This is a genomic window from Methylobacterium sp. AC315, assembly GCF_979253755.1.
On sequence record NZ_CEEDEA010000001.1, the window covers coordinates 338,948 to 448,796 of the forward strand.

A 109,849-nucleotide genomic window follows, 5' to 3' on the forward strand; every position below is an offset into this window, starting at 1 on the left:
GAGGGAAGCACTCGGCCCGGTCGCGCCTGGCGCGACCGGGATGGACTGCCGCTGGTCCTGCTGCTCGCGGCGGTCCAGCTGGTCGCCTTCGGCGATCGCTTCCTGATCACCCTCGTGGCGCAGCCCCTGAAGGTGGATCTCGGGCTCAGCGATGCGCAACTCGGACTGGTCCAAGGGTCCGCCTTCGCGCTGGTGAACGCGCTCGCCATGCCCGGCATGGGTGTCCTCGCGGATCGCGGCCATCGGCGTGCGCTGCTAGTCGCCAGCCTCGTCGTGTGGGGCTCGGCGACCTTCGCGTGCGGACTCGCAGACACCTTCGTGCTGCTCCTCGGTGCCCGCGCGCTCCTCGGCCTCGGCCAGGCGGCGATCACGCCCGTCGCGCTCTCGCTCCTGTCCGATCGTTTGCCGAGGCATCGGCTCGGACGAGGCATCTCGTGGTTTACGGCCGGCGGAAGCATCGGGCGCAGTTCCGCCCTCCTGCTGGGCGGGACGGTGCTGGCTTGGATGACCCTGAACGGCGGCTTCCGGATTCCCGGGATGGAGGCCGCCCTGCCGCCATGGCGTGCCCTGTTCGTCCTGGCCTGCCTCCCCAACGTCCTGCTGCTCGTCGGCGCCCTCCGCATCGTTGAACCGTCACCCGCGCCGCCAGCGCGCCACGCACGGCTGTGGGCGTGGATGCATCGGCGGCGCGCGCAGTATCTGCCGCTCTTCGGGACCGCCGTCGCGGCCGTCCTGATCGGACAGACGCTGACGGCCTGGATCCCGACCTTCTACGTGCGGGTGCATCATCTCACGCCGGCCGAGAGTGGTATACGGATCGGCCTGCTGGTTCTTGTCGCGGCGCCGGCCGGGCATCTCACGGCCGGCCGGCTGCTCGACCGCTGGCGCGCGCGCGGACGACGCAGGCCTGGATCTCTCATCCTCGCGGCCGCTCTCGCCCTGACGGGTCCCGCGGTCGCCGTGACGGCGCTCGCCTCCGACCTGAGCGTGTCCTTGACGGCGTTGACCGCTCTGGTGGCGCTTCTCGGCATGACCAGCGCACCCATATTGGCCAGGCTTCAAATCCTGACACCGAGAGCGTTTCGCGGGCGCGTCAATGCGCTCTTCGTGTCCGGCGTCACGCTGATCGCCTTCGGTCTCGGTCCCGTCCTCGTCGGCGTTCTCAACGATCGTGTCTTCGGCACCGAGGGCGTCGGGCTGGCGATGCTGACCGTCTTCATCCCCGTCTCGGCGCTTGGGTCTGTCCTCGCCCTAGTCGGCGGCACCGTTCGGGCGCCGTCTAGGCCGGACCGTTCGCGGTAGCCCTATCTCGGATCGGACCGGCGACGCTGTCGAGGCCGGGTCCCTTTCAGGCCCCGACCCGCCAGCGTTTGTCTCGGTGTCCCGTTCTTTTGTCCTGCCGTTTTTCCCGGCTCAATTGGTTAGCTTGGCGGGTTACAGTGTCTGTAAGGGCACTGCGGACCTGTGCATAACCGCCTATGCGGTCATTGCATCGTCTTTGGTTTCATGTGCGGCCAGACATCGTGTTTAAATTACAGATCAAGTCTTCAACCACAAAGATCCGGTGCGCCCCCTTCGTCCTGGAGACCCAGGTCTTCGACGAGGCGATGAGCGTCGCCGACCGGGTCGCTGCAGCGTGCCGTAAGACCGGGGCCGCCCGTTGCGATTCCACCTGGGACTGGGTCGTGGAGATCATCGGGGAGACCGGCGGCATTTTCTATTGTGCACCGGTGGCTCAAGCGTGATCGCGCCCAGCATACGGCAGATCGGTGTGATCGGTCATCGAGGCGTAGCTTCGATCCCGTCGGCCGATGTCTCAGTGCGCGCGACGGGCCGCGTGCCGAACCTTGCCGGCATCGGGCTTCACGTCGCCCGTAGCCCGAGCGATCAGGGATATGGCGTGGCGCTGACGTGGGCGGCACCACGGGTTCGCCCACGACCGACGAATCGCAATCGACCAGCTCGGTCTCGTGATGCGAGGACAGGTCTTTCTGCCGATGTACTCGTAGCGCACCTGACCGATGGGTCTCGCTCGACGTGGGTGATGCCGTCCGAGGCATCCGTGACTGTGTCGCGTACGATCGATCCGGCCAGACGGGTCTCTATGAGACGAAACTACGTAGGTTTTGGCCGCTGAACCCGCTTGGAAGCGGGCGGGGAACAGATTTCCTGCAACGCGCATCGCCCAACTACGTATGCGGCCTTAGACCAGTTAACTAAGTACCATTTGAACTAAATATTGGCTCTAGTCTCATATCGACATCCGTGATTTACCCATTTTTAGACGTAATGATTGATTAACCATCCAACCAATACCCAAGGCGAACGTCGCCGTCGAGAGGTCGGAACTATGCTGCAGAGTGCATTACAGCGACGGGGGGCGGCCGATTTCTCGGCTCATCCGGGCGCGCTTGGCGGCGGCTGCGCCGTGACGGCCGAACTCACGCTCGGGCAGGTGGGCGAGGCGGCTGAGGCCGCTCTGCCGGAGACGCCGTTCGTGGCGCGTGGGCTTCGGCTGGATTGGGCGGCCAAGCGCGGGCTCGACATCGGGGTGGCGGCGACTGCGCTGTTCCTGCTGCTGCCGCTGATGCTGCTGATCGCCGTGCTGGTCTGGGCCGGCGACCGCAAGGCGCCGATCTTCCGGCACATGCGGCTCGGCCGGGACGGGCGCAGCTTCGGCTGCCTGAAGTTCCGCTCGATGGTCACGGACGGCGAGGGCGTGCTGGCCGCGCACCTGGCCGCCAGCCCGAGCGCCCGGGCCGAGTGGGCCGCCACGCACAAGCTCTCCGACGATCCGCGCATCACCGCCATCGGCCAGGTGCTGCGCAAGACCTCGCTCGACGAGCTGCCGCAGCTGTGGAACGTCCTGCGCGGCGAGATGAGCCTGGTCGGCCCGCGCCCGATCGTGCAGGCCGAGGTCGCCCGCTACGGCCGGGCGTTCTCGACCTGCTTTGCCGTGCCGCCGGGCGTCACCGGGCTGTGGCAGGTCTCGGGCCGCTCCGACACCAGCTACGCCGAGCGCGTGGCGCTCGACCTGGACTACGCCAGCCGCTGGAGCCTGCGCCGGGACATCGCGATCATGCTGCGCACCGTCCCGGCCGTCCTCGCCCAGCGCGGCAGCAAGTAGCGTGGCCGCGCCGCCGAGGGACCACGCCATGCAGGACGACAACCCGCTCTGGTACGACTACGCCGAGGCTGAGACGCCACCCTCCAGGCCTCTGCTGCTCTTGGCGAGCGTGCTGAGCCTGTCGCTGGGTGTGATGCTGCGTGCGGCCCGTGCGCACGAAGCCTCGCACCGGCTCTGGTCGCGGATCGTTGCCCGAGTGAGCCGCCGCCCGAAGATCGATGTGCAGCACTTTTGAATGTTAGGGCCGGCGATCCGGTCCGATGGCGCACAAGGTCGGCGACGCCGGTCGCCCCGCGCGCGTCGTGGCATAACGCTCGTCACCCCTGACCGAGCATCGGCAGCGGGAGGCATGGGTGGGCGAGGCCCCCCATTCCGAGCGTCTCGATCCATCCACCGCGTCATTACAGCGGCACGACCGGCGACCGTCACCGCTCGGATACGGCGGCCGATCCGGAACCATACCCATCAACCCAGAAAACAGATCAGTAAACTGACAGCAGACTCACGATAGTCCGCATGGAGAAACCGTTCGGTATTGTGATTTCCGGATCCCCACTCCAAAGTGACTTGATATCGCGCTTCGATGTCATGGATCGATGACGCGGGTTCATGTCCGAGGAAGGCCCGGGAACCCAGCGTCGGAAGCTCGAGGCGGCAGGGCACGAGATGATGGCCTTCGACATGGAAACGGCGTCGCGTGACGGCGAGCGGCAACGCCTGATCGAGGCGATCGAGAGCAGTTCTGACGGCTTCGCCCTGTTTGATGCCGAAGGCCGCCTCAGCCTCTGCAACGGTCATTTCCGCGACTTTCATCCCGGCCTCGATGCCGTGATCGCCCCGGGGGCAGCGTTCTCCGCGATCGCGCGAGCCGCCGCGGAACGCTGCGTCGTGCGAGAGGAGGGCGACACCGGCGACGCGTGGCTCGAAAGCCGGCTCGCACGTTTCCGCGACCCGCGCGGGCCGATCCTCCAGCAGCAGCGCGATGGACGCTGGATCCAGATCAACGAGCGCCGGACCCGGGACGGCGGGACGGTCGCGGTCTACACCGACGTCACCGAGATCAAGCGCACCGAGCAGGCCCTGCTCACGACGCAGGGGCGGCTGACATACCTCCTGACCGCGTCGCCGTCGATGATCTGCAGCTTCGAGGTGGGCGGCCGCAACGCGCCGACCTTCATCAGCGAGAACGTGCGCGACCTCCTCGGCTACGAGCCGAGCGATTACCTCGCCGGCCCCGAATTCTGGCTGGACCGGCTGCACCCCGAGGACCGGGACCGGGTCCTGGCGGAGTTCCCGCATCTGCTGGCGACCGGCCACAACGTCATCGAGTACCGGTTCCTGCGCAAGGACGGCACCTATCGCTGGGTCCGGGACGAGCAGCGCCTCGTCCGGGGCCCGGACGGCGAGCCCGTCGAGGTCGTCGAGTCGTGGAGCGACATCACCGAGCGCAAGGCGGCCGAGTTCGCGCTCCGGGAGCAGACGGCCTTCGTCGAGCTGCTGCAGGTCACCGCGGCCGCGGCCAACGAAGCCGCCACCGTCGAGGACGCCGTGCGGTTCTGCCTGGATCGGGTCGCGGCCCATACCGGATGGCCCCTCGGGCACGCCTATCGCTTGGCCGAGGACGGGAGCGGAACCCTGGTGCCGACCGGCCTCTGGCACTGCGACGCGCCGGAACGCTTCGCGCGGTTCCGGGACGTCACGGCGCAGACGCCGCTCTCGGCCGGCGTCGGGCTCCCGGGGCGGGTCCTGGCGTCCGGCGCGCCGGCCTGGGTCCTCGCGGCGGAGCCGGAGCCTGGCCTCCCCCCCGCCGCGGCCGCGGACGGGATCCGGGCCGCCTTCGCCTTCCCCGTCACGATCGGGCGCGAGGTCGTGGCGGTGCTGGAGTTCTTCGCCTGTGAAGCCCGGACGCCGGATCCGGCGCTGCTGAAGGTCATGGGCAATATCGGCGCCCAGCTCGGGCGGGTGATCGAGCGCAAGCGCGCGGAGGAGCACCTGCGTCAGGCCAAGGACGCCGCGGAGAACGCGAGCCGGGCCAAGAGCAGCTTCCTCGCAAACATGAGCCACGAGCTGCGCACGCCGCTCAACGCGATCATCGGCTTCACGCGGCTGGTGATGCGCCGGGCCAAGGACGTGTTGCCGCTGAAGCAGTTCGAGAACCTAGAAAAGATCCTGACGAGTTCCGAGCACCTGCTGTCGCTCATCAACACCATTCTCGACCTGGCCAAGGTCGAGGCCGGGCGGATGGAGGTGAAGGCGGCACAGTTTGCGCTGGAGCCCATCATCGACATCTGCCTCCGGACGGTCGAGCCCCTGGTCAAGAGCGAGCGCGTGCAGCTGGTCAAGGACGTGGAGGGCCTGCCGGAGACGGTCTTCACCGACCAGGAAAAGCTCAAGCAGATCCTCATCAACCTCCTCAGCAACGCCATCAAGTTCACTGAGACCGGCTCGGTGACGCTGCGGGCCCGCGCGGTCGGAGACCGGATCGCGCTCGCGGTCGCGGATACGGGCATCGGCATCCCGGACGCGGCGCTGACCGTGATCTTCGAGGAGTTCCAGCAGGTCGACAACTCCGCGAGCCGCGCCCACAGCGGCACCGGGCTCGGCCTCGCCATCAGCCACCGGCTGGCGCGGATGCTCGGCGGGGACGTGGCGGTGGAGAGCCGGGAGGGTGTGGGCTCGACCTTCACCCTCACCATCCCGCAGCGGGTCGAGGGCGCTCTCGAACTCCAGCCGAGCCCGAAGCCGTCGGCGCCCGCGACGGCTGCCGCGCCCCGGACCGGGTCCAGGCTCGTGCTCGCGATCGATGACGACCCGAACGTCGTCTACCTGCTGCAGGAGAACCTGTCGGACGCCGGCTACGAGGTGGTCGGCGCCCCCAACGCCGAGGAGGGCCTGCGCAAGGCGCGCGCACTTCAGCCGCGCGCGATCACCCTCGACATCATGATGCCGGGCACGGACGGGTGGCAGGTGCTGCACGCGCTCAAGACCGACCCGCTGACGCGCGAGATCCCGGTCATCCTGATCTCGATCGTCGACCAGAAGGAGCTCGGCTTCCACCTCGGCGCCAGCGACTACATCGTGAAGCCGTTCGAGCGCGAGTCGCTGATCGGCGCCCTCGGGCGCGCCGCCCCCAACAGCGAGCGCATCCTGGTAGTCGACGACGACCCGAACGTGGTCGACCTCGTCCGCCAGCTGCTGGACACCGAGGGCTGCACGATCGACTGGGCCCCGGACGGCGCCGCGGGCCTCGAGCGCATCGCGCAGGCGCGCCCGAGCGTGATCCTCCTCGACCTGCTGATGCCGGGCATGGACGGCCTCACCTTCCTCGACCATCTCCAGGCCGATCCCGTCGGCCGCACGATCCCCGTCGTCGTCCTGACGGCGGCGTCGTTGAACGCGGCCGACCAGGGCATGCTCCGGGAGCGCGTGCGCGGACTGATCGACAAGCAGGGCCTCGACCGCGACGCCCTGGTCCGGGAGGTCAGGCGGGCGTTGCCGCTGGCGGACAACCCGGCGGCCGAGGTGACGCAATGAGCGCTGCCATCGGAAAGGCCGCGGCAGGACCGCTGGATCGCCCGCACGCAGCCTCCGAGGAGGTCGGCGGATGAAGACCATCCTCATCGTCGAAGACGTCGCGCTCAACCGCGACCTGCTGATGCAGCTCCTGGAGGACGACTACGCGCTGATGATGGCGGTCGACGGCGCCGCCGGCGTCGCGATGGCCGCGAGCCACACCCCGGACCTGATCCTGATGGACCTCTCGCTGCCGGTCATCGACGGCTGGGAGGCGACGCGGCGGATCAAGGCCGACCCGGCGACGGCCGGCATTCCCGTCATCGCGATCACCGCCAACGCGATGAGCGGCGACGCCGACAAGGCCAAGGCGGCGGGCTGCGACGACTTCATGACGAAGCCCGTCGACGAGGACCTGCTGTTCGCCAAGCTGCAACACTGGCTCGACTGAGCGCGGGCGGCCCCAGAGAGGCTTCAGCCCAGAGTGGCATCGGCCCGGAGAGAGCGAGACCCGTGGACCCAGCGCGCATCCTCATCGTCGACGACGAAGCCTTCAACCTCGACCTGCTGGAGCAGGAACTGGAGCTTCTCGGCCATGCGAGCGTCCGGGCCGCCAACGGGCGCGCGGCCCTCGATCTGCTGAACGCGGAGCCGTTCGATCTGGTCCTGCTCGACGTGATGATGCCGATCCTCGACGGCTACGCCGTACTCGACCGCATCAAGGCGCACGAGCGGCTGCGCCATACCCCGGTGGTCATGATCTCGGCGCTGACCGAGATCAGCAGCATCGTGCGCTGCATCGAGATGGGGGCCGAGGATTACCTGCCGAAGCCCTTCGAGCCGGTGCTGCTCGAAGCCCGGATCCGCGCGTGCCTGGACCGGAAGCGGCTCCACGACCGGGAGATGGCGCATCTCGAAACCATCGAGCGGCAGCGCAAGCGCGCCGACGACCTGCTCCACGCGATCCTGCCCGTGGCGGCGGTGAGCGAATTGATGACCACCGGGCAGGTCAAGCCCCGGCTCTTCGACGATGTCGCGGTGCTGTTCATCGATCTCGTGGGATTCACGGCGTGGTGCCACACCCAAGGCCCCGAAGCCGTGGTCGCCGAGGTTCAGCGCCTCGCGGAAGCGTTCGAGGTGGTGGCCCACACGCACGGCATGGAGAAGATCAAGACGATCGGCGACGCCTTCATGGCGACCGCCAACCTGCTGTCGCCCCACGCCGACCCGGTGACCGCGGCGGTGCGCTGCGCCCGGGACATGGTCGCCATCGCGGGTGACGGGCCGACCGGCTGGCGGATCCGCGCCGGCATCCACATCGGTTCCGTGGTCGGCGGCATCGTCGGCCGGTCCAAGTTCACCTTCGATCTCTGGGGCGACACCGTGAACGTCGCCGCCCGCCTCTGTGCGCTCGGCGACGGATGCGCCGTCCACCTGTCGGAGGAGGCCTCGACCCGGGTGCAGGATGGCGGCGCGATCCGTCCCGTCGGCAAGGTCGCCCTCAAGGGGAAGGGCGAGTGCGAGGTCTATTGTTGCGCGTTGAGATAGGCGTTTCGACCGCGCGACGAATGACGCGAATCGCTACGGCGGCGGACAGGCTTCGACGCATCCGCGTCGCTCCTGAGATCCCGGCCGGGCGTCATGGCGGTCAGGGGCTCTCCGAGACCGCCGCGACCGTCCCGGCCGGTGCGGGCCGCGGGCCCCGCGCGCGGCGCTCCTCGAGGCGCTGCAGGATGACGTAGAAGGACGGCACGAACAGCACCGCCAGGCAGGTCGAGGCGAGCATGCCGCTGAACACCGCGATGCCGATCGACTTGCGCGCCGCCGCCCCCGCCCCGGTGGCGGTGACCAGCGGCAGCACGCCGAGGATGAAGGCGAACGAGGTCATCAGGATCGGGCGGAAACGCAGCCGCGCCGCCTCCACGGCCGCCGCCGCGATGTCGAGCCCGGCCTGCCGCTTCTCGCGGGCGACCTCGACGATCAGGATGGCGTTCTTGCTCGCCAGCGCGATCAGCAGGATCAGGCCGATCTGCGTGTAGAGGTTGTTGGCGACGCCGAGCGACAGCAGGGCCCCGACCGTCCCCAGGAGCGCCAGCGGCACGCCGAGCAGGACCGCCAGCGGCAGGATCCAGCTCTCGTACTGCCCGGCCAGCACGAGGTAGACGAGCACGATGGCCAGCGCGAACACCCAGTAGATCTGGGAGCCCACGGCCTTCTCCTGATACGACATCGCCGTCCAGTCGTAGCCCGTGCCCGGCGGCAGCACCTTCGCGGCGATCTGCTGCATCAGGTCCAGCGACTGCCCGGAGCTGAAGCCGGGGGCCGCCCCACCCACGATCGCGGCCGTCGGGTAGAGGTTGTAGAGGCTGATCAGGGATGGGCCCTGCACCGACTTGATCTCGACGACGGTGCCGAGCGGCACCATCACGCCGTTGCCGGCGCGCACCTTCAGGTTCTGGATGTCCTCCGGGCGCAGCCGGTAATCGGGCGCGGCCTGCACGTAGACCTGGAAGGTCCGGCCGAACTTGTTGAACTGCGTGACGTAGGACGATCCGACGTAGCTCGACAGCGTCGAGAACACCTGTCCGACCGTCACGCCCAGGGCCTCGGCCTTGATCCGGTCCACCGCGATCGCGATCTGCGGCACGCCGGCCCGGAACGAGGTGTTGAGCTTCTGCAGCCCGGATTGCGCGGTCCCGTCGGCGACGATCGTCCGGGCGAGGCTTTCCAGCAGCGGGTAGTCGAAGTCGCCGTTGCGCAACTCCACCTGCATGGTGAAGCCGCTGGCATTGCCGATGCCCTGGATCGGCGGGGGGATGAGCACGAAGGTCGAGGCGCCCTCCACCCCCTCCAGCATCGCGTTGAAGCGCTCGTAGAGGCTGCGCAGGTCCTGGCCCTTCTCCTTGCCCCGGGCACCCCAATCCTTGAGCACGACGTAGGCGACGCCGGCGTTGGGCAGGGTGGCGTTGGCATCGAGGACCGAGATACCGCTGATGGTGAGCACGTTGTCCACGCCGGGCGTCGCCTTCGCGTGCGCGCTGATCCGCTGCATCACCGCGTCGGTGCGCTCCTTCGAGGCGCCGTCCGGCAGCTGCGCCCCGATGAGGACGTAGCCCTGGTCCTCGGTCGGCAGGAACGCGGTCGGAAGGCGGGTCAGCCCCCATCCGGCCAGGCCGATCAGCAGGAGCGCGACGGCGACCATGACGCCGCTGCGCCGGACCATGTGGCCGATCAGCCTTGCGTACCAGCCTTCGGCGACGCCGTAGACGCGGTTGAAGCCGCGGTAGAACACGTTGCGCTCCTCAGGCGGGACCGGCTTGCGCAGCCACAGGGCGCACTGGGTCGGCTTCAACGTGGCGGCGTTGACCGCGCTGATCAGGGCGGTGGCGGCGATCACCAGGGCGAACTGCTTGTAGAGCTGCCCGGTCAGGCCGGGCAGGAACGCGGCCGGCACGAAGACCGACATCAGCACCAGGGTGATGCCGATGATCGGGCCGAACAGCTCCTCCATCGCCTTCTCGGCCGCCGCCCGGGGCGAGAGCCCCTGGTCGATATGGTGGGCGACGCCCTCGACGATCACGATGGCATCGTCCACCACGATGCCGATGGCCAGCACGATGGCAAACAGCGTAGAGAGGTTCACGCTGAAGCCCATCGCCGCCATCGCCGCGAAGGCGCCGATGATCGTCACCGGGACCGTCGTCGCCGGCACCAGCATGGCGCGCCAGTCCTGCACGAAGACCAGGATGACGATCAGGACCAGGACGGCGGCCTCGAACAGCGTCGTGTAGACCTCGTGGATCGAGGCCTGCACGAACCCGGTCGTGTCGAACGGGATGCTGTAGACGAGGCCCGGCGGGAAGCTCTTGGCCAGCTCGCCCATCCGGGTGCGGACCGCCCCCGCCACCGTGAGCGCGTTCGCCTCCGGCAGCTGGAAGATGCCGAGGCCGGCGGCGGGCTGACCGTTCAGGGTGAACGACTGGCTGTAGGTCTGCGCGCCGAGCTCGACGCGGCCGACGTCGCGCAGGCGGGTGATGCGGCCGCCGTCCTGCGCATCCGCCTTGATGACGATGTTCTCGAAGTCCGGGGCGTCGTTCAGCCGCCCGTTGACGTTGAGGGTGTACTGGAAATCCTGGCCGGCCGGGACCGGCGGCATGCCCACGGCCCCGGCGGTGACCTCCTGGCTCTGCTGCTGGACGATGGTGACGATGGCGTCGGGGGTGAGACCCCGGGCCTGCACGAGGTCGGGGTCCAGCCAGATCCGCATCGCGTACTGGCCGGCGCCGAACACCGTGACGTTGCCGACGCCCGGGAGCCGGGCCAGCTCGTTCTGAACGTTGATGACGCCGTAATTCGACAGGAACAGGCTGTCGAATGTCCCATCGGGGGCGGACAGGGTCACGAATTGCAGGACCGCGGTGGACTTCTTCTGGGTCGTGACGCCCTGGACCTGCACCGCCTGCGGCAGCGACGACATCGCGATGGCGACGCGGTTCTGCACCAGCACCTGGGCCTGGTCGCCGTCCGTGCCGATCGCGAACGTGACCGTGAGGGTGTAGGTGCCGTCGCTGGCGCTGGTCGACTGCATGTAGAGCATGCCCTCGACGCCGTTGACCTGCTGCTCGATCGGCAGCGCCACCGTGTCGATCACCGTGCGGGCGCTCGCCCCCGGATAGCGCGTGGTGACCTGGACCGTCGGCGGGACGACGTTCGGGTATTGCGACACGGGCAGGTTGAACAGCGACACCGCGCCGACCAGCACCATCACCAGGGCGAGCACGTTGGCCAGGACAGGCCGCTCGATGAAGAAGCGCGAGATCATGCCGTGGACCCTCGGTGCCGGCGTCTCAGGGGCGGCCCGCCGGATCGGCGGGAGCGCGGATCGACGGGTGCCGACGGCCGGCGTCTCACCGCCGGATCGCCGCCGGGTCGGCCGAAGCATCGGCCGGCGCCACCTTCCGGGGCGCGACCTTGGCCCCCGGGATGGCCCGCTGGATGCCGTCCGTGACGACCCACTCGTCGGGTTTGAGCCCCGTCTGGATCACGCGTTCGCGCCCGTCCCGCGGACCGAGCGTCACCACCCGCTGCGAGACCGTGTCGTCGGCCCCGACCGTGAGCAGGTAGCTGCCCTGCTGGTTGGTCCCGATGGCGTCGTCGCGGACCAGCAGGGCCTTGTCGTCGCGTCCGACCGGGATCCGGACCCGCACGAACAGGCCCGGCAGGAGCGCATGATCGGCGTTGTCGATGAGCGCCCGGGCCAGCAGCGTGCCGGTGGACGGGTCCACCTGCGGCGCGAGGTAGTCCAGCTTGCCGATATGCGGATAGCCGGCCTCGTCCTGCAGGCCGATCTCCACCGGGATCTTGGACAGGTCGCCCAACGTCCGCTGCGTCGCGAGCAGGTGCTGCTTGACCCGCAGGACCTGCTGCTCGCCGACGTTGAAGTAGATGTAGAGCGGGTCGATGCGCACGAGCTGCGCCAGCTTGGTCGGTCCGCTGATGCCGACGAGCGCCCCGACATCCACCAGGTGGTTGGTGACCACGCCGTCGAAGGGCGCGGAGACCTGCGTGTAGCCGAGGTTGATCGCGGCGATATCGAGGTTGGCCTGCGCTTCCAGCACGGCGGCGGTGGCCTGGTCCAGCTTGGTCTTGGCATCCTCCACCCGCGCCTGCGAGGCGAATTCCTGCCGGCCCAGGGTGAACTGGCGCTGATACTCCGACTGGGCGTTGGCCAGGGCGGCCTGCTGCGCGGCGAGGGCGCCCTGCGCCTGCTTGAGCTGCGCCTCGTAGGTGTTGCGCTGGATGGAGAAGAGCGGCGCGCCCTTCTTCACCACGGCCCCGTCCGTGTAGCTGATCCCCTCCAGAAATCCCTGGACGCGGGCCTCGAGATCGATTGCCGCGAACGCCTTGGTGTTGCCGGTGAGCTCGAAGTAGCGCGTCACGTTGCGCACGACCGGCTGCGCCACCGAGACGCTCGGGGGCGGCGGCGGAACGTACTGGTTGGTGTCGCGGCACCCGGCCGCCAGCGCCGCGATGGTCGCGACGACCAGAACGCGGACGGGTCCGGAAAGCAGTGGCGCGATCGGCACGGGCGGCCCCTCGACTGGGATCGTTACGGGACGGTCGTGGGCAGAGATCCTGCCGCGGCTACCACGTGTCTTCCGCCTTGGCCTCGCGGGCGAGGGTCAGGCACTCGAGCAGATCGACGTAGCTCGGCAGCCCATCCAGCTGGGCCTCCGCGGTGCAGCGCGTCCGGTCGACGGCCGCATAGCGCGACCATTTCTGGGCGACCTGCGCGCGTGCCGACGCCTCATCGTCGAGGCAGAGTTTCTGCCGCCTGGGATCGAGGGTCATCAGCGTGGTGGCCGCCCGGCACCCCGGCCCGACATCGAAGACCGGCACGCGGTCCGCGACCGGCACCGCCAGGGTCGCTCCCATCAGCAAGGCGGGAATAGCGATCATCATCGTCGATACGCCTCCGGTCACTGCGCCGACCGGGCCAACCGATCGATCCAAGCCGCAACCACCCTCCTCAGGTGTCGCGCGCCCCGCGATGCCGCGGTGTCTCTGCGCAGGACAAACCCGATTCGGCCGCCGGTTTGCAATGGATACCACAGGCCGTGCGCGCGCCGACTTCAAAAGGCGGGCCATCAGAGCGGATTTCTACTGATAATCGGCATTCGCGCCGCGGAAACGACCGGCTTCGTTTGAATTGATTACCGAATGTGAAATGCCAATCTTGAAGCCCGGACGCGGGGCGGCTCGCCAGGCCCGGCTATCCCGATGGGAGAACGACCGCCATACTGAGCGGGCAGGTCGCCGTTATTGCATTCGAGACGCCGCATCCCATCGTCGACGCGTACCCCCGTCCGATCCGGTGGCGCGACCGTGTCGAGTACCGCGGCCGCCAGGAGGTGCCTCGAGATGCGGCGCGCGGCCGATGCTGGCGAGGGAGGCCGCGTCGTGAGACAGCCCGTGCCGCTCGACGGATCGGAACGGAGCCGATCCGCTGCCGGGAGGCGGCTGGCGTATCCGCGTCCCGGATCGCGCCCGGCACAGGTGGGCCCGAGTCGCGGCGTCCCCTCGCAGCGGACCCGCTCCAGCCCGAGCGCTCGCCAGCCACGTGGATGCCGGCTCGGCGCAAGCCAGAACGATGCGTCGAGGCCGTGGCATCGCGCCGGGCTGCCGTTTCGCGGTTTGCCGCGCGGCAACATCGAGCAGCGGCCACCCGGTGGATCAACCGCCGGCGACCTTCTCGTACCGGGAGGCAACGGGTGCCGGCAGGCGCCGGGCGCGACCCTCGGGGCCACACCACGCACCATCCCGCCGGCTGCGGACATCCGCAGGTCCCGCTGAGCGAAGCGGCCCGCGCTCGCAGGCGCCTTCCGAAACCGCGTTCGAAAGCGGCGCCTACCAGAGGTGCATCAGGATGTTGGACAGTTTGGTGAACCAGTCGGTGGTCGCGGGTGCGCTGGCTTCGCCCTTGTTGATCTTGGCCATCAGGGCGATCGCGGCTTTCCGCTGGCTCTCGGGGACGGAGAACGTCTCATAGGTGGGAGCCTTGCTCACCGCCGGGACGGCGGGACCCTGCGGGCTCGTGGCGCCCGCGGATGCGGCTGGGGACGCGCTCGTTACGCTGCCCGGATTGATGGGGGCCGTCGGCGCGGCGGCGATCGGGTTGCCGGTCGGCGGGTACGGGTTCTGCGTGCCGGCGGGAGAACGGGTTGCGCTGCCCAGCACCGGCCGCGCCGTACCGCCGGAGCCGGGTGCCACCGTCGAGGCCGAATTGGTCGGAGCGGTGGCCATGGCCGGCTGCGCGGTGGCGCTGCTCGCCACCGGGACTACGCTTGCCGGGCTCGCGACACCGTTTGCGCCGGACCCACCGGGCGGGGTCGTCACCGCCGTTGTGTCGAGGGCCGCCGAGGCCGCCGCGCTCGGTCCTGCGGTCGGCGTGTGGGCCATGCCGTTTGCCGGCGTTGTCGAGGCGGCCGCGGACTGACCCGACACGGGGGACGCGGACAGATTCGCCGTCCCCGCGGAGTTCGTCGTCGGGGCAGGGGCCTGAGGCGCTGCGCCGACGATGGTCGGAGGGGGAGTCGAACCCGTGGCCGCAAGAGTCGCACCGCCCGAATGGGTCGCACCACCCGGGTGAGTCGTCTCCGCGGCGGTCTGGGACGGCGCGCTCGCGGTCGTGTGCGATCCGCCGCTCGTGCTGCTCACCGCGCTGGAAGCGGCACTGGTCGGCGCGCTGGCGGTCACCGTCGAGGGCGTCGTGCCGGCGGCATTCGGCGTCGGCGCGGCAGGTGCTGCGCTGAGGGTGGTCGAAGGGGACCCCGTCGTCGCACTGCCGCCTGCCGGGCCGGTTCCGCTCCCGGTGCTGGCCGGCGCAGACGCGGCGGTGGAACCCGTGGTCGGAGTCGCCGAGCCGCTCGCACTCGTCGTGGAGGTTGCAGCCGGCGGCGTCGCGCTCGCGGTGGACGCCTGCGTTGCACCGTTCGCACCGCTGCCGGTCGCGCTCGGAGCAGTGCCGGTCGATGCGACCGGGGCGCTGCTTTGCGCCGTCGTGGGGGTCGTGCTTGCGGCAGGGACCGCCGATGGAGCCGTCGATGAGGCCGTCGTGGGCGCAGCGCTGGCGGTGGGCGCGCTCGTTCCCGGTGTGGCGTTGGTCGAGCCCGAAGACGCGCCGACAGGCGGGTTCTGAACGGCTGACGGCGTGGAGGCGCCGGACCCCGTCGTCGGAGCGGCCGGTGTCGGTGCGGCGGCGGGGGACACGCCTCCGTTCGGGCTGACGCTCGACGGGGAGGCAGCCCCGTTCGGCGCCGTCGAGAGGGTGGGCTTGGGGGTCGCGGCAATCGTGGCCGTGGAACTCGTCGTCGGCGCGGCGGCCGAGCCGTTCGTCGGGTTGGTCGTTCCCGATGCCGTGCCGGTGGTCGAACCGGTCGCCGGCTTGGTGGCCGACGCTGCCGACGAAGCCACGCTCGTGGCCGTGCTCGTCGTGCCCTTCGCCGCACTCGCCGTGGTCGCGGCGGCTGTCGTCGTGTTCGTCGAGGTTGCCGCGGCGGCGCCGTACAGGCCCGGATCCCGGCCGTCGGGGCTCGACACGGTGTCGCGCTTCACGGCGGCTGCGGTCGGATCGTTCGAATAGGCTCGGACGTAGTCGATCTTCGAGCTGATCGGCACGCCGGCGAGATCGGCGTTGTTGCTGCCGCCCCCCTGGGTGGCCAGGTTCACCAGCATGTACATCGGGCTGTGCAGATCCGACGGCGTCGCCTGCGAGCCGGTCATCTGGCCGTCCACGTAGAAGCTGATCCGGTCGGCCTGCCAGTTCATGCCGTAGGTATGATAGCCGGTCTGGTCCGGCATCACGCTCGTGACCTGGCGGTTCTGCTGCCAGGGGATGTTCGGCGTCTGATCCGTCGTGTGGATCGTGCTGTAGACGGTGCTCGGCCCGTCGCCGTAGCGCTCGACGACGTCAAGCTCCTGGTGCTGGCCCGCGTTGTAGGGGTCGGCCTTCTGCTGGTTGGGCAGCAGCCAGAACGCGTCCCAGGCGCCGACCTGTTCGGAGAAGTCGGCCCGGACTTCGAAATACCCGTAGGTCTGCGAGAAATTGCCCTGGGTCGTCAGCAGGCCGGATTCCCAGCTGCCCGGCACGCCCGACGAAGTTCTGTCCGGGACCGCCGTGATCGACAGGGCGCCGTCCTGGAGCTGAAACGGGTCGTAGCCAGACCCCTTGTCCACGAAGGACGAGTGGCCGAACCCGACATCGGCATTCGCGTCACCACGGTCTTGCGCGCGGATATCGGCCCAGGTGGTCCCCGCGCCGGTCTGAGAAATGCTCCGGGTGTTAAACTCGTCGTCGAAGGTTAGTTTATAACCGGTCAAGTCGACCATGAATGTTTCCCCAGACTTGCAGCAGGGCGCGATCGATCCATCGCAGCACAAGAGAACTTGCCTACGTCGCGTCAGCCACCCGAGTGGACGGGCAACCTACTCAGCTATTTTTCCTAAATTTAACACTGTGGAAACATTACGTACGTGGTTGCACTGCTGTCAAGATTTGTATTTGTGCAGCATTCAAGATCCCGTTTTCGGCCTATGAAGATCAGCTCGGTTCGATGCTGCATTCGGGATTGACAGTTGCTGTCGAGCCATACCGCGCATAAGCCTATCGTCCTATTCCCGGTCCGCCCGGGACCTGTCGGAATGAAGATGGGTGTTGCCGGGGATAGCCGGTCCGGAAGCCCCGCTCAGCGGATGAAATCCTGCGTTGAGAGCGGGTTATCCTGCGGGCCGGTCCGCGCGGAATGACCGGCGTGCGATCGCGGCGGGACTTCGCTTTGGCTGGGAATGGGCGGATCCTGCCCAGCTCGGATTTCGCCGGGCCCAGGTCGAGCGGAGCGGATCCGAAGCGGATTCGGGGGGTTCGACACGAAGCCGCAGGGGCGACGATCAGAAGCCGCCGGTGGCCGGCCTTCGGACGCCGGTTGGCGCAAGCCCGAGAAGGGCCAAGGATCGATTACCTACCAATCGGGCCGCACCGGTCCGGGGAGCCCGGCCGGTAACAGCGAGCCCGTCGCCGTGGCGGATCCGCATTTCATGCGATCGACCGGGGAACGCGCGCAGGAACGGCGGGCGCCGACATCATGGGCGGTCGGGGCGGTGCACGAGTTCGGTATCGGGACGAAGCCTGCACTGTCGGGCGGACCGCCGACGCGGCATCGCGTTTTGCACTGCAACCGTTCGCACCCTGTCAGGCGCGTCGATCCGCGATTCCGACTGGGTCTTATGGGCGCGCGCGCCTATGCGGCCTGGGGATCTTGCATCCCGGGCCGCCGGTCCGGCACCCGCCGGGCGCAGGGGTGGTGCGCTCGGTCGGCGGCATCCCGGAGCAGGGCTGGGGGCTCCGGGATGCGTCTGAGCGATGCGCCGTGAAGATGCGCCGGGAGGCGTCCGGCCCGCATCAGCGGGTCGGCATCGCGGTAGCGGTGACGACACGGGTGGTGGTCTGAGCCGCCGGGACGAGGCGCGGCGTGGTCGCCAGTTCGGTCGCGGGACGGGTGGTCGAGATCACCCGGGCCTGCTCCCGGTAGAGCGGCGGCGTCAGGTTGATGGCCTCATCGGCCAGGGCTGAACCGATCATCGGGATGGAGGCCAGGGCGGCCAGGATCAAGGAACGCGTGGTCATGGTGGGATACCTCTTGCTGTCCGGGTCCGAAGCCCGGTGTCGAGGCACTATCTACGCTGCACTGCGTCATGATCCAAACAGATAGGACCGATAATAGAAATCGATATGATCAATGACGCAAGCGACCCGAATGTAGGGCGTGACCGGTGCCGGCTGATGCGAACCGCCGATCGCCATGCTAGGCGTATCTGGCAGTCGAGCTTGCACGGATACTGATCCTCGAACCGGGACGTCACATGCTGGGCTGGTTTCGTGCGTTGATGCCGAAGGAAGACCGGTTCTTCGACCTGTTCGAGCGCCATGCCGCCACCCTGGTCGGCGGCGCGGCCGCGCTCCGGGCCCTGCTCGATGGCACCCAGGACGTCCCGGTGGCCTGCCAGGCGATCGCCGACCACGAGGATGCCGCCGACACGATCACCCGGGATGCCCTGCTGGCCGTGCGGCGGACCTTCATCACCCCGTTCGACCGGGGCGACATCCAGGCCCTTGTCGGCTCCCTGGACGACGCCATCGACCAGATGCTCAAGACCGCCAAGACGGTGCAGCTGTTCGAGGTCACCGCCTTCGAGCCGTCGATGCGCGAGATGGGCGCGGTGATCCAGGAGGCCGCCGCCGCGACCGCCGAGGCGATGCCGAAGCTGCGGGCGCTGGGCGAGAACGCGACCGTCCTGAACACCCTGACCGAGCGGGTCATCCAGCTCGAAGGCCGGGCCGACGACCTGCACAATGCCGGGCTCAAGGCCCTGTTCAAGGCTTCCCGGCAGGATCCCATGGCCTTCGTGGTCGGGTCCGAGCTGTACGACCACCTGGAGAAGGTCATGGACCGGTTCGAGGATGTCGCGAACCAGATCAGCAGCATCGTGGTCGAGCATGTCTGAGCCGGCCGCGTGACCCTCCTGATCGTCCTCATCGCCGTCGCCCTGCTCTTCGATTTCTTGAACGGGCTGCACGACGCCGCAAACTCGATCGCCACCATCGTGTCGACCCGGGTGCTCGCGCCCCGCTACGCCGTCATCTGGGCGGCGTTCTTCAACTTCGTGGCGTTCCTGATCTTCGGCCTGCACGTGGCCGGCACGGTCGGGTCGGGCATCGTCGATGTCGACATGGTGACCGACCGGGTGATCCTGGGGGCCCTGGGCGGCGCGATCAGCTGGAACCTGATCACGTGGTACGCCGGAATCCCATCCTCGAGCTCGCACGCGCTGATCGGCGGCCTGCTCGGGGCCGGCATCGCCAAGGCGGGCCTCGGCGCGATCGTCTGGCCCGGCGTGATCGCGACCAGCGCCGCCATCGTGCTCTCGCCCGCCCTGGGCTTCGGCCTCGGGCTGCTGCTGATGCTGGCGGTATCGTGGATCTTCGTGCGCTCGACCCCTCACGCGGTGGACCGGCTGTTCCGGGGAATGCAGTTCGTCTCGGCCTCGCTGTACTCGCTCGGCCATGGCGGCAACGACGCGCAGAAGACCATGGGCATCATCGCGGTGCTGCTCTACGCCCACGGGGAGGAGGGCGGTGCGTTCCACGTGCCGCTCTGGGTGGTGCTGTCCTGCCAGACCGCCATGGCGCTCGGCACGCTGCTCGGCGGCTGGCGCATCGTCCACACGATGGGCTCGAAGATCACCCGGCTGTCGCCCATGCAGGGCTTCTGCGCCGAGACCGGTGGGGCCGTCACCCTGTTTGCCGCCACCGCGTTCGGGATCCCGGTCTCCACTACCCACACGATCACCGGGGCGATCGTCGGAGTCGGTGCGGCCAGGCGGGTTTCGGCGGTGCGCTGGAACATCGCCCAGGGCATCGTGATCGCCTGGGTGGTCACGATGCCCGCGGCGGCGCTGGTCGCGGCATTGATCTACGGCGTCTCCGGCCTGGTGCTGCCGTGACCGGCCAGGAAAAATATGCGTCGCGCGCACGAAACCGAATTTAAAAGGCTTAATATAGCAACATGCGTAGGATTGAGCTATAAATCTTACTATTACGCCATACAGGGTGCTGCTTGTTGCTTATCGCGGCCCTCTTATGCGCAGCAGGAATTCTGGAAGGCTGGCTCTATCGGGCCCCGGCTGTCGTGGCGAGTTCGGTGCTGATCGCCCTGATATGCCTGCCCCTCTGGGCACTGACGTCCACGATCGATGCCGTGAAGGTCCTGGTGCTGCTCGCCTATCTGGCGGCCCACCAGTCCGGCTACCTGATCGGAGCGTTTGTCGGCGCGAGCCGTCACGACGATCGCTGAACCCGGTCACCAGGTCCAGATCACGCGGCCGGAATAGGCGTAGATCACGACCCACATCCCGACCGACACCGCCAGCCACGAGACCACCAGGGGCAGGGGCGGCCGGTTCGTCTCTTCCCGGCGCAGCCGCGCGAATGTGTCTCTCACCATCAACCTCCCGGACGCGCCTTGTGGTTGCAGACGCGAACGGAGGCGATTCGACAAAAGTTTCAGGACGGCGCCGCGCACCGTCGCAAACTACGGGTTTCCGAAGCCGAGGCTCGGCGCATCGTCGTGTTCCGAAAGCCGGCGGCCACCTTTCGGAACGATGCTCTAGCGCCCGAACTGCACCGGAACGCTGAGGTCGGCGACCCCGTCCTCGGCCAGCAGCTCGACCGGGGGCGCCCTGAACGGGCTCGCCCCCTGCACCGCCCGGAGCGCCAGACGGTCGAGCCCGCGGGAGCCCGAACTGCGCTCGATCTCGGCCTGACGCACCGAACCGTCGGCGGCGATCTCGATCCGCACCAACACGGTGCCGGCTGCCCGGCGGGTGTTCGCGTGCCGATCAGCGCGATCGACCGCGTCGATCCGGGTGACGAGGCCGGACAGCCAGGTGCGCACCGCCGGCGAGACCCCCATCCGCGCCGCCGCCGGCCAGGGCAGCAGCAGAACGCCGAGGAGCGCGGCGGTCCCGTAAGTCAACACGCGTGACGACATGCTGGAACAACGATCCTGTGCCTGATGGTAGCCCGGCTATCCTCACGCCGAAGGGTTTACCGGCCGTGACCCCGGCCCCGGTGTCCGGGGGCAAAGCCTGCGGTGCCGCGGGGCCCGAGCAACCTTCAGGACGGCTCGGTCTTTGCGATCTCGATCCGTTGCGGATCGTCAGCCGGCCGGATGGAAACCTTGATCCATGATGTGAAACACACCTACCGTGACGCTTATGAGGGTCGATTATCCGGTTTCGACGCAGACCAGCGCCGCCGGCATCGTCCCGGTTCCGGGACACAGGCGCGGCACCCCTTGAACCATCCCCGCCGATGGGTCCAAAGGCTCCGGCGACGCCGCAGACAACACACGTGATCCAGGAGAAAGCCTCAGATGACCCGATTGGCGGAGCTGCAGAACGACCCCGCGTTCCAGCAGGCCGTGCTCGCCGTGCGCGGGGCGGCCAGTACGCTGAGCGGTCGGGCGGTCACCGCCGAGGAAGCCAGCTTTCTGGTGGGTATCGCGTTGGCCACCTTCGCCAATGCCGGTGGCCTGAACGAGCCGACCCTGAGCCGTCTCGGACGGTTCTCGGACACGCTCGGGCAGAACGAGACCCTCGACAGCCTGACGAAGCACTGAGGCGATCGGGCGCCGGTTCGGTTCGGCGTCCGGCATCGCTGCTGGTCCTGCGGGAGACGCAGAGACTCCGATGCCCCCGATGGGACGATGCGGCACTTCGAGATAGCCGTCAGACGACGCTCTCGTGGGCCTCCGACTACAAGAACCCCATCCGCCGGGCCAGCATCACCGCGAAGGCGAGGCCCGCCGCGAGGCTGACCACCAGCATCGCGACATTCGTCCAGAACCGGACCGGCCGACTCGAGCCCTCGATCCCGCTGGCGCGCAGCCTGACCCAGGGCACATAGAGGAACAGCGCAACCACGGTCAGGACCATGAACGCGAAGGTGGCGATCCGGCCCGCCAGCAGCGCGGCCCCGGCCAGGACGACCCAGCCGAGGACGATACCCAGCATCGTGAAGAGGGCCGTCGTGTTCAATCCTGCATCATCCCCAAACGGATGGAACGGCGCGCCATCCTAGGCGCCACGGGAAGCCGACAGGCTCGACGACGCCTTTCCGGCGATCCTTCAAGCAAACCCGAGGATCGGCGCAGCAAGAGCCCGCTGTACCCTTGAAACGATCAGTCAGTCAGGAGAAATTCTGGTGCTGCGAGACAGGATTGAACTGTCGACCTCTTCATTACCAATGAAGTGCTCTACCACTGAGCTACCGCAGCAAGCGCCGTGGCGACCCCGCTTGGGGGCGTGTCCGTCCGGCTGAGAGGGGCAATAACGGATGATCGCCGGCTTGGCAACGGTGGGTTACGCGTCCGTCGCCTTAACTTGCCGGCATGTGGCGCGAATGATCGCCGCGAGGCCCGGTTCGGACACGGCCTCGGCGGCCTCGGCAGGCGTGAACCAGCGCAACTCGCGCTGATTCGCCTCCGGGAAGTTCTTGAGCTGCTTGCGAACCTTCAGCGGGAACACCTTGACCTGGCACAGGACCGCGTCGAGGTTCTTCAGGCGCTTCTGGTAGACGTAGTAGCCGAGTGGCCGCTTGCCGACATCGCCGCGCAGGCCGGCTTCCTCGTAGGCTTCGCGTGCCGCTGCTTCGAACGGCTTGCGGCCCTTCATCGGCCACCCCTTCGGGATGACCCAGCGCCGGCTTTCCCGGGAGGTCACCAGGAGGATCCGGTTCTCACCGTCGCGCCCCTGCTGAAACGGCAGAACGCCCACCTGCCGGCGCGGTTCGGCCGTGTCCTCGATCGCGGCCGTCACGACAGGACCGGCCGGGTCGGAACCCGCGTTGCGCCCCGCCGGATCGGCGACGCGACAGGGAGATGAAGCGGAGGGCAGATTGTCTGATCCTCGGTCGGCGCGGGCGTGCATCAGCAACAGGGTACGCAGTATCAACAACTGACGTCAACGTAAGCGCGCGACCGAGGGAAAAGTTCAGTACAAGACTGATATCTCCCACTCTTCTCTCGTTATCCGGCTAAGGCCGGACCAGCCGATCCTTCATGCCGTCCGCCGCGCGGCCCGCTCGCCCGAGGCCGGGACCGCCGCAGAGGCCATGCCGGCGGAGACCGCGTCGGCCCCCGGACCAGCCGGCGGGCTGGCGGCGGGGATGATGGTCGGAAGCGGGGCGCGCGACATCGGTTCGGCCGGGACGAGGACGGGCTTCGGCAGGTCGGGCTCCTCCGGCTCCACCGCGGGCTCGGAGGGTGCCAACGTGTTCGGCGGCTCGCGCCACGCGAACGCGTCGAGGCGGCCGCTGACCGGCGAGACCGGCGCCCAGGTGTCGGACGCGATGCCGTCGGCGATCCAGACCGGGTCGCGCGGCGCCCGGGCCGCCCGGGACAGCCACTCGCGGGCCTGACCGGACGCCGCGCCGTGCTCGGCCTCCTCGATCGCCGCCATCATCAGGCTGGAGCGGACGGTCGGGCGGTCGGCGAGCAGCGGCTTCAGGGCCTCCCGGGCCCGGCCGTATTCGCGCGCGTCGAGAGACGCCTGCGCCACGGCGAGGCGGGATTCCGGATCCCAGGACGTGAGTTTGGCCAGGGTCTCGGCCCGGGCCAGGCGGTCGCGGACCGAATCACCGGGGCGCAGGCCGAGATAGACCTTGGCGAGGTCGGGGTGCGGATTGGTCTTCCAGGCCGTCTCGACGACCTTGGCGGCCTTGCGCAGGTCGCCCCGGCGCGAGAGCAGGCGCCCCGCGATGCAGGCTGCCGGTACCAGGTCGGGGGCGAGCTTGACCGCCTGCAGAGCGCGCTCGGCGGCGAGTTCCGGCTCACCGGCCTCGCGCTCGCCGGCGATCGCCGTCAGGAGCACGGCCCGCTGGCGCCGGGCGGTCGGCTTGTCGATCAGCCCCAGGGAGGAGCGCCGCTCGATGGTCTCGAGAGCGGAGCCCCAGTCGCCGTCGGCGGATTGCGCCTCCAGCATCGCCTCGTTGGCCCAGGTCACGCTCGGAGCGAGGCGGGCCGCCTCCACCGCGTAGGCGCGGGCGGCGGTCTCGTCCTCGCGGCGGCGCGCCTCGACGAACAGGCCGCGCAGGCCGAGCACCCGGGTCTCGGGGTCGTCGACCATGCGCTGGAAGGCGCTCTCGGCGGCGTCGCGGTCGCCGGAGATCTGTGCCGCCTGGGCCTTGAGCAGGAGGGTCAGCGGCTCGGGGCCGAGCAGCCGCTCGGCATCCCCGGCGTAGCGGCGGGCGGCGAGCGGGTCGCCCGAGCCCACCGCCACCATCCCGCGCGAGAGGGCGGAGAAGCCCTTCGCCCGGCGGCGTTCCGCCGAACCGCGCACCAGCGCCTCGGGCAGGCCGATCACGCCGCGCACGATCGCCCAGAGCAGGCCCAGGACGATGGCCGCGGCGATCACGCCGACCAGGGCGACCGCGAGGCTGGTGCCGATCTGGTAGCCGTTCCAGACGACGGTGACGGTGCCGGGCCGGTCGGCGATCCAGACCGCCCCGAAGGCGGCGAGTGCGAGCAGGGCCAGGAAGGCGAGGGCGCGCCACATGGGGTCAGTGTCTCCTGTCGACGGCCGCCGGGCGGCCACCGCTGGGTGCGGGAGAGGCGGGGCGCCTGGGCGCCCGACCGGAGAAGATGCAGCCGCGCGAGGCGCGGATCGACGCCGTCACTGCCTAGCGGCCTGGCGCCGCCGGGGCGGCACCGGAGGCCGCATCCGTAGGCAGGGCCTTGAAGACACCGGCGAGCAGGGCTCGTACGGACTCCTCGGCGGCGGCCCGGGCCTTGAGCTTGGCGGCGAAATCGCCGGCCTGGTCGCGCATCTCGGGCGGCAGGGCCGCGAAGGCCGCGGACGCCGCCGGCAGGTCGCCGCGGTCCAGCGCCGCCTGGACCTTGGCCTCGGGTTCGTCGGACGCCTCCGGCGTGGTGGCGGGCGCATCGACCTTGCGCACCTGCACGAGGCCGTCGGCCATGCTCAGGAGCTTGGTGCGGAAATCGCCGGTCTCGGCGGCGCTCCGGGCCAGCTGCGACCGGCGCTTGGCGGCGACTTGCTCGGCGACCGGCCGGAACGCGTTGGCGAGTTGGGCCGTGGTCGGCGCGCCGGTCTCGGCGAACGGCGCGAGCGCCGTGGCCTGGGCTTCCGCACCCGGATCCAGCTTGCGCAGCGTCGCGAGCGGCTCCGCGTAGGGCATGCCGGCCGCGAGCGCCGAGGCGACGCGATCGGCCACCACCACCCGCAGCGCCGCCTGAACGGTGGAGATTTCGGCCCGCTGGGACACGCTCTTGTCGAGCGCGGCGATCTTGTCGGCCTGCTCCTGCAGGCGGCGGTCGACCGCCTTAGCGGCCTCGGCGGCCTGGGTCTGACCCGCCTCCGCGGCGGTGCGGCTCGCCTGCGTGGCCGCCTGAACCGCCTCGGTGGCGGCCTTCACGCGGGCGTCGAGGGCCTGCTGAAGGCTGTCGAGGCGCTGGCCCAGGGCGGCGTCGGCCGTGGCATTGGCCTTGGTCCGCTGCTCGACCTCGCCCTGCAGGGCGGCGATCGTCTTCGACGCCTCGGCCGCGGCCCCCTTGTCGGGCTGATCCGCCTCGAGCGCCTTCACGCGCGCATCGAGATCGGCGACCTGCTTGGGATCGGCCGCCTGGGCCGCGCCGAGCTTGGCATCGCCCCCCTGATCCCGGCCGGGCTCCTCCTGGAGCGCGGCGACCCGCTGATCGAGGCTGTCGAGGCGCGCGGCGAAATCGGCCGGCACCGCCGCATTCGTCCCGGGCGCCTGCCCGTCCGTCGCAGCGCCGCCGGGGGCCGGGGACTTCTCCAGAGCCTGCCGGGCCGCGGCCTCTGCGGCGGCGACACGCTTGTCGAGGTCGGCGACGGCATCGCGCGGGGCGAGCCCGTCCACCCGCTTGTCGAGGGAGGCGACCTGGCCGGACAGGGACGGATCGGAGGCGTTCGGCCGCACAGTGCCGAGGCCGGCGCGCTCCGCGCCGAACAGCGCACCCGCGCCGATCAGGCCGCCGATGAGGCCGGCCGCCGCCAGGGAGCCGAACCCGGCCCGGGCCCGCCCGGCCGGCGGGGTCACGGGGTTCAGGGCCGTCGTCCCGGAGCCCTTCGGGGGCTCCTTCGCGGCAACCTTTGCAGTGTCCTTGGCAGTTTCCTTGCCAGTTTCCTTCGCAGCGTCCTTCGACCCGTCCCTGGGCGCATCCTTCGGGGCGTCCTTGCCGGGCTGCGGCGGATCGGGAATGCGCTTGGCCTTCAGGTCCAGGATCGGCCCGGCCGTGACCGCAGCGGCCGCGGCACCGGTCGCCGCAGCACCGGGCCGGGGACCACCGCCATTCTGTGCGCCCGCACCCGGCTGGCCAGCCTTGGTGGGATCCGGCTTGGTGGGATCGGGCTTAACCGCCTCGGGCTTGCCGGGTTCGACCTTGCCGGCTTCGGGCTTGCCGGGTTCGAGTTTGCCGGGCTCGAGTTTGCCGGGCTCGAGTTTGCTGGGTTCGGATTTCGGCCCGGCGATGCCGGACGCCAGCTTGGCCTCGGAGCCCGAAGAGGCCGTGGCGCCCGGCTGGGTCGCGGCAGGCTTGCTCTCGCCGGGACGATCCGTTCCAGCGGCGGACGGCTTGGCGCCGTCGCCAAGTAGTTTGCCGGCTTCTGGCTTGCCGTCGGCCGCGCCGGGGCTGCCCGGCTTGACGGTTAAGACCGGTTCGGTCGCCGGCTTGGGCGGAGTGGCCGCCGGAGATCCAGTGCCGGGTGCACCCGGCTGATTCGGTGCGACCGGCACGGGCTTGGCGCCCCCCACCGCGGGGGCGGGCGACTTCGCACCGGGCCGGGATTCGGTCCGGCCCGGATCGGGTTGCGCAGGGGTGGACGGAGCGCCGCCCGGCTTCGGACCGCCGGCTCCGGGCTTGTCGGCGTCGCTGGGTGGTGGCGTCACGGGCAAGTCCTCCAACTCTTCGGCGTCGCCGCGCCCCCGTAGCACCGCGGCGGCACCGGGCGCGAGGGCGAGATACGGCGGCTCTGTCCCGCTGTCACCGCGCGCCGTCGCCGAAGCGTGGCGCGAGGGCATCGAGCAGATCCGTTTCCCGCGGCCGTGCCGCAACGAAATGGACCGCGATGCCGGCGGCTTCCAGGGGGAACGCGACATCAACAGACAGGCAGTAATGCCTCAAGCGGCGGAAAGCTCCGCCGTGTCCCGATCCATCCGCGAGCGCGAGCGCGGCGGCCGCACTGCGGCGGGAGTAATGCAGCGCGGCATCGAGCGCCCCGGCGGCGAGTGCGTCGCCCACGGCAGCAGGCAGGGTCGGGACCAGATCCGCCGTGTAGGCCTCGACGATCACTATCGTGAATCCGGCGGCCGCCAGGGTCGCTTCGGGCTCGGGCTTGCGGGCGGTCCCGGTGGCGTGGAGCAGGCACGCCCCGGCCGGCAACACCTCGGCCACGAGGGCGGCGAGCCCGGCCGCGTCACCCGGTCCCTCCCGAACAGGCCCGAGCCCCGCCGCGCGCACACGCTCGGCGGTCCGGGGGCCGACCGCGAAGACCGGCAGCCCGCGCAGGCTTTGCGTGTCCCGGAGGGCCGGCACCGCGTGGGCGCTGGTGAACAGAAGCGCGTCGAACGAACCGGCGGGCGGTTCCGCGCCGGTCGGCCCGATCGCCAGCACCGGTGCCACGAGGGGGGCGTGCCCGCGCGCGGCCAGGGCCGCGCCGGTGCGGGTGGCCCCCGGCTCGGGTCGGGCGACCCAGACGCGCAACCGCTAGGTTTCCAGGGTCAGGCGGACGCCGTGACGAGCCTCGTCACCCGGTGGCAGCACGCGTTGCGCGTCGCGCTCCTGAAGCGGGCCGGAGAAATCCGCCCAGTCGGCGTGGCCGGTCCAGCACTCGAGCGACAGGAACGGCGCGGTCGGCTTCGTCCAGACGGCGAGGTGCGGGAAATCCTCCATCTCCATGCGGATCGCCTTGACCGCCCCCTGGCCGGGTCCGGTGAAGCGCATCCATCGGCTCTGCGCATTCCGGAACACGAAGGCTTCGGTGAAGATCGCCGGGTCGAGGGGCAGGGTATCGCCGGCCAGCGGGATCGGCTGCTCGTCGCGCAGCAGCAGCCCGCCGGGGCCGACCTGCGGGGCGAACGGGCGCTCGGGCCGCTCGAACGCCACCGCGTAGCCGCCGTCCCGGGCCCGCTCGCCACCCGCGAAGGGCCACGGGAAGGCCGGGTGGAACCCGAGCGCGTAGGGCAGGGGAACGTCGCCCGTGTTGACCACGGTGACGGTGAGGTCGAGCCCGGACGGCTTCACCCGGGCCGCGATGTCGAGGCGGAAGGCGAACGGGTAATGCACCCGTGTCTCCGGCCCGTCGGTCAGCCGAAGCGTCACCGCGTCGGCGCCGCGATCGACGACCGTGAACGGCAGGTCCCGGGCGAAACCGTGCTGCGCCATCGGGTAGCGCGCGGCCCCGACCGTCACTTGGCCGCCGGCCGAGGCGCCGACCACGGGGAAGAGCCAGGGAGCGTGCCGGTTCCAATGCGCCGGATCGCCGCTCCACAGGTACTCGGTGCCGCCGACCCGCCAGGAGACCGGCTCGGCCCCGTGGGTGGAGAGCACGGCCGTGGTGCCGTCCGGAGCGGTCAGGTCGATGCGCGTGCTCAAGCGTGCCTCCCGGGCGATCCTCGAACCGTCGAGGTAACGGACGCGGACCGGGACGCAAGGGGAGGGCGCCACCTCACGCCGCATTCCCCAATCCCGGCAGGATCGTCTCCGGTGGCCCGGAGGCCACTATCCGGCCGGCCTCCAGCACGTGGACCGCGTCTGCCCCCTCCAGGGTCGAGAGCCGGTGGGCGATCAGGATCACGGTGCGCCGGCCCGAGAGCGCCCGCAGGGCGCGCATCACGGCCCCTTGCGTCTCGTCGTCCAGCGCGGAGGTCGCCTCGTCGAACACGATCACGTCCGGATCGTGGTAGAGCGCCCGGGCGATGCCGAGGCGCTGGCGCTGGCCGCCGGAGAGCCGCGCGCCGCGCTCGCCGACGCGCGCGGCGTAGCCGTGGGGCAGGGCGGCCACGAAATCATGCGCGCCCGCGAGCCGGGCCGCGCGCTCGACGGCGGGCAGATCCGGCGCGTCGAGGCCGAGGGCGATGTTCTCGGCAACGGTGCCGTCCACGAGAAACACGTCCTGCGGGACGTAGCCGATGCGGTTCTGCCAGGCGGGGAGGGCGCTGGCGTCGAGCACGCGCCCGTCCACGGTGATCCGGCCCGTGCCCGGGGTGAGCACCCCCAGCAGCAGGCCGGCCAGGGTCGACTTGCCCGAGCCGGTGCGGCCGGCGAGGCCGATCGTCGTGTTGACCGGGATCGTGAGGTCGATCTCGGCCAGCGCCGGCCGGCCGGTGCCGTAATCGAAGCCGACCCCCTCCAGCCTGATGGCACGGCCGAAGGGCAGGCGCTCGTCGGTGCGTGGGCCGGGGCGGCGCTCGCCGGAGAGTTCATCGACGATCACCCGCACCACCGGGCTGTAGAAGCGCATCAGGGAGACGGATGTGAAAATGTTCTGGAAGGCCGGGAGCATCCGGTAGCCCGCGAAGGCGAACAGGCCGAGCAGCGGCAGGATCCCGGCCACATCCAGCCCCTGGGCGAGGGCGAACAGCACCACCACGATCACCCCGCCGAAGGCCAGGGCCTCGATCACGAAGCGCGGCATCTGGCCGGTGAGCAGGCTCTCGGCGGTGGCGATCGCGTAGGCACGCGCCGGGGCGTCGAACCGGCCCGCGAAGGCCTCGGCCCGGCCGTAGAGCTTCAATTCCGTGAGCGCGCCGAACGTCTCCTGCACGATCCGGAACCTTGCCTCGTTGTCGGCCACCGAGCGGCCGCCGAGCCGGGCGAGCCGGGCCCGCATGATCAGGTAGATCCCGACATAGAGGCCACCGAAGCCGCCGCCGAGGATCAGGGCGAGCTGCGGCGCGTAGGCCAGCAGGAACGCGATCACCGCGAGCGCCGAGGTCGCCCGCGAGGCCAGCACGGTGGCCGGGGTCAGCACGCCGACCACCAGCCGGTCGGTCTCGGACAGGACGTTCTTGGCAAGCTCGGCGCTGTTGGCCTGGGCGAAGAACAGCCGCTCCCGGTCGAGGTAGCGGAACAGCATCCGCCGGCTGAAGCCGTAGCCGGCCAGATGCGTGAACCGGAGCTGCGCGTAGGTCAGCCCGGCATTGACCACGGCGGTGGTCAGGATCGCCAGCAGCGCCGCCCCGCCGGTGACCAGCAGGAAGCTGCGCGCGTCGGCGAGCCCAAGGGCCTCGCGGGCCTGGGCCAGGTACGGCACGCGGGTCGCCGCCGATGGGTCGCCGACCAGGGTCAGGAACGGGATCACCGAGGCGACGCCGACCACCTCCAGCAGCGCCGCGCCCGCCAGGCCCGCCGCGATCAGGACGAGCCGGCGCCGATCGCGCGCATGCATGATGCGAACGAGATCGATCAAGGCGCGCATGGTTCGGGACGGATCGGCGGGAGGGGTCGCATGGCCGGGCCGGGCTTAGATGGCCCGGCGCCGGAGGGAAAGGCGGCTGGGCTTCCCGGCCCTGGGTCGAACACCCGCAGACATCGTCCCAAACCCGAAACGCTTGGTTTCCGAATGGCCCGAACCCAGCCCCTCTGGCGGGTTTGAATCGCGTTCTGTGCCGCTCGCCCGACAAGGCTGACCTTAGGCTCAGGCCTTTATGAAGCCGCCCCTGTCATCCCGGGGTCGCGGAGCGGAACCCGGGATCCAGAACCACCGTGGGATCAAGGCTTCGCATCGTCGGCGGCTCTGGATCCCGGGCTCGCCTCCGGCGCCCCGGGACGACCGGGAGGTTGATAGGGCGGCCTCCAGGCTGACCGAACCTGTGCGGGCCGGCACTTTCAACGGGTTGGGTGCTGGGCCTTATCAGACTTGGACGGTCAGTCGAGCTTTTTGAGCGAGCCCAGATCCACGTCGCCGTTCTGGCTCGAGAAGGTCAGCGACTTGGTGCTGCCGTCCGACTGCGAGACGCCGCCGATCCGGTGGTCACCGCTATCGTAGGTTGAGACCTGGCCGTCGCGCTCGATCAGGAGACGATGTTTGTCCGGGAAGAACGCGTATTTCATGCCGTTCTGGGAGCCGCTGGTCGAGGGATCGCCCAGGTCCTTCGGCCAGAAGGGCTCCATGCCCTTCATCGGCTCCATGGGCTTCATGGGTTCCATCGGCTTCATCGGTTCCATCGGCTTCATCGGTTCCAAGGGGTGCCTCCTGTTCAGCTGGGTGACAGGAGGACGCGGCAGGGGGGAAACGGTTGCATCGTGCCCTGACCGCCGGGCCGGAGATCGGTCCGGCGGCGCGCACATGCAGGCGACCGAGGCCTCAGAGCCGGGCGCCCGGGACCGGCCGCACGCGAACCTGGCCGTCGAAGCCGACATGGAGCTGGTGCTCGCGCCCGTCCCGGTCCTTGGCCGCGACGTCGAGGTGGCGCGGCCCGCGGCCGGTCACCCGCACGTCGCCGTAGCCGGCGGCCTGGACGGCGGCGGTCAGCGCCGGCACGTCCGGGTTCGGCCCGAGGCCGAGCTTGTCCTTGGCCCAGTCGAGGCTGCCACGCGGAGGTCCGCCGGCCGGCCCGATCACCACCTTGCGGCCGTCACCATGGGTCAGCACGCTGGCATGCAGGAACCCGGTCTCGAACCGGCCCTGCACCGTCACGGCCTCGCCTTTGGCCACGAGGTTGCCGCCCTCGCCGGCGGGGCCGGTCTCGACCAGCGCCCGGCCGGTGGAATCCTGGACCACGAACTTGTTACCAAAAATCTCGGCGACCTCGCCCTTGATGGCGGTGGCGCTCGACGGGGCCAGCGCCTGGATCGCCACCGGATCCACCGGGGTCGGCTGGAACGCGGTGCCCTGCGCCAGGGACAGGCCGGCGGCACCCAAAGCCAGGGGTGCGGCGATCGCGGCCACAACCCAGGTCCGCCCCGGGACCTTTCTGGTTGGCTTGGCGGAGGCCGGCTCGCGGATCTCGCGGGCGGTGCCGTCGATGGTGTTGTCGTCGCTCATCGTTGTCGTCCTCTTGAGAAGGTTCGGGACCCGATCGGTCCGTGGCGCCTTCGTAAGACGCCCCCTCAAATCCGGCCTGAACCGCCCGGTTCAGCCTCGGTTAAAGCCGTCCGCCTATGGCCGGATCGGCGCCGAGACGCGCGGGCGATCAAGGACTTGGCCGCGGGTGCAGATCCGGGGGCCGGATGGATGGGCAGCGTGAGAGAGCGGCCCTAACTTCCGGCAGCGCCGCGGTGTCGGGCGGGCCGGGGCGCGAGGGGGCAAACGTTTGAAAATCCTGCTGGTGGAGGACGACGCGGCCCTGGCTGCCGAACTGGCCAAGGTCCTGCGCGCGGAGAACTTCGTCCTCGACCGGGCCGCCACCGGCGAGGACGCGCAACATCTCGGCGAGACCGAGGGCTACGACGCGGTGGTGCTCGACCTCGGCCTGCCCAAGGGCGACGGCGTCTCGGTGCTGCGCGCCTGGCGGGCGGCCGGGCGGACCCTGCCGGTGCTGGTGCTCACCGCCCGGGACGGCTGGAGCGACAAGGTCGCGGCGTTCAAGGCGGGAGCGGACGATTACCTGGTCAAGCCGGTCCGGGTGGAGGAGCTGGTGATCCGCCTGCGCGCCCTGGTGCGCCGGTCGCAGGGCGGCGGGGCGAGCCGGATCGCCTGTGGCCCTCTCAGCTTCGATACGGGGCTCGGCGCCTTCGAGCACGAGGGCCTGCCGCTCAAGCTCACGGGCCTCGAATGGCGGGTCCTGTCCTGCCTGATGCTCAACCGCGACGCGGTGGTGCCGCGCCCGCACCTGATCGAGCGGGTCTACGAGGGCGACGCGGATGTCGATTCGAACTCCGTGGAGGTGATCATCACCCGCCTGCGCCGGAAGATCGCCCCCGCGCGGATCGAGAGCGTGCGGGGCCACGGCTACCGCCTGCGCGCGGATCCGGCCTGATGCCGCCGCCGAAGAAGAGACCGCCGCCGCACCGCTCCCTGCGGACCCGCCTGCTGGTGGCCGCCCTGGCGCTGGTGCTGGCGGCGCTCGTGGTGGCCGGGCTCGCCATCGGGGTGATCCTGCACCGCTTCGTCCGGGGGCAGATCGAAGGGCATCTCGACGCCCAGATCGTCGCGCTGCGGACCGGCCTGGAGGCGGGCCTTCTGCCCCGGGATCGCGACGCGCCGCCCTTCGACCGGGACGGGCCCGGCTGGGCCTGGGAGGTGCGCCGGGGGGCAGAGACCTTCGGCTCGGGCTCCCTGCGGGGCGGCCATATCACCGTCACCGAGCCGGGCCCCGACGACGAGCCCGACCGCCCGCATCCGGCGGACGGCACCGGGCCGCGGGGGGAGCGGCTGATCCTGCGCATCCTCGACGTGCCGGGCACGCCCCCCGCCACGATCGTCGCGGCGGCGCCCCGGGCGGCCCTGTACGGCCCCTTGCGCGAGGCCCTGACCAGCCTGGCGCTGGCGCTCGGCGTGCTCGGCCTCTGCCTGATCGCCGGACTGGCCCTGCAGGTGCGCCTCGGCTTGGCGCCGCTGCGGCGCCTGCGCGGCGACCTCGCCGCCGTGCGCACCGGGCACCGCGAGCGGGTGCCGGAGGAGCAGCCCGCCGAGATCAAGCCGCTGGTTGCCGAACTCAACGCGCTGCTGGACCAGAACGCGCAGAACCTGGAGCGGGCCCGCGGTCACGTCGCCAACCTCGCCCACGCCCTCAAGACGCCGCTGGCGACCCTGTCGATGGCGCTGGCCGAGCCTGCCCGCGATCCCGGGGGCGCCCTGCGCCTGCAGGTGGACGCCATGGACCGGCGGGTCCGCCACCACCTGCGCCGGGCCCGGGCGGCGGCGCTCGCCGGCTCGGCCCGGGGGCGCACGCCCCTGGCGCCCCGGGTCTCGGACCTGCGCGATGCGCTGGTGCGCCTCTACGCCGAGAAGGGCGTGGCGATCGAGCTGGCGGTGCCGGACGACCTCACGGTGCCCTGCGAGGGGCAGGACCTCGACGAGATGCTGGGCAACCTTGTCGACAACGCCTGCCGCTGGTGCCGCAGCCGCGTGCGGGTGACGGCACTCCCGCAGGCGAACGGCGTCCGGGTCGCCGTGGAGGATGACGGGGCCGGCCTCGCGGCCGAGGCCGCCGAGGCGGTCATGGCCCGCGGACGGCGCCTCGACGAGGGCGTGCCGGGCCACGGTTTTGGGCTGCCGATCACCCTCGAACTCGCCGAGCTCTACGGCGGCGGCTTAAGCCTCGGGCGATCGGATCTCGGCGGGCTGAAGGCGGAGCTGCTGTTGCCGGCGTGAGGCCGACCTCAATCTGTTCGTTGCGCCGCTCACCGTCATCACGCGCGGTTGGGACGTGATCGAGGGTTTGGACGCGATCCGCTTGGCGCTGGTGATGTCTGATAAGGGTGGTTTCGAGACAAAGCCGTGTGATCGGAACGAGGGTTAGCTGTCTCTCGGCGTACCGATGCCCAGGTGCTTGAACTCGGTACTCAGCCATTCGGCGCAGCGTCTGCGTTCCACCAGGTTACCGGCCTCCCCGAAGGCGCGCAGGAACCTCGCCAGCACCGTCAGCAACTTCTCCTCATCGATCGGGCGAGCGTTCGAGTCCGGGCGTCCGTAGAATGTCGAAACTGGCACGCCCAGGACGTCGGCGATGAGCTGGAGGGATCCCGCACGGGAGGCTTCGTCTGCCATACGCGATCTCTCCCAGGAACGGTCAAGGCGTGTCAACTTAGGACGACACCCGCTGCCTTGGGGCCCATCTGTGCGGCGATGTGGCGGCCGATGGACATCAGCGCGTCTCTCAAAACGTCCTGTACCTCGTCGTCCCTGGCCACAGCAGCTTGGTATGCGGCGCACATGGACGTGGCCACGTCGTCGAGATCGCCTTCATCGAGGCCGGCAAGGTTCAAGGCTTCGAGAATAGATAAGGGGTGGTCGGGCGCCTCGGGTTCAGCGTCAGCCGGCGGTGTCAGCCCCCACTGAGCGGAGATGCTGGCCCAGGCCTGTTGCAGGCGGAAACGAGACTGCGCGTTCGCTTCGCGCATGACGGCTGCCTCCCGGCGAACCGACCGCGCCTCAGCCATAAGCGCGCGGAGTTCGGCCTGCTTCGAGTGGAGCCAGTCATCACATTCCGAGGCATCGAAAATCGAGCTCATGACTAGGTCCCCGAGAAGCGATACACGCAACTCAGGATCGATGTGTCAACTCGGGTTTTCGACCATGAGTGTTCTGCGCGCGATACGCGGGAATGCTGTGGGTCGGAGGTGGAATGTCCACTTCGGGTCGCGAGGTCCGGGTTTGGTGGCCACCCCGAGCCGAAGTTGCCAGGCGGCCAACGAATGACCGCTATCGGGAAGCGCCTGTGGCAAACCAGGCGGCCAAGTTGGGTCGAACGCTGTCACCCTAAGCTCAAGCTTATCGGGCGCAGACCCATTGGGCGCCGTACCCCGATCAAGCGAGGAACCCCGCCAGGTCGCTGCGCTGCGCGCGCAAAGCCATGGCACCGGAGCGATCACGCCAGCGCCGCGCGCAGGATCGGCCGGATGCGCGGGTCGATGCAACGGGCGACGTTGAAGCGCATGTAGCCGTTCCAGTCGTCCGAGAGGCTGAACGCGGTGCCCGGCGCCAGGACCATGCCTTGCGCCATCGCCCGGCGCGCCACCTCGGCGCCGTCGCGCCCGTCCGGCAGGTACATCCACAGGAAGAAGCCGCCCCGGGGCTGCGCCCAGGGCTTCAGGCCGCAGGCGCCGAGCTCGGCCGAGGCCTGGACCATGGCGCCGGCCAGCCGCCGCTTGGTCTCGGCCAGATGCCGGCGATAGCAGCCCTCGGTGATCAGGCTGTGCACCAGGGCCGCGGTGAGGTGGCCGTTGCCGAGGCTCAGCGCCAGCTTGAGATCGACCAGCGGCTCGACCCAGTCGGCCCGCAACGCGATCCAGCCGCAGCGCGCGGCGGCAGACAACGTTTTGGAGAAGCTGCCGATCTGGATCACCCGGTCCAGCCCATCGAAGCCGGCGAGCCGCGGCGCGGGCTCGGGCTCGAGGTCGCCGAAAATCTCGTCCTCGACGATCAGGGTGTCGTGCGCCTCGCACAGCTTCAGCAGCCGGTGGGCGATGACCGGGGCGAGGCTCGCGCCGGTCGGGTTCTGGAGCGCCGCGTTGGTGAGGTAGAAGCGCGGGCGGTGCCGCTCGAGCAGGGTGCCCAGAGCCCGCAGGTCCGGTCCCTCCGGGGTCAGCGGCACGCCGACCACCGCGACCCGGTGGGCTCGCAACAGCGCCAGGAAATTGAAGTAGCAGGGATCGTCCACCAGCACGGTGTCGCCGGGCTGGAGCAGGAAGCGGCAGACCAGATCGAGGGCCTGCGTGGCCGATTCGACCAGCACGATCTGGTCCGGCTCGGCGCCGACGCCCTTCTCGGCGATCTTGCGGGCGATCTGGATCCGCAGGGGCTCGTAGCCGAGCGGGCGGTCGTAATTGGTCATCTCGGCCAGATCGGCCCGGGCCACCCGGCGCAGGCCGCGCCGGATCGCCTCGTGCGGCATCCACGAATCCGGCAGCCAGCCGGCCCCGGGCTTGAGCTGGTCCGCGCCGGCCTGCTGGGCCTGGCGGGTGATCCAGAGCGGGTCCACGATCCGGTCGAGCCGCGGACCCATCGCCTGGAGGGAGAGCGGCCGGGTCTTGCCGGCGACGTAGAAGCCCGAACCCGGCCGCGCCACCAGGGTGCCCTCGGCGGCCAGCCGGTCATAGGCCTCCACCACGGTCGATTTCGACACGCCCATGGATTCCGCGAACGCCCGCACCGACGGGATCCGGACCCCGGGCACGAGATGGCGCGCCGCGATGCGCTCACGGATCTCGCCGGCCACGGTCTCGACGCGCGTTCTGGCCGGCCTGCTCGCGACCTTCATCCGTACCGCCTTTCCGACCGGACAATTCTTCGAAACCGTACCGAACTGTTCCTGTCGCCGCCAGCCCCATGGCCGCAGGATCGCCGGGTTCCGGACAAACGAAGGATCGAATCATGGACCCGTGCCTCATCCCAACCGCCCACGCCCCGGGCAGATCGTCTTGGCTCGCCCGGGCTGCCCGGGCGGTCGCCGAGGCCGCGGCCGAGGTGCGGACGGGCCTGTCGCGCGCGGCGATGAACCGGCGCGTCCTGCACCGGCTCTCGACCCTGTCGGCGCGGGAGTTGAAGGATATCGGCCTGACGCCGCAGGACGTCGCCGACGCGGCCGTGCCGGGCCCCCGCGACGCCACCGACCTGCTGATCGGCCGGCGCAATGAACGGCGCCGGGCGCGGGGGGCGGACCGGCGTTGATTCTGCACCGGTGCGCATGGAATGGAGCCTCACGCGACCACGGCATTCAGGAGGGACCATTGATGAGCAGAGTTGCCGTGACCGCACCCGGTGCAACTGCCGTCGGCCCCTACGCGCACGCCGTTCGGGCCGGCGACACCGTCTATTTGTCGGGTCAGACTCCGATCGACGCGACGACCGGCCGTTTGGTCGAAGGCGGGTTCACAGCGCAGGTTCACCAGTGCTTTCGAAACCTCGAAGCTGTGCTGACAGCAGCGGGACTTGGCTTCGGGGACGCGGTGAAATGCAACGTGTTCCTGACGGACATGGGCGACTTCGCCGCGATGAACCACGTCTACGCCGAGTACTTCACGGCCCCCTACCCGGCGCGCACGACGATCGGCGTTGCGGCGCTCCCGCTGGGGGCACATGTCGAGATCGAGATGGTTGCCGCCGTCCCACGGCCCTGAGGGCGTACGCATGTTGAGCGGAACGTGGGCTCGGCAGGCGGTTGGGTCGGTGCGTGTGACCATCCATGAGAGGTCGGTGGGCACACGCCAACGACGCCGCCCAACACGCGCTCGCCGATCCTGGGCGTGACGATCCCCGGTGCCAACGTCGTGGCGATCAAGATCGGCCATGAGACGAGGGCTCCGCGCCCGCTCTGAACCGTCCGTGGCGGCTGGACTGCCACGTTGCCGCCGACATCTCACGTTCGAGGGCGCCGATCTGCCGACCGATCACGGTCCCAACGGCAGCGCAAACGCAAGAACGCCCCCGAGACGATCGGAGGCGCGGTTCGGGCATCATGTAGCGGTATTGTGGAAGTGGCGCGGGCGACGGGACTCGAACCCGCGACCTCCGGCGTGACAGGCCGGCACTCTAACCAACTGAGCTACGCCCGCACGGCGTGGTCGCTTCCGAGGGGGCGTTTCGCCCGGCGACGGGGCGGGGTGTATGGGCCAGACCGGGGACTGTCAAGCGTGTCCGTGACGGTTTTGTGCGGCGATGCGCCGGACGGGCTGCGCGCTTGCGTCGTGTTGCAGGCGAGCCGCCTGCGCCCAATCTCTGCACAAGGCACGACGTGCACTTTGTGCGACGCGACAAGCCATTGTCACGGGTCGGCGGCTCGACTAAGCCTCCGGCCGCGCGCATCCTGGCATAAGAACAATTCCACGGGCGAATCCGGTTCGGCGGCGCACCGCGGTTTCCCACGTCGATACGAGACGCTCTCGCGAGGCCCTGGCATGACCGGATTGTTGGCGGACTATCTTCCGCTCATCGTGTTCATCGGCGTTGCTCTGTTCATCGCCACCGCGCTGCTGGTCGTGCCGTTCCTGGTTGCGTTCAAAAGCCCGGACCCGGAGAAGCTCTCGGCCTACGAGTGCGGCTTCAATGCCTTCGACGATGCCCGCATGAAGTTCGACGTGCGGTTCTACCTCGTGGCGATCCTGTTCATCATCTTCGATCTCGAAGTCGCGTTCCTGTTCCCGTGGGCGATCACCTTCGGAGACCTTGGCTGGTTCGGCTTCTGGTCGATGATCGTCTTCCTGGGCGTGCTGACGGTCGGTTTCGTCTACGAGTGGCGCAAGGGCGCCCTCGAGTGGGATTGATTCGCAACAGCAGCCTGCCCGCACCGCATTCCGAGTCGCCGATGGCCTTGATCACCGACACGACCCACAGCCTGTCCCGCGCCCCCGCGGTCGCGCCCCAGCCGAAGGGGATCATCGATCCCAACACCGGCCGGCCGATCGGCGCCGACGATCCGACCTTCCTGTCGATCAGCGACGAGCTGGCCGACAGGGGCTTCCTGCTCACCACCACGGACGAGCTGATCAACTGGGCCCGCACCGGCTCGCTGATGTGGATGACCTTCGGGCTCGCCTGCTGCGCGGTCGAGATGATGCAGATGTCGATGCCGCGCTACGATTGCGAGCGGTTCGGCTTCGCGCCGCGCGGCTCGCCGCGCCAGTCCGACGTGATGATCGTCGCCGGCACCCTGACCAACAAGATGGCTCCGGCCCTGCGCAAGGTCTACGACCAGATGCCGGAGCCGCGCTACGTGATCTCGATGGGCTCCTGTGCCAACGGCGGCGGCTACTACCACTATTCCTATTCGGTGGTGCGCGGCTGCGACCGGGTCGTGCCGGTGGACATCTACGTGCCCGGCTGCCCGCCCACCGCAGAGGCGCTGCTCTACGGCGTGCTGCTGCTCCAGAAGAAGATCCGCCGCACCGGCACGATCGAGCGCTGAGGAGCGGGCATGACCAACGGCATCTCGATCCTGTCGCATACGCAGCCGGAGAGCGGCGAGTCCGCCCTCGCGGCGATGGCGGCGCGCATCACCGGCGCGCTCGGCCCGGCGGTGGTGTCCCACGCCACCGCGTTCGGCGAGCTGACCCTGGTGGTCCAGTCCTCCGACATCGTCTACGCGCTGACCTACCTGCGCGACGACCCGGCCTGCGCGTTCCGCAGCTTCATCGACATCTGCGGCGTGGACTACCCGCAGCGCGAGAAGCGCTTCGACGTGGTCTACCACCTGCTCTCGCTGCGCCACAACGCGCGCATCCGGGTGAAGGTGCAGACCGACGAGGTGACCCCGGTCCCTTCGGCGATCGAGGTGTTCCCCGCCGCCAACTGGTACGAGCGCGAGGCCTACGACCTCTACGGCATCCTGTTCTCGGGGCATCCGGACCTGCGCCGGCTGCTCACCGATTACGGGTTCGAGGGGCACCCCCTGCGCAAGGACTTCCCGCTCACCGGCTTCGTCGAGGTCCGGTACGACCAGGACGAGGCGCGGGTCGTCTACGAGCCGGTCCAGCTGACGCAGGAATTCCGGAACTTCGATTTCCTCTCGCCCTGGGAGGGCACGGATTACGTGCTCCCGGGCGACGAGAAGAAGTCGGCCTGAGGAGCGGAGCCGCCCGATGACCGAGCACAACATCCGCAACTTCGCGATCAATTTCGGCCCGCAGCATCCGGCGGCGCACGGCGTGCTGCGCCTTGTGCTGGAGCTCGACGGCGAGGTGGTCGAGCGCGTCGATCCGCATATCGGCCTGCTGCACCGCGGCACCGAGAAGCTGATCGAGCACAAGACCTACCTGCAGGCGACGCCCTATTTCGACCGGCTCGACTACGTGTCGCCGATGAATCAGGAGCACGCCTTCTGCCTGGCGATCGAGAAGCTCGCGGGCATCGAGGTGCCGCGCCGCGCGCAGCTGATCCGCGTGCTGTTCTGCGAGATCGGTCGCCTGCTGTCGCACCTGCTCAACGTCACCACGCAGGCGATGGATGTCGGCGCCCTCACGCCCCCGCTCTGGGGCTTCGAGGAGCGCGAGAAGCTGATGATCTTCTACGAGCGTGCCTCGGGCGCCCGACTCCACGCCAACTACTTCCGGCCCGGCGGCGTCCACCAGGACCTGCCGCCCAAGCTGATCGACGACATCGAGGCCTTCTGCGACCCGTTCCTGCAGGTCGTGCAGGATCTCGACGACCTCGTCATGGCCAACCGCATCTTCAAGCAGCGCAACGTCGACATCGGCATCGTCTCGGTGGACGAGTGCATGGAGTGGGGCTTCTCCGGCGTCATGCTGCGCGGCTCGGGCATCCCGTGGGACCTGCGCAAGGCGCAGCCCTACGAGTGCTACGAAGAGATGGCGTTCGACATCCCGGTCGGCCGGAACGGCGACACCTATGACCGGCAGGTGATCCGCATGGAGGAAATGCGGGAATCGGCCAAGATCATGAAGCAGTGCTGCGCCAAGCTGCGCGAGCCGGCCGGTCAGGGCCCAATCGCGGCCATCGACGGCAAGTTCGCGCCGCCGCCCCGCCGGGAGATGAAGCGCTCGATGGAAGCGCTCATCCACCACTTCAAGCTCTACACCGAGGGTTTCCACGTCCCGGAAGGCGAGGTCTACGCCGCCGTGGAAGCACCCAAGGGCGAGTTCGGCGTCTATCTCGTGTCCGACGGGACCAACAAGCCGTACCGCTGCAAGATCCGCGCGCCGGGCTTCGCGCATCTTCAGGCGATGGATTGGATGTGCCGGGGGCACCTTCTGGCCGACGTGTCGTGCGTGCTGGGCACCCTCGACATCGTGTTCGGCGAAGTGGATCGGTAAGGCGTTAGCAGGATGGCAAACCGCAGACTCGCGCCGGCCTCTGAGCAGCCCCAGAGCTTCGCGTTCTCCCCCGAGAACGCCGCCTGGGCGAAGACCCAGATCGCAAAGTACCCGGAAGGCCGCCAGGCCTCCGCGGTGATCTCGCTGCTCTGGAAGGCGCAGGAGCAGAACGGCGGCTGGCTGCCCCGGGCCGCCATCGAGGCGGTGGCGACCGAACTCGGCATGCCCAACATCCGCGTGCTGGAGGTGGCCACCTTCTACACGATGTTCGCGCTGGAGCCGGTGGGGCGCTTCTGGGTCCAGGTCTGCGGCACGGTGCCGTGCGATTCCTGCGGCGCCCGGGGCCTGAAGGAGATGCTCGAGGCGCGCCTCGGCCCCGCCGGCCACGTCTCGCCGGACGGCAACTTCTCGTGGCTCGAGGTCGAGTGCCTGGGCGCCTGCTGCAACGCCCCGATGGTCCAGATCAACCAGGACTATTACGAGGATCTGACGCCCGAATCGCTCGGCACCCTGATGGATGACCTCGCCGCCGGCCGGCCGGTCAAGGTCGGCTCGCAGGTCGAGCGCCAGGCATCCGAGCCGCTCGGCGGCCCCGACACGCTGACCGATCCGGCGCTGTTCGATGGCTCGCGGGTCGGCGCCTGGCGCAAGCGCTTCGAGGACACCGCGAAGTCCGGCGCCGACGACGCCGCGAAGGCGGACGAGGCGAAGTCGAGCGAGCAGCGGGCGGCGTCGCAGCCCAAGCCCGCCCGGCCCGACGCCGGACGCGCCGCCGAGCGCCCCGTCACCGATGCGCCGGCCCAGCGCGCGGCCAACGGCGAGACGCCGGTCAAGCCCGAGGATCGGGCGGACGCGGCCGAGACCGGCCGCTCGACGGCGAAGGGCGGCGCCCCCCGGGAGGGTGACGCGGACGTGCGCGAGGCGCCGGCCGAGGCGGTCTCCAAGGACGAGCGGGCCGGGGGCGACCAGGGCAGCCAGGCTGTGCCGGATCGCGGCACGGTCCCGCCGCAGCCGGAGGCGTCCGGCGCCAGCGAGGGCGAAGTCGCGGCGGAAGCCGAGGAGGCGCGCGTCGCGGACGCCCTGGCGGCCCTGCCGATGGACGCGACCCCTGAGCAGAAGGCGAACGCGGTCGGCACCCGTCCGCCCGGCCTGGATGCCGCCCGCGCCGGCCGGCCGGACGACCTGACCCGGATCAAGGGCATCGGCCCGGGCGACAGCCAGCGCCTGAATGCACTCGGCCTCTACCATTTCGACCAGATCGCCGCCTGGGGCCGCGACGAGATAACCTGGGTCGGCACCTACCTCGCGTTCCCAGGTCGCATCGACCGGGAGGACTGGGTGGGCCAGGCTCAGGCGCTGTCGGGGACGGGAGTTTGACCACCATGACCGCGGTGACGAACGAACGGATCTACGAGGTGCTGAAGGTCGTGCAGGCGCGCGCCGGGAACATGGACGGAGGCCTGCGTGAAGTGCGCGGCGAGTCGAAGGGCGTACGCGGCGATCAGCAGGCGCAGCAACTGCAGATGAACCCCGTGCAGACCGATATCGGCACCCTCTACGAGACGTTCGGCGCCCTCGACTCCCGGCTCGCCCGGATCGAGCGCCGCCTCGACATCACCGACGCTCCGGTCAGCTGAGGAACGAAGAACATGCTGTCGGATCAGGATCGCATCTTCACCAACCTCTACGGCCTGCATTCGCCGGGCCTGGAGGCTGCCAAGCAGCGCGGCGCGTGGGACGGGACCAAGTTCCTCCTGGAGCAGGGCCGCGACTGGATCATCGAGGAGATGAAGGCGTCGGGCCTGCGCGGTCGCGGCGGCGCGGGCTTCCCCACCGGCCTCAAGTGGTCGTTCATGCCCAAGAAGTCCGACGGGCGCCCGCACTACCTCGTGGTCAACGCCGACGAGTCCGAGCCGGGCACCTGCAAGGACCGGGAGATCATGCGGCACGATCCGCATCTCCTGATCGAGGGCTGCATGCTGGCCTGCTTCGCGATGGGCGCGCATGCCTGCTACATCTATATCCGCGGCGAGTACGTGGCCGAGAAACACGCCCTGCAGCGGGCGGTGGACGAGGCCTACGAGGCCCGTCTCGTCGGCCAGTCGAACGTCCACGACTTCCCCTTCGACATCTACGTCCACCACGGCGCCGGCGCTTATATCTGCGGCGAGGAGACGGCGCTGATCGAGAGTCTCGAGGGCAAGAAGGGGATGCCGCGGCTCAAGCCGCCGTTCCCGGCGAATATGGGCCTCTACGGCTGCCCGACGACGGTCAACAACGTCGAGTCGATCGCGGTCGCCGGCACGATCCTGCGCCGGGGCGGTTCGTGGTTCGCCAGCCTCGGCGGCAAGAACAACACCGGCACGAAGCTGTTCTGCGTCTCCGGGCACGTCAACAAGCCGTGCAACGTCGAGGCCGAGCTGGGCATCACCTTCCGTGAGCTGGTGGACCGGCATTGCGGCGGCATGCGCGGCGGCTGGGACAACCTGCTGTGCTCGATCCCGGGCGGCTCCTCGGTGCCGCTGGTGCCGGCCGATCAGATCATCGACGCCAAGATGGACTTCGACACCCTGCGCAACCTCGGCTCCGGCCTTGGGACCGCGGCGGTGATCGTGCTCGACCGGTCCACCGACATCGTCGCGGCGATCACCCGCATCTCGTACTTCTACAAGCATGAGTCGTGCGGCCAGTGCACGCCCTGCCGCGAGGGCACCGGCTGGATGTGGCGCGTGATGCAGCGCATGACCGAGGGCCGCGCGCAGAAGCGCGAGATCGACATGCTGTTCGAGGTCACCAAGCAGATCGAGGGTCACACGATCTGCGCGCTCGGCGACGCGGCGGCCTGGCCGATCCAGGGCCTGATCAAGCACTTCCGGCCCGAGATCGAGAAGCGGATCGACCGCTACACGGCCAACCCGCATTCCGATCCCATCCCGATGGCGGCCGAGTAGGCCGATGACGGGCCGGCCGGAAAGCCTGAATCTCGTCGATCCGCGGCGCATCGACCACGCGGCCGATCGCCGGGGTGACGCTGCCCGCGCATGGAAGGGCCGCATGGCCGCGGTCGAGGATAACTCTGCCGGCGTTCACCGGCGGATCGACAGGATCGAGCGTCGCCTCGATCTCGCCGACGCCCCGCACTGAGATTGCACCGATGACAAAGATCCTCGTCGACGGCACCGAGGTCGAGGTACCGGCCGAATACACCCTGCTCCAGGCATGCGAGGCCGCCGGGGCCGAGATCCCGCGCTTCTGCTTCCACGAGCGCCTGTCGATCGCCGGCAATTGCCGGATGTGCCTGGTCGAGCTGAAGGGCGCACCCAAGCCGGTGGCGAGCTGTGCCTACGCGGTGAAGGATTGCCGCCCCGGACCGAACGGCGAGCCGCCCGAGGTGCTCACCCGCTCCGGCCTGACCAAGAAGGCCCGGGAAGGGGTGATGGAGTTCCTCCTCATCAACCACCCGCTCGATTGCCCGATCTGCGACCAGGGCGGCCATTGCGACCTGCAGGACCAGGCGATGGCCTACGGGGTCGATTCGACCCGCTACCAGGAGAACAAGCGCGCGGTCGAGGAGAAGCATATCGGTCCGTTGGTGCGGACCGCGATGAACCGCTGCATTCACTGCACTCGCTGCGTGCGCTTCCTGGCGGAGGTGGCGGGCGTGCCCGACCTTGGCGCCATCGGCCGCGGCGAGGACATGGAGATCACGAGCTACCTCGAGCAGTCGATGGCCTCGGAGCTCCAGGGCAACGTCGCCGATCTGTGCCCGGTGGGCGCCCTGGTCCACCGCCCGCAGAGCTACAACGTCCGCCCCTGGGAGCTGAACAAGACCGAATCGGTCGACGTGATGGACGCGGTCGGCTCGTCGATCCGCGTCGACACCCGCGGCCGCGAGGTGATGCAGATCGAGCCGCGGGTCAGCGAAGAGATCAACGAGGAGTGGATCTCGGACAAGACCCGCTACCACGTCGACGGGCTGCGGATGCAGCGCCTCGACCGGCCCTACCTGCGCGAGAACGGCCGGCTGCGGCCCGCCTCCTGGGGCGAGGCGTTCCAGGCCATCGCCTCCAAGGTGAAGGGCACCGATCCGAAGCGCATCGGCGCCGTGGTCGGCGACCTCGCCGGCGTCGAGGAGATCTTTGCGCTTCGCGAGCTGATCAAGAGCCTCGGCTCGCCGAACCTCGACTGCCGTCAGACCGATGCCGGCCTCGATCCGGCGCTCGGCCGCGCCTCGTACCTGTTCAACCCGACCATTCCGGGCATCGAGGCCGCGGACGCGATCCTGATCGTCGGCGCCAACCCGCGCACCGAGGCCTCCCTCCTCAACGTGCGCATCCGCAAGCGCTGGCGCATGGCGCCGCTTGCGGTCGGGGTGATCGGCGAGCCGGTCGACCTGACCTATCCCAGCCACTACATCGGCGCCGGCCCCGAGTCGCTCGCGGGCCTCGCCCGCGGCGAGCACAGCTTCCTCGAGACCCTCAAGGCCGCGAAGGCTCCGCTCGTCATCGTCGGCGCCCATGTCGAGGCCGGTATCCTGGCGGCGGCCGCGACCCTCGCCAAGAAGATCGGCGCGGTGACGCCGGAGTGGAACGGCTTCGCCGTGCTGCACACGGCCGCCGCCCGGGTCGGCGCCCTCGATCTCGGCTTCGTGCCGGGGGAGGGCGGCCTCGATTTCCCGGCCATGCTGGCCACCGGCGGCGTCGACGTGCTGTTCAACCTCGGTGCCGACGAGCGCGACGTCGCCCCGGGCGCCTTCGTGGTCTACCAGGGCACCCACGGCGACCGCGGCGCCTCCCGGGCGGACGTGATCCTGCCGGGTGCGGCCTACACCGAGAAGTCGGCGACCTGGGTCAACACGGAAGGGCGGGTCCAGATGGGCAACCGAGCCGGGTTCCCGCCGGGGGATGCCCGCGAGGATTGGGCGATCCTGCGCGCCCTGTCGGACGTGCTGGGCCGGCGCCTGCCGTTCGATTCGCTCACCGCGCTGCGCCGGGCACTCTACGCAGCCCACCCGCATCTCGCGGCGGTCGGGACCGTGGAAGCCGGCGATGTCGCGGCGGCCGTGGACCGGCTGGCCGGTCTCGGCGGCGGCACGGGCGGCCCCGCCTTCGCTTCGCCGGTGACCGACTTCTATCTCACCAACCCGATCGCCCGTGCCTCGCGGGTGCTCGCCGAGTGCTCGCGCCTGGCTCGCGAGCGTGCCGCCGAAGCGCGGCCGCTCGCGGCGGCAGAGTAGGGATCTCACGATGACCTCGCTCGAAATCCTCGGGACCGTGCTCCTGATCGTGCTGAAGAGCTTCGTGCTGCTCTCGGCGCTGCTCGTCTTCATCGCCTACGCGCTGCTGGCCGACCGGAAGATCTGGGCGGCGGTGCAGCTCCGGCGCGGACCCAACGTGGTCGGCCCGTTCGGGCTGCTGCAATCCTTCGCCGACCTGCTCAAGTTCGTGCTGAAGGAGCCGGTGATCCCGGCGGGCGCCAACAAGGCGATCTACCTGCTGGCGCCGCTGGTCTTCGCGATGCTGGCCCTGTCGAGCTGGGCGGTGATCCCGCTCGCCGACGGCTGGGCGATCGCCGACATTAACGTCGGCATCACCTACATCTTCGCGATCTCGTCGCTCGGCGTCTATGGCGTCATCATGGGCGGCTGGGCCTCGAACTCGAAATACGCGTTCCTGGGCGCGCTCCGGTCGGCGGCACAGATGATCTCCTACGAGGTCTCGCTCGGCTTCGTGATCATCTGCGTGCTGCTTTGCGCCGGCTCGCTGAACCTCTCGCGCATCGTGATGGCGCAGGACACCAGCCTCGGCCTGTTCGGCTGGTACTGGCTGTGGCTGTTCCCGATGTTCGTGGTGTTCTTCATCTCGGCGCTCGCCGAGACCAACCGCCCGCCCTTCGACCTGCCGGAGGCCGAGTCGGAACTGGTGGCCGGGTACATGGTCGAGTATTCCTCGACGCCCTACCTGCTGTTCATGCTCGGCGAGTACGTCGCCATCATGAGCATGTGCGCGCTGGGCACCGTGCTGTTCCTGGGCGGCTGGCTGTCGCCGATCCCGTTCGCGCCGTTCACCTGGGTGCCGGGCGTGATCTGGTTCATCCTGAAGGCCAGCTTCCTGTTCTTCCTGTTCGCGATGGTGAAATCCATCGTGCCGCGCTACCGCTACGATCAGCTCATGCGCCTCGGCTGGAAGGTTTTTCTGCCCATTTCGCTCGTCTCGGTGGTGGTCGTGGCCTTCGTGTTGAAGCTCACCGGCCTGGCCCCGGGCGCGTGATCCAACGCAAACCGGAGATCACGGCATGAAGCTGGATCAGGTCGCCAAGAGCCTTCTCTTGAAGGAGTTCGTGTCGGGGATGATCCTCGGCATGCGCTACTTCTTCAAGCCGAAGGCGACCATCAACTACCCCTTCGAGATGGGCCATCGCGGCCCGCGGTTCCGGGGGGAACATGCGCTGCGGCGCTATCCCAACGGCGAGGAGCGCTGCATCGCCTGCAAGCTCTGCGAGGCGATCTGCCCGGCCCAGGCCATCACCATCGAGGCGGGCCCGCGCCGCAACGACGGCACCCGCCGCACCACCCGCTACGACATCGACATGGTGAAGTGCATCTATTGCGGCATGTGCCAGGAAGCCTGCCCGGTGGACGCCATCGTGGAGGGGCCGAACTTCGAATTCTCGGTCGAGACCCGCGAGGAGCTGCTCTACGACAAGCAGAAGCTCCTGTTGAACGGCGATCGCTGGGAGCGTGAAATCGCGCGCAACATCGCGATGGATGCGCCGTACCGCTAGGGCATCATCCCGAAAGGCGGTTGCCGGCTTTCGAAAAAAGATGATGCGACGCAAAGAGATAGCGCGTCGTCCCGGTTCCGTTGCCCGGGATGATGCGCTAGAGCCATGCCGGGGGTGCTGTTGTGCCACCGGCGACCGGGTTCTATAGACGGGCCGCCCGCTGCGGCCCGTTTCCACGCAAGGCAGAAGGGGCCGCTCCGGCGGCCGATCCCGACGAGCGCATGACTGCAGCAGCCGCCTTCTTCTACCTGTTCGCGAGCGTCACGGTCGCGTCGGGCTTCATGGTGATCGCCTCGCGCAATCCCGTCGCCTCGGTGCTGTTCCTGATTCTCGCCTTCGTGAACGCCGCCGGGCTGTTCGTCCTGATGGGCGCCGAGTTCCTGGCGATGATCCTGGTCGTCGTCTACGTCGGCGCGGTCGCGGTGCTGTTCCTGTTCGTCGTGATGATGCTCGACGTGGACTTCGCCGAACTGCGCCAGGGCTTCCAGCAATACCTGCCGGTCGGCGGCCTGATCGGGGCGATCTTCCTGGTGGAGCTGCTCCTGGTGGTGGGCTCCTGGACCATCGATCCGGGCCTCGTGCAGGCACCGCTTGGCAACGTCGCGGCGGCCGAGAACCTGACCAACGCCCAGGCGCTGGGCCGGGTGCTCTACACGGATTACGCCTACTTCTTCCAGCTTGCGGGCCTGATCCTGCTGGTGGCGATGATCGGCGCGATCGTGCTCACCCTGCGCGACCGCCCGGGCGTCAAGCGCCAGAACATCGCGGTCCAGAACGCCCGCACCCAGAGCATGGCGGTGGAGACCCGCAAGGTGCCCTCCCGCCAGGGTGTCGAGGTCTGATGCGCGATTTGATGCAAGGCGGGGGATTCGAACGATGATCGGCCTGAGCCACTATCTCACGGTCGCGGCGATCCTGTTCACGCTCGGCGTGCTCGGGATCTTCATCAACCGCAAGAACATCATCGTCATCCTGATGTCGATCGAGCTGATCCTGCTCGCGGTGAACATCAACCTGGTCGCCTTCTCGACGCAGCTGAATGACATCACCGGACAGGTCTTCGCCCTGTTCGTGCTGACCGTCGCGGCCGCCGAATCGGCGATCGGCCTCGCCATCCTCGTGGTCTTCTTCCGCAACCGCGGCACCATCGCGGTCGAGGACGTGAGCATGATGAAGGGCTAGAGCCCCCTTCTCCACGCGACCCGATTTCGCGGCCCCGCGTATACGGGCCTCGCGCATACGGGCCCCGAGTGACAATCCGGACGCCGCCCCGCGGCCGGCCCGGATGACGGACTGCAAGAGAGCGATGTATCACGCGATCGTCTTCTTCCCGCTGATCGGCTTCCTGATCGCCGGCCTGTTCGGCCGGTACATCGGGGCCCGGGCCTGCGAGTACATCACCACCGCGTTCCTGGCCTTCACGGCCCTGATCGCCTGGGGCGTGTTCCTCGACGGCGGCCACGCCGAGCGGGTGCAGGTCGCGTCCTGGTTCTCGGCCGGCGACCTCCAGGTCGACTGGGCCTTCAAGGTCGACGCGCTGACCCGGGTGATGCTCGTGGTCGTGACCACGGTCTCGACCCTCGTGCACCTCTACTCCGTCGGCTACATGCACGAGGATCCGCACCGGCCGCGGTTCTTCGCGTACCTGTCGCTGTTCACCTTCGCCATGCTGATGCTGGTGACGGCCGACAACCTTGTGCAGATGTTCTTCGGCTGGGAGGGCGTCGGCCTCGCCTCCTACCTGCTGATCGGCTTCTGGTACGAGAAGCCCTCCGCGAACGCCGCCGCCATGAAGGCGTTCATCGTCAACCGGGTCGGCGATTTCGGCTTCTCGCTGGGTATCTTCCTGGTCTTCGTTCTGACCGGCTCGGTGGCGTTCGACGCGATCTTCGGCAAGGTCGATGCGATCAAGACCCTGAGCTTCCACTTCCTCGGCTATGATTGGAACGCCCTGACGCTGGCGTGCCTGCTGCTGTTCATGGGTGCCATGGGCAAGTCGGCGCAGTTCCTGCTGCACACCTGGCTGCCCGACGCCATGGAGGGGCCGACCCCGGTCTCCGCGCTGATCCACGCCGCCACGATGGTGACCGCCGGCGTGTTCATGGTCGCCCGCCTGTCGCCGCTGTTCGAGGAGGCGCCGAACGCGCTGATCGTCGTCACGGTGATCGGCGGCATCACGGCCTTCTTCGCCGCCACGATCGGCCTGGTGCAGAACGACATCAAGCGGGTGATCGCCTACTCGACCTGCTCGCAGCTCGGCTACATGTTCGTGGCGCTCGGCGTCGGCGCCTACTCGGCCGGCGTGTTCCACCTGTTCACCCACGCCTTCTTCAAGGCGCTGCTGTTCCTCGGCGCCGGCTCGGTCATCCACGCGATGCACCACGAGCAGGACATGCGGAACATGGGCGGCCTGCGCTCCCACATCCCGTTCACCTGCGCCATGATGGCGATCGGCTCGCTCGCGCTGATCGGCTTCCCGTACACGGCCGGCTACTACTCGAAGGACGCGATCATCGAGGCCGCCTACGCCTCGACCCGGCCCGGCCACACGCTGGCCTTCCTGTGCACCGTGGTGGCGGCGTTCTTCACGTCGTTCTACTCCTGGCGTCTGTTCTTCATGACCTTCGAGGGCCCGGCCCGCTGGGGCATCCACGGATCGCATGATCACGCGGCCCCGGCTGTCGCGCATGCTGGCACCTCCCATGCCAGCACCACCCACGCCGCGATGGCGCACGAGGCCGACGGCGCCCCGGGTCATACCGAGGGCGTGGCCCACGACGATCACGGCCACGACGTCGAACCCGCCCACAAGAGCGACCTCGTCGCGGACGACCATCACGGGCACGGCCATCACGGCGACCACACGCCCCACGAGAGCCCCCTGGTGATGACGATCCCGCTGGCGATCCTCGCCTTCGGCGCCCTGTTCGCCGGGATCATCTTCCACGACCGCTTCATCGGGTCCGGGATGGACGCGTTCTGGGGCCATGCCCTGGCGCACGGCCCCGACAACCACATCATGCACGAGATCCACGAGGTCCCGGCGCTCGTCTCCTACGCGCCGCTGATCATGCTGATCCTCGGCTTCGTCCTGGCGTTCTGGATGTACATCCGCCGTCCGGAACTGCCGGGTACGCTCGCCGCGCAGCAGCCGTCGCTGTACCGGTTCCTGCTCAACAAGTGGTACTTCGACGAGCTCTACGACCGGATCTTCGTGCGTCCGGCCAAGGATTTCGGCCTGTTCCTCTGGAAGCAGGGCGACGGGAAGATCATCGACGGCCTCGGTCCCAACGGCATCGCGGCGCGGGTCGTCGACGTGACCCGCGGCGTCGTCCGCCTGCAGACCGGCTACGTCTACCACTATGCCTTCGTCATGCTCATCGGCGTGGCCGGCCTGATCAGCTGGTACCTGATGGCCGGCCTGCCCAAGGGTGTTCACTGACATGCTCGGCCTCGGAATCCTCTCCGGCCTGCTGATCGTCCCGCTCTGCGGCGCGGCCTTCATCCTCACCCTGAAGGGCGACGAGGAATCGGTCGCGCGCAACACCCGCTGGGCTGCGCTCGCCACGACGATCGTCACCTTCGTGCTCTCCCTGGTGGCCTGGGGCCGTTACGACGCCACGTCGTCGAGCTTCCAGCTCGTCGAGTCGCACCCGTGGCTCGCCGAGACGATCCGGTTCAAGCTGGGCGTCGACGGCTTCTCGATGCCCCTGATCCTGCTCACCACGTTCCTGATGCCGTTCTGCATCGGTGCGTCGTGGACCTCGATCCACGTCCGGGTGAAGGAATACTTCGTCGCGTTCCTCGTCCTCGAGACGACGATGATCGGCGTGTTCGCCTCCCTCGACCTGGTGCTGTTCTACCTGTTCTTCGAGGCCGGCCTGATCCCGATGTTCCTGATCATCGGGATCTGGGGCGGCCAGCGGCGGATCTACGCCAGCTTCAAGTTCTTCCTCTACACTCTGCTCGGCTCGGTGCTGATGCTGCTCGCCGTGATGGCGATGTACTGGCAGGCCGGCACCACCGACATCCCGACCCTGCTGCAGTACCGCTTCCCGGCGAACATGCAGACCTGGCTGTGGCTGGCCTTCTTCGCGTCGTTCGCGGTGAAGATGCCGATGTGGCCGGTCCATACCTGGCTTCCGGACGCCCACGTCGAGGCGCCCACGGCCGGCTCGGTGATCCTGGCGGGCATCCTGCTGAAGATGGGCGGCTACGGCTTCATCCGGATCTCCCTGCCGATGCTGCCGGTGGCGAGCCACGACTTCGCCCCGCTGGTCTTCGCCCTCTCGGTGATCGCGATCATCTTCACGTCGCTCACCGCGCTGATGCAGACCGACATCAAGAAGCTGATCGCCTACTCGTCGGTCGCCCATATGGGCTTCGTGACGCTCGGCCTGTTCACCCTGAACGAGCAGGGCATCCAGGGCGCGCTGTTCCTGATGATCTCGCACGGCATCGTGGCGGCGGCGCTCTTCCTCTGCGTCGGCGTGGTCTACGACCGGATGCACACCCGCGAGATCGCGGCCTATGGCGGCCTCGTGAAGCGGATGCCGCTCTACGCGGTGGCGATGATGGTGTTCACCATGGCCAATGTCGGCCTGCCCGGCACCTCCGGCTTCGTCGGCGAGTTCCTGTCGATGCTGGGGGCCTTCAAGGCGAACCCGACCGTCGCGTTCTTCTCCACCTTCGGCATCATCCTGTCGGCCGCTTACGCCCTGTGGCTGTTCGCCCGGGTGATCTACGGCAAGCTCGAGAAGCCCAATCTTCAGGGCATTCTCGATCTCGACACCCGCGAGAAGATCATCCTGGCGCCGCTGGTGGCGCTGACGATCTATTACGGCGTGCACCCGGCCCCCGTGCTCGATGTCTTCGCGCCCTCCACGGAAGCGCTGATGACCGGCATGAAGGCCGCCCTCGCCAACACCCAGACCGCGGCCGCCGCGCTGCCGCTCCCACGCTGAGACGGAACAGATGCCCACCGTCCACTCCGTCCTGCCCTCGCTGGCGCCGCTGCTGCCCGAGCTGATCCTCAGCGTCGGCGTGCTGCTCATGATCCTGTACGGCGCCTGGCGCGGCGACCGCTCCGCCGAAACTGTGAGCATCGGCGCCCTGGTGCTGCTGCTGCTGGCGCTGTTCGTCGTCCTGTCGCAGCCGACGCACGGCCGGGTCACCACCCTGTCGGGGGCGTTCGTCTCCGACGCGTTCTCCAAGGTGATGAAGTCGCTGGTGCTGCTCGGCTCCGCGTCGACGATTCTGCTGGCGCATGACTTCTTCAAGCGCGAGCGGATCGACCGGTTCGAGTTCCCGGTGTTGATCGTGCTCTGCACCATCGGCATGATGGTGATGGTCTCGGCCAACGACCTGATCGCGCTCTATCTCGGGCTGGAGCTGCAGTCGCTCGCCGCCTACGTGATCGCCGCGTTCCACCGGGACGACGCCAAGTCGACCGAGGCCGGTCTCAAGTACTTCGTGCTCGGCGCGCTGTCCTCCGGGATGCTGCTCTACGGCGCCTCGCTGATCTACGGCTTCACCGGCACGGTCTCGTTCCCCGGCATCGTCTCGGCGCTGAACGAGAATGCGGGCCTGGGCATCGTGCTCGGCATCGTGTTCGTGGCCGCGGGCGTCTGCTTCAAGATGTCGGCGGTGCCGTTCCACATGTGGACGCCCGACGTGTACGAGGGCTCGCCCACCCCGGTGACCGCCTTCTTCGCCACCGCGCCCAAGATGGCGGCCGTCTCCATGACGGTGCGGGTGTTCATCGGCGCCATGCCGGACGTGACGGCGATCTGGCAGCAGATCTTCATCTTCGTCTCGGTGGTCTCGATGGCGCTCGGCTCGTTCGCGGCCATCGGCCAGCGCTCGATCAAGCGCCTGATGGCCTACTCATCGATCGCCAATATCGGCTACGCGCTGATCGGGCTCGCCTGCGGTTCCGAGGAGGGGATCAGCGGGCTCGTCACCTACATGATCATCTACCTGGCGATGACGCTGGGGACCTTTGCGATCATCCTGTCGCTCCGGCGCCGGGACGTGATGTTCGAGTCGATCGAGGACCTGTCGGGCCTGTCGCGCACCCATCCCTGGCTGGCATTCTGCCTCGCCGCGATGATGTTCTCGCTGGCTGGCATTCCGCCGCTCGCCGGGTTCTTCGCCAAGTTCTACGTGTTCGCGGCCGCCATCAAGGCCGGCCTCGTGACCCTGGCGGTGATCGGCGTCGTGACCAGCGTGGTCGGCGCCTACTACTACCTGCGGCTGGTCAAGATCATGTATTTCGACGAGCCGAAGGAGCCCTTCGAGGCGATGGCGCCCGGCCTGCGCGTGGTGCTGGCCCTGTCGAGCGTGGTCGTGGTGCTGTTCTTCCTGCTGCCCGGACCGCTGGTCGGCGTCGCCGGCCGGGCGGCCCGGTCGCTGTTCTAGGCCCGGTGCGGCCTGCGGCCCTTCCGATGCACCTGGGGCCCGCACGGAAGCGAACGCCTTGAGCTACCGTCTCGGACCCGAGGCGCGGGCCCAGGGCCACCGCCTGCACGTTCACGGCACGCTGGGCTCGACCAACACTGAGGCCATGGCCCAGGCCCAGGCGGGTGAGACCGGTCCACTCTGGGTGGTGACCCAGCGGCAGGAGGCGGGCCGGGGGCGCCGTGGAAACACCTGGGCGTCGCTGCCGGGCAACCTCGCGGCGAGCGTGCTCTGGCCGGTGGCCGGGGTGGCGCCCGAGCACTTGGCCGAGCTCGGCTTCGTCGCCGGCCTGGCCCTGATCGAGGCGCTGGAGGCGACCTGCGGCACCCTGCCGGATACCCGGGGCGCGCCTTGCGCACGATCTCTCGCGTTGAAATGGCCGAACGACGTGCTGCTCGGCGGCGGCAAGCTGGCAGGGTTGCTGCTGGAAGCCGAGACGCTGCCGGGGGGGCGCAGAGCCGCGGTCGTCGGCTTCGGCGTCAACGTCGCGGCGGCCCCGGAGGGACTCGGCGCAACGAGCTTGGCCGCGACGGGTTACGCGGGCGGCTCCGAAGCGCTACTGGAACATCTCTCGGACCGGATGGCCGTGCGAGCACGCGCCTGGGACCGAGGACGGAATTTCGCTCCCCTGCGCGAGGATTGGCTCGCGCGGGCCGCGGGTCTTGGGTCGGAGATCGCGGTGCGGAGCGGCGGACACATCCTGCGGGGCGTGTTCGAGACCATCGACGAGGGGGGGCGGCTCGTGATCCTCGCCCCCGACGGAAAACGGCATACCGTGACGGCGGGCGAGGTGCATTTTGGAACGGCCGCGACGGCGGCATGACGTTGGACGACGACAGATGGTGATGGGACAGGAGGAGCTGGTCTTCCTGCCGCTCGGCGGCGTGGGCGAGATCGGGATGAATGCGGCCCTCTACGGGTTCGGTCCGGAGAAGGGCCGGAAGTGGATCATGGTCGATTGCGGCATGGGCTTCGCCGGCGAGGAGCAGATGCCGGGGATCGACCTGATGTTCCCCGACCTCTCCTTCATCGAGGAGAGGCGGAAGGACCTGCTGGGGATCTTCATCACCCACGCACACGAGGACCATATCGGGGCGATCTCGGAGCTGTGGCCTCGCCTCAAGGTGCCGGTCTACGCGACCCGCTTCGCCAAGAACCTGCTTGAGACCCGCCGCCTCTCGGAGCCCGGCGCCCCGAAGGTCGAGCTGCGCGAAGTGAAGCCGGGCCGCCGGGTGACGGTCGGCCCGTTCGAGCTCGAATACGTGCCGGTCTCGCACTCGATCCCCGAGTCGAACGCCATCGCGATCCGCACCGCCGCGGGCCTCGTGGTCCATACCGGCGACTGGAAGATCGACCCGACCCCCGTGGCCGGCGAGGTCACCTCGCCCGAGGCGTTCACGGCGCTTGGCGACGAGGGCATCCTAGCGCTCGTCTGCGACTCCACCAACGTGGTGCGCGAGGGCTTCTCGCCGAGCGAGCGGGAGGTCGCCGCCACCCTCAAGACGCTGATCGCGGATTCGCCGCACCGGGTCGCGGTCACGACCTTCGCGTCGAACGTGGCCCGCATCCGGGCCGTGGCCGAGGCGGCCGTGGCCTGCGGCCGCGAGATCGTGGCGGTCGGCCGGGCCATGGACCGGGTGATCGATGTGGCCCGCGAATGCGGCTACCTCGACGGCCTGCCCGAGTTCCGCCGCTCGGATTCCTGGAAGAACCTGCCCCGCGAGCGGGTCGTGGCCCTGCTCACCGGCTCGCAGGGCGAGCCGCGGGCGGCGCTCGCCCGAGTCTCCCGCAAGGACCATCCGGATATCAGCCTGGCTGCCGGCGACCGGGTGATCTTCTCGTCGCGGGCGATCCCCGGCAACGAGCGCGACGTCGGCTCAATCATCAACGACCTGATCGAGCAGGGCGTCGAGGTGATCACCGACCGGACCGAGCTGGTCCACGTCTCCGGCCACCCGAGGCGGGACGAGATGGTCGAGATGTACAAGTGGACCCGGCCGGGCACGTCCATCCCGGTCCACGGCGAGGCGCTGCACCTCGACGAGCACGCCCGCTTCGCCCGGGCCCAGGGCGTCCAGAACGTCGTCAAGGCCCGCAACGGCAGCCTCGTCCGCCTGAGCCCCGGCAAGCCCGAGGTGATCGACCACGTGAAGGCCGGCCGCCTGTTCAAGGACGGCAACGTCCTGATCGACGAGAAGGACCGGGCGATCCCCGAGCGGCGCAAGCTCATGCAGGCCGGCCTGGTCTCCGTGGCCATCGCCATCGACGAGGACGGCGTCGTGCTGGGTGATCCGGCGGTGGACATCATCGGCTTGCCCAATCGCGGCCGCTCCGGCGAGCCGTTGATCGAGACGGTGGTCGATGCGGTCTCGCGCACCCTGTCGGGGATGTCGCGGGGCAAGCTCAAGGACTCGGAGGGCGTCGAGAAGGCGGTCGACCGGGCCGTGCGCACCGCCGTCAACGAGGTCTGGGGCAAGAAGCCGGCCTGCCACGTGCAGGTGGTGGAAGTCTGAGCGGTCATCCCGAAAGGCCGGTTCCGGCTTTCGGAAAACGATGCCGCGCAACCAAAGACCGAGCGCATCGTCCGGGTTCTGATATCCAGGACGACGCGCTAGGATAAAAGAACGAGACGACGGACCACGGCAGGTCCCACCCAATCCCCTCATCCTGAGGTGCCCGGCGATCGGAGATCGCTGGGCCTCGAAGGAGCCCTCCAGCCGGCCGCGCGATCCCTGGAGGTCTCCTTCGAGGTTGCTGCGCAGCACCTCAGGATGAGGTCGGCATGAGGGAGACGCGGGACCAGCCGATCGGGGCGTCAACGGGAGGAACCAAAAATGATCGGTCGGCTCAATCACGTGGCCATCGCCGTGCAGGATCTCGAGGCGGCCTGCGCCGTGTACCGCGACACCCTGGGCGCGACGATCACGCCGCCCCTGCCGCAGCCCGAGCACGGGGTCACGGTGGTGTTCGTCGAGCTTCCCAACAGCAAGATCGAGCTGATGGCGCCCTTGGGCGAAGGGTCCCCGATCGAGGCCTTCGTGGCCCGTAACCCGGGCGGCGGCGTCCACCACGTCTGCTACGAGGTCGAGGACATCCTGGCCGCCCGCGACCGGCTGAAGGCCCAGGGCGCCCGGGTGCTCGGCACCGGCGAACCGCGGATCGGCGCTCATGGCAAGCCGGTCCTGTTCCTGCACCCCAAGGACTTCCTCGGCACGCTCGTCGAGCTGGAGCAGGTGTGAACCGGATCCTGACCGCCCTGACCCGCTCGACGCCGGCGACCCTGGCCGCCGTCGCCGTGCTGGTGGCCGCCTTCGTGACCGTGGCCGTGAGCCAGTTTCGGCTCACGATCGGCGGGGCGATCGCGCTCTACTTCGTCGTGTGGTGGACGCTGCTCTTCGCGGTCCTGCCGCTGCGCAACCAACCCGAGACCCGGCCCGGGCACGTGGTGCCGGGCCAGGATCTGGGCGCCCCGGCCCGTCCGCGTCTGCGCGAGAAGGCGATTTGGACGACGCTGGTGGCCGGCGTCGCCTTCCTCGCCGCCCTGGCCATATTCCCGCTGACGGGGCTGTAGGGGGCGCGCCTCCGACGCGGGTACCGGTTCGGCGGCAGAGCGCGTTCCAGCGAACATTTCGAGCGTGCGGGCAGCGGCCCCGAAGCTCCGGACCTCCCTGTTCGCCGAGAAGCGGCGACGTCACGCATCGCCTTACGCGAAGTGCACCCTCGCGGCTCCGGCCTAGGCAGGTCGGAGGCAGCGCGCGCTCGTGCGGGAGGACGGACCCGCGCAGATCTCGGCCGGCGCCTGGGTCCCCGCGTCCCGTGTGGCTGGAGCGTCCTGGGCCATGCCCCCGGCTCCGCGGGCGCATGAGGACCAGGACACGCGTGCGGACGCGGCACGACGAACGTGGCGACGGACAAAGGCCCGCAAGCACCGGCGGCCGGCGGATCCGGCCACCGGCGTAAAACAACGGTGATCGGGCAGCACACGCCCTGGGCCGATCCCTCGCCAAGGAATAAAAAAACGTCTACACGGCCGCTCCCCGAACACGCCGACATGACGACGCTTACCTGCCGCGTATGCAGGACTGAGCCTGGAGAGCCTGAACCATGCCGATTCTCACCTTCCCCGACGGCAACACGCGGGAGGTCGCCGCCGGCACCACCGGCCGCAGCGTGGTCGAGGGCATCGCCAAGTCGCTGGCCAAGCGGACCGTCGCCATGGCGCTCGACGGCACGGTCGCCGACCTCGACGATCCGATCGCCCGGGACGCCCGCATCGAGTTCCTCGACCGGACCGACCCGCGCAGCCTTGAGCTGATCCGCCACGATTGCGCGCACGTGCTGGCCGAGGCCGTCCAGAGCCTGTGGCCGGAGACGCAGGTCACGATCGGCCCGGTGATCGAGAACGGATTCTACTACGATTTCTACCGCGAGACCCCGTTCACGCCCGAGGATTTTCCGAAGATCGAGGCGAAGATGCGCGAGATCATTGCGCGCGATGCCCCCTTCACGAAGGAGGTCTGGAAACGCGAGGACGTGCGCGCGCTGTTCGAGGGCAAGCAGGAGAAATTCAAGGTCGAGCTGGTCGACGCGATCCCGCCCGGCGAGGATCTGAAGATCTACCGGCAGGGCGATTGGTTCGACCTGTGCCGCGGCCCGCACATGACCTCGACGGCCAAGGTCGGCGCCGCCTTCAAGCTGATGAAGGTCGCGGGCGCCTACTGGCGGGGCGATTCGAACAACCCGATGCTGACGCGCATCTACGGGACCGCCTGGGCGGCCCAAGCCGACCTCGACGACTACCTGCACCGTCTCGAGGAGGCCGAGCGCCGCGACCACCGCCGCCTCGGCCGGGAGATGGACCTGTTCCACTTCCAGGAGGAAGGGCCGGGCGTCGTCTTTTGGCACGCCAAGGGCTGGACGATCTTCCAGGAGCTGATCGCCTATATGCGCCGCCGGCTGCGCGGCGACTATGCCGAGGTGAACGCCCCGCAGATCCTCGACAAGGCCCTGTGGGAGACCTCCGGCCACTGGGGCTGGTACCGGGAAAACATGTTCGCCGCGCAGTCGGCGGGCGACGAGGCCGAGGACAAGCGCTGGTTCGCCCTCAAGCCGATGAACTGCCCGGGCCACGTGCAGATCTTCAAGCACGGCCTGAAATCCTACCGCGACCTGCCCCTGCGGCTGGCCGAGTTCGGCGTGGTGCACCGCTACGAGCCCTCGGGGGCCATGCACGGGCTGATGCGCGTGCGCGGCTTCACGCAGGACGACGCCCACGTGTTCTGCACCGAGGACCAGCTCGCCGACGAGTGCCTGAAGATCAACGACCTGATCCTCTCGACCTACGCGGATTTCGGCTTCGACCAGATCGTCGTGAAGCTCTCGACCCGGCCCGAGAAGCGCGTCGGCTCGGACGCGCTCTGGGATCACGCCGAGGACGTGATGACCCGGGTGCTCGCGCAGATCGAGGCGCAGTCGGCCGGCCGGATCCGCACGGAGGTCAACCCGGGGGAGGGCGCGTTCTACGGGCCGAAATTCGAGTACGTGCTCCGCGACGCCATCGGGCGCGACTGGCAATGCGGCACCACGCAGGTCGACTTCAACCTGCCCGAGCGATTCGGTGCCTTCTACATCGACGCCGACGGCACCCGGAAGCCGCCCGTGATGGTGCACCGGGCGATCTGCGGCTCGATGGAGCGGTTCACCGGCATCCTGATCGAGCACTTCGCCGGGCATTTCCCGCTCTGGTTGTCCCCGGTCCAGGTGGTGGTGGCGACGATCACGGGCGAGGCCGATGCCTACGCGCGCGATGTCGTGCGGGCCCTGGAGCGGGCAGGGCTGCGGGTCGAGGCGGATCTGCGCAACGAGAAGATCAACTACAAGGTCCGGGAGCACTCGCTCGCCAAGGTGCCGGTCCTGCTCGCGCTCGGAAAACGCGAGTCCGAGGAGCGCACGGTCTCGATCCGGCGGCTCGGCAGCCAGCAGACCCGCTCGCTGCCCCTTACGGAGGCGGTGGCGGCCTTCGTGGCGGAAGCGACCGCCCCGGACCTGCGCCGGGCGCAAGCCGTGGCCGACACGGTCCCGACCAGCGACACCGTCCTCGACGGGCATCACGGCGTCCACGCGACGCCGTGATGTTTGGGGGCGGATGGACCGTCGGCCCGCCAAGATGAATCGGCGCAGAGAGAAGAATCAGCCGATCCCCGCGGCGGGCACCCGCAGGGATCAGTTGGGGCCTGCGCAGGCTTGCCCGGTCGAGCCGGGCAACCCTAAGTCATCGACCCTGATCGCCCACACGCGTCGATTCACGCGACTTCCAGAGGTATTGCAGCCTGTGTCGCGGAGTTTCAGTGCGAACGCCGTTTCGTCAAGGTAGGCGAAAGGAATCCCATTCTAAGTCGCCCCGGTAGCAGTCTTCGGCGGATCCTCCGGCCATCGAGCAGGAGCCAGGATCCCGCCGGGTGCTTGAAGGGGGTCGCCATGAAGGCGCGGGCGGGCAGGGTTTCGGCGCGGCTTGAACGCCATGAGCGGGCGCCGATCGCCGCCTCCGGGGGCTACGGGTTCCGTCGCGACCGGCGGCTCGGGGCCCGGATCGTCCGGGCCCTGGACAGCCTGCCGCTCGGCTTCTGCCTGTTCGATGTCGGCGACTGCCTGGTCTTCGCCAATGCCGGCTACCGGCGGATCTTCGGACAGACGGCCGGGCAGGCGCGGCCCGGCATGCATGCCCGGACCCTCATCGCGCTCAACACGGCGCGGGGCCTCAAGGCCGATCAGGACCCGGCCAGGATCTGGGCGGAGCGGCGCCGGATCCTGGCCCGGCGCGATCCCGAGACCGTACTGCAGATGCTCTCGGACGGGCGCCAGGTCGCCCTCACGCTTCAGCCGCAGCCGGATGGCGGCTGGATCGCCCTCTACGAGGACGTGACCGAGCGCCGGCGTATGGAGGCGCTGCTGCGCCACAGGGCCGATCACGACCCGCTCACCGGCCTGCCCAACCGCTCCCTCTTCGAGACCCGCCTCGACCGGGCGGCGGCCGAGCCGGGCGGCTGCGCCCTGCTGTGCATCGACCTCGACGGCTTCAAGCCGGTCAACGACGTCTACGGCCACGCCGCGGGCGACGCGCTGCTGCGGCAGGTGGCCGAACGGCTCCGGGAGGGTCTCGACGATCGGGATACCGCGTCCCGCCTGGGCGGCGACGAGTTCGCCCTGCTGCTGGACGACACCCCGCTCGCGACCGTGCTGGACTTGGCCCACCGCATCCACCGACGGCTCACTGAACCCTACGATGTCGGGGCCGATCGGCCGGTCCTGATCGGGGCCGCCATCGGCATCGCCTGCGCACCGGTCCACGCCACCCAGGCGCGGATCCTCGTCGCGCAGGCCGACGCGCCGATGTACCAGGCCAAACGGCTGGGCCAACCCTGCCTGTGGGACGCCACGCTGCGCCTCGGCCTCGCGCCGGTCGGTCCGGTGGCCCCGTGACGGCCGGCGGCCCCGCTCACCGGGCCTTGTCGTGCTCGGCGAGGCCGACGGCCTTGTAATCGTAGGTGGGGTAGAACTCGGTGCGGTATGCGCCCCAGGCGGTATCCTCGAGGACGCGGTTGATTTCGCGGAGCCGGGTCGCGGGCAGCCGCAGGACAATGATCTGCCCGATGCCCATGACGACGTTCCAGGACACGACCTCGACACCCGGCGGCGGGAAGGCCTTGTAGAAGCCCTGCTTGGCCAGCTGCGCGTTCAGCTCGGAGAGCGGACGCGACTGGTCGTGCCGCAGGAAGACCGTGAGCAGGATGGCGTTGTCCGGCGTCGCCGGGGCCGAGCCCGCCTGCGGCGGCGGCGGCGTCTGGGCCATGGCCGGAAGCGCCGTCGAGCAGGCCAGCAGCGCAAGCGCCGCCAGACCCGTCCGGGTCGCGATCCTCGAGCGTCTCATGCGTTCTCCCCGCTCCTCCGAACCGGCGCGACACCAACGCGCCACGCCCGCTTTCGTCGCAGCACGCGCGACCGGCGGCCCGGGTGTTCAGTCCGGCTCGACATCGTAGGACAGGCGCAGCCGCAGGCGGACGGCGCCCTGCTCGTCCCGGACGGCGATCACGTAATCCTGCCGCACCCGCGGGTCCGAGAGCCCCTGCGCGATCCGGGTCATCATGCGCACCGCCTGCGCCTGCGCGGCGGCGAGATCGGGCAGGTCGAAGCCCTTCTGGTCACGAACCAGGTTCGCACCATCGTGGAGATCGATGAAGTATCGGGGCACGGATATTGGCTCTGGAGACGCGATCGCGCGCCAGCATCGTGCTACGTTGTTTCTACGTAGTGTCCAGTGGGCGAAAGATGCATTTCGCCCCCGGCGTATACCTGCCGCGGTCCAGGCCTCGGTGAGATGCGTCAACCGCCCTGCAGGCTCTCGGCGAAGTCTTCCGGCACCTCACCGAACTGGCCGAGGATGGTCACGCCCTCGAGCTCGCCGGTCTCGTCGTCGGCGACCACCTTCAGCGCCGCCGCGCCCGGCATCCGGGCGGCCAGTGCCTCGGCCTTCTTGAGCGCGCCGAACTCGCTCTGGGCGGGCTCCTGCCGGGCCGGCCTCAGTCGCTTCCGATGCAGCTCGAACGGCTGCACCACGAATGTCGTCTTCATCGCCATCCGCTTCCTTTGAAGCACGCGGCGCGGTTGCGATAGGGCGTCCCCGCGAAAGATGGCCGCCGGCTCGCCGGGGGCGGCGACGCGTCCGGCCGTCCCCGGTCAGAGGCTGCGGGTCGTGACGCCGAGCGCCAGCAGCAGGTAGGCCCCGATGAAGAACCATTGCCGGTGCGCCACGACCGTCCGCCCGACCATCGGGATGCGGGTGTAGAGGCTGGCGACGGCAAGGCCGATGAGCACGGCCGAGACCAGGAAGGTGAGCAGGCGCGGGGCGGACAGCGTGGGCATGCCCCATGCTCGCGCCGGGACGGTTACCGGCGCGTTACCGGTCGAGCCCCGGAATGCGGGGCCGGTCCGGCGTGAGCGGGCCGGTGGAGCCCGGCAGCAACCCGACCTGAGCCAGCCACAGCGCCATGATCGCCCCGGCGATCAGGGTCGCCAGCGAGGCCAGCCGGCCGGTCCAGCGCCGCGTGATGATCATGACGGCCAGGACGACCAGAAGGGCGAGGAGGAGAACGAGCAGGAGCATGGTTGGCCAATGCCACGCCCGAGCCCGCGCGTCACCGCGGCGACGACCGCCTTTCAAAGACTAATCGCCTTGAAGTTGAGAATATCGGGGCACCCCAATCATGCAAGGTGCGGAGCCGGGGAGGGCTGGCGCCGGACGCCACCGGGGGATCGCGGCTGTGCCTTAACCATGACGCCCGATCCCCTCGGCGCCCCCACCGTGCAGGTCCAGCCGTGGTCGCAACGTCGGGCACACAGTCCTGCACACACACACCGTGTCGCAACCAACGCCGGCAGGCCAACGCCGAGATGCTGCGGAGGCCTGACAACTTCCCCTGATCCAACGATCACTCTGTTGAAGAAGAATATTCCACGCCTGCGCTGACAAAGCATGTGATGCTACGCTCGGGCCGGCGGACGCATCATCGGGTCTTCGACCAAACGGTTCGAATCACGGGCCGGACCAGGAATCCGTATAATCTCAGACGCGGCAAACGATTGGGCGCGGGCCGGAAACACTGGGGCAATGATTTTTTAAATCTGCAGACCGCCAGGATAGTTCACCTGACGGTTGTGTCAGAATTCCCTACCCGGGGGCGCGAGCATGCACAGCGATCATGTCCGTTACGCATCCAGAAGAATGATTTTGTAACTTGCATTCGGGTGGGAGAAGTAGCAAATCGCGTGTGAGGGGTACATCGGGAACCATGAAGTGACAGAAGAAGCGATTGTGCACACGCCTGACCTTATCGGCTTGGCGGGCGACGTCGTCGCCGCCTACGTATCGAACAATCCCGTTCCGGCCAGCGAGCTGCCGGCCCTGATCGCCCGGGTGCACGGCGCGATCGCAGGTCTCGCCTCCGGGACGAGCGCCGCCGCAGCCGGTGCCGAGGCGCCCGTGGCCGTCGACAAGCCGAGCGCGGGCCAGATCCGCAAGTCGGTCCAGCATGACGGGATCGTCAGCTTCATCGACGGCAAGACCTACAAGACGCTCAAGCGGCACCTGACCGCCAACGGTCTCAGCCCGCAGAGTTACCGGGAGCGCTACGGCCTCCCCACCGACTACCCGATGGTCGCCCCGAGCTACGCCGAGCAGCGCTCCGCCCTCGCCAAGGCGATCGGCCTGGGTCAGCCCGGTGCCATGGCCGACCGCGAGCGCAAGGGTCGCAAGGCGGCCTGAGCGACATCGACCTCGACGCCTCCGGCGGCGGATGCCGCCGAGGTCGTCCCGGCCCTGCACGACCGGTGCGCGCCCTCCGGATCCCTCATCCGTCGCCAGCGTGCCGCCTTCGACAAGTCCGGGCCGTCACGTCATTCGGTCCGGCCCGTAATCGTTGCCCCGCAGCCACACATGTCTGCGACGTGGCCCGACACGGACAAGCTGCCACACTCTGCACAAAGCTGATGCCCACGCCGGTACCTGTGAAGAACAGGTGCTGGGTCGAAGCATGATGAAGCGTGAGCAGACGAACTCCGTGGTGGCCTTCCCGACGCATATCGCGCCGACCGTGGCCGACGAGGACACCGCTTCGGTGATCGCGGTGCTGCAGGAGCAGCTCGCCCTCGCCCGCGAGGGGCGGCTGCGCTCGGTGGCGGTCGTCTCGGTCTCGACGGATGGCGAGGCGATCGGCACGCACTGGTCGTGCAAGGGCGCCGACATCTCCAGCCTGATCGGCAAGCTGACCGTGCTGACCCACGACATGATGTCGGCTAGGAAATAATCGGCCCGGAAATACTCGGCTTGGAAATACTCGGCCCGCACGTCGTTGGCCGGAAAGTCGCCGGCCGGAGAGTCGCTGGCCGGAGAGTCTTCGGTTCGCACGCGATCGGTGCTTCAGGGGCGTAAGGTCCAACCGGTCCTGCCGGAGGCCGACCCGCCGGGGACGGACAGGTCCGCTCGCGAGCCCCATCGCGCAGGGCCCAGGACGAACCGGGCCTGCGTGCCGCGATCCGATGCCGCTTCGCCGAGTCTCGGGCCCGGGGGGCATCCGGAAGCGGCAGCCCTATCTCTCTGTGTCGCGGGGTCGGCGCCGCGCGCGCTGCGTCGTTCCCCAGCCCACAGAGGATCCCCACACCGATGAGACGCGTTCTGCTCGCCGCCGCGCTGGCCGCGTCGACCCTGCCGTCCGCACCCGCGATGGCCGAGGACGACAAGCGCACCGAGACGATCGAGGGGCTGGTGCGGATCATCGGCGCCCAGGCCGGCATCGTCCTGTATTGCCGCAAGATCTACACCGTGGACGACACGGTGTCCGAGGGTCTGTCCCGGACGGTGCGAAGGGCCCTCGACGCCGCCCTCGGCCGTCGAAGGGCTCAGGCCGCCATCGCGGAGGAAGGCCAACGCGTCGCCAAGACCATCGCGGAGGTCGGAGCGGACCAATGGTGCGCCGACCAGCGGGACATCCTCAACACGGACGGCGTTCGGGTCTTCGTGGATTGAGGGGCTCGGCCCACCACCGTAAGCAGAGGGACCTTCCAGGTTTTTCGCCTGGAATAACCGCCGCGGGTGCCAAATAACGCGGCGCGCTCCACCGTCGTTCTGCAGTGCAGAACAGATTATGGCCTTGTTCCCACTTGGAACGTCTGTCATGTTTCGAGGACGGACGTCCTGAAAGCAGATCACGCCGGCTGCAATCGTCCTGACAAGAGCCCAAAGGGCCAGCAAGCCGGCGTCGGAGGAACACGCCATGTCCACACCGATCACCATCGCCGTCGCCCTCATCGTGTGCGGCGTCGCGGTCACCGCGTTCGCCTTCACCCGCGCGCCCCGGTCGAAGGACTTCGCGGGCTGGGACGTGATGTTCATGAGTGGGATCGGCGCCGTCGCCCTCGGGTTCCTGGCGACGCTGGTCGGGGTGGTCACCGGATAGTGAGGCCTCGCACCCTCCTTTGAGGGCGGACGCGGACAGTCCGATGCATTTCCGGAACCGGTTCTGAACCCGACGCGCCGATCCTGCGCGCTTCGCAGTTCACGAGACGGCAATGCTTGATCGACGGAGCGCCCCGCGCACGGTGCTGAACGAGACCGGCAGCATCTCCATCGACGAGCACCGCAGCCTGCCTTGCATCGTCTACGATCGCTCGCTGGGCGGCGTCCGCGTCGCCCTTCCGAACGCCGAGATCGTGCCGGAGCACTTCGTTCTCAACATCGACGCCAGCGCCGAGATCCTCGTCTGCCGCTCCGTGTGGCGCAAGGCGGAGGAGATCGGCGCGACGACGAACGAGCCGGAACCCGACCGGCCGAGCCTCCGTCGCCGGCCGGCCTGAGATCCCTCCGACCGGAGATTCCCCCGGCCGGCGCGCCCGTCAGCCGGAGCGCCGCGCGTTCCAGCGGCCGCTGCAGGTGACGATCCCGCCGGTCGACCTCCACGTGCCGCTGCCGGCGCCCTGCGTGTCGAGGCTGCCGTCGATCGGCACCGTGTTCGAGCCGCTGGTGATCGTGGCCGCGACGCGACCGCTCGACGAGACGCCGCCGTCGATATCGACGTCGTCCCCCGGGATCGAGGCGTCGCTGTCCTTGATCTGGACCTGATAGCTCGTCGAGGCCGCGCAGGGCCCTTCGGAGGTCGTCGCCACGATGGTCCAGGCGCCGTCGTAGCGATTCGGTATCTTGATCTTCTTCGTACCCGCGAGGGCTGGTGTCAGGACGCCGACGATCAGGGTCGCGGTCAGGATCGGGACAAGGCAACGGGGCACGGGGTCACTCTCGCTCGCGCCGCCGGGACCGACCACGCCGAGACAGAACCGTGAGAGGCCAAAACGGTTGCCTTGGCCATTCGGCGGGCACCTTCGCGCAGGACAACCGTTCTGTCCGTGCCGGGCCCGCCGATCGCGGGACGCGGCACCGCCCCCGGGGGACCCGCCATGCCCGATCCGAGATCACCCAGCGCCGACGAGGCGCCTGAACCCGAGCTGCCCCAGGGCCTGCCGATGCCGCCCAATACCGGCGACATGCCGCCGCCGCGATTGCCTCCGGCTCCGGAGGACGATCCCGCGCCACCGGGACGAGAGCCGGCGCCGGACATCGACGACGTGTCGGGCCTGTGAAGACCGCCGGTATCGTGCGGGCGCCCCGGCCGATGCGGGTGTGCCTGGGCCTGGCCGCCTCGCTGGCGTCGGTCCTGGCGGCCGACGCCGCCGAGCCGCTCACCGTCGAACGGCTCAGCGCCGACGGCTGGGAGATCGCCGGCTACACCGGCACCTTCGACAACCGATCGTCCCTGATCCTGTTTCGGAGGAAGGACACGCGGTACCTGGTTCAGTGCTCGATCCTGTACGACGTGACCCGCAATCCGCGCGTGATCACCAACTGCTACGAGCTGCACTGAACCGGCTGGCGGCGGATCGGGTCGAACTTCGGCGCCCCGCGCCCGTTGGCGTCCGACCGCAAGGAACGGACGAACCCATGACCCGTACGACGTTGGCGCTCTCGGGCGCCCTGACCCTCCTGCTGGCCGGACCGGCCGCCGCGCAGGTGACCACCGGGGGGGCCGGCAATACAGGGGTCACCGCACCGCCCACCACAGGCGGCGTCGGAGCCGGCACGGTGGGCAGCGGACCCGGCGCCCCGATCACCACGGGCGCGACGGCCAATCCCAGCAACTCCTCCGTCCCGGGCACGACACCGAGGGTGAATATCGGCGGCACGCCGACGAGCGGCCCGCCCGGCACCGGCGGCACCGCGGGCGGTCCGGCACTCGGCAACCGCTGAAGCCGCGTTCCGGAAGGCGGCCGCCGGCTTTCGGACAAGGACGATGCGCGCGAGGCGCATCCACGCGGGCGGGTGCCGGCACCCGGCCCACGGCGCCGCGAAACGAACGTCGCGCGCCGGGGCGGCTCACTCGCCCCAGTCGATATCCAGGGACCGCTCGAACGCGGCCGCCGACATCTCTTTACCCTTGGGATCGGCGACCACGATCTCCCGGAACCCGCGCCGGACGAGTTCCCAGGTCTTCTCCATGGCCTGCTCGTCGGTCCCGCACGCGAAGGTCATGACGCGGCCGGACGGATCGATCCCCTTGACGGTGAACACGACGCTCTCCTCAAATCCCCGCCCGCATATAGCGCGGCGCACGCGATACTGCCCACCGACGCGGGCGCCCCGGGACCCGCAAGGCGGTCGCGACGTTTCCCCGGACCAGGGAGGCCACGCATGACTGATTCGCGAGAGCCCACGAGCGTACCGGATCGGACGTTGCCTCCGGTCGACCCGGAGGTGGAGACCGGCCCCGCGGAGGCCGAGCCGGGCGCCTCCAACAAGCCCCTGCCGACCAGCGACGACGCGCCCGAGGTCGGGCTGTCGCAGAAGGGCGGTGGCGAGGACGCGGTCGTCCGGCGCGAGACGGAGATCTGACAGAATCGGGGGTCCCGTCACGCGCCCATCCCTGGACCTTATCGCTTGTGCAGTGCACAACAGCCATGGCCGCGGCCAGACGTGCGGCCGAAGGAGACCAGTCATGGCTAACATTCCCAGCTTCGAGGTCCCGCCGCAGATGCGCGATCTGGCCGAAACCAGTGTCGAGCAGGCCCGCAAGGCGTTCGGAACGTTCATCGGTTCGGCACGCCGCGCCACCGATACCCTTCAGGGCTCGACGGACCTGACCCGGACCAATGCTTCGGACATCTACGCCCGCAGCCTGGACTATGCCGAACAGAACGTCCGTGCGGCGTTCGACCTCGCGCAGAAGCTCGCAGCCGCCAAGTCCTTCCCGGAAGCGATGCAACTCCAGGCCGAATACGTGCGCGAGCGGTTCGCCGCGATGCAGTCCCAGGCTAAGGAACTCGGCGGCCTCACGCAGGGTGCGATGCAACAGGGGGCCGAGCGCGCCAAGGCTGCGATGCAGCAGGGTGTCGACGAGACCCGCAAGGCGGTCAAGCAAGGTCAGGATGCGGCCCAGCAGATGGGCCAGGAGACGCAGAACGCCGCTGACCAGGCGTCGCACTGAGCGCAGGCACCGGAAGACCCGGCCCTTCGGGGCCGTCGCCTCCGGTCGCGTTCGGACGAGACATGTCCTGACGCCGTCTGCGGGAGCCGTTTCCGATCACATTGCGATCGGGAGCGGCTCTCAGTCCTCGATGCCACGCGCTCGCTCACGCTGAACGGGTCTCTCCTTCGGCGGCGCGCGCTCTATCCGGGACGTGGAGTTGCCGATGATGTACGGCGAAGTTGGACGCTTGACGGACGAAGCCATCCGGCTCGGCATCCGCCAGGCCGAGAACGCGGCCCTTCTCGCGGTTGCGATGCACTCTGCGTGGCTCGACCTGTGGCTGGAGAGTTACCACGCCACGAGCGCTGTGCTGAACACAGGACCGGAGCAGCGCGCCCGGACCCGCCGCCTGATCGAGCGCGGCGTCTCACCGAGTCTCGCTGCGCAGGACCTGCACCTCGTCCGATAGCCGATACGCCGAACCGGATCCCGGTCCGGCTCAACGCGGCGCGACGAGTTCAGCGAGCCGATTCGGCCGAGGCCTGGTCCATCGGCCGGACGACGGCGGCCACCGGGATGCGGCCGGCATGCGTGGCCGACACGGGCTGGGGGGTGGTGGTCAGATCGTGAGCCGAGCGCGCCTGCGTGGTCGCGCGGGCCTGGTCGCGATACAGCGGCGGCGTCAGGTGGAGGTCGTCCTGCGCGAAGGCCGGGGCGGTGAAGATGGCGGCAGAGGTGAGCGCCGCCGACGCGAGGATGAGGATCGTGCGCATGGTGCGACTCCGGTTCGATCGCGGGATGCAATCGCTGAGTGCATGAGACCACGGATTTGTGCGATGCGGTATGCTCATTTCGCATTGCAACATAACGCATCGCCGGAACGGTTATGCAGTTTTCGCGCGATCGCCTAAGCGATGCCCGTGTTCCGGGGCAGATCGCGCCATGCATTCGAGACAATTGAACTAAATTGCCGTCCATGAACTGGAAAAGATAAATTGATCTCGCGCGAAAGTTTATTTCACCACGCAGGTCCCGGCGAGGGAAGCCTGCGGTTCCTTCGGGCAGCGCTGCCGCCCTCCGCCGTTCGGCGGCCGTGATCGCTCACCCTCGAACACGTGCTCGCGCGCCCGCGCCGGCACCACGACGGTTGGACTGGGCAGACGAAACGTGAAGCGCCGCCCGGCAGCGTAGAAAAAAGTTCTCCGGAACCTCGGCGCCTCCCCCTTGTAGGAGGTCGGCGGCGCGCGACATCTCCTGACGAGGCGTCGGTTCGGAGCCGGATGCTCCGGATCGTGAGGGGCCGGCCCGGGCGCCACGTCGCACGGATCGCGGCGGTGAGCAGGCCTCGCAGCGTTCGCGACACGAACCGACAACACGAACGCCAGGCTCACGTCACATGAGCCGGTTAGACAGAGTTCAATTCTGACGTCATCCGGAGCGCGCCCATGACGCCCGCAGACCTCGACAAGCGTGCCGAGTTGACCGTGTGGCCGAACCGCTCGCGTGGGCGGTCCGCCGAAGGGCGCCCCTACGCGACCCTGCGTGAGGCGCTTGCGGCGGCGGCCGAGGCGATCGCCTTGGAGGACGCGCAGCCCTGGATCATCACCGAGGAGGGCGACGTGCTCTCACCGGGCTGGATCCGGGCCAACACCCGATCGAGCGCCCTGCAGTGATGCCCGGTGTCAGACGGTGGAGGGTGAGGGGATCCGCTCAGCACCCGATGCAGATGTCGTGCACCACATGGGCCCGGCGGGGACCGGTCCGCTGGTTCGGCAACTTTCCATCCGTCGCAGGAAAGCCGCTGCCGAGCACCTGAAACCGTCTGCGGCCGGCGGCCGGGTCGGGGGTCGCGGGTTGCGCCGGTGCCGGGGCGCCCGCATCGGCCGGGGGCGCCTGGCTCGGCGCGCTGTTTGCCATGCCGGGATCCGGCGGGGGCATCATCATCCCCTGCGCGGGCGCCGTCGGCGCGAACTCGCCCGCCAGCGCGGAGACGGGGGCGCAGACCAGGACGACCAGGATCAGCCGAGACCGCACCGGCATGTCGCTCTCTCCGCTTCTCCCCGCAGGACGGTGACCGGCACGCCGGGGCGCGCCGGCCGGGTGAATCTCAATAAGCCCGGCCGTAGAACGGCTTGGAGACCGGATGATATCGGTCGCTCACCGGCCACGTATAGGGCTGGTCTTTAGAGGTACGGAGATCGGAACCGAACCGCGGGGCGTTGAACCCGATGCCGTGGAGGGCGCCGGTCCGGCCCTTGGCACCCTGAGTCGCGGACGCGGCATCGCGGGCCAATGCTGCGCTCGACAGGCCCATGGCGAGAACGGCCGCACATGAAACGCGGCCCAGCATAACGGCTCTCCTGACGTCTCGCATCGTCGCCTCCCATCCCGGCCGAGGTGCCGGACCTGAAGCAACGGCAGCCCTTTCGCGCGGGTTCCGCCAGTCCTCGCGACGGCCTCAGAACGCGTTCGCGGCGCCGAAGCAGGCCACCGCGAGCGGTCCGTTGCAGGCGGTGTCGGTCTGGCCGGTCCCGGCCGCGATGCCGGCGCCGCCGACCGCTCCGCCGCCGCCACGGGCCACGGTGTCGGCCCCGGCGAGGCCCTGGACCGGCGCCGCGTTCGCAGCGCCCGCGATGCCGGCGCCGCCGAACGCGCCGCCCCCGGTGGCGGTGGCTGTGGCGGACGCCGCGGTCACGGCCGGGTCGACGGCGGTCAGCCCCGTCGAGCTGGCGCCGATCCCGGCCCCGGTCCCGAATCCGCCCGCCCCGGAGGCCACCGCCGAGGCCGAGGTCGCATTGGTGTTCAGGCTCGTGCCGATGGCCGAGCCGCCGCCGAAGCCCCCCGTCCCGAAGTTCGAGAGCGCGTTGCCCGAGATCGACCCGATCGCCGAACGCGTCGACGTGTTGAAGCCGTTGCGCGTGCCGGTCGCGCCGATCGTGCTCCCGGTTCCGCTCGAACTCGACGGCGTTCCGGTGACGCCGGCGCCGCCGGTCGATCCGGATCCCGAGAGGCCCAGCCGGGCCGTACCGGCGCTGGTGGCGCCTGTCGGCGGCGCGATGCTGCCGCCCCCGGAACCGCCGCCGCCGAAGCTCAGCTGCCCGGCATTCACGAGGCCGCCGCCCTGGGCCGAGAGGGTCGGGAACGGGCCGGAGGTGGAGCCGCCGCCGAGGCTGAGCTGTCCCGGGTTGGCGGTCGCCGTCAGCGGCTCCAGGGAGGCCGCCGCGGGGACCGTCGCGGTGGCGGACAGGTTCTGGGCCCAGGCCGGAGCGGCGAACGGGACCAGCAGGGCGGCGGCGAGGATGACCCGCATGGCTGTCGGATTCCACGAGACGGTGTGTCCTGGGCCAACACAACCGATTCGGGTGGGTTCCGCCGTCTCGGTTCCCGCTGCTGATTGAAGGGCCGGGTCGGGCCGTCGCGTCAGGCCGCCCGCACCCACACCGCGGTGTCGTGGAACGTGGCGCCGTCGTTGGGGGCGGCCGGCGTGTCGCCGATCAGCGCGTTGATGCCGCGCCCGCCCGAGAACGAGGCCGCCGGCCACAGGCTCTCGACCACCACGATCCCGGGCGGCTGCCCCTCCGCGAGGCGCGCGTGCAGCCGGACCTGGCCGCGGGTGTTGCCGATCTCCACCGCGTCCCCGGTGGCGATCCCGAGGCGGGCGCCGTCCTCCGGATGGAGCAGGCAGGTCGGGCGGCCCTCGCGCCGGATCGATTCCGGGCTGTTCGAGAAGGTCGTGTTGAGGAACTGGCGGGCCGGGGGCGCCACCATCCGGAACGGACGCTCGGCGTCGGCCGGCTCCGACACCGCCCAATGGTCGGGCAGGGCCGGCATGCCGGCGGCGCGCGGCCCGAGCGCCGACCAGTCCGGCCCGAACCGGAACCGCCCGTCCGGGTGGCCGAAGCCGGTGAGGAAATGGCTCTCGGCAAAGCCCGGCTGCGCGTCGATCCAGCGCTCCCGCTCCAGCCGGCCGAGGCCGCCCCAGCCCGAGCGGGCCAGGGTCGCGTCGGCCAGATCCCGGGCGTTCAGGTCGAAGCCCGCATGCCCGGCCCCGAGCCGGCCGGCGAGGGCGGCGATCAGGTCGTGGTTGGAGCGGCATTCCCCCGGCGGCGGCAGGAGGGCCGGCCCGGACTGGATGTGGCTGTGCCCGCCGGCCCCGTAGATGTCGTCGTGCTCCAGGAAGGTGGTGGCCGGCAGGACGAGGTCGGCGAGTGCCGCCGTCTCGGTCATGAACTGCTCGTGCACGGCCACGAACACGTCCGGCCGCAGCAGCCCGGCGCGCACCCGGTTGCTGTCGGGAGCCGAGGCGGCCGGGTTCGCCGACTGGATCAGCATCGCGCGCACCGGCGGCCCGCCCTGCAGGGCGTCGGGATCGTCGGCCAGGATCGCGCCGATCCGGCTCATGTCGAGTTCGCGCACCCCCGGGGCCTTGGCGTCGAGGCCCTCGGTCAGGGTCTTGTCCCAGTTGAAGATCGCGGCGTTCTGCCAGAGGGCGCCGCCGCCCTCGTGCTGCCAGGCGCCGGTCACGGTGGGCAGGCAGGTCACCGCGTGCAGGTTGACCGCGCCGTTATGCGTCCGGGTGAAGCCGAAGCCGCAGCGGATGTAGCTGCGCGGCGTCGACCCGTAGAGCGCCGCGAACGCCTCGATCTCCGCGACCGTGAGGCCGGTGATCGCGGCCGCCCAGGCCGGGTCGCGCGTGGCGAGATGCGCCTCGAGCGCCGCCGTGTCCTCGGCATGGGCCGCGAGGTAGGCCCGGTCGGCGTGACCGTCGCGGAACAGCACGTGGAGCACCGCGCAGGCCAGCGCCCCGTCGGTGCCGGGCCGGGGGGCGAGGTGGAGGTCGGCCGCCGCGGCGGTGCCGGTGCGATAGGGATCGATCACCACCAGCTTGGCGCCGCGCGTCTTGCGGGCCCGGCTGATGTGGCTCATCGCGTTGACCTGGGTGCTCACGGGGTTGCCGCCCCAGACCACGATCAGGTCGGAGAGCGCCATCTCCCTCGGGTCCGGACCCGCGATGCGGCCGATCCCGGCGCTCCAGCCGGCGATGGCGATGGCGGTGCAGATGGTGCGCTTGCGCCGGGAATAGCCCATCACGTGGGTCAACCGGTGGATGCTGTCGCGCTGGACCAGGCCCATCGTGCCGCCGGAATTGTACGGCCAGACCGCCTCCGGACCGTAGCGCTCGGCCGTCTCGCGGAAGGCCGCGGCCAGCCGGTCGAGGGCCGCGTCCCAGGTGATCGGCCGCCACTGGCCGCTGCCCTTCTCGCCGACGTGTTCCAGCGGCCCGAGAATCCGGTCCGGGTGGTGGACCCGCTCGCCGTAGCGGCTGACCTTCGCGCAGATCACCCCGGCCGTGTAGGGGTTGTCGCCCCCCTTCACCGAGACGACGCGGCCGTCCGCCACCTGCACGTCCAGGCTGCAGGCCGAGGGGCAATCGTGCGGGCAGACGGTCCGGGCCAAGCGACACACTCCGTGGCGTAGTCTCGTGGTGATGGCCGGGATGATGCAAGCGCCGTGCTTTTTTGAGGCGGGCGCACGCGAAAGCCGTGCGCAGGCTGCGATCCGTCCCTGCGGCTGGTCTGCCGGCCTTCGAGGAATTCCAGCCTGGTCCGTTGAAGAAAAGGCCTTCATCCTGCCGGATTGCCGGTATGGTCTCGCGGCCCGGATCCGCTTTAACCAACGATTGTGCCGTTGCCAGAAGAGTTCGCTCAAGGCTTGCGCCGCGCCGGCTGGCTCGCCGGCCTGCCCGCGCTCGCGCTGATCTGGGCCGGCGCGACGCTGTTCGCCACCCCGCAGATCGCCGACGCCCTCGACGCGGCCGGCGCGCGGGTCGCGTCCGGTACCGCCACGGCCGCCGGCGAGCCCTGGCTGCGGCTGGAGGCGCGCGGACGCGACCTGGCGGCGGAGGGCGAGGCTCCGGATGTCGGCGAGCGCGAGACGGTGCTGGCCAAGCTCGCCGCCCTGGACGGCCCCCGGCGAATCGTCTCGGAGATCGGCCTGGTGGAGACCGCCGCGCCGTTCCTGTGGGCGGCGATCCGCACCGGCTCGGCCCGGGTGGCGCTGGAGGGCAGCCGCCCGGCGGAGATCGGACGGCAGGCCCTGGAGGCGCGGATCACCGGGGCGCTGGCGCCCGGCATCGCCCTCGACGACACCGCCCGGGCGGCCCGGGGCGCGCCGCCCGATTTCGCCAGCGCGGCGGCGTTTTTGGCAGCGCGGCTGTCCGGGCTCGCCAAGGGCGGCCGGGCGGCGCTCAGCGACACGGTGCTCAGCCTGTCCGGCGAGGCCCTGGACGTGCCGGCCTACGAGGCGCTGCGGACCGCCCTGGCGAACCCGCCGGCCGGGTTCAGCGTCGGGCGGATCGAGATCGTGCCGCCCGCGGTGGCGCAGTTCCGGTTCTCGGTGGCGAAGTCGGCCCGGGGGATCGTGCTCGACGGGTTCGCGCCCTCCGCGGCGGACCGGGAGGCGGCCCTGCGGGCGGCCGCCGAAGCGGTCCCGGGGGGCAGCGTGCAGGACCGGCTGCTCACCGCCCGGGGGCTCGACCCGGCGATCGACCCCAAAACCCTGATCGGCTTCGCGTTCCGGCTGGCCGAGCTGATCCAGTCCGGCACCGTCACCTTCGCGGACGATTCCGTCTCGGTCACCGGCGACGCCATCGACGCCCAGGCGATTCCCGACGCCGCCGCGCTGATGCGCGAGGCCCGGCCCGCCGGCGTGAAGCCCGGCCCGGTAACGCTGGCGGCACGGCCGCTCTCGCCCTACCGGGTTGCGATCCGCCGGACCCCGGAGGCGGTCACGCTCACCGGCCACCTGCCCGACGACGCCACCCGGGAGCGGGTGCTGGCCGCCCTGCGCCCGCGCCTGTTCCGCGAGCCGGTGATCGACCGGACGCGCCTGGCCGACGGCGCCCCGCCGGACCTCGGCGCCGCGCTGGCGGCGGCCGCCCCCCTGGTGGCCAACCTCGCGGCCGGGGAGGTGGCGGTCTCGGACCGGGCTCTGACGCTCACCGGCGAAAGCCTCTACCGCGAAGCCGCGTCCCGGACGCCGGAGCGCCTGGCCGAGGTGCTGCCCCCCGGCTGGACCGGGCGGGCCGCCGTCACGGCCCGCCAGCCCGCCGAGACCCGCGACCCGGCCGCCTGCCGGGCGGAGGCGGGCGCCGCGATCGCCGGGACGTCCCTGCGCTTCCCAACCGGCAGTGCGACCCTCGGGCCGGCCTTCTACCCGGTGCTCGACACCCTTGCGGCCCTGGCCAAGGCCTGCCCGACCCTGCGCATCGCGGTCTCGGCCCCGGCCGACCCGGCCAAGGCGAAGCCGGCCCAAGGGGCTGGGGCAGTGGCCGGGGAGGGGGCCGCGGTCGAGGTCCCGCCGACCCCGATGGCCTCCCAGCCGGCGGCGACCGGCGCGGTCAAGGATGCGCCGAAGGAGCCCGCGAAGCCCGCCCCGAAGGCGCAGGCCGAGACGCACGCGGCCCCGAAGAAACCCGAAGCCGCCAAGAAAGCGGATGGCAAGAAGGCGGATGGCAAGAGTTCGGAGGGCAAGAGTTCGGAGGGCAAGAGTTCGGAGAGCAAGTCTGCCGCCTCCAGGCCCGCGTCGTCCCAGAAGTCCGCGAAGCCTTCGCCCCCCAAGGAGGCCACGGACGACCCGCCCCTCGACCTGACGCGCCTGCGTGCCCAGGCCGTGATCGAGTATCTACTCCAGGCCGGCGTGCGGCCGGACCAGGTCGGCGCCGGGCCGGACGCGCCGGCCGGCCCCGTCACCCTGGCGCTGCTGCCGTGAGGGAAGGACCGCGCGCCCGCGCCGGTTTGCGCCTATGATCGCCGCCGCATGACGTTCGTGACCGACCCATATCCCAACCCGCCCAGTCCTTCTGAGATGCCGCGCAGCGGCTTCGAAGGAGGGCGCCGGGGATCGCCGCGGCATCCGGGGGCCTCCTGCGACGCGACCGCGGCGAGGCGGCTCGTGGGAGGCTGTGAGGCGTTCGATTCATCGCTCGCGGCAGACGATGCCGCGGCGGCGTTGCTCGGAAGGGCTATCCCGCCGCGCGAGCCGAGTTGGGATGGCTCCCGCAGGTTCGGGGCCGTGGTCGACGACGGACCGCGACAGGCCTGCTCTCCGGTGCGGAAGAGGGGACCGGCGCGGCATCCCGAGGCGCGATCGCGTTCGGCGCCCGGGAGACCGACGGGCGATCGATCGAAGGCCTCACGGCCTCTCAGGATGCGGGAGCGGGGCGGGCAGCCCTGCCGCAGCGCCGCCGGGAGGGCCGGACGGCCGTGACGCTGCTGATCGCCGGCTTCTGGCCCGGACTCGCCGGGGCGTCCGCGCTCGGCCTGCTGGTCGGGGCGCTCGCGGGCTGGCCGGCCCGGCCGGGGGTGCCGCTCGCCCTGTGCGGGCTGGCCGTGCTGCTGGCGGGAATCGCGCTCGCCGGGATCGTGCCGGGGCTGCTCGGCCTGTGGCTGGAGGGCGCCGCCCTGATGCTGCCGCCCTACCTCGCCGGCTGCGCGCTCGGCGCCCTGGGCCGCCGCCTGGCCGCGCGGCCCTGACACCGCGGCGTCGAACGGCACGGGAACCGGTCCACCCCCCGCCGACGTTGCGTCAGCATGCATGGCCCATGGGGCCTACACCCAGAAGAGGCGATCCGATGCCGAACCTGACGCGCTCCGCCCGACGCTACGCCCTCCGCCTGCCGCGCCCCCGGGCCGGCGCCGCCGCCACCGGCCTGTTCCTGGCCGCCCTGGCGCTCTCGGCCGCCACGGTCCCGCTGGTCGAGCCGACGAACGCCAGCACCGCCCAGGCCTCGCTGGCCCGCTAAGGATCCACGGGGGCGGCGTTCCAAAGAAGGTTCGCCCCGCCGACGACGCGCGCGCTCCCTCCCCCTCTGTGGGGGAGGGAATGAACGCGCAACATCCACTCCGGCCTGCAACCCCCACCCCTCCGACGCCGTTGTCAGCCCGGGCGGAGCCCGCCCCGGAGGGACGCTTATGGGTTTGCTCGAATCGGCGATCGGCGGCGTGCTCGGTCAGGTGTTCGGCGGCCAGAAGCAGGGGGCCGGGGGAATGTCGCCCCTGGTGAAGGCCCTGCTGATGCTGCTGCTCGCCAAGGGCGCCAGCGGCGGCTTCGGCGACATCTTCGGGCGCGGCCATCAGGGTGAGCCGGGGCCCGAGGCCGACCGGTCCGGCGGCGCCGGCCCCTACGGGCGCGATCCGGGCCAGCACCCGGCCGATGCCGGCGGACGCGGCGACCCGGGCGACATCGGCGGCTGGGACCAGTCCGGCCAGCGCCGGGAGGCCGGCCCCACCGACCCGTCCCTGCCGCCCGGCGATTTTTCCGACCTGTCCGGCATGCTCGACGGGCCGGGCGAGTCCGGCCCGGCCCGGACCGGCGCCGACCCGGCCCCGCGCGGCGGTTTCGGACAGGATGACGGACAGGGTGATCTCGGCGGCCTCGACGGCTTGGTCGACCGCTTCCGCCAGGGCGGTTTGGGCGACGTGATCGAATCCTGGATCGGCCACGGCGGTAACCGCCCGGTGGCCCCGGCCCAACTCGCCCAGGCACTCGGCCCCGACACCCTCGACACCCTCCAGAGCCAAACCGGGATGGACCGCGAGACGCTGCTCTCGCAGCTCGCCCAGGCGCTGCCGGAGGTGGTGCACGCGCTCACCCCGCAGGGGCGGGTGCCGGGAGCGGAGGAGCGGCGGGGGTGGTGAGAGTTGCAGTCACCCGCGTGAAAGCCGGAATGACTTGGTGGGTCGTAAGCAACCCGAAGCTTCCATCTTTTGAAGCATAAGAGCTCAAGCGATCACCGACTGCCACAGGCGGATTTATCAATCTCTCTACTCATCCTGCGGTGCTGCGTAGCAGCCTGGAAAGAGCCCGCCAGGGATCGCTGTGACCTCTGGAGAGCTTTTTCGAGGCCTACTCTTCGGCACCGCAGGATGAGGGGGAGGTTGGTAAGATCATCAAAAATATTTGCCGCGTCGCCGACGTTTTTCTCCAGCCGAGACCGGATCGCCCGTCAGGATTTCCAAGGGTAAGCGGTGAGGAACCGCCACTGCGTAGCGCTGGTGATTTCTCAAACGCTGCGGAGCGACATGACACGTCCATCCGGTGCTTCCAGAAGGCCTTCGAACACGCGGCGCGGCAAGCCGAGGGGAAGCACCACGGCGCGCCCCGGCCAATGATCGACCGCATGTTTCACCAGATCACCGGCGAGCCGTTCGGGCTCCTCCGCGGCATAGCCGAAGGCCAGCAGATACTTGGCTTTGGAGGCGCCATCGGTATGCAGAGGGTTGAGCAGGTAGCTGACGATCTTGGGCCATTCGACGGTCCAGACGATCGCTTCGACGTCGGCGGTCACACCGGGGCGCGCTCGACGAGTCTGATGTCCCCGGGCCGGACCGTCGCCAGCGCGCCGACGGGTGTCGGAAACTCGACCACGTAGGCCTCACCGTCGCGATAAACGCCGACGATGGTTCCCTCCGTGCCCGGTGCCAGCACATCGCCATCGTCGCTCGTTGCAGCGGCCGTCAGCGCGACCCGGTCGAGATCCCGCAGACCCGACCGCGATGCGTCCTGCCGAAACTGGTAGGCGAATTCCAGTGTCATGGCGGCATGATAGGCGCGTGCCGGGATTGCGCAAGCACCGTTTCCGAAGACCAAGCTGAAGACTATCGGTCTCCCGAGAGCCGGTGTCCCTAGTCTTTCCCACCCGCAGCCTCATCCTGAGGCGCCGAAGCGAAGCAGAGGCCTCGAAGGAGGCCTCCAGCCAGCAACGCAATCCCTGGAGGCCTCCTTCAAGGCTGCTGCGCAGCACCTCAGAATGAGGTTGAGGTTTGGGATCGCACAGTCAGAAACGCAGCTGAGACCCGCGACCCTGCTTTTAATCACGCAAGACTAAGTAGCTTCGGCCGTCAGGCGACCCGCCGCATCACCAAACTCGCATTCGTCCCGCCAAACCCAAACGAGTTCGACAGCACCACGTCCACCTGCTTGCGCTTCGCCTCGAACGGCACGAGGTCGATCTTGGTCTGGACGGAGGGGTGGTCGAGGTTGAGCGTCGGCGGGATCACGCCGTCGCGCAGGACGAGGATCGAAAAGATCGCCTCGACCGAGCCGGCGGCGCCGAGCAGGTGGCCGACCGAGCTCTTGGTGGAGGACATGGTCGCCTGGGCGGCGGCATCGCCCAGGAGGCGCTCCACGGCCTTCAGCTCCAGCTCGTCGCCCATCGGCGTCGAGGTGCCGTGGGCGTTGATGTAGCCGATCTCGGCGGGCGAGATGCCGGCGCGCTTCACCGCCGCGGTCATGCAGCGGAAGGCGCCGTCGCCGTCCGGGGACGGGGAGGTGATGTGGTAGGCGTCGCCCGAGAGGCCGTAGCCGACCACCTCGGCGTAGATCTTGGCGCCCCGGGCCTTGGCGTGCTCGTACTCCTCGAGCACGACGATGCCGGCGCCCTCGCCCATGAGGAAGCCGTCCCGGTCGCGGTCGTAGGGGCGGGAGGCCTTCTCCGGGGTGTCGTTGAAGCCGGTGGTCAGCGCCCGGCAGGCCGAGAAGCCGGCGATCGACAGGCGGTTGACCGGCGATTCGGCCCCGCCCGCCACCATCACGTCGGCGTCGCCGAGCGCCACGAGGCGGCTCGCGTCGCCGATGGCGTGGGCGCCGGTCGAGCAGGCCGTGACCACCGCGTTGTTCGGGCCCTTGAGCCCGTAGGCGATCGAGACCTGGCCGGAGGCGAGGTTGATGATCCGGCCCGGGATGAAGAACGGCGAGATCCGGCGCGGGCCCTTCTCGTGGAGGGTGATCGCGGCGTCGTAGATGCCGCCGATGCCGCCGATGCCGGAGCCGATCAGCACGCCGGTGGCGCACTGGTCCTCGTGGCTCTTGGGCAGCCAGTTGGCGTCCTTCAGGGCCTCGTCGGCCGCCGCCATCGCGTAGACGATGAACGGATCGACCTTGCGCTGCTCCTTGGGCTCCATCACCGCGTCGGGGTTGAAGGTGCCGTCGGTGCCGTCGCCGAACGGGACCTGCGCGGCGACCCGGCAGGGCAAGTCGGCGGATTCGAAGCCGCGGATCGGGCCGGCGCCGCTGTCGCCCGCGATCAGACGGCTCCAGGTGTGCTGCACCCCGCTGCCGAGCGGCGTGACCATCCCCAGACCCGTGACCACCACCCGCCGCATGCTACCTGTCCCGTCTCAAGAACCGTCTTGGGAAGCGCTCCCCCGCCGCCATCGACGCCGGCCCGGTGCCGGAGCGCATCTCGAACAACCGATCGCGGCCGGATCGGTGCCACCGAACCGCGAAACGCAGAACGGCGCGGGGGCTGCTTCGCCTCACCCGCGCCGCGTGAAACCGAATCCGGCGCCTTAAGCGGCCGAGTTCTTTTCCAGGAACTTCACCGCGTCGCCGACCGTCTGGATGGTCTCAGCGGCGTCGTCCGGGATCTCGACGTTGAATTCTTCCTCGAAGGCCATGACCAGCTCGACGGTGTCGAGGCTGTCGGCACCGAGGTCGTCGATGAAGTTGGCGCTCTCGACCACCTTCTCGGGCTCGACGCCCAGATGCTCGACGACGATCTTCTTCACGCGCTCAGCGATATCGCTCATCGGTCTTCCGTCCTCGTCCTTTTGGTCTGTCAGTCTTCTCGGGGTGCCGTGGCCGCGCCGCGCCCCTTCGGGCTTGTTGGCGAGCCGGTGTCGATCGCGCGTGTTTCGAGGTGAACTGGGAGGGCCCCGCCGGGGGGCCTTGGACTGAAAACCCGCTGAACCGTCAACCCCCTGTACGGCTGCGGGGCGTGGTAGCACAGGGTTCCCGCCCTGGCGAGAGCCGTTCAGAATCCCTTCATCGGTGTGGCCTGCGCGTGTCTAGGGCATCGCTTCGGACCTAGAACATCGCCATCCCGCCGTTCACGTGCAGGGTGTGGCCGGTGACGTACGCGGCCTCCGCGGACGACAGGTAGATGCAAGCGGCGGCAACCTCCGCGCCCTCGCCCAGCCGCCCGGCCGGCACCCGCGCCAGGATGCCCTCGCGCTGCTTCTCGTTGAGCGCGTCGGTCATCGGCGAGCTGATGAAGCCCGGCGCGATGCAGTTGACCGTGATCCCGCGCGAGGCGACCTCGGCGGCGAGCGCCTTGGTCATGCCCACGAGGCCGGCCTTGGCGGCGGCGTAGTTGCCCTGGCCGGGATTGCCGGTCGCGCCCACCACCGAGCCGATGTTGACGATCCGCCCGGAGCGGCGGCGCATCATGCCCTTCACCGCCGCGCGCGAGAGCCGGAAGGCCGCGGTGAGGTTGACGGCGAGCACCTGCTCCCACTCGTCGTCCTTCATCCGCATGAACAGGTTGTCCCGGGTGATGCCGGCATTGTTGACCAGGATGTCGAGGGGCCCGATCGCCGCCTCGGCCGCCGGCACCAGGCCCTCCACCGAGTCCTTGTCGGAGAGGTCGGCCGCCACCGGGCTCGCCCGCTCGCCGAGTTCCGCGGCCAGGGCCTCCAGCGCCGCGGGCTTGGTGCCGGACAGCGCCACGGTGGCGCCCTGGGCGTGCAGCGCCCGGGCGATCGCCTGGCCGAGGCCGCCGGTGGCGCCGGTCACGAGGGCTTTCCGGCCGGTGAGATCGAACATGCGGGACTCCCTTTGTCCTAGAGCGAGAACGCCGCCACGTCCGCGGGCGTGCCGATGGCCGCGGCGCGGGCCTGGGGCGCGATGCGCTTGACCAGCCCGGTGAGCACCTTGCCGGCACCGAGTTCGTAGAACTGGTCGGCCCCCGCGCCCGCCATGGCGGCGACGCTCTCGCGCCAGCGCACCGTGCCGGTGACCTGCTCGACCAGGGCCGCCCGGATCGCGTCAGGGTCCGCGACCGGGGCCGCGGTGACGTTGGCGTAGAGCGGCACCCGGGGGGCGTTCAGGGTCACGGCGGACAGCGCCCGCGCCATCGCGTCGGCGGCGGGCGCCATCAGGCGGCAATGGAACGGGGCGGAGACGTTGAGCATCACGGCGCGCTTGACCCCGCGCTCCGTGGCGATGCCGACGGCGCGCTCCACGGCCGCCCGGTCGCCCGACAGCACCACCTGGCCGCCGCCGTTGTCGTTGGCGACGTCGCAGGCCGCACCGTCCGATTCGAGCGAGGCCGCCTCGGCGATGCCGCGGGCCGCCTCGACATCGGTGCCGATCAGGGCCGCCATCGCGCCGACGCCCGGCGCCACCGCCGCCTGCATGGCCTCGCCGCGCAGGCGCAGCAGCCGGGCCGCATCCGCGATCGACAGGCTGCCGGCGGCCGCGAGCGCCGCGTACTCGCCGAGCGAATGCCCGGCCACGCAGGCGACGTCCCGGGCGAGGTCGAGGCCGCGCTCGGCCTCCAGCACGCGCAGGACCGCGAGGCTCGCCGCCATCAGGGCCGGCTGGGCGTTGGTGGTGAGGGTGAGTTCCTCGACGGGCCCCTCGAACATCAGCCGGGAGAGCGGCTGGGACAGGGCGTCGTCGACTTCGTCGAGCACGGCCCGCGCCTGCGAAAACTCCTCGGCCAGCGCCTTCGCCATGCCGACCGCCTGGCTGCCCTGGCCGGGAAAGATGAGTGCGCGCATGGCTTGTCTTGATCGCTCTCGCCGGGCGGCGCGCGAACGCCGCCCGTGTCGGCCGAAACTCTCGAATGGGGCGCGCACTCGCACCCGGGGCAGCGGGTGTCAACAATGCGTCGCACAATCCGCCACCCGCCCGGACCCTGCCCGCCGCGAAGCACCGCAGCTGCCCCCGTCCCACACCCCTGTCCCACGCCCCTTTCCCCGCGCCCGCCAGACGCGCGCCCTGCGCAACCCGCTGTGCTTGTTGCACAACGCCATTCCGTGTAGAGTGCGGCCACACCCGACATCACCCGTCGCTTAAGCTGAGGAGCCGCCCCGCATGGCGCGCGTCACCGTCGAAGACTGCATCGAGAAGGTCGAGAACCGGTTCGAGCTGGTGCTCCTGGCGAGCCATCGGGCCCGCCTCCTGGCCGCCGGCGCCCCGCTCACCATCGACCGCGACCGCGACAAGAACCCCGTCGTGGCCCTGCGCGAGATCGGCGACGAGACGATCACGGCCGACGACCTCAAGGAACAGCTGATCCACTCGATGCAGAAATACGTCGAGGTCGACGAGCCGGAAGCCGAGACCGTGCCGCTGCTGTCGAGCTCGCCGGCCGCCGCCGCCGTGGCCCCGCAATCCTCCAGCGACGATGGGGCGGTCCAGTTCGACCGCATGAGCGAGGAGGACCTGCTGCGCGGCCTCGAGAACCTCGCTCCGCCGGTCGAGACCGACGACGAGGGCGAGTGAGCCCGAGAATCACCGAGGCGCGTGTAAGCCCAGGACAGCGAGCCGCACCACGTGGGTCTGGATGATCACGACCTGACCGCGACCGGACCCGGCGGAGACGCCGGGTTCTTGCGTTCGAACGGCGAAGCGCCAGCCCCCGGCGCTTTTCCCTCGCCGGGGGCTGGCGCCGGCACGCCCGTTGCGGGAGAGTCCGCCGTGATCCCGACTCCGCGCCCCCCCCAGGAACCGACGACGTCCCGGCGGATGATGCGCCAGTACGAACTCGTCGAGCGGGTGAAGCGCTACAACCCGGCCGCCGACGAGGCGCTGCTCAACCGCGCCTACGTGTACGCCATGCAGGCGCACGGCACGCAGAAGCGCGCGTCCGGCGACCCCTTCTTCGCGCATCCGCTCGAAGTCGCCGGGATCCTCACCGACCTCCACCTCGACGACGCCACCATCGTGGCCGCGGTCCTGCACGACACCGTGGAGGACACCGAGGCGACCCTGGAGGAGATCCGCCGGCTGTTCGGGCCGGAGATCGGCGCGCTGGTCGACGGGCTGACCAAGCTCAAGCGGCTCGACCTCGTCTCCAAGCAGGCCGCCCAGGGCGAGAACTTCCGCAAGCTGCTGCTCGCCGTGGCGGCGGACGTGCGCGTGCTGCTGGTCAAGCTCGCCGACCGCCTGCACAACATGCGCACCCTCCACCACATGCGGGAGGACAAGCGCCACCGCATCGCCCAGGAGACCCTGGACATCTACGCGCCGCTCGCAGGCCGGATGGGCATGCAGGAGCTGCGCGAGGAGCTGGAGGACCTGGCCTTCCGCAACATCGAGCCGGAGGTCTACGCCACCATCGAGCAGCGGCTCGCCCGCCTCACCGCCAAGTCCGAGCGGGTGGTCGAGACCATCGCGCAGGTGCTCACGGAAAAGCTCTCCGCCCAGGGCATCACCGCCGAGGTCAGCGGCCGGCAGAAGCGGCCGTTCTCGATCTGGTCGAAGATGGAGCGCAAATCGGTCGCCTTCGAGCAGCTGTCCGACATCTTCGGCTTCCGGGTGATCGTGGATACGGTCCAGGATTGCTATGCGGCGCTCGGGATCGTCCACACCAGCTGGCCGATGGTCCCGGGGCGCTACAAAGATTACATCTCGACGCCGAAGCAGAACGATTACCGCTCGATCCACACCACGGTGATCGGGCCGAAGAGCCAGCGCGTCGAGTTGCAGATCCGCACCTGCGCCATGGACGACATCGCCGAGTACGGCATCGCGGCGCACGCCCATTACAAGGACCTAGGCAAGGACGCCGCGAAGGATCCGGGCCGGGACCCGTCCAAGGAGCCGGCCGCCCGTTCCGAGGGCAGCGTGCACCCGAAGCTGGCGGCCGAGAGCGGCGCCTACCAATGGCTGCGCCGGACCATCGAGCTGCTCGCCGAGGGCGACAGCCCGGAGGAGTTCCTGGAGCACACCAAACTGGAGCTGTTCCAGGACCAGGTGTTCTGCTTCACCCCGAAGGGCCGGCTGATCGCCCTGCCGCGGGGCGCGACGCCGATCGACTTCGCCTACGCGGTGCACACCGATGTCGGCAACTCGGCGGTGGGCGCCAAGATCAACGGCCGCATGGCGCCGCTGCTGCACGAACTCGCCAACGGCGACGAGGTCGAGATCAGCCGCTCGGACGGCGCCTCGCCGCCGGCCGCCTGGGAATCCCTGGTGGTGACCGGCAAGGCCCGGGCGGCGATCCGGCGGGCGACCCGGACGGCGGTCCGCCGGCAATATGCCGGGCTCGGCCGCCAGATCCTCGACCGGGCGTTCGAGCGCGCGGCCAAGACCTTCTCGGAGGACAAGCTGCGCGGGGCCCTGCCGCGGCTGGCCCGCGCCACCACCGAGGACGTGTTCGCCGCCGTCGGGCGCGGCGAGATGTTCTCCGGCGACGTGGTCCGGGCGGTCTATCCCGACCACCGCGACGAGCGCCGGCCCTCCTCGCTGGGGGTGCTGAACGGGGCCGGCCGCCTGGTGCGCTCGGCCGACCAGACCATGCGGCTGACCTTCCCGGCCGGCGAGGGCAAGCCCGAGGACCGCAGCGACGCGATCCCGATCCGGGGCCTCGCCGGCGACCTGCCGGTGACCTTCGCGCCGAACGGCGGCGCGGTCCCGGGCGACCGGATCGTCGGGATCCTGACCCCCGGGGTCGGTGTCACCGTCTACCCGATCCAGTCGGCGGCGCTCGCCGCCTTCGACAACGAGCCCGAGCGCTGGCTCGACGTCCGCTGGGACACCGAGGCCTCGGGCAGCGAGCGATTCCCGGCCCGCCTGGCGCTGAAGTCGATCAACGAGCCGGGGGTGTTCGCCCAGATCGCCCAGGTGATCGCCGACCACGACGGCAACATCGACAACATCTCGATGAAGCGCCGCACCCAGGACTTCACCGACATCACCATCGACCTGTCGGTCTGGGACCTGCAGCACCTCACGGCGATCATCGCGGAGCTGCGCGGCAAACGGCCGGTCAACAGCGTCGAGCGGGTGAACGGCTAAATCCGGCCGGCACCCCGGCGCGGGGCGGAGCTCAGGTTTTCCGGCGCAACCTCGGTAAAGGGTCGTCGTGGCCCGGCCGGATACGCCGGGATACGTTATCGCAATCACTTCGGCGCGCGATCGGCGGCCCAAGAGGCTCATATCCTGCGATTGACTTGACACAGCTGCGTTTCAACCGAATGGTCGATGCACCCGGGTGACGGTCGCCCGGAAGGGGACCGAGCTTACGCGTCCCGGATTTCAATCCGTCTCGGCATTCGATCGCGACGATGCGGCCCCGGGTTTTCAGCCCCGGACCTCGACCAGCCGTTTCAGCACACGATTTCCGACAACCCGTATTCTTCAGGATCCGACCCATCCATGGCAGCACCGCAACGCAGCGCCCTCTTCATCGACGGCGCGAACCTCTACGCGACCACTAAGGCCCTCGGCTTCGATATCGACTACAAGAAACTGCTCAAGGAATTTCAGGCCCGCGATAATCTTCTGCGCGCGTTCTACTACACCGCGATGATCGAGGATCAGGAGTATTCCTCGATCCGGCCGCTGATCGACTGGCTCGACTACAACGGCTACCGCGTCGTGACCAAGCCCGTGAAGGAGTTCACGGACTCGATGGGCCGGCGCAAGTACAAGGGCAACATGGATATCGAGCTGGCGATCGACGCCCTCGAACTCAGCCCGCATATCGACCACATGGTGCTGTTCTCCGGCGACGGCGACTTCCGCTCGCTGGTCGAGGCGATGCAGCGGCGCGGCGTCAAGGTGACGGTGATCTCCACCATCCAGACCCAGCCGGCGATGATCTCGGACGAGTTGCGCCGGCAGGCCGACGAGTTCGTCGATCTCGCGAGCCTGTCGAACCGCATCGGCCGGGAGCCGAGCGAGCGCCCGGTCCGGGCCCCCGGCGAGACCGCCAGCCGCTACCGCGGCGATTCCCGCCCGAGCCCGAGCCTGGAGAACCGCTACGGCATCCGCCAGCCGGACGCCGAGGAAGGCTGAGTGCCTGTTTGACCGGTCATTCTCATCCTCGACCTCATCCTGAGGTGCCGGAGCGCAGCGGAGGCCTCGAAGGAGTCCTCCAGCCTGCCGCGCGATCCCTGGAGGGCCCCTTCGAGGCTGCTGCGCAGCACCTCAGGATGAGGGGAGAGATGAGGATCTCCGTCGAACAGAGCCGTCATGCGAGTTCGACCGCGCAGTCAAACAGGCTCCGAGATCGGGGCTGATTTTCAGGCGCTGCCGCCGTCGAGCCAGTCGATCACCTGCCGGGCGCTGCGGTCGGGCGGGAACACCGGGTAGAACACCCGCATGACCACGCCGTCGTCGATCACCAGGGTGAGGCGGCGCAGCAGCACCTGCCCGCCCGCCTCGAACACCGGCAGGCGCGCGGCCATCGCGAAGGCCCGGTGCGGGTCGGCCAGCAGCGGGAACGGCAGCCGCAGCCGCTCGGCGGCTTCGCGCTGGTCGGCGCCGGTCTGGGTCGAGAGGCCGAAGACCTGCGCCACGCCGCGCTCCCTCAACGTGGCGTGGTGATCGCGGAAATCGCAGGCCTGCGGGATGCAGCCCCGGGCGCCCGGGATCGCCTCCCAGTCCGGCGTCAGGGCCGGCTTCCCCGGCACGCCGGTGCGCGGATAGGCATAGGCCACCGTGCGGCCGGAGAGCTTCGCGAGCGAGACGGTCCGGCCGTCCGTGGCGGTGAGCGCCACGTCGGGCAGCTTCATCCCGCGCAGGTGATCGGCCGCGCCGTCATCCACGGGGGCGGGGAGCTCGGCGGGCAGGCTGTCGGGATGATCGGTCATGGGCGGCTCCTCTGCTGCCGCCAGAGTAGATCGCCGGCGGCCAAAGGCGAATTGCCGGTCTTCGGGCCTCGCGCCCACCGTCATCGCGCGCGGAGCGGCTCCGAACCGATCCCCCGATGCCCCGCTCTACCCCCGGTCCCGCAACAGCCGCGCCCGGTCGCGCTGCCAGTCGCGCTCCTTGGCGGCCTCGCGCTTGTCGTGGGCCTGCTTGCCCTTGCCCAGCCCCAGCTCGATCTTCGCCCGGCCCTTGTCGTTGAAGTAGATCTTCAGCGGCACCACCGTGTAGCCCTGGCGCTGGGTCGCGCCGATCAGCTTGTTGATCTGGCGGCGGTGCAGCAGCAGCCGGCGCGGGCGCTTGGGCTCGTGGTTGAAGCGGTTCGCCTCCAGGTATTCCGGGATGTAGCAGTTGAACAGCATGAGGTCGCCGCCGGAGGGGCCCGCATAGGCCTCGCCGATGGTCGCCTTGCCGCCGCGCAGGGACTTCACCTCGGTGCCGGTTAAGGCGATGCCGGCCTCGAGCGTGTCCTCGATCGTGTAGTGGAAGCGCGCCGCACGGTTGTCGGCGACGACGCGCCGACTGGGCTCCGGTTTCGGGGCCATGTTTCGTGACTCTCCTCAGCCTTCCAGAAGGCCGGCGTGGCGCAGGGCGTCGTCCACGATGCGGCGCGTCGCCTCCGAGACCGGCACCAGCGGCAGGCGCAGGTCCTCGGTCATGTGGCCGAGCTTGGCCAGCGCGTACTTGGTCGGGCCCGGGTTGGCCTCGGCGAACAGCCCGCTCTGGAGCGGGAACAGCCGGTCCTGGAGCGCCAGCGCCTTGGCGTAGTCCCCCGCCAGCGAGGCCTCCTGCAGGTCGGCGCAGAGGCGCGGGGCCACGTTGGCCACCACCGAGATGCAGCCGTGGCCGCCCTGGGCGTTGTAACCGAGCGCCGTCGCATCTTCGCCCGAAAGCTGGAGGAAGTTCGGCCCCATGGCCTGACGCTGCTGGCTGACGCGGTCGATCTTGGCGGTCGCGTCCTTCACGCCGGCGATGTTCTTCAGTTCGAACAGGCGGGTCATCGTCTCGACACTCATGTCGACGACGGAGCGCGGCGGGATATTGTAGATGATGATCGGAATGCCGACCGCGTCGTTGACGGCCTTGAAGTGGGCGTAGAGACCCTCTTGCGTCGGCTTGTTGTAGTAGGGCGTCACCACCAGGACGGCGTCGGCGCCGGCGCGCTCGGCATGGCGCGCCCGCGCCACGGCCTCGGCGGTGGAGTTGGAGCCCGCGCCCGCCACCACGGGGACGCGCCCGCCGGCCTCGTCGATGCAGGACTCGACCACCCGGTCGTGCTCGGCATGGGTGAGGGTCGGGCTCTCGCCGGTGGTGCCGGTCGGCACGAGGCCGTGGCTGCCCTGCTCGATCTGCCAGCGCACGAATTTCCGGAACGCGGCCTCGTCGAAGGCGCCGTCGCGGAACGGCGTCACAAGCGCGGTGAGCGAACCCCGCAGGCGGCTCCCGGTCATCTCGGTCATCTCAGGCGTCCCAAAGAGGCTCAGCTGGGGTCTCGGCGGCGTGGCGTGTCCCGGCGTTCTCGGGGCCGCGCGTCCGGCACGCCGTTCGGCGGCGGACGGGCAGACATAGGCGGTCGCGCCACGGTGCGCAAACAGATCGTGGCGAGGGTTTACGGGTTCTTAATGCCCCCGCGCCGATCTTCATTTCTTTCCACTCCGGTCGCGAGAAGGGGGGAAACGTGATCCGAGCCCAGTCGATCCGCGGTCCACTGATCCGAGCGCTGGCCTCGACGCGCACGCCCCTGGCGGCGGTCGCGTTGGTCACGACCTTCGGGGTCGTCACGACCCTCATGGTCGACACGACCCTCGGGGTCGCGCGCGCCGGCCAAGGCGCTCACGCCGAAACCGATGCGCCCGCCTCGCAGCCGACGCCGCCCTCGAGCGACGCCGCCCTGTCGCCCGCCCAGACCCGGAGCACCGAGGCCGAGCTTGTCGCCGACCCGGTCGCGGCCGACGCCCTCAAGCTCGATCCGGCCCAGACCGCCAAGGGAAGCGAGAAGGGCTCGGACCGGGGCGAGGAGGCCGCCGGCAAGATCCCGGCCGCCGCCACCGCGTACGCATCCGCCGATCCCGACGCCCCCGTGGCGTTCCCGCTGCCCGACGCCGCGGTGACGCCGGCCGCGCCGGTCCCCGAGGTCCCCGACCCGGGCAAGCCGAAGAGCGCGGGCGACACCGATCCGACGCTGCTGCGCGGCGCCATCGACCTCTACCGCAAGGGCCGGGTCGCCGACGGCGACCGGATGCGCGACGGCTTCACCGATCCCGCCGCCCGGGCGCTGCTCGAATGGGTGGCGATCCGCGCCGGGGCCGGCATCGGCTTCGCCCGCACGGTCGCCTTCACCCGGGCCAACCCGACCTGGCCGGCCGGGCCGCTGCTGCGCCGCCGGGCCGAGGAGGCGCTGCTGTCCGAGCGCAAGCCCCCGTCCGTCGTCCGGGCCTATTTCGCCACCGCCAAGCCGGTGAGCGCGCCGGGCAAGTTCGCCCTGGCGCTGGCGCTGCGGGCCGACGGCTTCGACGGCGACGCCGCCGAGATCGTCCACGACCTGTGGCGGACCGAGAGCTTCGGGAAGAGCCTGGAGGCCAAGGTCCAGGACGCCTTCCCGGGCGTGCTCGCCCGGATCGACCACCGCTACCGGATGGAGCGGGCGCTCCTGAAGGACGACTGGGAGAGCGCCGGCCGGGCCGCCGGCTACGCGGGCGGCGGCTATGCCAGCCTCGTGCGCGCCCGCCGGGCCGTCGAGGACAAGGCCGGCGGGCCGGCCGCGCTCGCCGCGGTGCCGCCCTCGTTGCGCGGGGACGCCTCCTACATCTTCTCGCGGGCGCAGTTCTTCCGCCGGGCCGACAAGCCCGAGGAGGCCGCCGCGATCCTGGCCACGGCGCCCAGCAACCCGGACGTGCTGGTCGACGGCGACGAGTGGTGGGTCGAGCGCCGGATCGTGGCGCGCAAGCTCCTAGACCTCGGCGATTCCAGGACCGCCTTCACGGTGGCGAGCGGCCACGCGGCCCGCACCCCCGAGAAGCGCCTGGAGGCCGAGTTCCACGCCGGGTGGATCGCCCTGCGGTTCGCCGCCGACCCGGCCAGCGCCGCGCAGCACTTCGCCCGGATGGCGACCATCGCGGAGAGCCCGGTCTCGCTGGCGCGGGCCGCCTATTGGCAGGGGAGGGCGGCCGAGGCGCTGGGCCAGCACGATGCGGCCAAGGGCTTCTACGAGCGCGCCGCCCTGCAGCCGATCGCCTATTACGGCCAGGTCGCCCGGGCCCGGCTCGGCCAGACCAGCCTGCCGCTGCGCGCGCCGGCCGACCTCGAGGGCGCCGAGCGGCAGGCCTTCGACGACCGGCTGTCGATCCGGGCCCTGCGCCTGCTCGGCGAGGCCGGTCTCAAGGACCTGGCGCTGCCGCTCTACATCGACGCCGCCCGGGACCTCACCGATCCGCGGGAGATCCAGGCGCTCGGCGACCTCGCCACCGAGATGAAGGACGCCCGCGCCCTGGTGGCGGTCGGCAAGCTCGCGGTGCAGCGCGGCCTGCCGCTCGACGCCCACGCCTATCCGACCATCGGGATCCCCACCTACGAGACCTTCACGGCGGTGCCGCAGGTTGAGCGGGCCATGGTCTACGCCATCGCCCGGCAGGAGAGCCAGTTCGATCCCCGGGCCCAGTCCGGCGTCGGCGCCCGCGGCCTGATGCAGATGATGCCGGCCACCGCCCAGCGCACCGCCCGCAGGGTCGCCACGACCTTCGACGTCGACCGCCTGACCAGCGATCCCGCCTATTGCGCCAAGCTCGGCCAGGCCCACCTCGGCGAGCTGATGGAGGATTGGCGCGGCTCCTACGTGCTCGCCTTCGCGTCCTACAATGCCGGCGGCGGCAACGTGAAGAAGTGGATCGACGCCTACGGCGACCCGCGCAAGGGCGAGGTCGACGTGATCGACTGGGTCGAGCGCATCCCGTTCACCGAGACCCGCAACTACGTGCAGCGGGTGATGGAGAACCTGCAGGTCTACCGCTCCCGCCTGGACAACCGCAGCGCCCTGCTGATCGACGGGGATCTGCACCGCGGCGCGCGGTAGGGACCCGAACACGACGGCGCGGTTCGAGGCGGGCGGGGCGAAAAGTCCCTTCGAACCGGATACGCGCATTCCCTTCCCCGCAGAGAGGGGAGGGGGACGCGCGTGGGTCCGGCCGCCTCCTTACCGCCGCTCGTCCTCGATGATGCCGCGGATGACGGTCAGGGCGCGCGCGCGGCCCTCGCTGGTCCGGATCGCCGACCAGAGCCGCAGGCATTCCTGCGCCTCGGCCTGGCCGTCGGTCGCGCTCTCGTCGTCGAAGAACTGCTCGACCGGGATGCCGAGGATTCCGGCGAGCGTCAGCAAGGTCTTGGTCCCCGGCTTGTCCGAGCCGCTCATGACGGACGATCCTCTCCCTCCAAGTCGGCTGCGATCACGGCGCAATCGGGCTCGACCCTGGGTCCTCGATTCCATGCGCGTGCTGATGCTGAGCAGCCATTCCTTTCGGAGACGCACGTGAGCCGGTATAAATTCATCACCGGCATAGTATAAAATATTGTATAAAGATCAAGGCCGCTATCTTTATTTAATTCTCACAGTTAGCTTTCATACCAACCGAGCCCTCCCGGAAGGCGGCAATGATTTTTTCGACCGATGCATCTGGTCGGTTCGTCTATCTCAGCGGTGAGTGGTCCGAGATCACGGGGCAGGACCGGTCCGCCGCGCTGGGTCTCGGCTGGCTCGACCGCGTCCCCGAGACCGACCGGGCGACCATCCAGGACGTGTTCAGCCGGGCCGCGGGCGCCGTCAGCGAGTTCAGCCTGCGCTTCCGGCTGCGCTGCGCCGACGGGAGCGTGCGGTGGCTGGGCGCCGGGGGCCTGCCCTCGTTCGGCCCCCCGGACTCGACTTTCCTGGGCTATCTCGGCTCGATGATCGAGATGACCCCGAGCGCGACGGACGGGATGCAAGCCTACGGCCATGTCGGCCGCTACCTGCCGCCGCCGACGCATCATGCGACCGCGCCGCAGGATCACCTGGACCGGATCGCCGACCACCTGATCATCGCCCACTCGCTGATCGAGGGCGACGGTGCGAAGAGCGCCCTGCCGGGCCTGCGCGCCGCCCTGTTCGAGGTCGGGCGCGCCATCGCGCGCCGGAGCACGGAAACGCCGAACGCCTACAACTGACCGGCCCCATGGGTCAGGGTCCACGACGGGGCGCCGCCGCCGGGTGCCGGTCCGGCGCGGCAGGCGAGGCCGGCGACGGAGCGCGACACGCCGCCTCTCGCGAGCGGGACGGGGCAGGTCAGGGGAAAGTCGCCCCAGGCGGGGGTCGAAAGACGGGGCCTGCGCATCGGCCCGTCCCATAAACCTGTCCGGGGGCGCCCGGGCGTCCGGGGCGCGCATCTCGGGATGACGCTACCGGTCCCCGCGCCGGAGCAAGAACACCCCCTGGGCGCCGAACAGGTTCCAGACCCACCAGGGCATGGCGAAGCGCATCGGCCGGCCCCGGCCATCGAGGGCCGTGGCGCTCTCGATCTCCGCGCCGATCAGCCGGCACAGGCCGACGAAGTCGCGGATCGTGCAATGGTGGATGTTGGGCGTCTCCCACCACGCGTCGGGCATGATCTCGGTGATGGGCATCCGGCCGCGCAGGGCCAGCTCCGACCGGACCCGCCAATGCCCGAAATTCGGGAAAGAGATGATCACCTGCCGGCCGATGCGCAGCAGGTGCTCCAGCACGATCCGGGGATTGCGGGTCGCCTGGATGGTCTGGGACAGCACGACCACGTCGAAGGCGTCGTCCGGGTAGTTCTCCAGGTCGGTGTCGGCGTCGCCCTGGATCACCGATAGGCCCCGGGCCAGGCAGGCGTTGACCCCGTCCCGGGACAGCTCGATCCCGCGGCCGTCGATGCCGCGCCGGTCGCGCAGCAGCGCCAGCAGGGAGCCGTCGCCGCAGCCGATATCGAGGACGCGCGCGCCCGCCGGCATCAGCCCAAGCACGACGATGTGGTCGACCCGGGCGCCGCCGCCCTCGGCGGTGCGGGGCAGGGTGTCGGTGGATTGCCACGGCGCGCCGTGGGTCGCCTTGCCCGAGGAGCCCTTGAACAGCATCGAGCCGCTCATAGGCCGCGAGCCCGAGCGGCGGCGTCGATGAAGCCCCGGGCGGCCGAGAACATCGCCGGCTCGTCGAGCAGGAAGGCGTCGTGGCCCTTGTCGGTCTCGACCTCCACGAACGCGACCGGCGCGGCGGCGGCGTTCAGCGCGTGCACGATCACCCGGGATTCGGAGGTCGGGAACAGCCAGTCAGAGGTGAACGAGACCAGGCAGAACCGGGTCTTGATCCCCCGGAACGCGTTGGCCAGCGCGCCGCCATGGTCCTCGGCGAGGTCGAAATAGTCCATCGCCCGGGTGAGGTAGAGGTAGGCGTTGGCGTCGAACCGCTCGACGAAGCTCAGGCCCTGGTGGCGCAGGTAGCTCTCGATCTGGAAGTCGGCGTTGAACGAGAAGGTCGGGGCCGAGCCGCCCTGGAACCGCCGGCCGAACTTCCGGTGCAGCGCCGGCTCGGACAGGTAGGTGATGTGCGCGCCCATCCGGGCGACGCCGAGCCCCTTGGACGGCCGCGTGCCCTCCTCGAGGTAGCGCCCGTCCGCCCAGGCCGGGTCGGCCATGATCGCCTGCCGGCCGACCTCATGGAACGCGATGTTCTGCGCCGAGTGGCGCGGGCCGGTGGCGATCGGCATCGCGGCGAAGACCCGCTCCGGGTAGAGCGCCGCCCATTGCAGCACCTGCATCCCGCCCATCGAGCCGCCGATGCACAGGAACAGGTCGCGCACGCCGAGCCGCTCCAGCAGCATCATCTGGGCCCGGACCATGTCGCGGATCGTCACCAGCGGGAAGTTCAGCCCGTAGGGCCGCCCGGTGGCGGGATCGATCGAGGCCGGGCCGGTGGAGCCCATGCACGACCCGATCACGTTCGAGCAGACGACGAAGTAGCGGTCGGTGTCCACCGGCTTGCCGGGGCCGACCAGCGTCTCCCACCAGCCGGGCTTGCCGGTGAGCGGATGCGGATGGGCGAAATACTGGTCGCCGGTGAGCGCGTGGCAGATCAGCACCGCGTTCGTGCCCGCGGCGTTCAGGGTGCCGGCGGTCTGGTAGGCGATCTGGAAGGGCGCGAGTTCGACGCCGGCATCGGTCAGCAGCGGCGCGTCCGCGCCGAACCGCATGACCAGGCTCTTCGGGTCGAGCGCCTGCGAGGGCTCCGACAGGCGCCCGGCCGTCTCGTCGATCGGGTCCGGCCGCAGCGCGGTGTCCGGTTGGGTATCCATGCGGGACTTGACGACCGTGTGTCGGCGATCCCGGTCCGCGGCAGGGGGCACGGTGTCGCGAGACCCGCCCCACTCGCCCGACGCGGCCAGCGAGACCGGGAGGTAATGCGCGCGGCCGCGAGCGTCAACGCGCGCGGTTTGCGCAGGGGGCAAAAGAGAAGAGGGGCAGCGGCCCGGCTCAGGCGAGCGGCGCGGCCATCAGCGCCAGCCCGAGGGCGGGCAGGCCGAGCGCCAGGACGGCCCTCGCGTCGAGCCGGTCGGCGCGCACGCCGCCGCGCCAGCTCCGGCTCGCGACGTTCTCGACGCAGAGCCCGGACAGGACGAGCGCGCATCCGACGATCGCCTGGATCGAAACCATGGAAACCTCATCGCGCCGGCCGCGCCAGGGAACGCGGCCCAGGATCACGGCTGGGGAAGTGCGCGGGGCCGCCGCAGGTTCCTCCGAATCCGCGCCTTGGCGGTCATACCTTTGGCCCCCCCTCCGGCTGGCGCGCGCATGCCCATGCCTCACCGGATCGCGGCCGCGCAGGCGGCGAACACCATCGCGGCCCCGACCACCGCGATGCACCCGTTCGCCCACGGGGCGGCCTCCGCCCGGCGCAGCCGACAATCGGCGGCCACCGAGGTGAGGATCCCGATCAGGAACAGGCTGCAGGGGATCAGGTCACCGGGCATGTGGATCCGTCCAGGGGAACGCGGGACGCGACGCGCCCGACGCGGCCCCTTCTCTGGGATCAACAGGCCGAAACGTGGCGGGTGCCCCGCGGCATTTGCGCGTCGCCGCTTTGCCGCGCCGCGGGGCTTCCTCACCGAGACGCGGCACTTCCTCACCGGGGCGCAGGGCTTCCTCTCCGAGTCGCGGGGCTTCTTGGGCGACCCACAGGAACCGGCCCCGCCGGCTTCAGAGCGTGGCCGCGCCCGGAGGCGTCGCGAAATCTTCCAGGCCCATGTCGAGCAGGTCGTTCGGCGTCGCGGTCTTGTCGTAGGCGGCGCTGGCCGCGGCCTCGATCGCCGCCTGGTTCCGGGCGAACAGGTCGAGGGGCGCGAGGTCGGCCCCGCCGGCGAACGTCTGGCGCAGAACCGGGATCGGAACGTCGATCCCGATCACCCGCTCGCCGTTGGTCATGGCGAACCGGATCAGGGTCTCGTCGGCCGACAGGATGTGGGCGCCGCCGTCCAGGTAGCGTGTGAGGGGCATGGGATCGGTCCTCCGTGGCAAGCTCAGGTCCCCGCCGAACATAGCGACTGCCGGCGCACCAACCAGTGCGTGTCCACGCCCCGAAGGCGCCGAACCTCCCGGCGTGACGCGGGGCGCCCGGCTTCACCGACGGAGGAAATGCTGTAGACCGACCCGGAACACGAACCGTCGCACGCGCATCCGAGTCGCCAGAGCCATGTCCGCCCCCCTTCTCGCCCGCCCGGAACCGCGCCCCGGCGTTCTGGCGATCGACACCTACGTGCCCGGCAAGAGCGGACGGCCCGGCGGCGGCAAGGTCCACAAGCTCTCGTCCAACGAGACGCCGCTGGGGCCGAGCCCGGCGGCGCTCGCGGCGCTCCACGAGGCCACCGCCAAGCTGGAGACCTACCCGGACGGCCGCGCCACGGTGCTGCGCACGGCCATCGCCAAGCGCTACGGGCTCGATCCGGAGCGGATCGTCTGCAGCGCGGGCTCGGACGAGTTGCTGTCGCTGCTGGCCTACGCGTATGGCGGCCCCGGCACCGAGGGGATCTACTCGGAGCACGGCTTCCTGGTCTACCGGATCGCGATCCTGGCCGCGGGCGGAGAGCCGGTGGTGGCGCCCGAGCGCGACTTCACCACCGACGTCGACGCCATCCTGGCCCGGGTCACCGAGCGGACCCGGATCGTCTACGTCACCAACCCGAGCAACCCGACCGGCACCTACCTGCCGTTCGACGAGATCCGCCGCCTGCACGCCGCCCTGCCGGCCAACGTGCTGCTGGTGATCGACGGCGCCTACGCGGAATACGTGCGGGCGAACGACTACTCGGCCGGGCTCGAACTCGCGCTCGAATCCGAGAACGTCGTGATGACCCGGACCTTCTCGAAGATCCACGGGCTCGCCGCCCTGCGGATCGGCTGGATGCTGGCGCCAGCCCACGTGGTCGACGCGGTCAACCGCATCCGCGGCCCGTTCAACGTCTCCGGGCCGGCCATCGCGGCGGGCGCGGCGGCGATCGCGGACGAGGCCCACATGGCGGCGGCCGCCGCCCACAACGCCGAATGGCTGCCAAAACTCACCGCGGGCGCCCGGGCGCTCGGCCTGACGGTGACGCCGAGCGTCGCGAACTTCGTGCTGATCCACTTCCCCGACGCGCCGGGCCGGTCGGCCGCCGACGCCGACGCGTTCCTGACCGAGCGCGGGCTGATCACCCGCCGGGTCAGCGCCTACGGCCTGCCCAACGCCCTGCGGGTGACGGTAGCGGGGGCCGAGGCGAACACGGCCTTCCTGGCCGCGCTCGGCGACTTCGTGCGGGGCGCGCATGCCTGAAGCCGGCCCCCCGCCCATCGGGCGCCTCACCATCGTCGGGCTCGGGCTGATCGGCTCCTCGATCGCCCGCGCCGCCCGGCGCTACGGCCTCGCCCGGACGATCGTGGCGCTGGACCGCGACGCGGCCGTGCGCGCCCGGCTCACCGAACTCGGCATCGCCGATCTCGTCACCGGCGACCCGCAGGCGGGCGCCACGGATGCCGACCTGGTGATCCTGTGCGTGCCGGTGGGCGCCATCGGGGCGGCGGCGGCCGAGCTGGCGCCGTACCTGAAGCCCGGCGCGATCGTGTCGGATGTCGGCTCGGTCAAGGGCGCCGTGGTGGCGGCGGTCCAGCCGCACCTGCCGGCGGGCGTCGCGCTGGTGCCCGGCCACCCGATCGCCGGCACCGAGTTCTCGGGGCCGGATGCCGGCTTCGCGACCCTGTTCCAGGGCCGCTGGTGCATCCTCACGCCCCCCGAGGGCACCGACCCGGCCGCCGTGGCGCGGGTCCGGGCCCTGTGGGAGGGCATGGGCGCCGACGTCGAGACCATGAGCGCCGAGCACCACGACCACGTGCTGGCGATCACCAGCCACCTGCCGCACCTGATCGCCTACAACATCGTCGGCACCGCCGCGGATCTCGAATCGGCGACCCAGTCCGAGGTGATCAAGTTCTCGGCCAGCGGATTCCGCGATTTCACCCGCATCGCCGCCTCCGACCCGACCATGTGGCGCGACATCTTCCTCAACAACCGCGAGGCGGTGCTGGAGATGCTCGGCCGGTTCAACGAGGACCTGTCGGCGCTGGCCAAGGCGGTGCGCTGGGGCGACGGCGACGCGCTCCACGCGATGTTCACCCGCACCCGGGCGATCCGGCGCAGCATCGTGGCCCAGGGCCAGGAGACCGCAGCCCCGGATTTCGGCCGCCCGCGGCCGCCGGAGGAATAGGGCGGCCGACGGGCTCGTCCCACCAGCGCCGTCCCGAGGTGCCGCCCGAGGTGCCGCATCGGCGGCCCTGCAGGAGCCCTCCGGCCGGCCGCGCGATCCCCGGACGGCTCCCTGCGGGGCCTTCGCTTCGGTCCGTTACCTTGGGGGCCACGAGTCGTGCGATCGATCGCCCTTCGACAGCCTGCGGGCCGAATGCCCGGGACGGGCCGGCGACGACGGACCCCGGATCCGCAAGCCCGTCCGGGGAGGGGGCAAGTCGCGCATCGCGGGGGGCGATGCGGGATCGATCGGCCCCCGGTCGACGACACGAAACGCTCAGGCCGCGAGGTCTTCCCGGGCGATGCGGCGGCAATGTTCCAGGTAGCCGCGCTGGTGGGCGCCCATCAGGTCGGTGACCGCGGACCAGAGCCAGCCGGGGGTATCGGCGCCCTGTCCGGGGGCGCGGACGGTCTCGCTCCAGGCCTGCCGGTCGGCGTCGCCCATCTGGCGGCCGTGGGCGCGGCCCAGGATGGCGGCGAGGTGGCCGGAGACCCGCACGGCCTCGCCGCGGGAGAATTGCTCGGCGTCGATCTTGAGATCCTGCGGCATCAGCTCGCGGACCGTGACCGGGGCGCCCTGGAACGTCGCCGCGACCATCCGGTCGCCGAGGTTGGGCGAGAGGGCGCGGGCGCCGGCCACGACCCGGGCGGCGGCGTCGGCCGGCATGTCGGCCCCCCGGGCGGGCGGGGCCAGGTACGGCACCGCCTCCTTGACGTCGAGGAGCGCGAGATGCGGGCGGTCGCCGCCCACGATCTCCACGAGGCCGGCGTAGCGCAGCCGGCCGAGCGAGCTGCAGCCCTTGATCCAGTAGGCGGCGTCGCGGAGCCGGATCTCCGCCCCGGCCTCGGCGCCGCCGAGCGCCAGGACCAGCCGGTGCACCTCCGCGTCGCGGCTCAGCGCCTCGAACGCCTCCTGCTCGGCGCCGTCGAGGTCGAAGAACCGGTCGCCGCGGGGCAGCCGCGCGTCCTTGCCCTTGAGCCGCTCCCGGGACAGGTGGCGCCAGCGCCGGCCGAGCGCGCGCCGGCGGGTGGTGGCGACGATGTCGGATTGGGCGATGCCCCGCTCGGCGCCCTCGGGGTCGAGGATGCCGTCCGCGTAGCCCACCGCCATCGCGTCCATCATCCGGGCGGTGACGATGCCCGGCAGGGTCGCGTTGAGGGCGGCGGTCACCAGCGACAGGGCGAGCCGGACCAAGTCGAAGGCCGGGTTCGAGACCAGGGTCTGGTCGAGGTCGCGGATCTGGATGTCGATCCGCCCGTCGGGGCCGGCGACCGCGCCGAGATTGCCGAGATGCGCGTCGCCGCAGATCCAGACCGGCGGCCCATCCGGCAGCGTGCCGGCCGGCATGGCGGCGATCAGATCGTAGAAATGCGCGGTGCTGCCCCGGACGTAGGCGTGCGGCGAGGAGGCGATCTTGCACAGGCGGCGCTTCTCCAGCACGCTCGCCGCACGCCCCGACCGGGCCGGCACCTGCATATCCATCCGCGTCGTCCGTTCCTCTGCCGCGCCCGATCCGCAAGGGGCGGGATTCGATGTCGGGCGCGAAGCTAGAGTTTCATCCTTAAGCGCGGGTGAGCGTTTTGACGCAGCCGCGGTGCCGGCACGGACAGCGAACGCCGGATGAAACGACCTCAGGCCGCCTGCTGCTCGACCCGGTTCCGCCCCGCGGCCTTGGCCCGGTACAGGGCGATGTCGGCGCGCTTGAGCATGTCGCCGGGGCCGGTGTCGTCCGGGTGCCGGACCGCGACCCCGATCGAGACCGTCACCGGGATCGCCCGGGTGGCGCGGTGCACCGAGAACGGCATCGCCTCGACCTTCTCGCGGATGCGCTCGGCGATGGCCCGGGCCTCAGCCAGGCCCGCCTCCGGCAGGACCACGACGATCTCCTCGCCGCCGTAGCGGGCGACGGTGTCCACCGGCCGCGTGTGCTGGCGGACGCGCTCGGCGAAGGTGCGCAGCACCTCGTCGCCGGCCTCGTGGCCGTAGCTGTCGTTGATCGCCTTGAACCGGTCGATGTCGAGGATCAGCGCGGCCAAACCCGGGCGCCGGGTGGTCTCGTCGGAGAACAGCGCGCCGAGGTGGTTGTCGAGGTAGCGCCGGTTGTGCAGGCCGGTGAGCGCGTCGGTGACGGCCAGCTGCAGGGAGGCCTGCATGGCGCCCCGCAGGGCGTCCGTGAAGCGCTTGCGCTTCACCTGGGTGCGGACCCGGGCCATCAGCTCGTTGCGGTCCACCGGCCGCATCAGGAAGTCGTGGACGCCGAAATCGAGGCCGCGCACCACCCGGGCGCGGTCGTGCTCCTCGGCCAGCATGATCAGCGGCATCGCCCGGGTGCTGTCGAGCGAGCGGAGCTGGCTGCACAGGCGCAGGCCGTCCGACCCGTCGAGGTCGAGGCTGACCAGGGCGAGGTCGAACACGCCCTCGGCGGCCAGGCGCATCGCCGCCTGCGGGTCGGGCTCGATCGTGACCGCGTGGTGCTGGCGCAGGGCGCCGGCCATGCGCTCGGCCGAGCCGGGCCGGTCCTCGACCAGCAGGATCCGGGCGTCGAGGCCGGTCTCCGCGGTGGCGAGCGCCAGGGGATCGCCGATGCCGAACTCGCGCGACGCCAGCGCACGCTGGCGCAATTCGTCGGTGACCGCCTTGAGGCGCACGAGGCTGCGGACCCGGCTGAACAGGGCGGTGTCGTCCACCGGCTTGGTCAGGAAGTCGTCGGCCCCGGCATCGAGCCCGCGCAGGCGGTCCGAGGGCTGGTCGAGGGCCGTGACCATCACCACCGGGATGTGGGCGGTGACCGGGTTGTTCTTGAGGTAGCGGCAGACCTCGAACCCGTCCATGCCGGGCATCATCACGTCGAGCAGGACGAGGTCGCACAGGCCCTTCTCGCAGATCGCGATCGCGTCGGGCCCGTTCATCGCGGCGATCGTGTCGAAATACTCCAGCCCGAGCTTCGTCTCGAGAAGCTTCACGTTCGGGAACAGGTCGTCGACGATCAGGACGCGGGCCGACATGCTTCCTCGCTGACGCGCGATGTCCCTGTCCCGCCGGAGCGGGCGGTCATGCGCCGCTGATGGTGCGCCCGTGCGGCGTCACCGGGGCTCAAGATACGCGCGAACCGTTGCCAAAAACTTCGCGACCGAGATCGGCTTCGACAGGTAGGCCTCGCAGCCGCCCTCGCGGATCCGCTCCTCGTCGCCCTTCATGGCGAAGGCCGTGATCGCGATGACCGGAATGCTCTTGAGGTCGTCGTCCTCCTTGAGCCATTTGGTCACCTCGAGGCCGGAGACTTCGGGGAGCTGGATGTCCATGAGGATCAGGTCGGGGTGGTGTGCGCGGGCCAGCTCGATCGCCTCGATGCCGTGGGCGGTCTTGAGGGTCGCGTAGCCGTTCGCCTCCAAGAGGTCGTTGAACAGCTTCATATTCAGTTCGTTGTCCTCGACGATCAGCACCGTCTTTTTCATGATCCGATGTCCCGGTGCGCGCCGATCATGATTAGCGGGCCGTGAAGCCCCTTGGTGACCTTTGTAGCGATCACATGTTGATGAATGGCAAACCTCTTCAAGGGGCCGAATCTGCGGAACGGCTCGCCCTCGACGTTCTGCTGTGGATCGTCGCGGAGGACGACCGGCTCCTGCCGTTCCTGGCGGCGAGCGGCCTGAGCGCCGACACCCTGCGGGAAAGCGCCCAGGAACCGGCCTTCCTGGCCGGTGTGCTCGATCACGTGATGGGCGACGAGAACGTGCTGGTGGCCTGCGCGGGCGCCCTCGAGATCAAGCCGGAGCGGATCGCCGCGGCCTGGCGGATCCTGTCGCCGCAGCCGGAGGATGACTGGGCGTGAGGCGGCGGTTTGCCGCGCCGGGGTCGAGCCGCGGACGGGCTTTTGGCGCGGATGCGGCCAGGGTGTCAGGCGCGGGAGGCGCGGCTTCCCTCCCCCCTCTGCGGGGGAGGGTGGCCCCCGAAGGGGGCCGGGAGAGGGGAGCGACGGCGCAGGAAAGAGCGCTGACCCGCACATCGGCTCTGCCTCATTCGGACGCCGGGTTCCTCTCTCCCGACCCGGCCTGACGGCCGGCCCACCCTCCCCCGCAGAGGGGGGAGGGAGATGCGCGCACTGCCTTCTGCCTCATCCTCGATCCGGAATGACCCTCGGGCCCGTCCTCACGGCGTGCAGCCCTTGTCGCCCTCCTTGGCGGCGGCGCGGCCGGAGTGGGCGTCGATGTCGAGGGCTGTCATGTCGCCCACGATGGCGAACTCGCCGTAATCGAGCTTGAGCGCGCCGCTGACCCCGTTCTCGTAGAGGTCGAAGCCGAGGGTGTAGATCGGCGTCCGTTCCCCCGCCCCCGGGGTGTAGTAGCTGAGGCGCACCGGCCAGTGCGGCATGCCGGAGAGCGGCCCCGTCCGCAGGGGCTTGTCGCGGGCGGTGTCGGCTGCCGGGCCGGCCCCCGCATGGCCGATCACCGCGAAGGTATCGTAGACCTTCCGGCCGTCGTCGGAGCCGTCGAACACCTTGGCCGAGAGGGTCGCCTGGCCGCCCCGCGCCGCCTCGATCAGGTGGCGCATGTGCTCGCTCGGGAACAGCACCGGTCCCTCCACGGTGAAGGACTTGGCGCCCTTCAGCTTCACCGTGACGGACTCCCCCTGTCCTTGGCCCTGCTCCGAGGCGGTGCCGTCCACCGGGGCGGCGGGCTGGTTGTTGGTCAGCGTCGTGGTCTTGAACCGGAACTCCCGGCCCTTGCCGCCCTCGAAGGTGGTGCTGCGCATGTCCGACAGGCGCGGCCCGCTCTCGCCGGAGGAGAGCTCCGTCACCTGCCGGGTCAGCATGGTGTAGCCGCGGCAGGCATCGCCCCGGAAGTCGATGACGATGCGGCCCCGGGCGCTCTCCACCGAGCGGGTGCCGCCGCCCTCGGCGAGCGACAGGTCGTAGACCGCTCGGTGGTTGGCCAGCACGATGTCCTTGACCTCCTGGGCCGGCGCGGGAGCCTTGGCCTCGGGCGGAGGCGGCGGCTCGGAAACGGCCGGCGCGGCCTGCGCCCCCCAGGCGGAGACGAGAAGGCCGGCCGTCAGGAGGTGCGAGAGGCGCATGAATGATCCCGGTTCAAGGTCCGCCAGATAGCAGGCGACGCGAAAGGGGCAATCGTCGGACCGAACCGTGTACGGCAATCGCCGCACGGACGAACGGCCTCGACAGGCTCGATCATGTCTGGATCGTCCCTGCAATCCAGCGCGACGATCGGCCCGATGAACCACTCCGTCGTTCCGGGGCGCCGCAGGCGGGTACGGAATCCAGAGCCGCCGAAGGTACCGGGACTTGCTCCACCTCTGGTTCTGGATTCCGGGCTCCGCTTCGCGGCCGGGGATGACGGGGTTGATGCTTCTGCGGGGTGGATCGTCTCCGACGTGCGTGCGATGCGCCTCTGCTGTCCCTCATCGGTAGCCTTGGGCCTGCAGGGTGAACAGCTCGGCGTAGCGGCCGCCCCGCGCCATCAGGGCGGCGTGGCTGCCCTCCTCGAGCAGCCGGCCGCCCTCCAGCACCAGGATCCGGTCGGCCATCCGCACCGTCGAGAACCGGTGCGAGATCAGCACCGCGGTGCGGCCCGCCGACAATTCGCGGAACCGGGCGAACACGTCGTGCTCGGCCCGGGCGTCGAGCGCCGCGGTCGGCTCGTCGAGGATCAGGATCTCGGCCTCGCGCATGTAGGCCCGGGACAGCGCGACCTTCTGCCACTCGCCCCCCGACAGGTCGAGGCCGCCGGCGAAGCGCTTGCCGAGCGGCTGCGCGTAGCCCTGCGGCAGGCGCGCGATCACCGGGGCGGCGAGCCCCCGGACGGCGGCCGCCGCGATGCGGTCCTGGTCGCCGGCGGCCTCGATCCGGCCGACCGCGACGTTCTCGCCCGCCGTGAGATCGAACCGCACGAAATCCTGGAAGATCGCCGCGACCCGCGCCCGAAGGGCGTCGAGGTCGTAGGCGCCGAGCGGCAGCCCGTCGAGGAGCACGCGGCCCTCGTGCGGATCGTACAGCCGGGTCATCAGCTTGACGATCGTGGTCTTGCCGGCGCCGTTGCCGCCGACCAGCGCCACGGTCTCCCCGGCCCGCACCGCGAAGGACAGGCCGCGCAGGGCCCAGGTGTCGGTGCCGGGATAGCGGTAGCCGACATCCTCGAACACCAGGCCGTCGCGGATCGGGCTCGGCACCGGCGCGGGCTGCGCGGGCGAGCGGATCTCCGGCCGGATCGCGAAGAACGAGAAGAAGTCGTCGAGATACTGCGCCTGGCCGCTGATCTGGGTCAGGCCGAGCAGCAGCCCCTCGATGCCGCCGCGCAGACGCTGGAAGGCGCCGGCCAGGAAGGCGAGGTCGCCGATCGAGAACGCCCCGGCCACGGTCCGCCAGACGATCACCGCGTAGGCGGCGTAGTAGGCGAGCGTCCCGAGGCTTGCGAAGGCGAAGCCCCAGCGCGCCCGGGCGGTGGCCAGCGCCCGGTTCTCGGCGAGCAGGTCTTTCGCGAGGCCGGCGTACAGCGCCGTGATGTAACCCGAGAGGCCGAACAGCTTCACCTCCTTGGCGGTCTCGACGCTGGCGCCGAGGTAGCGCAGGTAGTCGATCCGCCGCCGCTCCGGGCTGCGGATCCAGGCCAGCCGATAGCCGGCCTTGGTGAAGTGCCACTCGTTGAGCAAAGCCGGCACCAGCGCGGCGGCGATCAGCACCACCAGCCAGGGCGTGAAGGCCGCCACCCCGGCGGTAAGCGAGGCGAGCGTAACCAGGGCCTGGAACTGGCCGAACACCGTGCCGATCAGCCCGGTGCGGCCGCTGACCTGCCGCCGCGCCCGCTCCAGCCGGTCCTGCTGGGCGCTGTCCTCGAACTGCGCGAGATCGAGCGAGGCGGCATGCGCCATCAGCCGCACCGAGGCGGCGTTGGCGTAGAGGTCGCCGATCAGCGTCTCGGTCAGGCTCGCGAGCCGGCCGGTGAGGTCGGACAGCAGGGCGAGGCCGAGTTCGGCGGCGACCAGGATGGCGAGGCGCGCCCGGGCCGGATCCGCCAGCCAGTCCGCGAGGCCGGCCTCCGCGGCCGGGCGGGCATGCTCGGCCACGATCCCGTCGAGGATCAGCTTGGCGAGGTAGAGCGACAGGATCGGCAGGAACGCCGCCACCAGGCGCAGGGCGAGGCTCGCCGCGAGCAGGCGCGGGCTCGCCGCCGCGATCTCGCGGAACAGGGCCGGCAGGTAGCGCAGCGCCCCCAGGCGCTCGCCGAGGCGCGCGATCGGGTCGGTCACCGCCGGTCCGTCCGGGTCCGCGCCGGGGCGGAACGGCTGTTGACGGCGGGGCCCGTGCGGTCCGCGGAATGGCCGTCCGGTTGGCCGACAGGTCGGGAAAGCATTATCTGAGGCCTGAGACTGAATTTCATCGTCGAGTGACGCGTGCTGAGCGGCCCTGCAATCCTGCGTATTTCCATCTTACTGATCGTGGCCGGTATCCTGGCGGCACTGGTGCAGTTCATGTTGCCGCATCCGGCCCCCGCGCCGGATCCCGCTCCGGTGGCCGAGGCCCCGGCCGCGCGCGTCCCGCCCGAGCCGGTCCCACCCTCCCGGGCTCCGGATCCGACGCCCATGCCCGCCGCCCCGCCGGCTGCGCCAGCCGCGGCCCCGCCGTCCCCGGCACAGCAGATGCCGGCCGACGCCCTCGCGTTCCCGGCCGAGCCCGTCCCGACTCAGCCCGGCCTGCAGCAGGGCGAGGCCGAGATCGACCGCGCCGAGGACGATGCCGGCCCCCGGGCCCTCGCGATCCTCGACCTGAACACCGCTTCGGTGGCCGACCTCAACAAGCTCCGGGGCGGCGGCGCGATCGGCCGGGCGATCACCGCCAAGCGCCCCTACGCGTCCGTGGACCAGCTCCTGTCGAAGCGCGTCCTGAGCCGGGCGGTCTACGAGAAGATCAAGGATCAGGTGACGGTGCGGTGATCGCCTTGGGGCCGGCCACCAGCGAACACCCTGGTGGCACCCGCCGCGATGTGCAAATAAATACACATCGCGGCGGAACCTTCCATGCCCAGGGTCGAGACGGATCGCAGGACCATCGTGGATCGGTTGATCGCTGCGGGCTGGGTCCGCGAAGGCGGAACCAAGCATGAGAAATTCTCTCACCCGAGCCGGCCAGGCATCAAGATCATGGTGCCGCGACACAGGGTACTGACGCCGGGCATCGCCCGCAGCATCGCCAGCGCCGCAGGCTGGATCTGAGGAGGACGCGCATGTCCCGCTACACCGTGCTGATCGATGGCGAGGCCGGCGCCTACGGGGTCGCGTTTCCCGATTGCCCCGGTTGCACCGCCATGGGGGCGACCATCGATGAGGCGATGGTCAACGCGACGGCGGCCCTCAGCGAGTGGATGAGCGATCGGATCGCCGCCGGTTTGGCGCCGCCGGCACCGCGGGCGCCGGAGGTTCTGAGGGCCGACCCGAGCGTGGCCGAGGCCCTGACTGAGGCCACGCTCGGCGTGGTTCCGCTGCTGCTCGATTCCGGCCGGCCCGTGCGCGTCAACGTCTCGCTGGATGCCGCGGTGCTGGCACAGATCGATACCGCCGCCCGGGCGCGGGGCCTCACCCGCTCGGCCTTCCTGGTCTCCGCTGCGCGGGACAAGATCCGGGCCGAGGGCTGAGCCGCTCCGCGCTCAGAGCTTCGTCCCGAAGATCTCGGCGACCTGCGGGATGTCCTTGTCGCCGCGGCCCGACATGTTGAGCACCATCAGGTGGTCGGTCGGGCGCTGGGGGGCGATGTCCAGCACCTTGGAGAGGGCGTGGGCCGGCTCCAGGGCCGGGATGATGCCTTCCAGCATCGAGCAGAGCTTGAACGCCTCCAGGGTCTCCGCATCGGTGGCCGAGAGGTATTTCACGCGGCCCATCTCGTGCAGCCAGGCGTGCTCGGGGCCGATGCCCGGATAGTCGAGGCCCGCCGAGATCGAGTGCGCGTCGGAGATCTGGCCGTCCGCGTCCATCAACAGGTAGGTGCGGTTGCCGTGCAGCACGCCGGGCTTGCCCCCGGTGAGCGAGGCGGCGTGCAGCCCGGACCCGACCCCGTGGCCGGCGGCCTCGACCCCGAAAATCTCGACCTCGCGGTCGTCGAGGAACGGGTGGAACAGCCCCATGGCGTTGGAGCCGCCGCCGATGCAGGCGATCAGCGAATCCGGCAGGCGGCCTTCCTGCGCGATCATCTGCTCCCGGGTCTCGCGGCCGATCACCGACTGGAAGTCGCGGACCATGGCGGGATACGGGTGCGGGCCGGCCACCGTGCCGATGCAGTAGAACGTGTCGGCGACGTTGGTGACCCAGTCGCGCAGGGCCTCGTTCATCGCGTCCTTGAGGGTCTTGGTGCCGGATTCCACCGGGATCACCTCGGCGCCGAGCATCTTCATGCGGAAGACGTTGGGCGCCTGCCGGGCGACGTCGACCGCGCCCATGTAGACCACGCATTTCAGCCCGAACCGCGCGCAGAGCGTCGCGGTGGCGACGCCGTGCTGGCCGGCGCCGGTCTCGGCGATGATCCGCGGCTTGCCCATGCGGCGGGCCAGCAGGATCTGGCCCAGGACGTTGTTCACCTTATGGGAGCCGGTATGGTTCAGCTCCTCGCGCTTGAAATAGACCTTGGCCCCATGCCCGGCCGGCGCCGTGGCGCGCACGTGCTCGGTCAGGCGCTCGGCATAGTAGAGCGGGCTCGGCCGGCCGATATAGTGGGTGCCGTAGCTCGCCATGTCGGCCGCGAAGGCGGGATCGACCTTCGCCGCCTCGTAGGCCGCCTCCAGTTCGAGGATCAGCGGCATCAGCGTCTCGGCGACGAACCGGCCGCCGAAGATGCCGAAGCGGCCGCGCTCGTCGGGGCCGGTGCGGAAGGAGTTCGGTTCGGGGGCGATGGTCACGGGGCGG

At 70.1% G+C, this 109,849-nt stretch carries 115 protein-coding genes and 2 tRNA genes (1 of these 117 only partly in view); 63 read left to right on the forward strand and 54 right to left on the reverse strand.

Annotated features, from left to right (window positions below; genetic code table 11):
- The 6 genes from AC0IY0_RS01535 to AC0IY0_RS01560 form a co-directional block, all read left to right on the forward strand.
- Positions 1-1,302: the 3' portion of an MFS transporter gene (locus AC0IY0_RS01535; RefSeq protein WP_471762894.1), read on the forward strand. 15 nt of this gene lie to the left of the window's left edge; 1,302 of the gene's 1,317 nt are visible here — the last part of the coding sequence; the start codon falls outside the window, past its left edge; its stop codon occupies positions 1,300-1,302.
- Between the two features lie 1,126 nt (positions 1,303-2,428).
- Positions 2,429-3,127, forward strand: a complete 699-nt coding sequence (locus AC0IY0_RS01540) for a sugar transferase (protein WP_471762895.1) — start codon at positions 2,429-2,431, stop codon at positions 3,125-3,127.
- Positions 3,128-3,155: 28 nt separating this feature from the next.
- Complete coding sequence (locus AC0IY0_RS01545) at positions 3,156-3,362, forward strand: hypothetical protein (protein ID WP_461231743.1); 207 nt, start codon at positions 3,156-3,158, stop codon at positions 3,360-3,362.
- A 374-nt stretch (positions 3,363-3,736) separates the two neighbouring features.
- Positions 3,737-6,661 carry a hybrid sensor histidine kinase/response regulator gene (locus tag AC0IY0_RS01550; protein WP_471762896.1) on the forward strand — a complete coding sequence of 975 codons (2,925 nt, stop codon included), beginning with the start codon at positions 3,737-3,739 and terminating at the stop codon, positions 6,659-6,661.
- Positions 6,662-6,731: 70 nt separating this feature from the next.
- Positions 6,732-7,091 carry a response regulator gene (locus tag AC0IY0_RS01555; protein WP_471762897.1) on the forward strand — a complete coding sequence of 120 codons (360 nt, stop codon included), beginning with the start codon at positions 6,732-6,734 and terminating at the stop codon, positions 7,089-7,091.
- Positions 7,092-7,153: 62 nt separating this feature from the next.
- Entirely contained in the window at positions 7,154-8,188 is a 1,035-nt protein-coding gene (locus AC0IY0_RS01560; RefSeq protein WP_147906987.1) for an adenylate/guanylate cyclase domain-containing protein, read from the forward strand.
- 100 nt (positions 8,189-8,288) lie between these two features.
- On the opposite strand, the gene AC0IY0_RS01565 is transcribed toward AC0IY0_RS01560, so the two are convergent.
- The 5 genes from AC0IY0_RS01565 to AC0IY0_RS01585 form a co-directional block, all read right to left on the reverse strand.
- Positions 8,289-11,462 (reverse strand): efflux RND transporter permease subunit, encoded by a 3,174-nt coding sequence (locus AC0IY0_RS01565; protein ID WP_471762898.1) that lies wholly within the window; start codon positions 11,460-11,462, stop codon positions 8,289-8,291.
- Between the two features lie 85 nt (positions 11,463-11,547).
- Positions 11,548-12,720, reverse strand: a complete 1,173-nt coding sequence (locus AC0IY0_RS01570) for an efflux RND transporter periplasmic adaptor subunit (RefSeq protein ID WP_471763021.1) — start codon at positions 12,718-12,720, stop codon at positions 11,548-11,550.
- 64 nt (positions 12,721-12,784) lie between these two features.
- Positions 12,785-13,102 (reverse strand): hypothetical protein, encoded by a 318-nt coding sequence (locus tag AC0IY0_RS01575; RefSeq protein WP_246692638.1) that lies wholly within the window; start codon positions 13,100-13,102, stop codon positions 12,785-12,787.
- A gap of 945 nt (positions 13,103-14,047) precedes the next feature.
- Positions 14,048-16,528: a family 16 glycosylhydrolase gene (locus AC0IY0_RS01580; RefSeq protein WP_471762899.1), complete on the reverse strand. Its 2,481-nt coding sequence runs from the start codon at positions 16,526-16,528 to the stop codon at positions 14,048-14,050.
- A 1,069-nt stretch (positions 16,529-17,597) separates the two neighbouring features.
- On the reverse strand, positions 17,598-17,822 hold the full coding sequence (locus AC0IY0_RS01585) for a hypothetical protein (RefSeq protein ID WP_147906991.1): 225 nt from the start codon (positions 17,820-17,822) through the stop codon (positions 17,598-17,600).
- A gap of 236 nt (positions 17,823-18,058) precedes the next feature.
- Between AC0IY0_RS01585 and AC0IY0_RS01590 the strand changes: the two genes are divergently transcribed.
- The 3 genes from AC0IY0_RS01590 (at position 18,059) to AC0IY0_RS01600 (ending at position 20,049) form a co-directional block, all read left to right on the forward strand.
- Positions 18,059-18,700 carry a DUF47 domain-containing protein gene (locus tag AC0IY0_RS01590; protein ID WP_147906992.1) on the forward strand — a complete coding sequence of 214 codons (642 nt, stop codon included), beginning with the start codon at positions 18,059-18,061 and terminating at the stop codon, positions 18,698-18,700.
- Positions 18,701-18,709: 9 nt separating this feature from the next.
- Positions 18,710-19,699: an inorganic phosphate transporter gene (locus AC0IY0_RS01595; RefSeq protein ID WP_419830194.1), complete on the forward strand. Its 990-nt coding sequence runs from the start codon at positions 18,710-18,712 to the stop codon at positions 19,697-19,699.
- Between the two features lie 185 nt (positions 19,700-19,884).
- A complete protein-coding gene (locus AC0IY0_RS01600) occupies positions 19,885-20,049 on the forward strand; it encodes a hypothetical protein (RefSeq protein WP_246693257.1) in 165 nt (54 codons plus the stop codon).
- A 6-nt stretch (positions 20,050-20,055) separates the two neighbouring features.
- On the opposite strand, the gene AC0IY0_RS01605 is transcribed toward AC0IY0_RS01600, so the two are convergent.
- Entirely contained in the window at positions 20,056-20,199 is a 144-nt protein-coding gene (locus tag AC0IY0_RS01605) for a hypothetical protein (protein ID WP_471762901.1), read from the reverse strand.
- A gap of 162 nt (positions 20,200-20,361) precedes the next feature.
- A complete protein-coding gene (locus tag AC0IY0_RS01610; protein WP_471762902.1) occupies positions 20,362-20,745 on the reverse strand; it encodes an energy transducer TonB family protein in 384 nt (127 codons plus the stop codon).
- A gap of 384 nt (positions 20,746-21,129) precedes the next feature.
- Here AC0IY0_RS01610 and AC0IY0_RS01615 point away from each other — a divergent pair, with 384 nt between their 5' ends.
- Positions 21,130-21,375 (forward strand): hypothetical protein, encoded by a 246-nt coding sequence (locus AC0IY0_RS01615; protein ID WP_147938583.1) that lies wholly within the window; start codon positions 21,130-21,132, stop codon positions 21,373-21,375.
- A gap of 136 nt (positions 21,376-21,511) precedes the next feature.
- Here AC0IY0_RS01615 and AC0IY0_RS01620 read toward each other — a convergent pair whose 3' ends face one another.
- The 10 genes from AC0IY0_RS01620 to AC0IY0_RS01665 form a co-directional block, all read right to left on the reverse strand.
- Positions 21,512-21,793, reverse strand: a complete 282-nt coding sequence (locus AC0IY0_RS01620) for a hypothetical protein (RefSeq protein WP_147938584.1) — start codon at positions 21,791-21,793, stop codon at positions 21,512-21,514.
- A gap of 164 nt (positions 21,794-21,957) precedes the next feature.
- Positions 21,958-22,032 (reverse strand) — tRNA-Thr (locus AC0IY0_RS01625).
- A gap of 85 nt (positions 22,033-22,117) precedes the next feature.
- Entirely contained in the window at positions 22,118-22,573 is a 456-nt protein-coding gene (locus AC0IY0_RS01630) for an NUDIX hydrolase (protein WP_147906997.1), read from the reverse strand.
- Between the two features lie 240 nt (positions 22,574-22,813).
- On the reverse strand, positions 22,814-24,310 hold the full coding sequence (locus AC0IY0_RS01635) for a heme biosynthesis HemY N-terminal domain-containing protein (protein WP_471762903.1): 1,497 nt from the start codon (positions 24,308-24,310) through the stop codon (positions 22,814-22,816).
- A gap of 124 nt (positions 24,311-24,434) precedes the next feature.
- Positions 24,435-26,813 carry a COG4223 family protein gene (locus tag AC0IY0_RS01640; protein WP_471762904.1) on the reverse strand — a complete coding sequence of 793 codons (2,379 nt, stop codon included), beginning with the start codon at positions 26,811-26,813 and terminating at the stop codon, positions 24,435-24,437.
- Entirely contained in the window at positions 26,776-27,495 is a 720-nt protein-coding gene (locus AC0IY0_RS01645; RefSeq protein WP_471762905.1) for a uroporphyrinogen-III synthase, read from the reverse strand. The genes AC0IY0_RS01640 and AC0IY0_RS01645 overlap by 38 nt, the downstream gene beginning before the upstream one ends.
- Before the next feature lie 3 nt (positions 27,496-27,498).
- Positions 27,499-28,386, reverse strand: coding sequence for an aldose 1-epimerase family protein (locus tag AC0IY0_RS01650; protein ID WP_471762906.1), 888 nt, complete (start codon positions 28,384-28,386; stop codon positions 27,499-27,501).
- Positions 28,387-28,459: 73 nt separating this feature from the next.
- Positions 28,460-30,211: an ABC transporter ATP-binding protein gene (locus AC0IY0_RS01655; protein ID WP_471762907.1), complete on the reverse strand. Its 1,752-nt coding sequence runs from the start codon at positions 30,209-30,211 to the stop codon at positions 28,460-28,462.
- A gap of 449 nt (positions 30,212-30,660) precedes the next feature.
- On the reverse strand, positions 30,661-30,969 hold the full coding sequence (locus AC0IY0_RS01660) for a hypothetical protein (RefSeq protein WP_246692411.1): 309 nt from the start codon (positions 30,967-30,969) through the stop codon (positions 30,661-30,663).
- A 130-nt stretch (positions 30,970-31,099) separates the two neighbouring features.
- On the reverse strand, positions 31,100-31,780 hold the full coding sequence (locus AC0IY0_RS01665) for a DNA-binding protein (RefSeq protein WP_471762908.1): 681 nt from the start codon (positions 31,778-31,780) through the stop codon (positions 31,100-31,102).
- A 268-nt stretch (positions 31,781-32,048) separates the two neighbouring features.
- Between AC0IY0_RS01665 and AC0IY0_RS01670 the strand changes: the two genes are divergently transcribed.
- Together AC0IY0_RS01670 and AC0IY0_RS01675 are read left to right on the forward strand one after the other, a co-directional pair.
- A complete protein-coding gene (locus AC0IY0_RS01670) occupies positions 32,049-32,714 on the forward strand; it encodes a response regulator (protein WP_419830187.1) in 666 nt (221 codons plus the stop codon).
- Complete coding sequence (locus AC0IY0_RS01675; protein WP_147907005.1) at positions 32,714-34,051, forward strand: sensor histidine kinase; 1,338 nt, start codon at positions 32,714-32,716, stop codon at positions 34,049-34,051. The genes AC0IY0_RS01670 and AC0IY0_RS01675 overlap by 1 nt, the downstream gene beginning before the upstream one ends.
- A 144-nt stretch (positions 34,052-34,195) precedes the next feature.
- Here the strand turns inward: AC0IY0_RS01675 and AC0IY0_RS01680 are convergent, their stop codons facing one another.
- The 3 genes from AC0IY0_RS01680 to AC0IY0_RS01690 all read right to left on the reverse strand — a co-directional run bounded on the left by AC0IY0_RS01680 (position 34,196) and on the right by AC0IY0_RS01690 (position 36,659).
- On the reverse strand, positions 34,196-34,447 hold the full coding sequence (locus AC0IY0_RS01680; protein ID WP_471762909.1) for a hypothetical protein: 252 nt from the start codon (positions 34,445-34,447) through the stop codon (positions 34,196-34,198).
- A gap of 32 nt (positions 34,448-34,479) precedes the next feature.
- Positions 34,480-34,911, reverse strand: a complete 432-nt coding sequence (locus AC0IY0_RS01685; RefSeq protein WP_471762910.1) for a hypothetical protein — start codon at positions 34,909-34,911, stop codon at positions 34,480-34,482.
- A 356-nt stretch (positions 34,912-35,267) separates the two neighbouring features.
- A complete protein-coding gene (locus AC0IY0_RS01690) occupies positions 35,268-36,659 on the reverse strand; it encodes an aminotransferase-like domain-containing protein (protein ID WP_471762911.1) in 1,392 nt (463 codons plus the stop codon).
- A gap of 113 nt (positions 36,660-36,772) precedes the next feature.
- Here AC0IY0_RS01690 and AC0IY0_RS01695 point away from each other — a divergent pair, with 113 nt between their 5' ends.
- The gene (locus AC0IY0_RS01695; RefSeq protein WP_471762913.1) at positions 36,773-37,069 is read left to right on the forward strand and encodes a DUF1127 domain-containing protein; all 297 of its coding nucleotides are present in this window, start codon (positions 36,773-36,775) and stop codon (positions 37,067-37,069) included.
- A 62-nt stretch (positions 37,070-37,131) separates the two neighbouring features.
- Positions 37,132-37,518 carry a Rid family detoxifying hydrolase gene (locus AC0IY0_RS01700; RefSeq protein WP_147907010.1) on the forward strand — a complete coding sequence of 129 codons (387 nt, stop codon included), beginning with the start codon at positions 37,132-37,134 and terminating at the stop codon, positions 37,516-37,518.
- Between the two features lie 358 nt (positions 37,519-37,876).
- Here the strand turns inward: AC0IY0_RS01700 and AC0IY0_RS01705 are convergent.
- A tRNA-Asp gene (locus AC0IY0_RS01705) sits at positions 37,877-37,953 on the reverse strand.
- Between the two features lie 342 nt (positions 37,954-38,295).
- Between AC0IY0_RS01705 and AC0IY0_RS01710 the strand changes: the two genes are divergently transcribed.
- The 22 genes from AC0IY0_RS01710 to AC0IY0_RS01815 all read left to right on the forward strand — a co-directional run bounded on the left by AC0IY0_RS01710 (position 38,296) and on the right by AC0IY0_RS01815 (position 61,887).
- Complete coding sequence (locus tag AC0IY0_RS01710) at positions 38,296-38,661, forward strand: NADH-quinone oxidoreductase subunit A (protein ID WP_007560754.1); 366 nt, start codon at positions 38,296-38,298, stop codon at positions 38,659-38,661.
- 41 nt (positions 38,662-38,702) lie between these two features.
- Positions 38,703-39,302 (forward strand): NuoB/complex I 20 kDa subunit family protein, encoded by a 600-nt coding sequence (locus AC0IY0_RS01715; RefSeq protein ID WP_007560753.1) that lies wholly within the window; start codon positions 38,703-38,705, stop codon positions 39,300-39,302.
- A 9-nt stretch (positions 39,303-39,311) separates the two neighbouring features.
- Positions 39,312-39,959, forward strand: a complete 648-nt coding sequence (locus tag AC0IY0_RS01720; protein ID WP_147907011.1) for an NADH-quinone oxidoreductase subunit C — start codon at positions 39,312-39,314, stop codon at positions 39,957-39,959.
- A gap of 16 nt (positions 39,960-39,975) precedes the next feature.
- Entirely contained in the window at positions 39,976-41,166 is a 1,191-nt protein-coding gene (locus AC0IY0_RS01725; protein WP_147907012.1) for an NADH-quinone oxidoreductase subunit D, read from the forward strand.
- Between the two features lie 12 nt (positions 41,167-41,178).
- Positions 41,179-42,543, forward strand: a complete 1,365-nt coding sequence (gene nuoE, locus AC0IY0_RS01730; RefSeq protein WP_471762915.1) for an NADH-quinone oxidoreductase subunit NuoE — start codon at positions 41,179-41,181, stop codon at positions 42,541-42,543.
- Between the two features lie 5 nt (positions 42,544-42,548).
- Positions 42,549-42,803, forward strand: coding sequence for a hypothetical protein (locus AC0IY0_RS01735; RefSeq protein WP_471762916.1), 255 nt, complete (start codon positions 42,549-42,551; stop codon positions 42,801-42,803).
- Positions 42,804-42,815: 12 nt separating this feature from the next.
- Positions 42,816-44,117: an NADH-quinone oxidoreductase subunit NuoF gene (nuoF, locus tag AC0IY0_RS01740; protein WP_471762917.1), complete on the forward strand. Its 1,302-nt coding sequence runs from the start codon at positions 42,816-42,818 to the stop codon at positions 44,115-44,117.
- A 4-nt stretch (positions 44,118-44,121) separates the two neighbouring features.
- On the forward strand, positions 44,122-44,310 hold the full coding sequence (locus AC0IY0_RS01745) for a hypothetical protein (RefSeq protein WP_471762918.1): 189 nt from the start codon (positions 44,122-44,124) through the stop codon (positions 44,308-44,310).
- A 10-nt stretch (positions 44,311-44,320) separates the two neighbouring features.
- Positions 44,321-46,402: an NADH-quinone oxidoreductase subunit NuoG gene (gene nuoG, locus AC0IY0_RS01750; RefSeq protein ID WP_471762920.1), complete on the forward strand. Its 2,082-nt coding sequence runs from the start codon at positions 44,321-44,323 to the stop codon at positions 46,400-46,402.
- Positions 46,403-46,412: 10 nt separating this feature from the next.
- Positions 46,413-47,435: an NADH-quinone oxidoreductase subunit NuoH gene (gene nuoH / locus AC0IY0_RS01755; protein ID WP_147853845.1), complete on the forward strand. Its 1,023-nt coding sequence runs from the start codon at positions 46,413-46,415 to the stop codon at positions 47,433-47,435.
- A gap of 25 nt (positions 47,436-47,460) precedes the next feature.
- Entirely contained in the window at positions 47,461-47,949 is a 489-nt protein-coding gene (nuoI, locus tag AC0IY0_RS01760) for an NADH-quinone oxidoreductase subunit NuoI (RefSeq protein WP_007560744.1), read from the forward strand.
- 221 nt (positions 47,950-48,170) lie between these two features.
- A complete protein-coding gene (locus AC0IY0_RS01765; RefSeq protein ID WP_147907018.1) occupies positions 48,171-48,791 on the forward strand; it encodes an NADH-quinone oxidoreductase subunit J in 621 nt (206 codons plus the stop codon).
- Between the two features lie 34 nt (positions 48,792-48,825).
- Positions 48,826-49,131, forward strand: a complete 306-nt coding sequence (gene nuoK, locus AC0IY0_RS01770; RefSeq protein WP_147853847.1) for an NADH-quinone oxidoreductase subunit NuoK — start codon at positions 48,826-48,828, stop codon at positions 49,129-49,131.
- A 124-nt stretch (positions 49,132-49,255) separates the two neighbouring features.
- Entirely contained in the window at positions 49,256-51,391 is a 2,136-nt protein-coding gene (nuoL, locus tag AC0IY0_RS01775) for an NADH-quinone oxidoreductase subunit L (protein WP_471762921.1), read from the forward strand.
- A 1-nt stretch (position 51,392) separates the two neighbouring features.
- Positions 51,393-52,913 carry an NADH-quinone oxidoreductase subunit M gene (locus AC0IY0_RS01780; RefSeq protein WP_147907020.1) on the forward strand — a complete coding sequence of 507 codons (1,521 nt, stop codon included), beginning with the start codon at positions 51,393-51,395 and terminating at the stop codon, positions 52,911-52,913.
- A 10-nt stretch (positions 52,914-52,923) separates the two neighbouring features.
- Positions 52,924-54,369 (forward strand): NADH-quinone oxidoreductase subunit NuoN, encoded by a 1,446-nt coding sequence (gene nuoN, locus AC0IY0_RS01785; RefSeq protein WP_147907021.1) that lies wholly within the window; start codon positions 52,924-52,926, stop codon positions 54,367-54,369.
- Between the two features lie 58 nt (positions 54,370-54,427).
- Positions 54,428-55,231: a biotin--[acetyl-CoA-carboxylase] ligase gene (locus AC0IY0_RS01790; RefSeq protein WP_147907022.1), complete on the forward strand. Its 804-nt coding sequence runs from the start codon at positions 54,428-54,430 to the stop codon at positions 55,229-55,231.
- A 16-nt stretch (positions 55,232-55,247) separates the two neighbouring features.
- Positions 55,248-56,921, forward strand: a complete 1,674-nt coding sequence (locus AC0IY0_RS01795) for a ribonuclease J (protein WP_147938624.1) — start codon at positions 55,248-55,250, stop codon at positions 56,919-56,921.
- Positions 56,922-57,242: 321 nt separating this feature from the next.
- The gene (mce, locus tag AC0IY0_RS01800) at positions 57,243-57,647 is read left to right on the forward strand and encodes a methylmalonyl-CoA epimerase (RefSeq protein WP_147907024.1); all 405 of its coding nucleotides are present in this window, start codon (positions 57,243-57,245) and stop codon (positions 57,645-57,647) included.
- Positions 57,648-57,652: 5 nt separating this feature from the next.
- Positions 57,653-57,979: a DUF1467 family protein gene (locus AC0IY0_RS01805; RefSeq protein WP_419831063.1), complete on the forward strand. Its 327-nt coding sequence runs from the start codon at positions 57,653-57,655 to the stop codon at positions 57,977-57,979.
- A gap of 533 nt (positions 57,980-58,512) precedes the next feature.
- Positions 58,513-60,540 carry a threonine--tRNA ligase gene (gene thrS, locus AC0IY0_RS01810; RefSeq protein ID WP_147938625.1) on the forward strand — a complete coding sequence of 676 codons (2,028 nt, stop codon included), beginning with the start codon at positions 58,513-58,515 and terminating at the stop codon, positions 60,538-60,540.
- 330 nt (positions 60,541-60,870) lie between these two features.
- Entirely contained in the window at positions 60,871-61,887 is a 1,017-nt protein-coding gene (locus tag AC0IY0_RS01815; protein ID WP_471762922.1) for a diguanylate cyclase domain-containing protein, read from the forward strand.
- A 16-nt stretch (positions 61,888-61,903) separates the two neighbouring features.
- Here the strand turns inward: AC0IY0_RS01815 and AC0IY0_RS01820 are convergent, their stop codons facing one another.
- From AC0IY0_RS01820 to AC0IY0_RS01840, 5 genes are all read right to left on the reverse strand, one after another.
- Complete coding sequence (locus AC0IY0_RS01820; RefSeq protein WP_419830175.1) at positions 61,904-62,335, reverse strand: hypothetical protein; 432 nt, start codon at positions 62,333-62,335, stop codon at positions 61,904-61,906.
- Positions 62,336-62,422: 87 nt separating this feature from the next.
- Positions 62,423-62,656, reverse strand: coding sequence for a DUF6894 family protein (locus AC0IY0_RS01825; RefSeq protein ID WP_147907028.1), 234 nt, complete (start codon positions 62,654-62,656; stop codon positions 62,423-62,425).
- 131 nt (positions 62,657-62,787) lie between these two features.
- Complete coding sequence (locus AC0IY0_RS01830) at positions 62,788-63,042, reverse strand: hypothetical protein (RefSeq protein ID WP_058194295.1); 255 nt, start codon at positions 63,040-63,042, stop codon at positions 62,788-62,790.
- A gap of 99 nt (positions 63,043-63,141) precedes the next feature.
- Positions 63,142-63,327, reverse strand: coding sequence for a hypothetical protein (locus tag AC0IY0_RS01835; protein WP_147853858.1), 186 nt, complete (start codon positions 63,325-63,327; stop codon positions 63,142-63,144).
- A gap of 34 nt (positions 63,328-63,361) precedes the next feature.
- The gene (locus AC0IY0_RS01840; RefSeq protein ID WP_147907029.1) at positions 63,362-63,568 is read right to left on the reverse strand and encodes a hypothetical protein; all 207 of its coding nucleotides are present in this window, start codon (positions 63,566-63,568) and stop codon (positions 63,362-63,364) included.
- A 708-nt stretch (positions 63,569-64,276) separates the two neighbouring features.
- Here AC0IY0_RS01840 and AC0IY0_RS01845 point away from each other — a divergent pair.
- The 5 genes from AC0IY0_RS01845 (at position 64,277) to AC0IY0_RS01865 (ending at position 66,813) form a co-directional block, all read left to right on the forward strand.
- Entirely contained in the window at positions 64,277-64,726 is a 450-nt protein-coding gene (locus AC0IY0_RS01845) for a Ros/MucR family transcriptional regulator (protein WP_281407051.1), read from the forward strand.
- Positions 64,727-64,997: 271 nt separating this feature from the next.
- Positions 64,998-65,267, forward strand: a complete 270-nt coding sequence (locus AC0IY0_RS01850; RefSeq protein ID WP_187193712.1) for a hypothetical protein — start codon at positions 64,998-65,000, stop codon at positions 65,265-65,267.
- 356 nt (positions 65,268-65,623) lie between these two features.
- A complete protein-coding gene (locus AC0IY0_RS01855; protein ID WP_147907032.1) occupies positions 65,624-65,986 on the forward strand; it encodes a hypothetical protein in 363 nt (120 codons plus the stop codon).
- 247 nt (positions 65,987-66,233) lie between these two features.
- Entirely contained in the window at positions 66,234-66,416 is a 183-nt protein-coding gene (locus AC0IY0_RS01860; protein WP_147857066.1) for a hypothetical protein, read from the forward strand.
- 112 nt (positions 66,417-66,528) lie between these two features.
- Positions 66,529-66,813 carry a PilZ domain-containing protein gene (locus tag AC0IY0_RS01865; protein WP_147907033.1) on the forward strand — a complete coding sequence of 95 codons (285 nt, stop codon included), beginning with the start codon at positions 66,529-66,531 and terminating at the stop codon, positions 66,811-66,813.
- A gap of 39 nt (positions 66,814-66,852) precedes the next feature.
- On the opposite strand, the gene AC0IY0_RS01870 is transcribed toward AC0IY0_RS01865, so the two are convergent.
- The gene (locus AC0IY0_RS01870; RefSeq protein ID WP_147907034.1) at positions 66,853-67,242 is read right to left on the reverse strand and encodes a heme utilization protein; all 390 of its coding nucleotides are present in this window, start codon (positions 67,240-67,242) and stop codon (positions 66,853-66,855) included.
- Between the two features lie 168 nt (positions 67,243-67,410).
- Here AC0IY0_RS01870 and AC0IY0_RS01875 point away from each other — a divergent pair, with 168 nt between their 5' ends.
- From AC0IY0_RS01875 to AC0IY0_RS01885, 3 genes are all read left to right on the forward strand, one after another.
- A complete protein-coding gene (locus AC0IY0_RS01875) occupies positions 67,411-67,593 on the forward strand; it encodes a hypothetical protein (RefSeq protein WP_471762923.1) in 183 nt (60 codons plus the stop codon).
- A complete protein-coding gene (locus tag AC0IY0_RS01880) occupies positions 67,590-67,874 on the forward strand; it encodes a hypothetical protein (protein ID WP_246692640.1) in 285 nt (94 codons plus the stop codon). The genes AC0IY0_RS01875 and AC0IY0_RS01880 overlap by 4 nt, the downstream gene beginning before the upstream one ends.
- A gap of 77 nt (positions 67,875-67,951) precedes the next feature.
- The gene (locus AC0IY0_RS01885; protein WP_471762924.1) at positions 67,952-68,257 is read left to right on the forward strand and encodes a hypothetical protein; all 306 of its coding nucleotides are present in this window, start codon (positions 67,952-67,954) and stop codon (positions 68,255-68,257) included.
- A 126-nt stretch (positions 68,258-68,383) separates the two neighbouring features.
- Here the strand turns inward: AC0IY0_RS01885 and AC0IY0_RS01890 are convergent, their stop codons facing one another.
- Positions 68,384-68,578: a hypothetical protein gene (locus tag AC0IY0_RS01890; RefSeq protein ID WP_147857078.1), complete on the reverse strand. Its 195-nt coding sequence runs from the start codon at positions 68,576-68,578 to the stop codon at positions 68,384-68,386.
- 120 nt (positions 68,579-68,698) lie between these two features.
- On the opposite strand from AC0IY0_RS01890, the gene AC0IY0_RS01895 reads away from it, so the two are divergent.
- From AC0IY0_RS01895 to AC0IY0_RS01905, 3 genes are all read left to right on the forward strand, one after another.
- The gene (locus AC0IY0_RS01895) at positions 68,699-68,899 is read left to right on the forward strand and encodes a hypothetical protein (RefSeq protein ID WP_147907037.1); all 201 of its coding nucleotides are present in this window, start codon (positions 68,699-68,701) and stop codon (positions 68,897-68,899) included.
- A 103-nt stretch (positions 68,900-69,002) separates the two neighbouring features.
- On the forward strand, positions 69,003-69,491 hold the full coding sequence (locus tag AC0IY0_RS01900; RefSeq protein ID WP_147907038.1) for a phasin: 489 nt from the start codon (positions 69,003-69,005) through the stop codon (positions 69,489-69,491).
- A gap of 229 nt (positions 69,492-69,720) precedes the next feature.
- Positions 69,721-69,942 (forward strand): hypothetical protein, encoded by a 222-nt coding sequence (locus AC0IY0_RS01905; RefSeq protein ID WP_419830174.1) that lies wholly within the window; start codon positions 69,721-69,723, stop codon positions 69,940-69,942.
- Positions 69,943-69,991: 49 nt separating this feature from the next.
- On the opposite strand, the gene AC0IY0_RS01910 is transcribed toward AC0IY0_RS01905, so the two are convergent.
- Positions 69,992-70,246 (reverse strand): hypothetical protein, encoded by a 255-nt coding sequence (locus AC0IY0_RS01910; protein ID WP_147907040.1) that lies wholly within the window; start codon positions 70,244-70,246, stop codon positions 69,992-69,994.
- A gap of 672 nt (positions 70,247-70,918) precedes the next feature.
- On the opposite strand from AC0IY0_RS01910, the gene AC0IY0_RS01915 reads away from it, so the two are divergent.
- Positions 70,919-71,146, forward strand: coding sequence for a hypothetical protein (locus AC0IY0_RS01915; protein WP_147907041.1), 228 nt, complete (start codon positions 70,919-70,921; stop codon positions 71,144-71,146).
- Between the two features lie 37 nt (positions 71,147-71,183).
- Here the strand turns inward: AC0IY0_RS01915 and AC0IY0_RS01920 are convergent, their stop codons facing one another.
- From AC0IY0_RS01920 to AC0IY0_RS01935, 4 genes are all read right to left on the reverse strand, one after another.
- Positions 71,184-71,513, reverse strand: coding sequence for a hypothetical protein (locus tag AC0IY0_RS01920; protein WP_419830173.1), 330 nt, complete (start codon positions 71,511-71,513; stop codon positions 71,184-71,186).
- A 67-nt stretch (positions 71,514-71,580) separates the two neighbouring features.
- Positions 71,581-71,823, reverse strand: coding sequence for a hypothetical protein (locus AC0IY0_RS01925; protein ID WP_419830172.1), 243 nt, complete (start codon positions 71,821-71,823; stop codon positions 71,581-71,583).
- 108 nt (positions 71,824-71,931) lie between these two features.
- Positions 71,932-72,783: a hypothetical protein gene (locus AC0IY0_RS01930; RefSeq protein WP_419830171.1), complete on the reverse strand. Its 852-nt coding sequence runs from the start codon at positions 72,781-72,783 to the stop codon at positions 71,932-71,934.
- 110 nt (positions 72,784-72,893) lie between these two features.
- The gene (locus tag AC0IY0_RS01935; protein ID WP_471762926.1) at positions 72,894-74,930 is read right to left on the reverse strand and encodes a molybdopterin-containing oxidoreductase family protein; all 2,037 of its coding nucleotides are present in this window, start codon (positions 74,928-74,930) and stop codon (positions 72,894-72,896) included.
- 225 nt (positions 74,931-75,155) lie between these two features.
- On the opposite strand from AC0IY0_RS01935, the gene AC0IY0_RS01940 reads away from it, so the two are divergent.
- From AC0IY0_RS01940 to AC0IY0_RS01955, 4 genes are all read left to right on the forward strand, one after another.
- On the forward strand, positions 75,156-77,243 hold the full coding sequence (locus tag AC0IY0_RS01940; protein WP_471762927.1) for a hypothetical protein: 2,088 nt from the start codon (positions 75,156-75,158) through the stop codon (positions 77,241-77,243).
- Positions 77,244-77,737: 494 nt separating this feature from the next.
- On the forward strand, positions 77,738-78,007 hold the full coding sequence (locus AC0IY0_RS01945; protein WP_147910680.1) for a hypothetical protein: 270 nt from the start codon (positions 77,738-77,740) through the stop codon (positions 78,005-78,007).
- A gap of 98 nt (positions 78,008-78,105) precedes the next feature.
- Positions 78,106-78,276: a hypothetical protein gene (locus tag AC0IY0_RS01950; RefSeq protein ID WP_187193645.1), complete on the forward strand. Its 171-nt coding sequence runs from the start codon at positions 78,106-78,108 to the stop codon at positions 78,274-78,276.
- A gap of 169 nt (positions 78,277-78,445) precedes the next feature.
- A complete protein-coding gene (locus tag AC0IY0_RS01955) occupies positions 78,446-79,171 on the forward strand; it encodes a YidB family protein (protein WP_419830168.1) in 726 nt (241 codons plus the stop codon).
- A gap of 365 nt (positions 79,172-79,536) precedes the next feature.
- On the opposite strand, the gene AC0IY0_RS01960 is transcribed toward AC0IY0_RS01955, so the two are convergent.
- From AC0IY0_RS01960 to fabD, 6 genes are all read right to left on the reverse strand, one after another.
- Positions 79,537-79,821 (reverse strand): DUF6883 domain-containing protein, encoded by a 285-nt coding sequence (locus tag AC0IY0_RS01960; RefSeq protein ID WP_419830167.1) that lies wholly within the window; start codon positions 79,819-79,821, stop codon positions 79,537-79,539.
- A complete protein-coding gene (locus tag AC0IY0_RS01965) occupies positions 79,818-80,069 on the reverse strand; it encodes a DUF4926 domain-containing protein (RefSeq protein ID WP_419830166.1) in 252 nt (83 codons plus the stop codon). The genes AC0IY0_RS01960 and AC0IY0_RS01965 overlap by 4 nt, the downstream gene beginning before the upstream one ends.
- Positions 80,070-80,374: 305 nt before the next feature.
- The gene (gene fabF / locus AC0IY0_RS01970; protein WP_471762928.1) at positions 80,375-81,637 is read right to left on the reverse strand and encodes a beta-ketoacyl-ACP synthase II; all 1,263 of its coding nucleotides are present in this window, start codon (positions 81,635-81,637) and stop codon (positions 80,375-80,377) included.
- A 186-nt stretch (positions 81,638-81,823) separates the two neighbouring features.
- The gene (locus tag AC0IY0_RS01975; protein WP_007559070.1) at positions 81,824-82,063 is read right to left on the reverse strand and encodes an acyl carrier protein; all 240 of its coding nucleotides are present in this window, start codon (positions 82,061-82,063) and stop codon (positions 81,824-81,826) included.
- 277 nt (positions 82,064-82,340) lie between these two features.
- Positions 82,341-83,078: a 3-oxoacyl-[acyl-carrier-protein] reductase gene (gene fabG / locus AC0IY0_RS01980; RefSeq protein ID WP_147910685.1), complete on the reverse strand. Its 738-nt coding sequence runs from the start codon at positions 83,076-83,078 to the stop codon at positions 82,341-82,343.
- Positions 83,079-83,095: 17 nt separating this feature from the next.
- Positions 83,096-84,037 (reverse strand): ACP S-malonyltransferase, encoded by a 942-nt coding sequence (gene fabD / locus AC0IY0_RS01985; RefSeq protein ID WP_147910686.1) that lies wholly within the window; start codon positions 84,035-84,037, stop codon positions 83,096-83,098.
- Positions 84,038-84,353: 316 nt separating this feature from the next.
- On the opposite strand from fabD, the gene rpoZ reads away from it, so the two are divergent.
- The 3 genes from rpoZ to AC0IY0_RS02000 all read left to right on the forward strand — a co-directional run bounded on the left by rpoZ (position 84,354) and on the right by AC0IY0_RS02000 (position 88,283).
- Positions 84,354-84,764 carry a DNA-directed RNA polymerase subunit omega gene (gene rpoZ, locus AC0IY0_RS01990; protein WP_147855510.1) on the forward strand — a complete coding sequence of 137 codons (411 nt, stop codon included), beginning with the start codon at positions 84,354-84,356 and terminating at the stop codon, positions 84,762-84,764.
- A 243-nt stretch (positions 84,765-85,007) separates the two neighbouring features.
- A complete protein-coding gene (locus AC0IY0_RS01995; protein ID WP_147910006.1) occupies positions 85,008-87,281 on the forward strand; it encodes a RelA/SpoT family protein in 2,274 nt (757 codons plus the stop codon).
- A 360-nt stretch (positions 87,282-87,641) separates the two neighbouring features.
- Positions 87,642-88,283: a LabA-like NYN domain-containing protein gene (locus AC0IY0_RS02000; protein WP_147910007.1), complete on the forward strand. Its 642-nt coding sequence runs from the start codon at positions 87,642-87,644 to the stop codon at positions 88,281-88,283.
- A 227-nt stretch (positions 88,284-88,510) separates the two neighbouring features.
- Here the strand turns inward: AC0IY0_RS02000 and AC0IY0_RS02005 are convergent, their stop codons facing one another.
- The 3 genes from AC0IY0_RS02005 to dapA all read right to left on the reverse strand — a co-directional run bounded on the left by AC0IY0_RS02005 (position 88,511) and on the right by dapA (position 90,595).
- Positions 88,511-89,080, reverse strand: a complete 570-nt coding sequence (locus tag AC0IY0_RS02005; protein ID WP_419830164.1) for a peroxiredoxin — start codon at positions 89,078-89,080, stop codon at positions 88,511-88,513.
- Positions 89,081-89,206: 126 nt separating this feature from the next.
- Positions 89,207-89,680 carry an SsrA-binding protein SmpB gene (gene smpB, locus AC0IY0_RS02010; protein WP_147910009.1) on the reverse strand — a complete coding sequence of 158 codons (474 nt, stop codon included), beginning with the start codon at positions 89,678-89,680 and terminating at the stop codon, positions 89,207-89,209.
- A 15-nt stretch (positions 89,681-89,695) separates the two neighbouring features.
- Positions 89,696-90,595, reverse strand: a complete 900-nt coding sequence (gene dapA, locus AC0IY0_RS02015; protein ID WP_147940977.1) for a 4-hydroxy-tetrahydrodipicolinate synthase — start codon at positions 90,593-90,595, stop codon at positions 89,696-89,698.
- Between the two features lie 329 nt (positions 90,596-90,924).
- On the opposite strand from dapA, the gene AC0IY0_RS02020 reads away from it, so the two are divergent.
- A complete protein-coding gene (locus AC0IY0_RS02020; protein WP_471763022.1) occupies positions 90,925-93,204 on the forward strand; it encodes a lytic transglycosylase domain-containing protein in 2,280 nt (759 codons plus the stop codon).
- Between the two features lie 120 nt (positions 93,205-93,324).
- On the opposite strand, the gene AC0IY0_RS02025 is transcribed toward AC0IY0_RS02020, so the two are convergent.
- On the reverse strand, positions 93,325-93,540 hold the full coding sequence (locus AC0IY0_RS02025; RefSeq protein ID WP_147910011.1) for a hypothetical protein: 216 nt from the start codon (positions 93,538-93,540) through the stop codon (positions 93,325-93,327).
- Positions 93,541-93,779: 239 nt separating this feature from the next.
- On the opposite strand from AC0IY0_RS02025, the gene AC0IY0_RS02030 reads away from it, so the two are divergent.
- Positions 93,780-94,328 (forward strand): PAS domain-containing protein, encoded by a 549-nt coding sequence (locus AC0IY0_RS02030; RefSeq protein WP_471762931.1) that lies wholly within the window; start codon positions 93,780-93,782, stop codon positions 94,326-94,328.
- 231 nt (positions 94,329-94,559) lie between these two features.
- Here AC0IY0_RS02030 and metW read toward each other — a convergent pair whose 3' ends face one another.
- The 5 genes from metW to AC0IY0_RS02055 all read right to left on the reverse strand — a co-directional run bounded on the left by metW (position 94,560) and on the right by AC0IY0_RS02055 (position 97,667).
- Positions 94,560-95,267: a methionine biosynthesis protein MetW gene (gene metW / locus AC0IY0_RS02035; RefSeq protein ID WP_246692348.1), complete on the reverse strand. Its 708-nt coding sequence runs from the start codon at positions 95,265-95,267 to the stop codon at positions 94,560-94,562.
- Positions 95,264-96,469, reverse strand: a complete 1,206-nt coding sequence (metX, locus tag AC0IY0_RS02040; RefSeq protein ID WP_147940976.1) for a homoserine O-acetyltransferase MetX — start codon at positions 96,467-96,469, stop codon at positions 95,264-95,266. The genes metW and metX overlap by 4 nt, the downstream gene beginning before the upstream one ends.
- A 178-nt stretch (positions 96,470-96,647) precedes the next feature.
- On the reverse strand, positions 96,648-96,827 hold the full coding sequence (locus AC0IY0_RS02045; RefSeq protein WP_147899511.1) for a hypothetical protein: 180 nt from the start codon (positions 96,825-96,827) through the stop codon (positions 96,648-96,650).
- Positions 96,828-96,976: 149 nt separating this feature from the next.
- Positions 96,977-97,144: a hypothetical protein gene (locus AC0IY0_RS02050; protein ID WP_187193644.1), complete on the reverse strand. Its 168-nt coding sequence runs from the start codon at positions 97,142-97,144 to the stop codon at positions 96,977-96,979.
- Positions 97,145-97,370: 226 nt separating this feature from the next.
- On the reverse strand, positions 97,371-97,667 hold the full coding sequence (locus AC0IY0_RS02055) for a hypothetical protein (protein ID WP_471762932.1): 297 nt from the start codon (positions 97,665-97,667) through the stop codon (positions 97,371-97,373).
- A gap of 196 nt (positions 97,668-97,863) precedes the next feature.
- On the opposite strand from AC0IY0_RS02055, the gene AC0IY0_RS02060 reads away from it, so the two are divergent.
- Entirely contained in the window at positions 97,864-98,979 is a 1,116-nt protein-coding gene (locus tag AC0IY0_RS02060; protein WP_419830161.1) for a pyridoxal phosphate-dependent aminotransferase, read from the forward strand.
- Complete coding sequence (locus AC0IY0_RS02065) at positions 98,972-99,907, forward strand: prephenate/arogenate dehydrogenase family protein (RefSeq protein ID WP_147910016.1); 936 nt, start codon at positions 98,972-98,974, stop codon at positions 99,905-99,907. The genes AC0IY0_RS02060 and AC0IY0_RS02065 overlap by 8 nt, the downstream gene beginning before the upstream one ends.
- Positions 99,908-100,222: 315 nt before the next feature.
- Here AC0IY0_RS02065 and AC0IY0_RS02070 read toward each other — a convergent pair whose 3' ends face one another.
- The 3 genes from AC0IY0_RS02070 to AC0IY0_RS02080 form a co-directional block, all read right to left on the reverse strand.
- A complete protein-coding gene (locus AC0IY0_RS02070) occupies positions 100,223-101,428 on the reverse strand; it encodes a DUF2252 family protein (RefSeq protein ID WP_419830160.1) in 1,206 nt (401 codons plus the stop codon).
- A 149-nt stretch (positions 101,429-101,577) separates the two neighbouring features.
- Positions 101,578-102,951: a PleD family two-component system response regulator gene (locus AC0IY0_RS02075; RefSeq protein ID WP_147910018.1), complete on the reverse strand. Its 1,374-nt coding sequence runs from the start codon at positions 102,949-102,951 to the stop codon at positions 101,578-101,580.
- A gap of 78 nt (positions 102,952-103,029) precedes the next feature.
- Positions 103,030-103,401 (reverse strand): response regulator, encoded by a 372-nt coding sequence (locus AC0IY0_RS02080; RefSeq protein WP_007560977.1) that lies wholly within the window; start codon positions 103,399-103,401, stop codon positions 103,030-103,032.
- Between the two features lie 80 nt (positions 103,402-103,481).
- Between AC0IY0_RS02080 and AC0IY0_RS02085 the strand changes: the two genes are divergently transcribed.
- The gene (locus AC0IY0_RS02085) at positions 103,482-103,778 is read left to right on the forward strand and encodes a DUF3572 domain-containing protein (protein ID WP_147940972.1); all 297 of its coding nucleotides are present in this window, start codon (positions 103,482-103,484) and stop codon (positions 103,776-103,778) included.
- 317 nt (positions 103,779-104,095) lie between these two features.
- Here the strand turns inward: AC0IY0_RS02085 and AC0IY0_RS02090 are convergent, their stop codons facing one another.
- Complete coding sequence (locus tag AC0IY0_RS02090; protein ID WP_419830159.1) at positions 104,096-105,019, reverse strand: cell envelope integrity EipB family protein; 924 nt, start codon at positions 105,017-105,019, stop codon at positions 104,096-104,098.
- A 342-nt stretch (positions 105,020-105,361) separates the two neighbouring features.
- Positions 105,362-107,206, reverse strand: coding sequence for an ABC transporter ATP-binding protein (locus tag AC0IY0_RS02095; RefSeq protein WP_419830158.1), 1,845 nt, complete (start codon positions 107,204-107,206; stop codon positions 105,362-105,364).
- A gap of 333 nt (positions 107,207-107,539) precedes the next feature.
- On the opposite strand from AC0IY0_RS02095, the gene AC0IY0_RS02100 reads away from it, so the two are divergent.
- The 3 genes from AC0IY0_RS02100 to AC0IY0_RS02110 all read left to right on the forward strand — a co-directional run bounded on the left by AC0IY0_RS02100 (position 107,540) and on the right by AC0IY0_RS02110 (position 108,588).
- Positions 107,540-107,890, forward strand: a complete 351-nt coding sequence (locus tag AC0IY0_RS02100; protein WP_471762934.1) for a helix-hairpin-helix domain-containing protein — start codon at positions 107,540-107,542, stop codon at positions 107,888-107,890.
- Between the two features lie 84 nt (positions 107,891-107,974).
- Positions 107,975-108,169 carry a type II toxin-antitoxin system HicA family toxin gene (locus AC0IY0_RS02105; RefSeq protein WP_471762935.1) on the forward strand — a complete coding sequence of 65 codons (195 nt, stop codon included), beginning with the start codon at positions 107,975-107,977 and terminating at the stop codon, positions 108,167-108,169.
- Positions 108,170-108,180: 11 nt separating this feature from the next.
- Positions 108,181-108,588: a type II toxin-antitoxin system HicB family antitoxin gene (locus AC0IY0_RS02110; protein WP_147938481.1), complete on the forward strand. Its 408-nt coding sequence runs from the start codon at positions 108,181-108,183 to the stop codon at positions 108,586-108,588.
- A gap of 12 nt (positions 108,589-108,600) precedes the next feature.
- On the opposite strand, the gene trpB is transcribed toward AC0IY0_RS02110, so the two are convergent.
- Positions 108,601-109,842: a tryptophan synthase subunit beta gene (gene trpB / locus AC0IY0_RS02115; protein ID WP_147910643.1), complete on the reverse strand. Its 1,242-nt coding sequence runs from the start codon at positions 109,840-109,842 to the stop codon at positions 108,601-108,603.
- Positions 109,843-109,849 lie beyond the last annotated feature (7 nt).

What these genes read in the sequence shown, in the direction of transcription:
- AC0IY0_RS01635 (WP_471762903.1), bottom strand. Translation starts at nt 24,310, where the DNA reads ATGTGGCGCGCCCTCGCCTTCCTGGCCCTGCTCGCACTCGCCGCCTTC.
- nuoH (WP_147853845.1), top strand. Translation starts at nt 46,413, where the DNA reads ATGACCTCGCTCGAAATCCTCGGGACCGTGCTCCTGATCGTGCTGAAG.
- AC0IY0_RS01720 (WP_147907011.1), top strand. Translation starts at nt 39,312, where the DNA reads ATGACCAACGGCATCTCGATCCTGTCGCATACGCAGCCGGAGAGCGGC.
- AC0IY0_RS01695 (WP_471762913.1), top strand. Translation starts at nt 36,773, where the DNA reads ATGGACCCGTGCCTCATCCCAACCGCCCACGCCCCGGGCAGATCGTCT.
- AC0IY0_RS01925 (WP_419830172.1), bottom strand. Translation starts at nt 71,823, where the DNA reads ATGCTGGGCCGCGTTTCATGTGCGGCCGTTCTCGCCATGGGCCTGTCG.
- nuoN (WP_147907021.1), top strand. Translation starts at nt 52,924, where the DNA reads ATGCCCACCGTCCACTCCGTCCTGCCCTCGCTGGCGCCGCTGCTGCCC.
- AC0IY0_RS01550 (WP_471762896.1), top strand. Translation starts at nt 3,737, where the DNA reads ATGTCCGAGGAAGGCCCGGGAACCCAGCGTCGGAAGCTCGAGGCGGCA.
- AC0IY0_RS01875 (WP_471762923.1), top strand. Translation starts at nt 67,411, where the DNA reads ATGCCCGATCCGAGATCACCCAGCGCCGACGAGGCGCCTGAACCCGAG.
- rpoZ (WP_147855510.1), top strand. Translation starts at nt 84,354, where the DNA reads ATGGCGCGCGTCACCGTCGAAGACTGCATCGAGAAGGTCGAGAACCGG.
- nuoE (WP_471762915.1), top strand. Translation starts at nt 41,179, where the DNA reads ATGGCAAACCGCAGACTCGCGCCGGCCTCTGAGCAGCCCCAGAGCTTC.
- AC0IY0_RS01835 (WP_147853858.1), bottom strand. Translation starts at nt 63,327, where the DNA reads ATGCCCACGCTGTCCGCCCCGCGCCTGCTCACCTTCCTGGTCTCGGCC.
- AC0IY0_RS01590 (WP_147906992.1), top strand. Translation starts at nt 18,059, where the DNA reads ATGCTGGGCTGGTTTCGTGCGTTGATGCCGAAGGAAGACCGGTTCTTC.
- AC0IY0_RS02055 (WP_471762932.1), bottom strand. Translation starts at nt 97,667, where the DNA reads ATGCCCCTCACACGCTACCTGGACGGCGGCGCCCACATCCTGTCGGCC.
- AC0IY0_RS02105 (WP_471762935.1), top strand. Translation starts at nt 107,975, where the DNA reads ATGCCCAGGGTCGAGACGGATCGCAGGACCATCGTGGATCGGTTGATC.
- AC0IY0_RS01950 (WP_187193645.1), top strand. Translation starts at nt 78,106, where the DNA reads ATGCCGAACCTGACGCGCTCCGCCCGACGCTACGCCCTCCGCCTGCCG.
- AC0IY0_RS01675 (WP_147907005.1), top strand. Translation starts at nt 32,714, where the DNA reads ATGCCGCCGCCGAAGAAGAGACCGCCGCCGCACCGCTCCCTGCGGACC.
- AC0IY0_RS01545 (WP_461231743.1), top strand. Translation starts at nt 3,156, where the DNA reads ATGCAGGACGACAACCCGCTCTGGTACGACTACGCCGAGGCTGAGACG.
- thrS (WP_147938625.1), top strand. Translation starts at nt 58,513, where the DNA reads ATGCCGATTCTCACCTTCCCCGACGGCAACACGCGGGAGGTCGCCGCC.
- AC0IY0_RS01565 (WP_471762898.1), bottom strand. Translation starts at nt 11,462, where the DNA reads ATGATCTCGCGCTTCTTCATCGAGCGGCCTGTCCTGGCCAACGTGCTC.
- AC0IY0_RS01640 (WP_471762904.1), bottom strand. Translation starts at nt 26,813, where the DNA reads ATGCCCTCGCGCCACGCTTCGGCGACGGCGCGCGGTGACAGCGGGACA.
- AC0IY0_RS01575 (WP_246692638.1), bottom strand. Translation starts at nt 13,102, where the DNA reads ATGATGATCGCTATTCCCGCCTTGCTGATGGGAGCGACCCTGGCGGTG.
- AC0IY0_RS01655 (WP_471762907.1), bottom strand. Translation starts at nt 30,211, where the DNA reads ATGCGCGCCTTGATCGATCTCGTTCGCATCATGCATGCGCGCGATCGG.
- mce (WP_147907024.1), top strand. Translation starts at nt 57,243, where the DNA reads ATGATCGGTCGGCTCAATCACGTGGCCATCGCCGTGCAGGATCTCGAG.
- AC0IY0_RS01715 (WP_007560753.1), top strand. Translation starts at nt 38,703, where the DNA reads ATGGCCTTGATCACCGACACGACCCACAGCCTGTCCCGCGCCCCCGCG.
- AC0IY0_RS01895 (WP_147907037.1), top strand. Translation starts at nt 68,699, where the DNA reads ATGACTGATTCGCGAGAGCCCACGAGCGTACCGGATCGGACGTTGCCT.
- nuoL (WP_471762921.1), top strand. Translation starts at nt 49,256, where the DNA reads ATGTATCACGCGATCGTCTTCTTCCCGCTGATCGGCTTCCTGATCGCC.
- AC0IY0_RS01585 (WP_147906991.1), bottom strand. Translation starts at nt 17,822, where the DNA reads ATGACCACGCGTTCCTTGATCCTGGCCGCCCTGGCCTCCATCCCGATG.
- AC0IY0_RS01555 (WP_471762897.1), top strand. Translation starts at nt 6,732, where the DNA reads ATGAAGACCATCCTCATCGTCGAAGACGTCGCGCTCAACCGCGACCTG.
- AC0IY0_RS01735 (WP_471762916.1), top strand. Translation starts at nt 42,549, where the DNA reads ATGACCGCGGTGACGAACGAACGGATCTACGAGGTGCTGAAGGTCGTG.
- AC0IY0_RS02090 (WP_419830159.1), bottom strand. Translation starts at nt 105,019, where the DNA reads ATGCGCCTCTCGCACCTCCTGACGGCCGGCCTTCTCGTCTCCGCCTGG.
- AC0IY0_RS01855 (WP_147907032.1), top strand. Translation starts at nt 65,624, where the DNA reads ATGAGACGCGTTCTGCTCGCCGCCGCGCTGGCCGCGTCGACCCTGCCG.
- AC0IY0_RS01690 (WP_471762911.1), bottom strand. Translation starts at nt 36,659, where the DNA reads ATGAAGGTCGCGAGCAGGCCGGCCAGAACGCGCGTCGAGACCGTGGCC.
- AC0IY0_RS02100 (WP_471762934.1), top strand. Translation starts at nt 107,540, where the DNA reads ATGCCCGCCGCCCCGCCGGCTGCGCCAGCCGCGGCCCCGCCGTCCCCG.
- AC0IY0_RS01725 (WP_147907012.1), top strand. Translation starts at nt 39,976, where the DNA reads ATGACCGAGCACAACATCCGCAACTTCGCGATCAATTTCGGCCCGCAG.
- AC0IY0_RS01830 (WP_058194295.1), bottom strand. Translation starts at nt 63,042, where the DNA reads ATGGCGATGAAGACGACATTCGTGGTGCAGCCGTTCGAGCTGCATCGG.
- nuoK (WP_147853847.1), top strand. Translation starts at nt 48,826, where the DNA reads ATGATCGGCCTGAGCCACTATCTCACGGTCGCGGCGATCCTGTTCACG.
- nuoI (WP_007560744.1), top strand. Translation starts at nt 47,461, where the DNA reads ATGAAGCTGGATCAGGTCGCCAAGAGCCTTCTCTTGAAGGAGTTCGTG.
- fabF (WP_471762928.1), bottom strand. Translation starts at nt 81,637, where the DNA reads ATGCGGCGGGTGGTGGTCACGGGTCTGGGGATGGTCACGCCGCTCGGC.
- nuoG (WP_471762920.1), top strand. Translation starts at nt 44,321, where the DNA reads ATGACAAAGATCCTCGTCGACGGCACCGAGGTCGAGGTACCGGCCGAA.
- AC0IY0_RS02030 (WP_471762931.1), top strand. Translation starts at nt 93,780, where the DNA reads ATGATTTTTTCGACCGATGCATCTGGTCGGTTCGTCTATCTCAGCGGT.
- AC0IY0_RS02045 (WP_147899511.1), bottom strand. Translation starts at nt 96,827, where the DNA reads ATGGTTTCGATCCAGGCGATCGTCGGATGCGCGCTCGTCCTGTCCGGG.
- AC0IY0_RS02065 (WP_147910016.1), top strand. Translation starts at nt 98,972, where the DNA reads ATGCCTGAAGCCGGCCCCCCGCCCATCGGGCGCCTCACCATCGTCGGG.
- AC0IY0_RS01710 (WP_007560754.1), top strand. Translation starts at nt 38,296, where the DNA reads ATGACCGGATTGTTGGCGGACTATCTTCCGCTCATCGTGTTCATCGGC.
- AC0IY0_RS02080 (WP_007560977.1), bottom strand. Translation starts at nt 103,401, where the DNA reads ATGAAAAAGACGGTGCTGATCGTCGAGGACAACGAACTGAATATGAAG.
- AC0IY0_RS02110 (WP_147938481.1), top strand. Translation starts at nt 108,181, where the DNA reads ATGTCCCGCTACACCGTGCTGATCGATGGCGAGGCCGGCGCCTACGGG.
- smpB (WP_147910009.1), bottom strand. Translation starts at nt 89,680, where the DNA reads ATGGCCCCGAAACCGGAGCCCAGTCGGCGCGTCGTCGCCGACAACCGT.
- AC0IY0_RS01930 (WP_419830171.1), bottom strand. Translation starts at nt 72,783, where the DNA reads ATGCGGGTCATCCTCGCCGCCGCCCTGCTGGTCCCGTTCGCCGCTCCG.
- AC0IY0_RS02070 (WP_419830160.1), bottom strand. Translation starts at nt 101,428, where the DNA reads ATGGATATGCAGGTGCCGGCCCGGTCGGGGCGTGCGGCGAGCGTGCTG.
- AC0IY0_RS01665 (WP_471762908.1), bottom strand. Translation starts at nt 31,780, where the DNA reads ATGAGCGACGACAACACCATCGACGGCACCGCCCGCGAGATCCGCGAG.
- AC0IY0_RS01780 (WP_147907020.1), top strand. Translation starts at nt 51,393, where the DNA reads ATGCTCGGCCTCGGAATCCTCTCCGGCCTGCTGATCGTCCCGCTCTGC.
- AC0IY0_RS01680 (WP_471762909.1), bottom strand. Translation starts at nt 34,447, where the DNA reads ATGGCAGACGAAGCCTCCCGTGCGGGATCCCTCCAGCTCATCGCCGAC.
- nuoF (WP_471762917.1), top strand. Translation starts at nt 42,816, where the DNA reads ATGCTGTCGGATCAGGATCGCATCTTCACCAACCTCTACGGCCTGCAT.
- AC0IY0_RS01685 (WP_471762910.1), bottom strand. Translation starts at nt 34,911, where the DNA reads ATGAGCTCGATTTTCGATGCCTCGGAATGTGATGACTGGCTCCACTCG.
- AC0IY0_RS02005 (WP_419830164.1), bottom strand. Translation starts at nt 89,080, where the DNA reads ATGACCGATCATCCCGACAGCCTGCCCGCCGAGCTCCCCGCCCCCGTG.
- fabG (WP_147910685.1), bottom strand. Translation starts at nt 83,078, where the DNA reads ATGTTCGATCTCACCGGCCGGAAAGCCCTCGTGACCGGCGCCACCGGC.
- AC0IY0_RS01615 (WP_147938583.1), top strand. Translation starts at nt 21,130, where the DNA reads ATGACCCGATTGGCGGAGCTGCAGAACGACCCCGCGTTCCAGCAGGCC.
- AC0IY0_RS02000 (WP_147910007.1), top strand. Translation starts at nt 87,642, where the DNA reads ATGGCAGCACCGCAACGCAGCGCCCTCTTCATCGACGGCGCGAACCTC.
- AC0IY0_RS01860 (WP_147857066.1), top strand. Translation starts at nt 66,234, where the DNA reads ATGTCCACACCGATCACCATCGCCGTCGCCCTCATCGTGTGCGGCGTC.
- AC0IY0_RS02025 (WP_147910011.1), bottom strand. Translation starts at nt 93,540, where the DNA reads ATGAGCGGCTCGGACAAGCCGGGGACCAAGACCTTGCTGACGCTCGCC.
- AC0IY0_RS01700 (WP_147907010.1), top strand. Translation starts at nt 37,132, where the DNA reads ATGAGCAGAGTTGCCGTGACCGCACCCGGTGCAACTGCCGTCGGCCCC.
- AC0IY0_RS01765 (WP_147907018.1), top strand. Translation starts at nt 48,171, where the DNA reads ATGACTGCAGCAGCCGCCTTCTTCTACCTGTTCGCGAGCGTCACGGTC.
- AC0IY0_RS02075 (WP_147910018.1), bottom strand. Translation starts at nt 102,951, where the DNA reads ATGTCGGCCCGCGTCCTGATCGTCGACGACCTGTTCCCGAACGTGAAG.
- AC0IY0_RS01865 (WP_147907033.1), top strand. Translation starts at nt 66,529, where the DNA reads ATGCTTGATCGACGGAGCGCCCCGCGCACGGTGCTGAACGAGACCGGC.
- AC0IY0_RS01920 (WP_419830173.1), bottom strand. Translation starts at nt 71,513, where the DNA reads ATGCCGGTGCGGTCTCGGCTGATCCTGGTCGTCCTGGTCTGCGCCCCC.
- AC0IY0_RS01955 (WP_419830168.1), top strand. Translation starts at nt 78,446, where the DNA reads ATGGGTTTGCTCGAATCGGCGATCGGCGGCGTGCTCGGTCAGGTGTTC.
- AC0IY0_RS01605 (WP_471762901.1), bottom strand. Translation starts at nt 20,199, where the DNA reads ATGGTGAGAGACACATTCGCGCGGCTGCGCCGGGAAGAGACGAACCGG.
- AC0IY0_RS02050 (WP_187193644.1), bottom strand. Translation starts at nt 97,144, where the DNA reads ATGCCCGGTGACCTGATCCCCTGCAGCCTGTTCCTGATCGGGATCCTC.
- AC0IY0_RS01975 (WP_007559070.1), bottom strand. Translation starts at nt 82,063, where the DNA reads ATGAGCGATATCGCTGAGCGCGTGAAGAAGATCGTCGTCGAGCATCTG.
- metW (WP_246692348.1), bottom strand. Translation starts at nt 95,267, where the DNA reads ATGAGCGGCTCGATGCTGTTCAAGGGCTCCTCGGGCAAGGCGACCCAC.
- AC0IY0_RS01900 (WP_147907038.1), top strand. Translation starts at nt 69,003, where the DNA reads ATGGCTAACATTCCCAGCTTCGAGGTCCCGCCGCAGATGCGCGATCTG.
- AC0IY0_RS01850 (WP_187193712.1), top strand. Translation starts at nt 64,998, where the DNA reads ATGAAGCGTGAGCAGACGAACTCCGTGGTGGCCTTCCCGACGCATATC.
- AC0IY0_RS01965 (WP_419830166.1), bottom strand. Translation starts at nt 80,069, where the DNA reads ATGACACTGGAATTCGCCTACCAGTTTCGGCAGGACGCATCGCGGTCG.
- AC0IY0_RS01745 (WP_471762918.1), top strand. Translation starts at nt 44,122, where the DNA reads ATGACGGGCCGGCCGGAAAGCCTGAATCTCGTCGATCCGCGGCGCATC.
- AC0IY0_RS01885 (WP_471762924.1), top strand. Translation starts at nt 67,952, where the DNA reads ATGACCCGTACGACGTTGGCGCTCTCGGGCGCCCTGACCCTCCTGCTG.
- fabD (WP_147910686.1), bottom strand. Translation starts at nt 84,037, where the DNA reads ATGCGCGCACTCATCTTTCCCGGCCAGGGCAGCCAGGCGGTCGGCATG.
- AC0IY0_RS01910 (WP_147907040.1), bottom strand. Translation starts at nt 70,246, where the DNA reads ATGCGCACGATCCTCATCCTCGCGTCGGCGGCGCTCACCTCTGCCGCC.
- AC0IY0_RS02060 (WP_419830161.1), top strand. Translation starts at nt 97,864, where the DNA reads ATGTCCGCCCCCCTTCTCGCCCGCCCGGAACCGCGCCCCGGCGTTCTG.
- metX (WP_147940976.1), bottom strand. Translation starts at nt 96,469, where the DNA reads ATGGATACCCAACCGGACACCGCGCTGCGGCCGGACCCGATCGACGAG.
- AC0IY0_RS02020 (WP_471763022.1), top strand. Translation starts at nt 90,925, where the DNA reads ATGGTCGACACGACCCTCGGGGTCGCGCGCGCCGGCCAAGGCGCTCAC.
- AC0IY0_RS01795 (WP_147938624.1), top strand. Translation starts at nt 55,248, where the DNA reads ATGGTGATGGGACAGGAGGAGCTGGTCTTCCTGCCGCTCGGCGGCGTG.
- AC0IY0_RS01580 (WP_471762899.1), bottom strand. Translation starts at nt 16,528, where the DNA reads ATGGTCGACTTGACCGGTTATAAACTAACCTTCGACGACGAGTTTAAC.
- AC0IY0_RS01660 (WP_246692411.1), bottom strand. Translation starts at nt 30,969, where the DNA reads ATGAAGCCGATGGAACCGATGAAGCCGATGGAACCCATGAAGCCCATG.
- AC0IY0_RS01995 (WP_147910006.1), top strand. Translation starts at nt 85,008, where the DNA reads ATGATGCGCCAGTACGAACTCGTCGAGCGGGTGAAGCGCTACAACCCG.
- dapA (WP_147940977.1), bottom strand. Translation starts at nt 90,595, where the DNA reads ATGACCGAGATGACCGGGAGCCGCCTGCGGGGTTCGCTCACCGCGCTT.
- AC0IY0_RS01610 (WP_471762902.1), bottom strand. Translation starts at nt 20,745, where the DNA reads ATGTCGTCACGCGTGTTGACTTACGGGACCGCCGCGCTCCTCGGCGTT.
- AC0IY0_RS01915 (WP_147907041.1), top strand. Translation starts at nt 70,919, where the DNA reads ATGACGCCCGCAGACCTCGACAAGCGTGCCGAGTTGACCGTGTGGCCG.
- AC0IY0_RS02085 (WP_147940972.1), top strand. Translation starts at nt 103,482, where the DNA reads ATGAATGGCAAACCTCTTCAAGGGGCCGAATCTGCGGAACGGCTCGCC.
- AC0IY0_RS01840 (WP_147907029.1), bottom strand. Translation starts at nt 63,568, where the DNA reads ATGCTCCTGCTCGTTCTCCTCCTCGCCCTTCTGGTCGTCCTGGCCGTC.
- AC0IY0_RS01820 (WP_419830175.1), bottom strand. Translation starts at nt 62,335, where the DNA reads ATGAGACGCTCGAGGATCGCGACCCGGACGGGTCTGGCGGCGCTTGCG.